The sequence below is a fragment of the Paenibacillus sp. FSL R5-0744 genome (assembly GCF_037972555.1).
In the GTDB taxonomy this organism is placed as follows: Bacteria; Bacillota; Bacilli; order Paenibacillales; family Paenibacillaceae; genus Paenibacillus_AQ.
This window is the reverse complement of sequence record NZ_CP150228.1, coordinates 1672471-1787813: the sequence shown is the minus strand read 5'-3', so window position 1 is coordinate 1787813 and position 115343 is coordinate 1672471. Positions and strand designations below refer to the sequence as shown.

Annotated in this window: 107 protein-coding genes and 1 riboswitch (2 of these 108 only partly in view); of the genes, 34 read left to right on the top strand and 73 right to left on the bottom strand. The window is 44.9% G+C overall.

Annotation, left to right across the window (positions count from 1 at the left end):
• From MKY19_RS07815 to MKY19_RS07800, 4 genes are all read right to left on the bottom strand, one after another.
• Positions 1 to 655 carry the 5' portion of an FAD-dependent oxidoreductase gene (locus MKY19_RS07815; RefSeq protein WP_339801823.1) on the bottom strand. Its footprint begins 608 nt before the window's first position, so only the first 655 of its 1263 coding nucleotides appear in the window; it begins with the start codon at positions 653 to 655; the stop codon falls past the left edge of the window.
• Between the two features lie 3 nt (positions 656 to 658).
• Positions 659 to 1696 (bottom strand): helix-turn-helix domain-containing protein, encoded by a 1038-nt coding sequence (locus MKY19_RS07810; protein ID WP_042186066.1) that lies wholly within the window; start codon positions 1694 to 1696, stop codon positions 659 to 661.
• A gap of 115 nt (positions 1697 to 1811) precedes the next feature.
• Positions 1812 to 2579, bottom strand: coding sequence for a metallophosphoesterase family protein (locus MKY19_RS07805; protein WP_339801819.1), 768 nt, complete (start codon positions 2577 to 2579; stop codon positions 1812 to 1814).
• 152 nt (positions 2580 to 2731) lie between these two features.
• On the bottom strand, positions 2732 to 3253 hold the full coding sequence (locus MKY19_RS07800; protein WP_052404196.1) for a MarR family transcriptional regulator: 522 nt from the start codon (positions 3251 to 3253) through the stop codon (positions 2732 to 2734).
• A gap of 217 nt (positions 3254 to 3470) precedes the next feature.
• Here MKY19_RS07800 and MKY19_RS07795 point away from each other — a divergent pair, with 217 nt between their 5' ends.
• A complete protein-coding gene (locus MKY19_RS07795) occupies positions 3471 to 5102 on the top strand; it encodes an MDR family MFS transporter (RefSeq protein ID WP_339804223.1) in 1632 nt (543 codons plus the stop codon).
• Positions 5103 to 5177: 75 nt separating this feature from the next.
• Here the strand turns inward: MKY19_RS07795 and MKY19_RS07790 are convergent, their stop codons facing one another.
• Positions 5178 to 5645, bottom strand: a complete 468-nt coding sequence (locus MKY19_RS07790; protein WP_042186061.1) for a MarR family transcriptional regulator — start codon at positions 5643 to 5645, stop codon at positions 5178 to 5180.
• A 216-nt stretch (positions 5646 to 5861) separates the two neighbouring features.
• Here MKY19_RS07790 and MKY19_RS07785 point away from each other — a divergent pair, with 216 nt between their 5' ends.
• Positions 5862 to 7358 carry an amidase gene (locus MKY19_RS07785; protein WP_339801814.1) on the top strand — a complete coding sequence of 499 codons (1497 nt, stop codon included), beginning with the start codon at positions 5862 to 5864 and terminating at the stop codon, positions 7356 to 7358.
• 1378 nt (positions 7359 to 8736) lie between these two features.
• Here the strand turns inward: MKY19_RS07785 and MKY19_RS07780 are convergent.
• Both MKY19_RS07780 and MKY19_RS07775 read right to left on the bottom strand, forming a co-directional pair.
• Complete coding sequence (locus MKY19_RS07780) at positions 8737 to 8949, bottom strand: hypothetical protein (protein WP_339801811.1); 213 nt, start codon at positions 8947 to 8949, stop codon at positions 8737 to 8739.
• Positions 8950 to 9037: 88 nt separating this feature from the next.
• The gene (locus tag MKY19_RS07775) at positions 9038 to 9190 is read right to left on the bottom strand and encodes a hypothetical protein (protein ID WP_339801808.1); all 153 of its coding nucleotides are present in this window, start codon (positions 9188 to 9190) and stop codon (positions 9038 to 9040) included.
• A gap of 146 nt (positions 9191 to 9336) precedes the next feature.
• Here MKY19_RS07775 and MKY19_RS07770 point away from each other — a divergent pair, with 146 nt between their 5' ends.
• Positions 9337 to 9534, top strand: coding sequence for a hypothetical protein (locus MKY19_RS07770; protein WP_339801805.1), 198 nt, complete (start codon positions 9337 to 9339; stop codon positions 9532 to 9534).
• A gap of 124 nt (positions 9535 to 9658) precedes the next feature.
• Here MKY19_RS07770 and MKY19_RS07765 read toward each other — a convergent pair whose 3' ends face one another.
• The 6 genes from MKY19_RS07765 to MKY19_RS07740 form a co-directional block, all read right to left on the bottom strand.
• Entirely contained in the window at positions 9659 to 10543 is an 885-nt protein-coding gene (locus MKY19_RS07765; RefSeq protein WP_231573476.1) for a DUF5643 domain-containing protein, read from the bottom strand.
• Positions 10544 to 10648: 105 nt separating this feature from the next.
• Positions 10649 to 11788, bottom strand: a complete 1140-nt coding sequence (locus MKY19_RS07760) for a DUF4179 domain-containing protein (protein WP_076284283.1) — start codon at positions 11786 to 11788, stop codon at positions 10649 to 10651.
• Positions 11754 to 12347, bottom strand: a complete 594-nt coding sequence (locus MKY19_RS07755; RefSeq protein WP_042186048.1) for an RNA polymerase sigma factor — start codon at positions 12345 to 12347, stop codon at positions 11754 to 11756. The genes MKY19_RS07760 and MKY19_RS07755 overlap by 35 nt, the downstream gene beginning before the upstream one ends.
• Positions 12348 to 12536: 189 nt before the next feature.
• Entirely contained in the window at positions 12537 to 12713 is a 177-nt protein-coding gene (locus tag MKY19_RS07750) for a hypothetical protein (protein WP_339801801.1), read from the bottom strand.
• Between the two features lie 165 nt (positions 12714 to 12878).
• Positions 12879 to 13391, bottom strand: coding sequence for a hypothetical protein (locus MKY19_RS07745; protein ID WP_339801798.1), 513 nt, complete (start codon positions 13389 to 13391; stop codon positions 12879 to 12881).
• Positions 13392 to 13430: 39 nt separating this feature from the next.
• Positions 13431 to 14030, bottom strand: a complete 600-nt coding sequence (locus MKY19_RS07740; RefSeq protein ID WP_339801795.1) for a TetR/AcrR family transcriptional regulator — start codon at positions 14028 to 14030, stop codon at positions 13431 to 13433.
• A 166-nt stretch (positions 14031 to 14196) separates the two neighbouring features.
• On the opposite strand from MKY19_RS07740, the gene MKY19_RS07735 reads away from it, so the two are divergent.
• Together MKY19_RS07735 and MKY19_RS07730 are read left to right on the top strand one after the other, a co-directional pair.
• Entirely contained in the window at positions 14197 to 15084 is an 888-nt protein-coding gene (locus MKY19_RS07735; protein ID WP_339804220.1) for an ABC transporter ATP-binding protein, read from the top strand.
• Positions 15081 to 15893 (top strand): ABC transporter permease subunit, encoded by an 813-nt coding sequence (locus MKY19_RS07730; RefSeq protein ID WP_339801792.1) that lies wholly within the window; start codon positions 15081 to 15083, stop codon positions 15891 to 15893. Before MKY19_RS07735 ends, MKY19_RS07730 begins: the two co-directional genes overlap by 4 nt.
• A 95-nt stretch (positions 15894 to 15988) precedes the next feature.
• Here MKY19_RS07730 and MKY19_RS07725 read toward each other — a convergent pair whose 3' ends face one another.
• The 4 genes from MKY19_RS07725 to MKY19_RS07710 form a co-directional block, all read right to left on the bottom strand.
• The gene (locus MKY19_RS07725; protein WP_339801789.1) at positions 15989 to 16951 is read right to left on the bottom strand and encodes a family 43 glycosylhydrolase; all 963 of its coding nucleotides are present in this window, start codon (positions 16949 to 16951) and stop codon (positions 15989 to 15991) included.
• Positions 16952 to 17054: 103 nt separating this feature from the next.
• On the bottom strand, positions 17055 to 17966 hold the full coding sequence (locus tag MKY19_RS07720) for a carbohydrate ABC transporter permease (protein ID WP_042186041.1): 912 nt from the start codon (positions 17964 to 17966) through the stop codon (positions 17055 to 17057).
• Positions 17967 to 18020: 54 nt separating this feature from the next.
• On the bottom strand, positions 18021 to 18899 hold the full coding sequence (locus MKY19_RS07715; RefSeq protein WP_042186039.1) for a sugar ABC transporter permease: 879 nt from the start codon (positions 18897 to 18899) through the stop codon (positions 18021 to 18023).
• A gap of 79 nt (positions 18900 to 18978) precedes the next feature.
• Entirely contained in the window at positions 18979 to 20223 is a 1245-nt protein-coding gene (locus tag MKY19_RS07710; RefSeq protein ID WP_339246106.1) for an extracellular solute-binding protein, read from the bottom strand.
• Between the two features lie 275 nt (positions 20224 to 20498).
• On the opposite strand from MKY19_RS07710, the gene MKY19_RS07705 reads away from it, so the two are divergent.
• The 3 genes from MKY19_RS07705 (at position 20499) to MKY19_RS07695 (ending at position 27700) form a co-directional block, all read left to right on the top strand.
• The gene (locus MKY19_RS07705; RefSeq protein WP_042186035.1) at positions 20499 to 21404 is read left to right on the top strand and encodes an ArsR family transcriptional regulator; all 906 of its coding nucleotides are present in this window, start codon (positions 20499 to 20501) and stop codon (positions 21402 to 21404) included.
• A gap of 460 nt (positions 21405 to 21864) precedes the next feature.
• The gene (locus tag MKY19_RS07700) at positions 21865 to 26613 is read left to right on the top strand and encodes a LamG-like jellyroll fold domain-containing protein (protein WP_339801786.1); all 4749 of its coding nucleotides are present in this window, start codon (positions 21865 to 21867) and stop codon (positions 26611 to 26613) included.
• A 172-nt stretch (positions 26614 to 26785) separates the two neighbouring features.
• Positions 26786 to 27700 carry an ArsR family transcriptional regulator gene (locus MKY19_RS07695; protein ID WP_339801783.1) on the top strand — a complete coding sequence of 305 codons (915 nt, stop codon included), beginning with the start codon at positions 26786 to 26788 and terminating at the stop codon, positions 27698 to 27700.
• A gap of 44 nt (positions 27701 to 27744) precedes the next feature.
• Here the strand turns inward: MKY19_RS07695 and MKY19_RS07690 are convergent, their stop codons facing one another.
• The 17 genes from MKY19_RS07690 to MKY19_RS07610 all read right to left on the bottom strand — a co-directional run bounded on the left by MKY19_RS07690 (position 27745) and on the right by MKY19_RS07610 (position 48702).
• Positions 27745 to 28032: a hypothetical protein gene (locus MKY19_RS07690; protein WP_042186032.1), complete on the bottom strand. Its 288-nt coding sequence runs from the start codon at positions 28030 to 28032 to the stop codon at positions 27745 to 27747.
• Positions 28033 to 28044: 12 nt separating this feature from the next.
• Complete coding sequence (locus MKY19_RS07685) at positions 28045 to 29541, bottom strand: alpha-N-arabinofuranosidase (protein WP_339801780.1); 1497 nt, start codon at positions 29539 to 29541, stop codon at positions 28045 to 28047.
• 107 nt (positions 29542 to 29648) lie between these two features.
• Positions 29649 to 30356, bottom strand: coding sequence for a DUF421 domain-containing protein (locus tag MKY19_RS07680; RefSeq protein ID WP_042186028.1), 708 nt, complete (start codon positions 30354 to 30356; stop codon positions 29649 to 29651).
• A 205-nt stretch (positions 30357 to 30561) separates the two neighbouring features.
• Positions 30562 to 30807, bottom strand: coding sequence for a hypothetical protein (locus MKY19_RS07675; RefSeq protein ID WP_339801776.1), 246 nt, complete (start codon positions 30805 to 30807; stop codon positions 30562 to 30564).
• Positions 30808 to 30882: 75 nt separating this feature from the next.
• Entirely contained in the window at positions 30883 to 32400 is a 1518-nt protein-coding gene (locus MKY19_RS07670) for a HAMP domain-containing sensor histidine kinase (RefSeq protein ID WP_339801772.1), read from the bottom strand.
• The gene (locus MKY19_RS07665) at positions 32331 to 33017 is read right to left on the bottom strand and encodes a response regulator transcription factor (RefSeq protein ID WP_076284294.1); all 687 of its coding nucleotides are present in this window, start codon (positions 33015 to 33017) and stop codon (positions 32331 to 32333) included. Before MKY19_RS07665 ends, MKY19_RS07670 begins: the two co-directional genes overlap by 70 nt.
• Before the next feature lie 138 nt (positions 33018 to 33155).
• Positions 33156 to 34511: an erythromycin esterase family protein gene (locus MKY19_RS07660; RefSeq protein WP_339801769.1), complete on the bottom strand. Its 1356-nt coding sequence runs from the start codon at positions 34509 to 34511 to the stop codon at positions 33156 to 33158.
• Positions 34512 to 34619: 108 nt separating this feature from the next.
• Positions 34620 to 35087, bottom strand: a complete 468-nt coding sequence (gene lspA / locus MKY19_RS07655; RefSeq protein WP_339801765.1) for a signal peptidase II — start codon at positions 35085 to 35087, stop codon at positions 34620 to 34622.
• Between the two features lie 229 nt (positions 35088 to 35316).
• Positions 35317 to 37149 (bottom strand): beta-galactosidase family protein, encoded by a 1833-nt coding sequence (locus MKY19_RS07650; protein WP_339269694.1) that lies wholly within the window; start codon positions 37147 to 37149, stop codon positions 35317 to 35319.
• Positions 37150 to 37173: 24 nt separating this feature from the next.
• On the bottom strand, positions 37174 to 38448 hold the full coding sequence (locus tag MKY19_RS07645) for an alpha-L-fucosidase (RefSeq protein WP_339801761.1): 1275 nt from the start codon (positions 38446 to 38448) through the stop codon (positions 37174 to 37176).
• Positions 38449 to 38565: 117 nt separating this feature from the next.
• The gene (locus tag MKY19_RS07640; RefSeq protein ID WP_076300067.1) at positions 38566 to 39963 is read right to left on the bottom strand and encodes an extracellular solute-binding protein; all 1398 of its coding nucleotides are present in this window, start codon (positions 39961 to 39963) and stop codon (positions 38566 to 38568) included.
• Positions 39964 to 40104: 141 nt separating this feature from the next.
• Complete coding sequence (locus MKY19_RS07635) at positions 40105 to 40941, bottom strand: carbohydrate ABC transporter permease (RefSeq protein ID WP_042186014.1); 837 nt, start codon at positions 40939 to 40941, stop codon at positions 40105 to 40107.
• Between the two features lie 15 nt (positions 40942 to 40956).
• Positions 40957 to 41886, bottom strand: coding sequence for a sugar ABC transporter permease (locus MKY19_RS07630; RefSeq protein WP_042125419.1), 930 nt, complete (start codon positions 41884 to 41886; stop codon positions 40957 to 40959).
• Positions 41887 to 42056: 170 nt separating this feature from the next.
• Complete coding sequence (locus MKY19_RS07625; RefSeq protein WP_042186011.1) at positions 42057 to 43640, bottom strand: response regulator; 1584 nt, start codon at positions 43638 to 43640, stop codon at positions 42057 to 42059.
• Positions 43640 to 45361, bottom strand: a complete 1722-nt coding sequence (locus MKY19_RS07620) for a histidine kinase (protein WP_339801755.1) — start codon at positions 45359 to 45361, stop codon at positions 43640 to 43642. The genes MKY19_RS07625 and MKY19_RS07620 overlap by 1 nt, the downstream gene beginning before the upstream one ends.
• 67 nt (positions 45362 to 45428) lie before the next feature.
• Positions 45429 to 47591, bottom strand: a complete 2163-nt coding sequence (locus MKY19_RS07615) for an alginate lyase family protein (RefSeq protein ID WP_339801752.1) — start codon at positions 47589 to 47591, stop codon at positions 45429 to 45431.
• The gene (locus MKY19_RS07610; protein ID WP_076300069.1) at positions 47581 to 48702 is read right to left on the bottom strand and encodes a glycoside hydrolase family 88 protein; all 1122 of its coding nucleotides are present in this window, start codon (positions 48700 to 48702) and stop codon (positions 47581 to 47583) included. The genes MKY19_RS07615 and MKY19_RS07610 overlap by 11 nt, the downstream gene beginning before the upstream one ends.
• A gap of 208 nt (positions 48703 to 48910) precedes the next feature.
• Between MKY19_RS07610 and MKY19_RS07605 the strand changes: the two genes are divergently transcribed.
• Positions 48911 to 50173, top strand: coding sequence for a TraB/GumN family protein (locus MKY19_RS07605; protein WP_339269682.1), 1263 nt, complete (start codon positions 48911 to 48913; stop codon positions 50171 to 50173).
• Between the two features lie 106 nt (positions 50174 to 50279).
• Here MKY19_RS07605 and MKY19_RS07600 read toward each other — a convergent pair whose 3' ends face one another.
• Positions 50280 to 51563, bottom strand: coding sequence for a Gfo/Idh/MocA family oxidoreductase (locus tag MKY19_RS07600; protein ID WP_339801747.1), 1284 nt, complete (start codon positions 51561 to 51563; stop codon positions 50280 to 50282).
• A 146-nt stretch (positions 51564 to 51709) separates the two neighbouring features.
• On the opposite strand from MKY19_RS07600, the gene MKY19_RS07595 reads away from it, so the two are divergent.
• On the top strand, positions 51710 to 52537 hold the full coding sequence (locus MKY19_RS07595) for an AraC family transcriptional regulator (RefSeq protein WP_339801744.1): 828 nt from the start codon (positions 51710 to 51712) through the stop codon (positions 52535 to 52537).
• A 3-nt stretch (positions 52538 to 52540) separates the two neighbouring features.
• Here the strand turns inward: MKY19_RS07595 and fucU are convergent, their stop codons facing one another.
• From fucU to MKY19_RS07575, 4 genes are read right to left on the bottom strand one after another with little or no spacing between them, the layout of a single operon-like run.
• Positions 52541 to 52969, bottom strand: a complete 429-nt coding sequence (gene fucU, locus MKY19_RS07590) for an L-fucose mutarotase (protein WP_076284304.1) — start codon at positions 52967 to 52969, stop codon at positions 52541 to 52543.
• A 12-nt stretch (positions 52970 to 52981) separates the two neighbouring features.
• Entirely contained in the window at positions 52982 to 53632 is a 651-nt protein-coding gene (locus MKY19_RS07585) for a class II aldolase/adducin family protein (RefSeq protein WP_076298138.1), read from the bottom strand.
• 18 nt (positions 53633 to 53650) lie between these two features.
• Positions 53651 to 55096 carry a rhamnulokinase family protein gene (locus tag MKY19_RS07580; RefSeq protein ID WP_339801741.1) on the bottom strand — a complete coding sequence of 482 codons (1446 nt, stop codon included), beginning with the start codon at positions 55094 to 55096 and terminating at the stop codon, positions 53651 to 53653.
• 30 nt (positions 55097 to 55126) lie between these two features.
• Complete coding sequence (locus MKY19_RS07575; protein ID WP_339801738.1) at positions 55127 to 56893, bottom strand: L-fucose isomerase; 1767 nt, start codon at positions 56891 to 56893, stop codon at positions 55127 to 55129.
• Between the two features lie 238 nt (positions 56894 to 57131).
• Between MKY19_RS07575 and MKY19_RS07570 the strand changes: the two genes are divergently transcribed.
• A complete protein-coding gene (locus MKY19_RS07570) occupies positions 57132 to 57902 on the top strand; it encodes a DeoR/GlpR family DNA-binding transcription regulator (RefSeq protein WP_234540184.1) in 771 nt (256 codons plus the stop codon).
• Positions 57903 to 57945: 43 nt separating this feature from the next.
• On the opposite strand, the gene MKY19_RS07565 is transcribed toward MKY19_RS07570, so the two are convergent.
• Positions 57946 to 58614 carry an SGNH/GDSL hydrolase family protein gene (locus tag MKY19_RS07565; RefSeq protein ID WP_076284308.1) on the bottom strand — a complete coding sequence of 223 codons (669 nt, stop codon included), beginning with the start codon at positions 58612 to 58614 and terminating at the stop codon, positions 57946 to 57948.
• Between the two features lie 109 nt (positions 58615 to 58723).
• On the opposite strand from MKY19_RS07565, the gene MKY19_RS07560 reads away from it, so the two are divergent.
• Complete coding sequence (locus MKY19_RS07560; protein ID WP_076284309.1) at positions 58724 to 59698, top strand: aldo/keto reductase family protein; 975 nt, start codon at positions 58724 to 58726, stop codon at positions 59696 to 59698.
• A gap of 59 nt (positions 59699 to 59757) precedes the next feature.
• Here the strand turns inward: MKY19_RS07560 and MKY19_RS07555 are convergent, their stop codons facing one another.
• A complete protein-coding gene (locus MKY19_RS07555) occupies positions 59758 to 62433 on the bottom strand; it encodes a YhgE/Pip domain-containing protein (protein ID WP_339801733.1) in 2676 nt (891 codons plus the stop codon).
• A gap of 235 nt (positions 62434 to 62668) precedes the next feature.
• Between MKY19_RS07555 and MKY19_RS07550 the strand changes: the two genes are divergently transcribed.
• On the top strand, positions 62669 to 63196 hold the full coding sequence (locus MKY19_RS07550) for a hypothetical protein (protein WP_339269667.1): 528 nt from the start codon (positions 62669 to 62671) through the stop codon (positions 63194 to 63196).
• A gap of 93 nt (positions 63197 to 63289) precedes the next feature.
• Here MKY19_RS07550 and MKY19_RS07545 read toward each other — a convergent pair whose 3' ends face one another.
• Both MKY19_RS07545 and MKY19_RS07540 read right to left on the bottom strand, forming a co-directional pair.
• Complete coding sequence (locus tag MKY19_RS07545) at positions 63290 to 64249, bottom strand: family 43 glycosylhydrolase (RefSeq protein WP_339246059.1); 960 nt, start codon at positions 64247 to 64249, stop codon at positions 63290 to 63292.
• A 12-nt stretch (positions 64250 to 64261) separates the two neighbouring features.
• The gene (locus tag MKY19_RS07540) at positions 64262 to 65539 is read right to left on the bottom strand and encodes a glycoside hydrolase family 27 protein (protein WP_339801729.1); all 1278 of its coding nucleotides are present in this window, start codon (positions 65537 to 65539) and stop codon (positions 64262 to 64264) included.
• 312 nt (positions 65540 to 65851) lie between these two features.
• On the opposite strand from MKY19_RS07540, the gene MKY19_RS07535 reads away from it, so the two are divergent.
• Both MKY19_RS07535 and MKY19_RS07530 read left to right on the top strand, forming a co-directional pair.
• The gene (locus MKY19_RS07535) at positions 65852 to 66808 is read left to right on the top strand and encodes a winged helix-turn-helix transcriptional regulator (RefSeq protein WP_339801726.1); all 957 of its coding nucleotides are present in this window, start codon (positions 65852 to 65854) and stop codon (positions 66806 to 66808) included.
• Between the two features lie 130 nt (positions 66809 to 66938).
• Positions 66939 to 67097, top strand: a complete 159-nt coding sequence (locus MKY19_RS07530; protein WP_036675694.1) for a hypothetical protein — start codon at positions 66939 to 66941, stop codon at positions 67095 to 67097.
• Between the two features lie 262 nt (positions 67098 to 67359).
• Here MKY19_RS07530 and MKY19_RS07525 read toward each other — a convergent pair whose 3' ends face one another.
• The 15 genes from MKY19_RS07525 to spoVAC form a co-directional block, all read right to left on the bottom strand.
• The gene (locus tag MKY19_RS07525) at positions 67360 to 68130 is read right to left on the bottom strand and encodes a class I SAM-dependent methyltransferase (RefSeq protein ID WP_339801722.1); all 771 of its coding nucleotides are present in this window, start codon (positions 68128 to 68130) and stop codon (positions 67360 to 67362) included.
• 100 nt (positions 68131 to 68230) lie between these two features.
• Positions 68231 to 69151: a S1-like domain-containing RNA-binding protein gene (locus tag MKY19_RS07520; protein WP_042185974.1), complete on the bottom strand. Its 921-nt coding sequence runs from the start codon at positions 69149 to 69151 to the stop codon at positions 68231 to 68233.
• Positions 69148 to 69495: a ribosome silencing factor gene (rsfS, locus tag MKY19_RS07515; RefSeq protein WP_042185972.1), complete on the bottom strand. Its 348-nt coding sequence runs from the start codon at positions 69493 to 69495 to the stop codon at positions 69148 to 69150. The genes MKY19_RS07520 and rsfS overlap by 4 nt, the downstream gene beginning before the upstream one ends.
• Entirely contained in the window at positions 69492 to 70070 is a 579-nt protein-coding gene (gene yqeK / locus MKY19_RS07510) for a bis(5'-nucleosyl)-tetraphosphatase (symmetrical) YqeK (protein WP_339801716.1), read from the bottom strand. The genes rsfS and yqeK overlap by 4 nt, the downstream gene beginning before the upstream one ends.
• Positions 70042 to 70644, bottom strand: a complete 603-nt coding sequence (locus MKY19_RS07505) for a nicotinate-nucleotide adenylyltransferase (RefSeq protein WP_042185968.1) — start codon at positions 70642 to 70644, stop codon at positions 70042 to 70044. The genes yqeK and MKY19_RS07505 overlap by 29 nt, the downstream gene beginning before the upstream one ends.
• A gap of 34 nt (positions 70645 to 70678) precedes the next feature.
• Positions 70679 to 70972, bottom strand: coding sequence for a ribosome assembly RNA-binding protein YhbY (gene yhbY / locus MKY19_RS07500; protein WP_042185967.1), 294 nt, complete (start codon positions 70970 to 70972; stop codon positions 70679 to 70681).
• 57 nt (positions 70973 to 71029) lie between these two features.
• Positions 71030 to 71905, bottom strand: coding sequence for a shikimate dehydrogenase (gene aroE / locus MKY19_RS07495; protein ID WP_339801711.1), 876 nt, complete (start codon positions 71903 to 71905; stop codon positions 71030 to 71032).
• Between the two features lie 16 nt (positions 71906 to 71921).
• Positions 71922 to 73049, bottom strand: coding sequence for a ribosome biogenesis GTPase YqeH (yqeH, locus tag MKY19_RS07490; RefSeq protein WP_339801708.1), 1128 nt, complete (start codon positions 73047 to 73049; stop codon positions 71922 to 71924).
• A gap of 2 nt (positions 73050 to 73051) precedes the next feature.
• Positions 73052 to 73573, bottom strand: coding sequence for a YqeG family HAD IIIA-type phosphatase (locus tag MKY19_RS07485; protein WP_042193454.1), 522 nt, complete (start codon positions 73571 to 73573; stop codon positions 73052 to 73054).
• 88 nt (positions 73574 to 73661) lie between these two features.
• Positions 73662 to 75899, bottom strand: coding sequence for a transglutaminase domain-containing protein (locus MKY19_RS07480; RefSeq protein ID WP_339269654.1), 2238 nt, complete (start codon positions 75897 to 75899; stop codon positions 73662 to 73664).
• Position 75900: 1 nt separating this feature from the next.
• Positions 75901 to 77145: a DUF58 domain-containing protein gene (locus MKY19_RS07475; RefSeq protein WP_339801705.1), complete on the bottom strand. Its 1245-nt coding sequence runs from the start codon at positions 77143 to 77145 to the stop codon at positions 75901 to 75903.
• Position 77146: 1 nt separating this feature from the next.
• Positions 77147 to 78103, bottom strand: coding sequence for a MoxR family ATPase (locus MKY19_RS07470; protein ID WP_076284318.1), 957 nt, complete (start codon positions 78101 to 78103; stop codon positions 77147 to 77149).
• 191 nt (positions 78104 to 78294) lie between these two features.
• Positions 78295 to 78645: a stage V sporulation protein AE gene (spoVAE, locus tag MKY19_RS07465; protein ID WP_036675923.1), complete on the bottom strand. Its 351-nt coding sequence runs from the start codon at positions 78643 to 78645 to the stop codon at positions 78295 to 78297.
• A gap of 2 nt (positions 78646 to 78647) precedes the next feature.
• On the bottom strand, positions 78648 to 79679 hold the full coding sequence (gene spoVAD / locus MKY19_RS07460) for a stage V sporulation protein AD (RefSeq protein WP_339801701.1): 1032 nt from the start codon (positions 79677 to 79679) through the stop codon (positions 78648 to 78650).
• Positions 79676 to 80179 (bottom strand): stage V sporulation protein AC, encoded by a 504-nt coding sequence (gene spoVAC, locus MKY19_RS07455; protein WP_076284320.1) that lies wholly within the window; start codon positions 80177 to 80179, stop codon positions 79676 to 79678. The genes spoVAD and spoVAC overlap by 4 nt, the downstream gene beginning before the upstream one ends.
• A gap of 548 nt (positions 80180 to 80727) precedes the next feature.
• Here spoVAC and MKY19_RS07450 point away from each other — a divergent pair.
• A complete protein-coding gene (locus tag MKY19_RS07450; protein ID WP_042185952.1) occupies positions 80728 to 81801 on the top strand; it encodes a M42 family metallopeptidase in 1074 nt (357 codons plus the stop codon).
• 79 nt (positions 81802 to 81880) lie between these two features.
• On the opposite strand, the gene MKY19_RS07445 is transcribed toward MKY19_RS07450, so the two are convergent.
• The 3 genes from MKY19_RS07445 to MKY19_RS07435 form a co-directional block, all read right to left on the bottom strand.
• Entirely contained in the window at positions 81881 to 82780 is a 900-nt protein-coding gene (locus tag MKY19_RS07445; RefSeq protein ID WP_339801699.1) for an aldo/keto reductase, read from the bottom strand.
• Positions 82781 to 82914: 134 nt separating this feature from the next.
• Positions 82915 to 83229: a multidrug efflux SMR transporter gene (locus MKY19_RS07440; protein WP_042125359.1), complete on the bottom strand. Its 315-nt coding sequence runs from the start codon at positions 83227 to 83229 to the stop codon at positions 82915 to 82917.
• The gene (locus MKY19_RS07435; protein WP_339801695.1) at positions 83230 to 83574 is read right to left on the bottom strand and encodes a multidrug efflux SMR transporter; all 345 of its coding nucleotides are present in this window, start codon (positions 83572 to 83574) and stop codon (positions 83230 to 83232) included.
• Between the two features lie 86 nt (positions 83575 to 83660).
• Positions 83661 to 83769, bottom strand: a riboswitch (guanidine-I (ykkC/yxkD leader).
• 195 nt (positions 83770 to 83964) lie between these two features.
• On the opposite strand from MKY19_RS07435, the gene MKY19_RS07430 reads away from it, so the two are divergent.
• Positions 83965 to 84291, top strand: coding sequence for a hypothetical protein (locus tag MKY19_RS07430; protein ID WP_339801692.1), 327 nt, complete (start codon positions 83965 to 83967; stop codon positions 84289 to 84291).
• Between the two features lie 69 nt (positions 84292 to 84360).
• Here the strand turns inward: MKY19_RS07430 and MKY19_RS07425 are convergent, their stop codons facing one another.
• Both MKY19_RS07425 and MKY19_RS07420 read right to left on the bottom strand, forming a co-directional pair.
• A complete protein-coding gene (locus MKY19_RS07425; RefSeq protein ID WP_339801688.1) occupies positions 84361 to 84774 on the bottom strand; it encodes an HIT family protein in 414 nt (137 codons plus the stop codon).
• Positions 84775 to 84811: 37 nt separating this feature from the next.
• Entirely contained in the window at positions 84812 to 87643 is a 2832-nt protein-coding gene (locus tag MKY19_RS07420; protein WP_339804215.1) for a glycoside hydrolase family 3 C-terminal domain-containing protein, read from the bottom strand.
• 225 nt (positions 87644 to 87868) lie between these two features.
• On the opposite strand from MKY19_RS07420, the gene MKY19_RS07415 reads away from it, so the two are divergent.
• Positions 87869 to 88426, top strand: a complete 558-nt coding sequence (locus MKY19_RS07415; RefSeq protein ID WP_339801685.1) for a hypothetical protein — start codon at positions 87869 to 87871, stop codon at positions 88424 to 88426.
• On the opposite strand, the gene MKY19_RS07410 is transcribed toward MKY19_RS07415, so the two are convergent.
• The 4 genes from MKY19_RS07410 to MKY19_RS07395 all read right to left on the bottom strand — a co-directional run bounded on the left by MKY19_RS07410 (position 88418) and on the right by MKY19_RS07395 (position 90462).
• Positions 88418 to 89095, bottom strand: a complete 678-nt coding sequence (locus MKY19_RS07410) for a hypothetical protein (RefSeq protein ID WP_339801682.1) — start codon at positions 89093 to 89095, stop codon at positions 88418 to 88420. The two genes, MKY19_RS07415 and MKY19_RS07410, sit on opposite strands and share 9 nt — an antisense overlap.
• 261 nt (positions 89096 to 89356) lie before the next feature.
• Positions 89357 to 89701, bottom strand: a complete 345-nt coding sequence (locus tag MKY19_RS07405) for a rhodanese-like domain-containing protein (RefSeq protein ID WP_339801677.1) — start codon at positions 89699 to 89701, stop codon at positions 89357 to 89359.
• 17 nt (positions 89702 to 89718) lie between these two features.
• Positions 89719 to 90132 carry a rhodanese-like domain-containing protein gene (locus tag MKY19_RS07400; protein ID WP_339269635.1) on the bottom strand — a complete coding sequence of 138 codons (414 nt, stop codon included), beginning with the start codon at positions 90130 to 90132 and terminating at the stop codon, positions 89719 to 89721.
• 9 nt (positions 90133 to 90141) lie between these two features.
• Positions 90142 to 90462, bottom strand: a complete 321-nt coding sequence (locus tag MKY19_RS07395) for a rhodanese-like domain-containing protein (RefSeq protein WP_339269633.1) — start codon at positions 90460 to 90462, stop codon at positions 90142 to 90144.
• Between the two features lie 101 nt (positions 90463 to 90563).
• Here MKY19_RS07395 and MKY19_RS07390 point away from each other — a divergent pair, with 101 nt between their 5' ends.
• From MKY19_RS07390 to MKY19_RS07365, 6 genes are all read left to right on the top strand, one after another.
• Positions 90564 to 90848, top strand: coding sequence for a metalloregulator ArsR/SmtB family transcription factor (locus tag MKY19_RS07390; protein ID WP_042185935.1), 285 nt, complete (start codon positions 90564 to 90566; stop codon positions 90846 to 90848).
• Positions 90849 to 90854: 6 nt separating this feature from the next.
• Complete coding sequence (locus MKY19_RS07385) at positions 90855 to 93422, top strand: FAD-dependent oxidoreductase (protein WP_339801672.1); 2568 nt, start codon at positions 90855 to 90857, stop codon at positions 93420 to 93422.
• 209 nt (positions 93423 to 93631) lie between these two features.
• Positions 93632 to 94324, top strand: coding sequence for a response regulator transcription factor (locus MKY19_RS07380; RefSeq protein WP_076284332.1), 693 nt, complete (start codon positions 93632 to 93634; stop codon positions 94322 to 94324).
• 82 nt (positions 94325 to 94406) lie between these two features.
• Positions 94407 to 95330 carry an ABC transporter ATP-binding protein gene (locus tag MKY19_RS07375; RefSeq protein WP_339801669.1) on the top strand — a complete coding sequence of 308 codons (924 nt, stop codon included), beginning with the start codon at positions 94407 to 94409 and terminating at the stop codon, positions 95328 to 95330.
• Positions 95323 to 96084, top strand: coding sequence for an ABC transporter permease (locus MKY19_RS07370; RefSeq protein ID WP_339801666.1), 762 nt, complete (start codon positions 95323 to 95325; stop codon positions 96082 to 96084). The genes MKY19_RS07375 and MKY19_RS07370 overlap by 8 nt, the downstream gene beginning before the upstream one ends.
• Before the next feature lie 20 nt (positions 96085 to 96104).
• Positions 96105 to 97031 carry a HAMP domain-containing sensor histidine kinase gene (locus MKY19_RS07365; protein WP_339801663.1) on the top strand — a complete coding sequence of 309 codons (927 nt, stop codon included), beginning with the start codon at positions 96105 to 96107 and terminating at the stop codon, positions 97029 to 97031.
• 132 nt (positions 97032 to 97163) lie between these two features.
• On the opposite strand, the gene MKY19_RS07360 is transcribed toward MKY19_RS07365, so the two are convergent.
• Positions 97164 to 97622, bottom strand: a complete 459-nt coding sequence (locus tag MKY19_RS07360; RefSeq protein ID WP_076298160.1) for an Lrp/AsnC family transcriptional regulator — start codon at positions 97620 to 97622, stop codon at positions 97164 to 97166.
• Positions 97623 to 97800: 178 nt separating this feature from the next.
• Between MKY19_RS07360 and MKY19_RS07355 the strand changes: the two genes are divergently transcribed.
• Both MKY19_RS07355 and MKY19_RS07350 read left to right on the top strand, forming a co-directional pair.
• Entirely contained in the window at positions 97801 to 98970 is a 1170-nt protein-coding gene (locus tag MKY19_RS07355) for a serine hydrolase domain-containing protein (protein WP_339804211.1), read from the top strand.
• A 118-nt stretch (positions 98971 to 99088) separates the two neighbouring features.
• Positions 99089 to 100297 carry an MFS transporter gene (locus MKY19_RS07350; protein WP_339801660.1) on the top strand — a complete coding sequence of 403 codons (1209 nt, stop codon included), beginning with the start codon at positions 99089 to 99091 and terminating at the stop codon, positions 100295 to 100297.
• A 167-nt stretch (positions 100298 to 100464) separates the two neighbouring features.
• Here MKY19_RS07350 and MKY19_RS07345 read toward each other — a convergent pair whose 3' ends face one another.
• A complete protein-coding gene (locus MKY19_RS07345; protein WP_339801658.1) occupies positions 100465 to 102729 on the bottom strand; it encodes a glycoside hydrolase family 3 C-terminal domain-containing protein in 2265 nt (754 codons plus the stop codon).
• A 111-nt stretch (positions 102730 to 102840) separates the two neighbouring features.
• On the opposite strand from MKY19_RS07345, the gene MKY19_RS07340 reads away from it, so the two are divergent.
• Positions 102841 to 104118 carry an AraC family transcriptional regulator gene (locus MKY19_RS07340; RefSeq protein WP_339801655.1) on the top strand — a complete coding sequence of 426 codons (1278 nt, stop codon included), beginning with the start codon at positions 102841 to 102843 and terminating at the stop codon, positions 104116 to 104118.
• A 34-nt stretch (positions 104119 to 104152) separates the two neighbouring features.
• On the opposite strand, the gene MKY19_RS07335 is transcribed toward MKY19_RS07340, so the two are convergent.
• Both MKY19_RS07335 and MKY19_RS07330 read right to left on the bottom strand, forming a co-directional pair.
• A complete protein-coding gene (locus MKY19_RS07335; RefSeq protein WP_339269619.1) occupies positions 104153 to 105313 on the bottom strand; it encodes a serine hydrolase domain-containing protein in 1161 nt (386 codons plus the stop codon).
• A gap of 189 nt (positions 105314 to 105502) precedes the next feature.
• Entirely contained in the window at positions 105503 to 106336 is an 834-nt protein-coding gene (locus tag MKY19_RS07330) for a metallophosphoesterase (RefSeq protein ID WP_339801652.1), read from the bottom strand.
• 227 nt (positions 106337 to 106563) lie between these two features.
• Between MKY19_RS07330 and MKY19_RS07325 the strand changes: the two genes are divergently transcribed.
• The 4 genes from MKY19_RS07325 (at position 106564) to MKY19_RS07310 (ending at position 111356) form a co-directional block, all read left to right on the top strand.
• On the top strand, positions 106564 to 108216 hold the full coding sequence (locus tag MKY19_RS07325; protein ID WP_339801649.1) for a helix-turn-helix domain-containing protein: 1653 nt from the start codon (positions 106564 to 106566) through the stop codon (positions 108214 to 108216).
• 175 nt (positions 108217 to 108391) lie between these two features.
• Positions 108392 to 109339 carry an iron-hydroxamate ABC transporter substrate-binding protein gene (locus MKY19_RS07320; protein WP_042185910.1) on the top strand — a complete coding sequence of 316 codons (948 nt, stop codon included), beginning with the start codon at positions 108392 to 108394 and terminating at the stop codon, positions 109337 to 109339.
• 5 nt (positions 109340 to 109344) lie between these two features.
• Positions 109345 to 110352 (top strand): iron ABC transporter permease, encoded by a 1008-nt coding sequence (locus tag MKY19_RS07315; RefSeq protein ID WP_076284343.1) that lies wholly within the window; start codon positions 109345 to 109347, stop codon positions 110350 to 110352.
• Positions 110349 to 111356, top strand: coding sequence for an iron ABC transporter permease (locus MKY19_RS07310; protein WP_042185906.1), 1008 nt, complete (start codon positions 110349 to 110351; stop codon positions 111354 to 111356). Before MKY19_RS07315 ends, MKY19_RS07310 begins: the two co-directional genes overlap by 4 nt.
• A 199-nt stretch (positions 111357 to 111555) precedes the next feature.
• On the opposite strand, the gene MKY19_RS07305 is transcribed toward MKY19_RS07310, so the two are convergent.
• Positions 111556 to 112254, bottom strand: coding sequence for an SDR family oxidoreductase (locus tag MKY19_RS07305; RefSeq protein ID WP_339801646.1), 699 nt, complete (start codon positions 112252 to 112254; stop codon positions 111556 to 111558).
• A gap of 2 nt (positions 112255 to 112256) precedes the next feature.
• On the bottom strand, positions 112257 to 112724 hold the full coding sequence (locus MKY19_RS07300) for a VOC family protein (protein WP_339269607.1): 468 nt from the start codon (positions 112722 to 112724) through the stop codon (positions 112257 to 112259).
• A 175-nt stretch (positions 112725 to 112899) separates the two neighbouring features.
• Here MKY19_RS07300 and MKY19_RS07295 point away from each other — a divergent pair, with 175 nt between their 5' ends.
• The 3 genes in view from MKY19_RS07295 to MKY19_RS07285 are tightly spaced (at most 38 nt apart) and all read left to right on the top strand, a layout consistent with a single transcriptional unit that may run on beyond the window.
• Positions 112900 to 113781: a sugar ABC transporter permease gene (locus MKY19_RS07295; protein WP_339269605.1), complete on the top strand. Its 882-nt coding sequence runs from the start codon at positions 112900 to 112902 to the stop codon at positions 113779 to 113781.
• Positions 113781 to 114620 carry a carbohydrate ABC transporter permease gene (locus tag MKY19_RS07290; protein ID WP_339269603.1) on the top strand — a complete coding sequence of 280 codons (840 nt, stop codon included), beginning with the start codon at positions 113781 to 113783 and terminating at the stop codon, positions 114618 to 114620. The genes MKY19_RS07295 and MKY19_RS07290 overlap by 1 nt, the downstream gene beginning before the upstream one ends.
• Before the next feature lie 38 nt (positions 114621 to 114658).
• Positions 114659 to 115343, top strand: partial view of an ABC transporter substrate-binding protein gene (locus MKY19_RS07285; RefSeq protein ID WP_339269600.1) — the 5' portion only. Its footprint extends 581 nt past the window's final position; only the first 685 of its 1266 coding nucleotides appear in the window; it begins with the start codon at positions 114659 to 114661; its stop codon lies off the right edge, out of view.

Below are 115343 nucleotides of genomic sequence, written 5' to 3'. Positions count from 1 at the left end.
GATCCTCTACTTGGTCGGCCATTCTTCTAATGAGTTCAGTAACTCCCTTAGGCCAGGTTATCATGTGAGTGATCTCAATAAAGGATAATAAATTATCATAAGTAAGAAATTTCAATACATAGGCGGCCGGCACATCCTGAATACTCCCAAAACCAAAAGTATTGAAGTAATGCATATATACCTGCCCAATTACAGATAGCTCATTCTCCGTACACCAATCTGAAAAGGGCTGACATAGATCTGCCGATAAGTGTAGAAAACCCGGTTCTTGTAGTGATTTATAACGTTTCAAAATTTCCGGCAACCGTTTGAATTCTTGGGTAAACGTCTGAATTTGGTCCATAGGAATCTGAGTAGTTTTTCGCCCATTTGTATCAAAAAATCCCCGTTCCAAGAGTGGCCCCTTATCCATAAGATCAAACTCCCTCATGAGTTCAATCGTATGTTTATAAGTTGGCAAGCCGATTAGGGTTCCCATTTCATAGGTTTTCCCTTTATATTCAATCGAATGACACTTGCCACCTACTCGGTCTGACTTCTCAAGGAGAGTGATATGGTTATATCCTTTTTTCGCGAGCTGGTAAGCAGCTGTAACCCCAGAAATCCCTGCACCGATGATCCCTATTCTGTCTTCATACTTCATATTAGTCATCATCCGTTATCTCCTTGTAAATAACCATAATGGCAAGGTCTCACGCTGACCTGCATACTCAAGTGCTACATCCGATGGTATTTTACCTTGATTAGGTCCGTCTGTGATCACCCTGCTGAAGTTATAGATCCTCAAATATTCGTGTAAGCGCTTTTCTAAAGTCTCAAAGGAATCAATCGTATCATCCAACCAAGCCTGCTGATAGAACTCTTTCGTCAACACCGCTGCAAATTGCTGTAAGGGTTGAAATACTTCTGTCTGATCTGCAGTAATAGCTACTTGATTTATGTTGTTCTTATGTAAAAAATCACTGTATTTATGTTTACCTCTATCCCAGTTCGTAGTAAATTCACGACTCTTGTTCGTAACCAGATTATTAATTTGGAATTCTAAGGTCTTCATCAATGGGATGACCTTCAAATCCATAAAATCGATAAAATGAATGGCGGACTTCCGATTATATAGCTTAACTAAGCCTAATCTGGAATAGGCATCGTAGACCACGTATTGATACACCTTTCCTACCCTCGGGAACACTCCCATATAGCTAATACTCTGTTGGCACATATACCCGGGATGAGCATTTTCCGGATTTTTCATCCTATAGTCCAGAGGTTTGGATTTCTCTTTACACCCTCTGCTGTTAGCCGCTTGCGCGCCGTCCCGCTTCTTTGCTTTAACTTCTTTGGCGTAAGCCTCCCGTTCTATTCTCTTACTAAGTCCATTTCGACGCAGCACATTATAAATACCTGACTCCCCTATGTTCACACCCTCATCCTGCAGTTCGTAAAAGATTCGCTTGGGTCCATCTTCAGGGAATTTGGCAACGTATTGTAAGATCAATCTTTCCGTTCGCTTATCCACTTTATTAGGCATTACCGGCTTTCGTTCCTTCTCTGCCAGTCCATCCATCCCCTGCTCTTGGTAAGCTTTACACCACTGATAATAGATCGTCCGGGATATGCCAAACTCCTTGCAGGTTTCGCTCACATTGTTGCTGATAGTTCCTTGCATGAGGATATGATATTTGTTGTTTGCATTCATCTATTACACCCCCTATTCTTTATTTTATACATAGTTGGCGTTAAATACAGTGCTATTCTACAAAGGATAGGTGAAAAACTTATACTTTCTATTATTTTAAAAAAAGAGAGACAGCTCAAGGCTTCTCCCCATTCCGAACAAAATGTGTGCTGTATGCCCCTCCAGAAATCTCCAAACAGTTCAGACGTTGACCATAGGCACATCCACCATCCACACCAATCTTATCGCCCAGCGGACTAAACCAGATGTCTTCCGAATCATGTAGATCCATCGTCGAGGTATGACCGAAAATAACCGTTTTGTCAGTGCTAACTACAGGATTCGTATAAAATGGCTCTCTGATCCAGATAAAATCATATGGATCCTGCTGCTTCCAATCCGCTATTAATGGATTAATGCCTGCGTGGACAAAGATATGGTCTTCCGTCTCATGATAAAGTGGCAATGAACTTAGAAAATCCAAATGATGTTTGTATTTCTGTCTAATTTCTTCTTTCAGCAGCATATAATCATGCCAGCCAAAATCCGCTTTAAAAAAGTCAGAATCCGCCTCACAATAGCTCATCAATGTATACAAACCACCGTTGTTTAGCCAATGCGTATCCAGTTTATCATCCTCGCTGGTGAGCGCGTCATAGGCCATTTTATCATGATTGCCCTTTAGAACTGTGACGTCCCATTCCCGCTTTAGGGCCATAACTTGATCCACAATTCCTTTACTATTGAGACCTCTATCCACATAATCCCCCATCAGGATGAGCTTGTCCTCGGATGGCCGATAGTTTATTTTTTTTAATAATGCGTTGAATTCGGAATAGCTTCCGTGAATGTCGCTAATCGCTAATATTCTGATTGTAATTCCTCCTTGCTCTGGTTGCTGCAAGCTAAAACGCCTTCGGCGTCCTTTAAAGGACGGTGAGCGTTTATGCGAGAATTATAAGGATACAGTATATCGTGAAACTTATACTTTCTTATAATTAAAAAAAAGACGTTCCGGGCAGAAGCACCGAAATATCTTTTTTTTTGGAATGGTCGCTATACGGAATCCATAACGAGCGGATCTTCATCGGATTGAGTAAAAAGCTGGCGGCTTCTGACTTCATGCACCGCTTCTTGAAAACGATCACACAGAAAAATCAACTGGTCGATCTCTTTCTTACCCACCTTTTCCGTAACTTCACTTAAAATACCTGAAAAAGTAGCCATCTGGGAATCATAAATCTGCTCCCCTTTATTCGTCAGACCAATATATACAACCCGCCGATCGGTATCGGACGTTGTTCGCACCACGTAACCCTTCTCCTCCAAACTGTTAACCATTTGTGTCGCAGTAGGTCTGCTAATTTGGAGCAAGTCGCTTAATCTAGAAATCATGACTCCCTGCTGCTCTTCGACTTCGTCTGAAAGCTTCTTTCGCTTCATTAAATTGTTTATGACATACATCATCATAAATTCTCTATACGAAATCACTTCCTTTGAGGACGGACGAGAGGTCAAACGTTTAATATTTTCAAAGGCTATAATTAGCTTTTGCTCTTGACTATTTTGAGTATCCATAGGGCACCTCCAATTTAACTCAATCTAATTAGATTACTTACCTATTTCCAAAAAATCAAGTCCAAATCACATTCTGTTTCCATAAAAATTAAATAATTAAACAGTTGTGCTAAATGATGAATTTGTGTATTATACATAAATGATAGTTTGGCTACCTAATTATCAAGACATGAATTCCCAAACTACAATATATAGAAGTTAAAGGAGAGGAACAGCTCTGGAGCATCTTACGCAAAAGAAAAAAGTTACAATTATGATTGCTTTAATGGCGGCTATGTTTTTCGCAGCAATCAACCAGACCATTGTGGGTACTGCAATGCCCCGAATTATTGCGATGTTAGGAGGCATTGAACATTATACTTGGGTAATTACCATCTATATGCTCACCTCTACAATCGCTACCGTACTTGTCGGCAAATTATCCGATATCTATGGAAGAAAACCATTCCTCTTAGCGGGGATCGTTATTTTTATTATAGGCGCTTTCCTGTCCGGATTGTCGACAAATATTTTCCAAATGATCACTTATCGCGGGATTCAAGGTCTTGGCGGCGGGATTCTAATGTCGGCTACCGTAACCGCTGTAGGTGATTTGTTCGCTCCTAGAGAGAGAGCCAAGTGGACTGGAATTATGATGGCCATATTTGGATTCTCTAGTGTAATTGGTCCTACCCTTGGGGGCTTCATGGTGGATCACATGGCTTGGAAATGGATCTTCTGGATCTTCTTGCCTTTCGGTATCGTGGCTTTCTTTATGATTTGGAAAATGTTCCCTAAAACTGCACACTCCCCTTCAGAATCCATTGACTACTTAGGCTCTATTTTCCTTTCCCTTACCATTGTTGCACTCTTGCTCGGCTTTTCATGGGCGGGTACAAAATATGAATGGGGTTCCCCAGAGATTCTCAGCTTGTTCGGGGCATCTATTCTCGGAGTTATTATTTTAATTCTGATTGAACGAAAAGCTAAAAGTCCAGTATTGCCATTATCCTTATTTAAGAATTCCATCGTAACCATCTCCATGGTTGTCGGCTTCCTGATGAATGCTGGTATGATGGGCGCAATGATCTATCTGCCATTCTTTGTCCAAGGTGTAGAAGGTGTCTCCCCGACCAACTCCGGATTCATTAATATGCCGATGTCATTAGCAATGATTGTACTTAGTACGCTTGTGGGAAGATGGATCTCCAAATCAGGTAAATACAAGCGTTATGCCCTGATGGGTATGCCATTTATGGTTGTAGCCATGATCATAATGGCCTTTATGAGCAACATTGCGATGGCCGTAGTCAGCATGATTGTCTTCGGGATTGGTTTAGGACTATCGATGCCTGTATTTACCTTAACCGTGCAAAATGCTGTAGCTCCCTCCATGCTAGGAGTTGCTACTGCTACAAATACTTTGTTCCGTAATTTAGGTGGAACCATCGGTATCGCTATTATGGGTACCATCATGAACACTTCATTAACGAATAAACTAGAGGCAGCAGTGTCCTCTGGCAAGGGTCCAGATTTAACCAAACTTGACCCTGAATCCGCTAAACAACTTTCCGCATTTATGAATCCGCAAATGCTGCTAGATCAGCCTAAGCTGAAGGAACTGCACACAACGCTGCCAGAGCAAATCCAGCCGCTCTTCAATCAATTGATTGAGATGCTGCGGAACGCACTAAGCGATTCTCTGACGGTTGTATTCTTAAGCGGCACGGCACTGTTAGTCATTGCAGCATTGCTTGTCCTGTTCCTTAAAGAGATTCCGTTACGAAGTGGTGAGAAAAAAACAGAGGTAACTGCAGAGGGAAAAAGCGAAGGCAAAAACCTTGAAAAGTCAGTACCTGCTGCACATTAATCACAAATAAATATACATTAGAGATGTCCGTAAACAGCTTTGGCTGTGCGGCATCTCTTTTTTATGTGAAGGAGATTAGGATTCGGTTGGTTGATCGTTCAATTCTTCGAAATAATCGTAGACTTCGTTTAACAGCTCCATTAACGAATCTGTCTTTTCTCTACCCATATAATCAATCATGCCTTTAAAGGTATTTCGGGATTTCGTCACAGCCATTTCGGCCAAATGCTCTCCTTTTTCCGTAAGCGTGATCTCACTGATTCGGCGATCCTGGGCATCGGCAGAACGCACTACATATCCCTGTGCAATCAGACTATTGACCATCTGTGTAACCGTAGGAGAAGTGACTTTAAGAAACTTGCTGATATCGGATACTGTCTGGCCCTTCTTCCCTTCCCGTTCCTTGCCGAGCTTTAAAGAAACCAACATCCGAACCTCACTTGGCTTCAATCCCCAGACTGTAGTTTTACGCCAATTCATCCTGGCAAATTGCTGGAAAGCTTCCATTAGTCCATCAACATTCTGATATTTATCTTCGTTCATCAGTACACCCCATAAGATCCATTTAACACTAAGTATAGCCTAATCGGGCTTAAAAAAGAATTGATAGATGTCAGATATCCATTTTCAAATCATTACTATCGAGATGTATAATGGGATCAGAAGAAAGGGCTTGGTCGTCCTTTACTGACGATAAATGATACATTGTTATATATAAAATACTGGCAATTCACGCCTATTCGAAAGAGGTTATCTATCATGTCCTTTTCTTATTCTACATATGACGCTCTAGGGCTTGCTTCGCTTGTCAAAGCACGTGAAGTCTCCCCTCGTGAGCTTGTCGAAGCCGCTTTCGCTCGGCTCGATGAAGTTAATCCAGTTCTTAATGCGGTCGTACGTACTCGTAGAGAAGCTGCTCTTAAGGAAGCTGACGATATGCCTGTTCATGATAGCACTCGCCCGTTTGCCGGCGTTCCTTTTCTGCTCAAGGATATCTCCCAAGCTATCGCTGGAGAACCTCTTACTTCGGGTGCCTTGCTTATGAAAGACAATATTGCCAGACGTGACTCGAACTACGTAGCACGAATCAGAAACGGCGGATTCATTCCGCTTGGACATACGAATACACCAGAATTCGGCCTCAAAAACATTACCGAGAACGTCCTTCATGGCCCGGCACGTAATCCGTGGAATCCCGAATATTCCCCCGGCGGTTCAAGTGGTGGTGCAGCTGCAGCTGTAGCTTCTGGTATTGTTCCGGCAGCGGGTGCTAGTGATGGTGGCGGCTCGATCCGTATCCCTGCCTCGTTCACCGGCTTGTTCGGACTGAAGCCCACCCGTGGACGTACTCCAGTAGGACCAGGTGTCGGTCGTCAATGGCAAGGCGCTTCTATTGACTTTGCATTGACAAGGTCCGTACGCGATAGTGCTGCCATGCTGGATCTACTACAGGTTGTGCAGCCAGAGGCTGCTTTTCAAACACCACTATATCCGGGCGTCTATTTAGACGATCTATTCAAGCCAGCACAGCGAAAACTGCGCATAGCGTTCACAACAGCTTCTCCAGTAGGCACTTCTGTAACGAATGAAGCAGTCATTGCTGTGCTCAAAACTGTAAAATGGCTCGAAGCTGAGGGGTATGAAGTTGAAGAAAAACTAAGTCCAGTAAATGGTGTTAGGCTGATGGAGAATTACTATACGATGAATACTGGCGAAGTGGCAGCGATGTTCGTATCGCTGGAAAAAATGATGGGACGTTCCATTACTTCCAGTGAAGTCGATATCGTTACTTGGGTCCTTGGGGAAGCCGGAAGAAAAGTCTCTGCAGCAGAATTTGTGCATAGTCTGGATGAATGGGATATTGCAGCCGCACAAATGGCAGGTCTGCTTAACCGCTACGATCTGTATATCACACCAACAAATGCGGATTCAGCTCCTAAGATTGGCCAGTTAACGCATAGCTCTGCTGAAATCGAAAAACTGCTGCATGTACATGAGTTGCCGAAAGAGGAACAAGAGCGAATGATTTACGCTATGTTTAAACCAAGCCTAACCTACACACCGTTCACCCAGCTCGCCAATTTGACGGGTCAGCCAGCTATGAGCGTTCCCGTCCATATGTCGCAAGAGGGTCTACCGTTGGGGGTACAGGTAATGGCTGCTAAAGGCCGGGAAGATTTACTGCTTCAGCTTGCAGCCCATCTTGAACAATCCGAGCTGTGGGTAGGGATGACAGGGAATCCGCTCTTTCCATGATGAAATTCATGAAGTGGTGGCTAAGTCAATTGAGGATCATAGTTCTATTACTTAACTATGTTCGATCCTATTGAGAATATAATGATCGTAGGAAGATCGATAAAGATTTGAATCAAATCAAAATGAGATGGCCAAACAATGACTATGATTGGATCAAAATAGATAATAGTATTAGCGCTAATGTATAGCAGATATATATTAATAAATTAATGATTCTGGTACCTATAACTTGATTATCTAATAATATTTTCGAAAGATAATAGTATAACAATGTATATTTTAATAGATGAATACTTATATTATTATATGAATAGAGATAAAATTGCTAGAAAGAAGCCCGTACTCTTTATTAGTGCAGGCTTCTTTCTGTACTATTTGAAAAACTGCGTGAAATAAAAACATTCAGTCTAATCAAGCAGCTCTTACATGAGGTGCTCACTCTGTTCCTTTCTTTTCATCCTACTTTAAGTTCAGCAGACGGTTTGTCGACTAGGCTAGTAAATAAATTTCATCCCTTCAAATAGAAAACGCGCTGGGCGCAGGTTCTATGGGACTATGTTTTTGTCCTCTTCACGGCATCTAGCAACCGCACTAACTGAAACCAAAGATTGTCTTCGTCCAATTTCCTCCAAAGGGCAGAAAAAATTCGCTTGGCATGATCGACTGATATTCGAGATGCGCGATCGGCTTGAACACGTTCGTCACTTCATCTACAAGGTTTTTGCTATATCATTTCAGGGGTTTCCTTTGCATATGATTTCGATACAAAGAGCTCACACCCCTTGTTGTTATACGTTGTACTGAAGCAGATCTGTACGAATGGCCACTATGAAGCAGCAGGCCGGAGTAGAATTTACTACTCCCCCAGGCGGAATAGTTAACGATGCTGTTAACCTTTATAATGTAAATAACTATATCTCGGCGAGTTTAACTGTTTTACTCAGCAGCTTCCAGTATCGTATTAATCACTTTCACACATAGCAATTAGTATAATCTGATATCAATCACATGCTCGCTGTTAGCTTATCAGCCTAAACAAGCATTCTCTTCGCCTTCCATGTGTTTAAACCATTAAACCCATAACGCGAAACTACCATCGCAATAATCATACTAGATTCTTTTAGGCAATTAAATATATTGATGCGAACGGCTACATATAGTCTAATCCGATGCTACGTACCTCTTGCTTCTCCTAAAGTCGAGCGAGAAATCTAACCAAGGCATCCCCCCATAAAAAAACAGCGGAAGTTAAGGACTTTAATTTCATGTCCAACTCCTACTGTTTATGATTAGAGTACAATAAATCCATTTCCATCAGTTCCTGACTCTCTAGAATCAAAAATCCCGAAAACAAACCGGATGCCATCTATACTCCAAACTATTTTCCACTTCTTAATTCCGAGATTTGCTCTCGAAGATCAGACACCTTATCACGCAGTTCAGTCTCTTTATCCATCATTTTCCGCTGCGTCTCAAATATGGCACGATCTTTATCAATCTCAGCATTTAACTGCTGCTTTTCAATCTCGCGTATAAAGTTCTGTTCCTTCTTTTCAGCCTCACCCTTAATCTGTTGTAACTCTCTCTTCATCTCTTGCATTTCCTCTTGCATTTCCTCTTGAAATTTATCCTTCTTTCTTACGACCCTCTTTCATATCCTGTAGTTTGACTTAAGGGTACTATTTTCCGTCCCACAAACAATCCTGGACTTCAACTTTCCCTGTGGCCTCCGCTGCTATTTGAACCAGCAGGCACTCCTGCAGACGGCAGGTATGGCCACCGGTGAGCGCTGCAACGAGCAGCCCTGCGTTTGCCGTTCGCGGTATCCACATCCGGAAGCCGCCGGCTGCTACCGATCGCTGAGCCGGCACCGTGCCGGGTAGTCCGGGAACTGCGGCAGGCACTCCTGCAGACGGCGGGTATGGCCACCGGTGGGCACTCCTGCAGACGGCGGGTATGGCCACCGGTGGGCACTGTAGTGAGCTGCCAGGCGTTCGCCGGTCCTGGTGCATCCGCCTCCGGAAGAGCGCCGGATGCTGCGGATCAAAAACCCGATAACCTGGTTGTGCTGCAACTTGCAGCAGCAGCATCTGCGGCGGATCCGCGAGCCAGCACTGAGCCAGGGAGCCCGAAAATAACTGCAGGCACTCCTGCAGGCAGGAATGGCCACGGGTGAGCACTGCAGCGAGCAGCCCAGCGTTCGCCGACCACCCAGAGATTGACCTATATTGGAATCCCTCAAGCATAAAAAAGGAACCCGCGCTGGTATCAGCGTGAATTCCCCCTCACCTGTAAGATTGTTATTTAGCAACTGCAATCTTCATTTCCAAGTCCTTGTAATAGGTCTTGATCCATTTTTTTCCTGAGTCTTTCAGAATGTCTCCTTTAGCGTCTATGGTGTACGTAAATGGCCTAATTGTGATGGTTTTCGGCACTGCTTTGAAGGAGGCTGCATAGAACAGGTCTTCTTTAATGTTTGCTGTGATCGGTCGCTTGATGTCGATGTCGCTGACGGTTGCCTGAATTAGATTTCCTTTCTCATCGGCAATGTCATACAACATCTTGCTTGAACGCCCTTTGGATTTGGCTGCTCCAGGAACTTTCCCGCTGCTGTGCAGCTTGAGTTCCATCATTAACGGCGTCATCTGGAAATAGTCCACGGTATAGCTAAAATCCCCGCTTTTTTGAGTTGTACCCGGCTGCAAGGTTGCAAGACTATTCAGCTTTTTCACCGGGACGGTAAAGGTAAATGGCTCCTTGACGCTCTTGGTGTACACCTCTATCGTCATTTTGAATTCATCCGCGAGCTGCGGTTTGCCATCTTTGGGGATGTTGAAAGAGAGCAAAGCTGCCCTTTCATCTTCCGGCATAGACGTCACATAGGGAAGATATAACATCCTTTTCCCATTAACAGACAAAACCGGGATCTGCGCGATATCAATAATGATCCCCTTACCCACAGTGCCTCCCTCCTGCCGGAATGCCATGTCAAGACGGTTCCCGTCAAACATTACTTTGGATATACTGAGCGTTACGCCCTCGTGGGTAATCGCTAGATTGGAACTGGCAGATTGCCCGGAGGTCTCGGCACTAACGGTTGAAGGGAACCCGCTGCCTGTGACTGCCATTACCAACGTTACTGCCAATGCTGCTCCAGCGAATTTTTTTCTCAATTCAGGTTTCATAGAATTCAATGGATTAGCTCCTGTCCTATTTTTTATGAAAAGAAAAAGGGAGCTATCCCCAGGTCATTATTGATGACCTGCGGGACTGTCCCCTTCTCTAATGGATTAAGGCTTAACAGGAATGGTCAATTCCAGATCTTTCAGATATGTTTTCTCACCCACACTGTTCTTTCCTTGGCCGACAACGCTCCAATCCTTGTTGTTCACAGTAAGAGTAAATGGCTTGATTGTAATCGTTTTAGGTGTGCCAGCAAAAGGAGAAAACAGTTGATCAATCTGATATTCAGTCTTGGGTTCGCTGTTGAAATACTCGAATCTGCTCGGATTCACGACATTTCCTTGGTCGTCTACAAGCTCGTAATAGACCATACTGGCGCTGTAATCACCGGTTTGCCCCGGAGATTGTGGTACTTGGCCCTTACTATCCAGAACGAAACGGGTGGACACCGGCGAAATATCCAGTTGCTTAACGGTATAACTGAACTGTCCGTCAGATTTGGAGGCCTCTGGTTTCACAACAATCGATTTATTCTCCACGTTCACAGGAATCTTGAATTCAAAAGCTTCTTTCACCTGTGTGACATTCGCCTGAATGGTCAGCTCGAATTGGTCAGGCAAATTTAGACCCTTAGTCACTTCAACTACATAAGCATTCTTCTGCCTAGGCGAGTCGCCAAAGCTGCCTCCGCCATATTCAATGGCTTGTCCGTTAGCGAGGATCGTTGGCATTTTAATATAACCTTTAAGCTGATCCTTTTCCTCAACATCTTTTTCAAAAAGGTATGGAGAGCCTGTATTCGGCAAATCTACGCCTTCACGTTCCAAAACGAAGGACAACCGGGTACCATCATAAAGTAAATTAGCTACCTTCAGCGTGATTCCTTCATGGGTTACACTCAGGTTAGGTTCTGTTACGATTCCTTGTTTAATGGCAGTATCCAAAGCTTCGTTGCTGGTTCCCTCAAAGAGAATTCCAACAATAGGAATTTGCTTTAACGTTGAAGCCATTGCCGGTGATACAAATCCCGTACCCACCACACCTGCACCTAGGATGGCTGCTGCTGCGGCCACTACTGCTGTTCTTTTCATTAAATTAGGTTTGGATGATGTTCTTTTCAATTCACTCGCTCCAATCGTATTCATAATTTGATAACTCATACTTTTCTTTGGTAAAGACGATTCACGAATCATTTGTTCGATGGCATTCATTTCAGCGAATTCCGTTTGTTCCGGCGAATGTCCCATGTGCTATCTCTCCTTTTCGGCTTTTACATTCCATCAGTTTGCGGCGCAATCGTTCATATTTTTTCCGTATGGTTGCGGACTTGAGGCCCATGATTTCGCCTATTTCCTCAAAGGTGTACTGCTCTACTGCCTTAAGGAGTAAAATATGACGCTCTTCAGTTGTGAGAAAAGTCAAAAGCTCATAAACCTCTGACTCATGACGGGAGATTTGCAGCACAGGCTGCTGCTCTTTATAATGATCGATCAGCTTAAGCCAGCGGCTCTGTCTCTTCTTCAAATTGATTAGATGATGGTATGCCATCTTATACAGCCAGGCTGAGAAGGATACTTGCCTGCTGTACTGGTGAAGATTTTGATAGGCGCGAATAAAGATCTCCTGTACGGCATCTTCCGTCTCCGCATGATTTTTCAGGATATAATAGCAGTAGGTATACATTTGCCGTTCAAACTGGATGATGATCGCACTGTATGCCTCTTTGTCTCCTGCTCTGACCTGTTCTACAACCGCTTCAATAGCATTCCATTTTCCTTCCTCTTCCCCGGGGATGGTTGGCTGCAAGAGCTCACCTCCTTTCTTGTTTACCTATATAACAATCTCGTAATGCTATTTTGTGACACTATTTTTTAATATGCAGTTAGATTAGGGACTACAAACGCAGTGAGATTAATTACATATACGAACAAAATCACCCTAACGGGTGAATAACTTTTTAGCCAGCGGTTATTTGTCCGCTGGCTAGAAAGTTATTCACCAAGGTTCCGTTACAGAGACAAACTCTGGGGATTCTCCAGACTCCAGGTCGTAGGCACACTCTCCCACTATAAATTCAGGGACAGGATCTACCGTCCCACATTCTACGCAAACATAATCGATCCATACCTCTGGTTCTTCCTCCCACGGCTCAACATCCGGTGATTGCAGCATGGACAGAGCATCGGGTCTCGCCCATAGCTCTCCAGCATCCGCTGACGGTAGTTCTTCTTCTTTCGTTCTTTCACAGGAAAGGTCATCTCGATTTGTTTATGGATCATGTACCACCACAGATTAAACACCTTCTGTGACTCTTTGTTTTTCCCCCGGCTGTATAGACTATAGCGACCCACCATCCGAAAATGCTTCGGTGGAATGTGCTGCACGAGATCGTAGATAAACTTCATCACCGGCGACACCACATCCACCCGTTTCCCCGTTCGGTGATCTTCGTACCAGTAATGCACCTTGTGGTGGTCGTAGCTGACCACCCGGTACTCTGCAATCGCCGGTCGCGCTAAATAACCCCCTATGTATTTCGCTGCTCCTCGGGCATCCTTCATCCGCTGCTCTGCATTCACATAGAAACCCTGCCGAGAAGTCACTAGAAGTAAATGCTTTCAAATCGTCAGTTGTTCCTTCTTCAATAGTGCCCGAAGCTTTTCCATTAAAAATGGCAAACTCCTTAGTATCTTGGTTAGTATACAATGGATCTACTATTTTATTTATTCGCATTTGAACAAAATCTTTTAATAAATCACTGTTAGCGTAATCTACGATCATTTTTCGGAATTTTAAAATATGATAATTATTTAATTTCGTTGTAAACATAGCTTTCTGATCTAAATGCATTGGGTAAGTGCTCCAACTATTAATGCAACAAAGCTCACGCTACTCCTGTTCCCGCCCGCAAATCCCATAAAAGAAGAGATGGATGGCTTCCTCCAGGAAGGCATCTATGTCTTCTTGTTTGCTGGCTTCATCTAGCATTTCTCCCGAACTTCGCATGTACATTCCCATAAATGAAAGAATCCCTTTGGTGGATACTTTATTTGAAATTTCTCCTCGTGCTTTGCCATCCTCCACCATCTTAACCATCAATGGTAAAACGTCGTTTGTATACCGTTCTTCAAGATAATGAAACATGTCCTGATCCTCAATCATAAGCTCCTTCACAGTCGTGGGAGACAATGAACTGTAGGTTTCTCTCTCCATCGTCATAATGTATTCAATAATCTCTTTTAGAGAATGCTCTCCATGAATGTAATCTTCAAATTCGCGAATCGCCTTCTCTATAAAATCCTTAAAGGACTCACCAAGCAGCGCTTCCTTGCTGCCAAAATAATTATAAATCGTCACCTGTGAGACACCTGCTTCTTTCGCAATGTCTGAGATCCGGAGACGTTTGGGCTCACAGCTCTTGAGCATTTCCATCGTAGTCTTCATAATTTTGAGTTTTATTTGAGCGGCTCTTTTCTCAAATCCATTCATGCTATTCACCCTTAACTTCATTATATAGTGCGCTTATTTAAATTTAATGAAATATTTATTATCAATTATTTCATAATTCCATTGACTTCACTATTCACTAGGAATAATATAACATATGAAATATCCAATTAATAATAGTTCATTATTTTGCAGCGGGGGTGGCGGCATGCTTGTAGTTGAAGGCTTAACCAAACGATTTTCGAATGGCAAGGGAATCGAAGATGTTACGTTTACCGTAAATAAAGGTGAGGTGTTTGGGTTTCTGGGGCCTAATGGCGCGGGTAAATCTACGACCATAAGACATATCATGGGATTTATGAAGCCGGACAAAGGTAATGCGAGCATCCATGGACTTGATGTATGGAAAGCACAGGGTACAGTCCAGAAGCATATCGGCTATCTACCCGGTGAAATCAACTTTTTTGACGGGATGACAGGCATTTCTTTCCTTAAATTTATGTCTGGCATGCAAGGGATGAAGAACACTACTAAACGTGACCGCCTCATTGAACGACTGCAATTTGATACCTCAACTCCGATCCGCAAAATGTCAAAGGGAATGAAGCAAAAAGTCGGTATTGTCGCAGCTTTCATGCACAATCCTGAAGTTATTATTCTGGATGAACCCACCTCGGGACTCGACCCGCTTATGCAAAAGGTATTTATAGATCTCGTATTGGAGGAAAAAGCAGCCGGAACCACCTTTCTAATGTCCTCTCACAGCTTTCAAGAAATTGAGCGCACCTGTGACCGAGCTGCAATCATTAAAGACGGACACATTGTCACTATAAAAAATATCCACGAATTACAATCGATGCAGCGGAAGCTGTTTGAGGTTGTTTTCGCGAGTCGCGAAGATGCAGAACAATTCGCCGCCTCCGGCCTGCAGGTGGAAGCTCGTGAAGGGAATATGGTCCGCATTGCCGTTCAGGGGAATTATGATCGATTCATTCAGGAGACCGGGAAATATAATATCCGCAGTATGGATGTGTTCACGCAGAATCTAGAGGACATTTTCATGGACTACTATGACCGTGAGGGGGCCGTGCAATGAATCTTCCACTCTATAAAGAAATGATGAGGGTGAACCTCAAAGGCATTATGAATTACGCCTTCGGTTCTGCCTTCTATATTCTGTTTATGATCTGGCTATATCCGGGGATCGCCGGAAGCACAAAAGCCATTGATGACCTCATTAAAGCTATGCCGGAAGGTGTAGGTAAAGCCTTTGGATTAAACAGCGGATTTACCAGTGCTGAGGCTTTTATCTCAGGAGAATATTATGGACTTATTCTGGTACTGATTCTATCCATCGTATGTGTACAAATGTCGACGCAGCTCATGGCTCGACTTGTGGATCGTGGCTCTATGGCTTATCTTCTGATAGCACCAACTACGCGGAGAAAAGTAGCTACCACGCAGGCGCTTGTACTCACAACAGCATTACTCCTGATTATTGGCGTAACCACACTCGCCGGATTATTAGGTAAAGCATGGTTCCTCGGCAGTGAATATGAATTTAATAGCGGCCGATTCACTCAGCTGAATAGCGTAGCGTTTTTATTGTTTTTTGCCGTGGGGGGACTCACTTTCCTCGTATCCTCGGTTTGTAATGATGAGAAAAAAGCGCTTGGAATTTCCGGCGCTATCACCTTCGGATTCTTCACTCTGGATCTGCTAGGCAAAATAAGCGATAAACTGGAGGGATTACGTTACATGACCTTGTTCTCCTTCTATCAGCCTGGTAAAATCGTTCAAGGAAACGTGGAGATTATTCAGGTTTCTAGTTGGTTACTGTTGATCGGTATTCTCGCTTTTGCCATAGGGATCGAACTGTTCAGACGACGGGATCTTCCATTATAAGATTAAGGGACGCTCCAATAGCATGTGGCTACTGGAGCGTCCCTCTTTCATATAGAAGAATATAATAAGCTTCTTCACACTAGAGAAGCATTATTTTAAGATTTCGTATCCGGTCTAGGGACACCAAAGTTTGGCGTTCCATCCTCATTCCACTGGATCACTTGCACACGCGCGTGCCGATTAGGATCATATAATGGGTCTCCCACAATTTCCTTATAGCTTCTAGCATGGAACACTAGGATATCCTGTTTGCCATCTTCTGAGACTGTAAAGCTATTATGTCCCGGTCCAAATTGACCGTTTTCTTCAGAAGTTGTAAACACAGGTTCTGGTGTTTTGACCCATGATTTCGGATCCATTAAATCACTATCCTCATCAGCGGTTAATAACCCCATACAGTAGTTATGATCTGTTGCACTTGCCGAGAAAGTCATGAAAATACGTCCATTTCGCTTAAGAACTGCCGCACCCTCATTCACCAGGAAGCCGATTTTTTCCCAATCATATTCAGGCGTGGTGATGCACACCTGCTCTCCTTTTAACGTCCAAGGGTTTTCCATTTCAGAGATATACATATTAGAATTACCAGGGATATCGGGATCCTTTTGTGCCCATACGTAGTATCTAACCCCTCTGTGTTCAAAAGTGGTTGCATCCAGGGCAAAGGATTCCCATTTCGTTTTGATTTGACCCTTTTCCACCCACTCACCTTCTAATGGATTTACGGATGAGTTTTGTATGGCAAACATACGATGATCAAATAAGCCATCTTTCGTATCGGAGGTATGTGCAGCTGCAAAATACACGTACCATTTTCCATCAATATAATGAATCTCAGGCGCCCAAATATTGGCACTCATTAAGCCTGTTTCATGCTTAACCCAAATGGTCTTACCCTCAGCCTCAGCTAATCCCTGAATGGATTCAGAACGACGAAGCTCGATTCTATCAAACTCCGGAACCGAAGCTATGAAATAATAATAACCATCAGTATGTCTATAGATCCATGGATCTGCCCTTTGCTCAATAAGCGGATTTTTCGCATTGAATTCTCTCATGATGACAACTCCTATATCTCTCTTTATTTTTAATTTTATGGGTCACCAAAACACACCCTTCCTTATAAGAAGGCAAGGTGTATTTAAGCTATGTTCATTTGATCTACCCTTTAATACCTGAATTCAAGTTAATAGATTGAACGAAGTATTTTTGAGCAAATATAAATAACAGCAGGGTTGGAACGATCGCCAAGATTGCCGACCCCATTAATTGCCCGATCATACGATAGTTTCCGTAGATATCTTGTAACAAGAGCAACCCAGCTGTGACTGGCATTTTGTCTACATCTGTGTACACGATAACCGGCCAGAGGAAGTCATTCCAAGATCCCGTAAAGGAGAACAATCCGCAAACAATCAGAATCGGCTTAACTAACGGCAATATAATTTGCGCGAAAATTCTAAAGTCACTTGCACCATCAACTTTTGCAGACTCATCTAGTTCTTTTGGGATACCGTTCATAAACTGTCTGACCAAGAAGATATTCCCCATACCCGCAAGACCGGGAATGATCATTGCCCAAGAAGTGTTTACCCAGCCCAAGGAATCGATAATTTTATAAGAAGGAATTAAGTTAACTACACCCGGGAAAAAGGAGATCCCTAGCAAAGTAAAGAACAGTGTGTCTCTTCCTTTAAAGTTAATACGGGTATACCCAAAGCCTGTAATCGAAATCACAATAACCACCAGGATTGTGTGGGTTGTAGCAATAAACAATGAATTGCCTAGCCAACGTAGAATTGGGGCTGTAGAAGTATTGTTCAGAATCGTAACATAGTTCTCAAAGACCCATGTTTCAGGAAATAGTCTAAAGCCTGAAGAAACCACTTCCGTTTGTGATCTAAAAGACGTGGAAATCCCGAATATTACTGGAATAATCCAAATCACACAAAGGATAAGCAAAAAAGCATATGATACATATTTTGAAATGCTAACATTGGATGATCCTTTTACTTTGCCTGTTCTATTTACAACTGGACGATTATCTAGGCCATTTACCGCCTGATTTGACATTATAGTACACCTACCTTTTCCATTTCCTTGTTAATCAATTAGTTCTCAAGAACCTTATGTGGCATTTCGGTTCATTACATAATATTGCAGCGCTGAGATCACCAAGATTACTAATCCCAATAACACTGCCATCGCCGATGCCATCCCTGCAATGGATTCACCGTTTCCGAAAGCTAATTGACGAATATACATCATGAGTACGTGTGTACTTTGTCGAGGCCCGCCATCAGTCATCATTAACGGTTGGCCGAATACATTGAAGGCTCCGGCAGTTGTCATAACAAAGGTATAGATTAATGGAAAACGAATAGATGGCAAGGTGATACTTGTGAATCTTTTAATTGAACCCGCACCATCGAGCTCGGCTGATTCATATAATTCTTGCGCAACGCCACTTAAAGAAGCACGATAAATAATCATGTTGCCCCCAATACCGCCCCATAGAGTGATTACAATGATGATAATCCACGCATACGGCTGATTTGCAGGCCAAGCAATTTGTGATCCGAATAGATTACCAGTAATCCCTAATTGCTTATTAAAGATCAAAAGCCAGATTAGTGCAGCCGCAGAAATCGAAATCAAGCCCGGAATATAGAGAATAGATTGAATTAAGCTCTTCATTTTAACTTTTTTATGTTCTAGTGCAACAGCAACCATTAATGGGATAACTATTAATAATGGAACAGAGAGACCCACAAAGATCAAAGTATTTTTTAGACCTCTGAAAAATTGAGTATGAAACGTTGATTTGCCATCAAATAGAATGGCCTTATAGTTATCAAAGCCCACCCATACCGGGTCACTCATTAAATTCCACTTTGTAAATGAAGCATAAATCCCATAAATCGTTGGCAATAAAATGAAGACAGCAAACAAAATGACGTGCGGACCTACAAAGAAGGCAGGTGCCCAGTTTATTTTCTTTTTCATAGGATTTCATTTCTCCTTTTGCACAAAGTAATGCACCACAGTACGGCACATTACTTCGTACAATCTATTCTATTTCGCTTTATTTCGCTGCACTGCTGCTTTCTGCGATCTTATCTTCTACAAACTTCTGCATGGTTGCCAAGGTCTCATCTAGATCAACGTTACCGCGAACGATATCTGCGCAATAAGTATCTACTGCTTCTGCAATGTATGGGTAGTACTCATATGTGTAAATGTAAAGGGATTCAATTTCTTTTTCATTAGAAGTAAAGAAGGATTGCATGTAGTTTTGGTATTCCGGACTTTGGTTAACTACGTTACTTGCGACGTTTTGACCAGCTTTTGCCCATTCCATTGAGTTTGTACGCACATATTCTAAGAAGTTAGCAATCCCTACTTCTTTTTCATCTGTTCTCTTATCGTTCTTAAGCATAGCGAACAAGTGAGAAGAAGATCTATTCGTGAATTTATCAGCGGTTGGAGAATAAATGTTAGTCACACCAAAGTTCAAACCTTCAACTCCAGCATGTGCGGTAGAACTCCAAGTTCCGTCTGTGGAGAAGAGTACGTTTTGGGATTGGAACATCAAGTAACCGTCTTCACCAAATGGAGTCATCAAACCAGCATCAGCAATTTTCTTAACGTCTTCAAAGGCTTGTTTAAATACTGGGGAGTTAACAGCCGGTTTGCCGTCCACCTGAATATCTCCGCCCAAGTTTTGAATTTGAGCCAGGATAACCCATCCGAGCAAAGCATCATTAACTACATAGTCACCTTCATCCAATTTACCTTGTAAGGAAAGCATTTCATCAATCGTAACAACGTTATCATCCAAGAAAGATTCAGCATTATATTTCTTGAGCAAATCTTTATTGTAATACATTACGTTACTGTGGATATCAAGAGGTACTGTGTATTGTGTTCCGTCGATGTTACCAGTGTTCCAAGCTTGTGGTAAGTAATTTTCAGCTTTTAGTTCAGGTTGTGCCGGCAATACAGTATCTTGCATGGGTTCTAAGACACCTTGCTTAACAAACCCAGGAACACGGTCAGCATGGATAATTGCTAAATCAGGAACACCTTTGCTGGAAGCCAAAACGGTAGAAATTTTCGTGTACATATCAGCTGTAATAACGTGCTTCACTTTAATCTCTGGATTCGTTGCATTGTAGTCTTTAACGATTTGATCCATATAAGCACCATCATCACCAGTCAGCGGTGTCCAGAACGTAATCGTCTTACTATCATCTTTACCACCACATCCTGCTAACACTGTCGTTAACATTAGAACCGTTGCTAATACTACTCCAAATTTCTTTTTCATTACTCTCTCCCCCTGCAGCTGTAATGTTAAGATAATCATTCACATTAACTTTGTTGGAAACGATTAACTTAAACTTAGTATACAGTCGCTTTGAAAGCGTAGTCAATAACTTTTAAATAAACTTAATAGATTTTTTTAAAACTTAGTTAACCTTTTAGTTCATTAAGACGAGATGAAAGCGATATATTATTTACTTCAGTTACCTTTCGTGTTACTTTATATAGAGATTAATAAACTTTACAGTATATGAAATTACTTTGAAAGAAGTGGATAAAATGCAATTGGAAATAGACAAGTCCTCTCTCGTTGTTTATGAAGCCTTGGCAAGTGAAGTACGAATAAAAATCATTCAGTTACTCTCCAAAAACAAGATGAACATCAAAGATTTGGCAGAAGAACTTAAAATAAGCAGTCCCATCGTAACAAAACACATTAAAAAGTTAGAAGATGCAGGAATCATAAAAACAGAAAAAGTTCCTGGTAAATCCGGAATGCAAAAAATCTCAATTCTTAGAGTCGACCATATTGAGATTAACTTTCCTAAAAAAATCTTTCATTCCTTTGCCTCCTATGAGACATCGGTGCCGATTGGTCATTATACGGATTATGATCTGAAGCCTACATGCGGACTTGCCACAGAGAAAGAGTTTATCGGCAGAGTAGACGAACCTAAGTATTTCATGGATTCTAAAAGAGTCGATGCAGAGATTCTATGGTTTACCCAAGGTTATGTTCAATACAACATTGCCAATTTTCTAAAAAAAGATGAAACCTTACAGCAATTTGAAATTAGCTTAGAGCTTTCTTCCGAATTTCCATTTGCCAATGACGTATGGCCTTCAGACATCACCTTTTCATTGAACGGCTTGGAATTAGGTACTTGGACAAGCCCTGGGGATTTTGCTGATGCAAGAGGTAAATTCACACCTGAGTGGTGGCCGCACAATATTAACCAGTATGGATTACTAAAAACGATTAGAATTACTAATCACAATGGAACATACATTGACGGTGACCCCATGTCTTCCGTTTCGATTGAGGATTTAGATACGACCTGTGACCGATGGACTTTCCGGATCGAAGTGAAGGAAGATGCAAAACACGTCGGAGGCGCTACAATTTTCGGAAAAAAATTCGGAAATCATGATCAAGATATCATGTTCAAAATGTATTACCTTTAAAATCTTCTAGTACGCACATGTATCAAGGTTGGTTCTTTCATGGGGGCGAACAACTAATTAGTATTTATTCTTCCATAGCCCCCCTATCTGTACTGTGATATGAACCAGTTATCACTTTCCCCTATCCATCTCTTTATCGCCCACATTTCTCACCTTCTTTCACTTTCCACAACTCCAGTAGTAATCTGCAGTACTTTTCATACGCTATCCAAACCCAACTACCTTTTGTTAATAAAAATATAAATAGATTCATCGTTTCATAAATTTCTATTTGACTATATGCTAATATCATGCTTAAAATGAGAACAACATAAACCGTTTTCCACGATATGGTTTGTATAAACATAAAACAAATCCATTTTGATTTGTGAAAAACGTTTTTTTAGTAGTTCTATTGTAAGCGTTTTACATTTTTCGTACCGCCGCAATCTCTAATCAATAGAATCGGAGGATCATGAATTTGAGGAAAACAACTCGTAAGCTAACCGCTTCACTTCTTGCACTCACGCTGCTAGTACCTGCACCATTCATTTCAGCAGCTTCTGCAAGCGATTCCAAAACAATCCCACCATCCACGCAACAACAGGCTGTCGATTATTCGGGCCACTGGGCACAGAAAGATTTTCAATCCTGGGTGGATAAGGGCTTGATTTCAGGCTATGGAAATGGAATTTACAAACCGAATCAAGAGATCACCCGCGTGGAATGGGTTACATTGATCAATCGGGTCTTTAATTTGCAGGAAAAATCAGAAATTTCCTTCACGGATGTACTGGAGTCAGGTGCTTATTACAGCGATATCCAGAAAGCTTCGGCTGCAGGATATGTATCAGGATATAGCGATGGCACCTTCCGACCAACACAGGTAGTAAGTCGTCAAGAAGCCGCGGTTATGCTGCACAGACTATTCCAGCTCAATTCTTCTGCAAATACCTCTGCACCAAAAGATGTTGAAGATTTACCCTCATGGAGCCAAGAAGCTGTATTATCTTTATTTGGAGAAGGTTATTTGAATGGTTATAGTGACGGCAGCTTTAAAGGTGCAAAAGCCGTAACAAGAGCGGAAGCACTACGCATGATTGAGAAGTTAGCCGGGGAAATCACTTCTAAGAGCGGGAGTTATACGGGGATTACCACTCAGAATATGGTAATTAGTAACCCGGGTGTTGAGTTGAACAACTCCACCATCTCCGGAAACCTGTACCTTACCGAAGGTATTGCAGAAGGTGATATCACGCTGAATAACGTCACTGTTAAAGGAACAATATTCGTATCCGGCGGCGGCGAAAATAGTATCGTACTTAGTAACTCTAATGCAGGTGACATGGTTGTAGATAAGCGTAATGGGAAACTCCGTGTCGTTACTAAAGGAACGAGTGCCGTACCAAGCGTACGTGTACATTCCGGTGTAATGCTTGAGGAAGATACTACTTTGACAGGAGCAGGCTTCGGCCGGGTCGTTATAGAGAATACGCTCCCGAACGATTCAATCATCAGGCTGAGAGGAAACTTTGATTCTGCTGAGGTACGAGCTGTAGGAGTGCCTACACTACATCTAGCCGCAGGCAATATTACTGAAGTTACATTGAACCAATTAGCCAAGCTGCGTGTAGATGCTGGTGCAGCAATCAAGAATCTTATCCTTGGTATAAACGATATGATTACTATCCAAGGCACCGGGAAGGTTAGCTTTGACAGTAAATACAGTAACTTAATCAAATTTGAAACACCTACTCCGACAGCTACGGCAACGTCTGGTTCTGGTAGTTCAGGTTCTGGTGGATCGGACGGCGGCGCTGTTGCTACACCTACTACTACTCCGGTTCCTACAGCTACAGTGACTCCTACTGCTACGCCGGGTCCGTCAGAAATGGCACCAGCACTCACCAATGTTTCTGTACATGATCCTTCGGTGGCTGTAGACAAAGGAACGTATTATGTGTTCGGGTCTCATATCGATGCGGCCAAATCGGATGATCTGCTGAACTGGACTCGTTTCACAAATGGTTATACAACACCGGGCAACGTACTCTTTGGTGATCTTTCCGCGAATCTGACAGAATCCTTTAAATGGGCTGGAGAGAACGATTCTGACAGTAAAGGCGGATTCTCCATATGGGCTCCAGACGTTTTCTGGAATGAGGATTATAAGAATGCGGACGGGACCACTGGCGCTTACATGATGTATTACAGTGCTTCTTCCACTTACATCCGCTCAGCGATTGGCTTTGCCACTTCGCAAAATATTGAAGGTCCTTATACCTACGGAAATACCGTAATTTATTCCGGCTTCACCAAGGAAGAAGATTACGATACTAACAGCAAAATTAATAAAAAATGGACAAATACAAATATTCAAAAGCTTATTGATAACGGAATATTAGAAGATGCCAACCCAGATTGGTTTGACGCAGGCGGTTCATATAAGAACAAAACGTATACAAACGCAATTGATCCGACGTTATTCTACGATAAAGATGGCAAGCTGTGGATGACTTATGGATCATGGTCAGGCGGCATATTTATTCTAGAAATCGATCCAGCTACCGGCGAGCCAAAATATCCGGGTAAAGATGGAACGACCGCTGATGGACGTCTAATCGACCGGTATTTCGGTACCCATATTTCTGGTGGTATGACCAAATCGGGCGAAGGTCCGTATATCGTTTACGACAAGAATACAGGTTACTACTTCTTATACGTAACTTATGGAGGACTTGCGTCCGACGGTGGTTACAATATGCGTCAATTCCGTTCAATGAATCCGGATGGTCCTTATGTGGATGCTGCCGGACAAAGTGCAGTGCTGGCAACGACCAATGATCATTCGGCCATTGGCAACAAAGTTCTTGGTAATTTCATGTTCACGAACGTGAATAGTGATCCAGACTTCCAAGCTTACGGCTATGTTGCATCAGGCCATAATTCAGTCAATTATGATGAAGAGACGGGTAAAATATTCAACTTCTTCCACACTCGCTTCCCGCAGCGTGGTGAAACACATGAGCTTCGTGTGCATCAAATGTTCACCAACGAAGATGGATGGCCGCTCACTTCTCCTCATCGTTACACTGGTGAAACTATCGCAGCTGTTATGCAGGAAGATGTTATTGGAGCTTACCAGTTCGTGAATCACGGGAAAGATACTTCTGCTAAAATTAAATCCACAACAGCTATCGAACTGCGAAGTGATGGAACCATTACAGGGTCCGTAACCGGTTCTTGGGAGCTAAAAGGAGAGTATTACGCCGACCTGCTCATCAATGAAATAGAAAACGGAGCTACTGTACAAAATCTCTACAAAGGTGTATTCGTAAAACAATGGGATTCCACTCGTCAGAGCAATGTTATGACTTTCACAGCCATGTCCAATAAGGGTGTTACCGTCTGGGGCAGCCAAATTGAACTGCTGAGCACAGATCAAATTGTATCCAATGTTAAAGATAGTTTAAGCTTGGGCAACACAAGTAAAGTATACAAAGATCTTACGCTCCCAACTGAGGCCGTAAGAGGAACAGTCATTACGTGGTCGTCTTCCAATGAAGCCGTAGTAGGAAACGATGGTTCAGTTGTTCGTCCTGAAAAAGGACTCGGAAACGCAACGATTGAACTTACTGCTACGATTGCGCTGGGTGAGTCTACTGCAACTAAGACCTTTACTATCATTGTAATGGAACTGACTGGAAATATACTGGAAGACGGTTTGGTGGCAGCGTATGATTTTGAAGGAGATCTTTCAGAGAACGGAGATCGTACTGATAAGGGTACAATTACCGGCAATCGGATTAACAATACTGGTGGGAGCATCACCTATGAGACAGGTGAAGTTGGTCTTGCAGCTAAATTCGACGGTAGCTCCGGTATTCGCCTACCAAATGGTTTGATTAAAGGCAACACCTACACAATAGGCATGTGGCTTAACCCACAAGAACTGACTCAATTCACTACAGCCTTCTTTGGTGCTACAACAGATACGAATTGGATTAGTCTCTTGCCTTATGGAAACGGTGGGGCTACTACCCGGATGTGGTTTGGTAGCCAAACCTTCCACGATGCAGAAGCAGGCATGCAGATTCCAGTTAACCAATGGTCGCATATAGCTTTCACTTACGATGCCGGGACTGTGAAGCTGTATGTGAACGGAGTATTGAAGTACACTGGAAAAGGATTTACGGATGTATTTAACAGTGCAGATGCAGTATTCGCCCTGGGTGTAAACTACTGGGATATCCCATACAAAGGTTTGATTGATAACCTGCGTATCTACGAAAGTGCACTTTCTGCTGAAGCTGTAGACTTGCTGGTAAACGGTGAGCCTGACAGTAATGTTAAAGTAAGTACGATAACCATCGGTGATGCTGAAATGGATGTGGCTGTGGGGAATACCTTTACCCCTCAAGTAAAAGTACTACCTACCAATGCAGGAAATAAGAAACTTACTTGGAGTTCTAGTGATCCTAGCGCCATTTCAGTTGATGCTACAACCGGAACCGTAACAGCGCTAAAGGTAGGTGGCGAAGCAGTGATTACAGCCACTGCGGCTGATGGTAGTGGTGTCTCAGTAGACTATAAGGTAAACGTTACGGATGGAAAAGTAGCCTATTATGCTTTTGATGGAAGCCTTGATGATTCCCTCCAATTGGTCGGTACTGGCCAGGTTACGGGAATAAAAATCGAAGCTCCAACTGTAGGTAACATCACTTACGGTAACGGTATCACTAATCAAGCAGTAGTATTTGACGGTGTTTCCGGAATACGGTTACCTAATGGATTAATTGACAGCAATACCTATACCGTATCTATGTGGTTAAACCCTGAGCAGCTTACTGATGCAACAACAACCTTCTTCGGTGCTGCTTCGATAAACAGCTGGATTAGCTTCGTTCCACAGAACGGCGCAGGTAAAACACTGCTATGGTCTGGCGAGGCATGGTATGATGCTGTTTCCGCTATGAAGATTCCAGAGAATAAATGGACGCATGTAGCATTTACGGTCAACAACGGTACCGTGAAGGTATACCTTGACGGAGTTGAGCAATTCTCCGGTGAGGGCTTCCCGAATGTGTTTAAGAACAAGAATGGTGTGTTCGCTCTTGGCGTAAACTATTGGGACGTACCTTATAAGGGAATGATTGATGAACTGAAGATTTATAGCAGAGCACTCAAATCAGACGAAATACTGACCGAATATAACTCAAATGTAAATTAAGAGAATCATCATTTGGAAAGAGAGCGGAGCCTCAGGCTCCGTTCTTTTTATCTTAATTCACGCGATCAAAGTGAATGAGCGTCCAGAAAATTTCTCACCTTCGTATTGTAAAACAAGCATTTAAATAATATAATCATTAACTATACGTCTTGAACTAAATTGGAGGCCATCTATGAAACTTGACCTGTCGGAAGAATCTCTTCCCGTCTACGAAGCTTTAGCCAGTTCAGTTCGTCTGCACCTGCTGCGCTTGCTTGCCGAGAACCCAATGAATGTCAAGGAATTGGCCGCAGCGGTAAATTTGAGCAGCGCCATTATGACAATGCATGTGCGTAAGCTAGAAGCTGCAGGACTTATCCAGACACATATGGCACCTGGACGAAGTGGTCTGCAAAAGATCTGTACGCTGGCTGCTGAAAGTGCCGAGATCACCTTTCCAGGCAGACAAATTAATGAGCGCAAAAGCTACCGCAAGGAGCTTCCTGTTGGGCATTATTCCGACTTCATGATCGAGCCTACCTGCGGTCTTGCCACTACAGAGCAAGTGATTGGCAGCTTTGATGATCCCCGTTATTTCTGGGATCTCGAGCGTATGAATGCTGGTATTCTCTGGTTCGGCAAAGGGTATATCGAATATAAAATTCCTAACTTCCTTCTCTCCAGTCAACAGCCCGAGGAGCTAATCATTACGATGGAGATTGCCTCCGAAGCGCCTTCCATTAATAATAATTGGCCCTCCGACATCACTTTCACACTGAACGGAGTACAGCTTGGATTCTGGACCAGTCCGGGTGACTACGGAGATAGACGTGGTAAATACACGCCAGCTTGGTGGCCAGCACTCACGAATCAATACGGCCTTCTTAAGCAGCTGCGCATTACATCTAAAGGCACGTTTATGGACGGCCTGAAACTGTCCGACGTTACGCTGGATCAAGTGAACATTCGCAACAAGCAATGGACTTTCAAGCTTTCCGTCGATGAAGAGGCCGAGCATATTGGCGGCATTACCCTTTTTGGCAAAGGCTTTGGCAACTATAATGATGATCTAATCGTTGAGCTGTTCTACACAGATACCCATGAATAAAGCCGCATTCATCTCCCATTGGAGAGTCGAATGCGGCTCTTATTTTACCTTATTTCATGTTCAATGAAGGGTCCCCATAATCCGCCACCAGGCAGTGGACAGCCACGTTCCTTAAGCTTAGCTACAACAGGAATAATGCATCCACAAGCTACGCAAGTCACACTCTCATGCAGCTTAGGACAAGTCCCGCAAAGAGAAATCCGTTCAGCATAAACCTCATCTGGAACACAAAGCTCTGTCTTAAACATGGATGATGACAAGATTCGCTCTATCTGTGCATCGGTAACCTTGTAATCGTCGCGACACCCCTTGCATGCAGATGTTGTTGACATGATAACACCACCTTATGCCTTCGGCGTAATCTCCAGCACAGTTACTGACATTGGAGCCAGCTCTACATTAAGAAGATTACCTTCAAGTGTAAAGGCTGTAAAAGCTTGCGGTACGACAGCATCTGGCTGAATAAATGTATTATGAGCATCTATCTTGTTACCTGTGAGCGTAGTGCCTGTCACTTCAACCTTCTGCCCGGAAAGGCCACGTAGCTCGAGGGGTACAGTAGCTGATGCAGCGTGATTCAAGTTGCAAAGACTGACATGAATGATCCCAGCGTCTGTTACGGAAGCTGAAGCAGATACTTCAGGAATCTCGCTGCCCTCAAAGCTGTAAGTCCCACTATCGATTGTTAACTCCAACAACTCAGCATCCTGATGGACTTTAAACATATTGAATACATGATAGGTAGGCGTTAGCAGCATTTTTTCTCCTTCGGTTAAAATCACTGCTTGAAGCACGTTAATGGTCTGCGCAATATTTGCCATCCGTACCCGGTCACTGTGTTTATGGAAAATATTCAGGGTTACGCCAGCTACAAGGGCATCCCGAATTGTATTTTGTTGATATAGGAATCCTGGATTCGTACCCGGCTCAACATCATACCAAGTTCCCCATTCGTCAACGATAAGGCCTACTCTTTTATCTGGGTCATATTTGTCCATAATAACGCCATGTTTAGTAATCAGCTCATCCATGCGAAGGGCCTTCTCCAAAGTGCTAAACCATTCACTAGTTTCAAAGCCTGTTGCTGCCCCTTTATTCTCCCATGCTGGACCAGGAATCGTATAATAATGAAGGGTAATCGAGTCCATAAAGCGTGTAGCTTCACGCATTAGAACTTCCATCCAGTGATAATCATCCACGTTAGGACCACAAGCGATCCGATGAATACGATTCTCCCCGTAATTACGTACATACGTCTGATATTGGCGATAAAGATCTGCATAATATTCTGGACGCATATTCCCGCCGCAGCCCCAATTCTCATTACCAACGCCAAAATAAGTGACAGCCCAAGGCTCTTGATGACCGTTCTGCTGGCGAAGCTCAGACATCGGTGAGACACCGCCAAAGGTTAAATACTCTACCCATTCGGACATCTCTTGAACCGTACCACTTCCCACATTACCATTGATATAAGGTTCACATTCCAGCATCTTACATAATTCCATAAATTCATGTGTACCAAAATGGTTGTTCTCAACCGTGCCGCCCCAATGCGTATTGATCATACGTTTACGAGCTTCGCGATCACCAATACCATCTTTCCAATGATATTCATCTGCAAAACATCCACCCGGCCAGCGAAGTACTGGAATTTGTATTTCTTTAAGCGCTTTCACAACATCATTACGAATACCGTTAGTGTTAGGAATCGGTGAATCTTCTCCGACCCAAATGCCTTCATAAATACAACGTCCTAGATGCTCAGAGAAGTGTCCATAAATATTTTTGTTTATCGTACCTTTGCGAATGTCTGTGTTAAGGATTGCGCGATATGCCATGAATAAACTCCGCCCTTCAACATTTATATTTTTATTAACTAATTAATAATTATACAAACATTATAGAGCGGTCCTCAGCGATCCGTCAATCTCCAATATGAATGAATCTATTCTTTATCAATCGGTTTGTTTATCCCGTCTTCATAATAATCAAAAACGAGCTGCCGCTGCGTTCCTCTTACCCCGTAAAATACGTCGGAGATCCGTTTCCCCTTCCGTCTTAATTCATTCTCCAGCCACTCTTTGGTCAGTCCATTATTCTCAAGATTCTCTTCAATGAGGACGCCATCCATAATTAACTCAACGGGAAAGCTCTGAGGGACAGAAAGAAGCTTCAAATCTTTTCGGGTAACATATTGATATTCTTGTTTCTTTAAGACGGATACCATTCCGTTATCTTCTAATACGGCATACTCTACTACCTCTAGATTAAAAATTTCTTTTTCTCTCAGTGCCTGATCCAAGGAGTCTAGCGAATACCTTACCTTTTTCATATTCCCTTCAAGAATTTTCCCGTTTTCGATAAGTACCGTAGGTGATCCTGAGATCCAGCTTCTCATTCTACGACTCTTTATAGCGATGATAGATAGTAAAAAAGACGTAGCTGTGATAACAATAAGCGCCACGATCATATATGACGACTTCAGGTCTTTATTAAAAGCCAGGTTTGCCGCAAGCGATCCTAATATAATGCCTGTCACGAAATCATGAAACGTCAAATTAGAAATCGTTTGTTTACCCAATATCTTAGCTATCACTAGCAGCATGATCATAGCGACCACAGTACGAAGAACAATATCCATATGCGCCTGCATCTCTAATGCTCCTTTCTATTCAATCCCCTATTATTCACAAACCAAGGTGAAATGAAACGTCATTACAATTGGTTTAATTTTAAGAGGTCATCCGGAGACTTCTATAAACGTCAAAAGGGCTCTGGAATGGTTCTACTGAACCGTCCCAAAGCCCTAGCTACGAATGCTTATTTTTCAGTCTTGATTGCAAGCAGATTGTGCAGAATCATTGCGCTTTCAGCTCGAGTTGCTGAGCCTCCCGGATCGAATTGCCTGTCACTTCGACCCGGGATAAGTCCAAGGGCTTGAGATTGACCGAACTATAATTGACTGCAGCTTTCGATTCTCCATTGACATACGCATCTTCCAGAAACATACAGCTTCGTCTGGTTCCGAATCGGAAGGCTCGGTGCAGTACCATCCCGATCATTACCGCCATGTGACCGTACAGTTCATCTATCGACGGGATCATTTCAAGACAATCGCGTTCCATAAATTTATCGAATTATTGCAGCAAAAACCCTGAAGACTCGTATGATGAGTTTCTTCAGGCTTTTTTACATGGCACCGTTATGATCACCTGTGCGCCGCCTTCGACACGGTTTCCTGCTTCGATATGCCCTCCGTGCTTTGTAATGAGCAACTGTGCTGTATACAATCCAAGCCCGGAATGACCTTTGTCTAGAGATCTAGACGGATCCCCCGTGTAGAATTTATCGAACATCCGCCGCAAATCAAGAGCGCTGAACCCCTTCCCCGTATCCTTCATGTCAAAGGTAATCTGCGTCTCCTCTACGATGACCGTCCACTCGATCCTTCCCTCCACTGGCGTAAATCGCAAGCTATTGGTAATCACGTTATCGAATACTTGCTCCAACCGTGATGTATCCACAAGAAACTGCTGTTCTTGGTCGCATCGCCTATTCACATAAGAGAAGTCAAAAGCAATCCACTTCTCACGGCATAACAATGCGTATTCATCTTTTTTCCGCTCACAGAAGGCGAGTAAATCCGCTCTCGTATACTGGAGGACAAAATCAGGCGTGTCGATTTTATTCATGAACAGCAATTCCGTCAGCATTTTGTCCGCACGCTGCGTACTGTTCTGAATGGTTAACAAGTACTTCTCCAGCCGTTCGGGACGGCGTGCACCGCTCTCGATTAAATTGTCTACATGACCTTGAATGATCGTCAGCGGCGTCCGCAAATCATGGGCAATCGCAGAGATCATGTCGCGTCTCTCCTGCTCCAGCTTCCACTCCCACTTCAAGGATTGCTCCAGCGCGATCCGCATCTCTTCGAAGGCATCGGAGAGCTCGATCAGCTCCTTCGACCCACCTGCTCCTGCGACGGAGAAATTCAGGTCATTCTGCTGGATTCGTCTAGCTCCCCCGATGATCCGTGCGATCGACGGTTCGAGCCGTTTACCCAATTTTCTCGCGAAAATAAAAGAGAACAAGACGATGAAGAAGAACGGTGCGATCAAACTGCACAAAATAAGCATAACGAGCAGCCCGTTTCCAGGGTTGTTGGAGGATACACTTAAACTGTATCGTAGCACCAGCATCCCCTTTAATTTTTTCTGCGAATCAAGGATCGGGTGGTAATTGATATATTTCCCGCCCTGTTTCTCGCTACGGTTCAGCTTGCTTAGCACATCCTCCGGGCTGTTGACGAAAGTCTGCCCCTTCCAGCCGTAGACGATTTGCCCCTTCAGATTCACGATTTGATACTGCATGCCTTTCGTCAGAATAACATGTTCCAACGAATTCTGCTTTGAAGGAGATAATAAGGCGTCTTTTTGCTGATCTACATAACCTAGAATCTGGGGAATTTGCTGCTCATAATAGTTGGCTGGTAGAATGCTCTTGTCCGTTTGATTAATCAAAACATAAAGCGTACTGCCCCAAACCAGCATCGAGCCGATGAAGCTATAGAAAAGAACGAGTGTAAATGCGCCCATAAACTGTCTGCGCAGCGGTTTTCGACTTGCCTTTACTTCCTTTCGAATCTGTACCCTACCCCCCATACCGTTGTAACAAAGGTCTTCTCTGGTGCTGCGCACGCCAGCTTCGCCCGGATATTTTTGATATGTTCGGTAATTGTGGCTGCTTCTCCCTCCGCATCGAATCCCCAGATCTTCTCATAGATTTGTTCCCGCGAGAATACTTGATTCGGATGCATGAAGAGAAGCCGGAACAATTCGAACTCCCGGCTGGTCAGCGGAATCGGAAGGTTCTGGTAGAATACCTGATGGCTGTCCAGATCCATCGTGAGATCGCCATGGTGCAGCAGCTTCGGTTGATGATCAAGATGGCTCCGCTGCTCCCGACGAAGATGCGCTCTTATTCTCGCCTTCAATTCTTGCATGCTAAAAGGCTTCACGATATAGTCATCGCCACCGACGGCGAGTCCTTGGATCCGATCCGCTTCATTGGAGCGCGCGCTTAAGAACAGAATCGGACACGAGACCCGGTCACGTATCGCTTGGCATACTTCGAGCCCATCGAGATGCGGCATCATAATATCCAGGATGATTAAGTCGGGCGTCTCTCCCAGTCGATCGAACACTTCCTTGCCGTCATAAGCCACTGATACCTCATACCCATCATCCTGAAGCGCATCGCGCATAAATCCGACGATTTCTCGCTCATCATCGGCGATTAATATCTTTTCTCTCATCTCTTGAATTTCCTTTCGCGTCTATCAATCTAGCAGCTTTATCCCCTCATTGTACCTTCTTGTGCGCCAAAAATCCCCTGCAGCGGCACACACGGTGTTCACGACAGGGGAACAATTAAATTTTCAGGTATAACCGAGTTAGAGCTTCGTTGTCGGTTCTTTGACTTTATCGAAGACGATGATCCCGTCATATTGCTCTTTTGGAATGAATCGCATCGACATCGGCATAATGATCTCGGACGTCATGCCATCCTCGGCTGCATAGATCGGTTTGAACATCCAAGCATTATTTTTGTTCGGAGACTTGTGCTTGGATAGATCCGCAAACGCAATCTTATAACCGCTCTGCATCATCAGTTGTTCCAGACTCCCCTTCGGCATCGGCTGAATATCGAAGATCTTCTGTGTCGTAATCGTGCTTGCCTTACCGCTGTTCATGTACAGACCCAACACGTAGACCTTATCCTTTAGCTTCTTATGTAGCAATTCTCCCATACTTGTAAAGCTGTTAATCCATTTCCCTTGTTCTTTCGTTTCGATTTTGGACGTATTCTTCGCCAGATGATCGTTATGCGCCCATAAAATCACTTTCTTGCCGGGATACATCACCTTCATTAACCACTCCACATTGTCAGCCATGATTCGATCACGGAATTCATAGCTTTCCTTCGTATCGTACATCCCCATCTCGATGAATTTGACCCGATCCTCCAACGTCTTGACAGCGATATCCACCATCCGCGGGTTCGCAGGGTAGGCGGCTGCAAGTTGTTCTTTGTTCTCTTGGATGAATTGGATCAACGCCTTGTATTTCGGTTCGTACGCATTCTTCACCTTCTTGATTTCTGCTTTCGCCTCCGGATGACTATCGTCCATGCCATATTGGTTGAGCACCTTATAGAAATCCGTCATCGCTTGCATTTCGAAGTTGAAATAATTCTCGCCCTGATCCTTGTCTACCTTGGCAATCCAACCGGCAATAAATTGCGTTAAGTACCCTGATGTGAACTGCATGTCATAACCTGCTAGATATAAGGGATCGTTCGTCCCTTGCTTCTTCTTGATGTAATCGAATAAATTCAGAGTCTCCTTGGAATGCCAGATGGGAAAAATTGAACGTTCCATCATTTGTTGCGATGTCCATGTTCCTGCATTATCGTACGTCATGAATGAATCCCCAAGGCCCGACTCAAATGCAATCACGTCAAAATCCAGCTCTTCGTGTAAATATTTGATCAACCTTGTCTTCATGCTGCTGTATTCTGCGACACGGTGAAAGTTCTCGCCAAGGCTAATGACCGTCTTATCTTTCAAGATCGGCTTCAGAAACGCTAAATCTTTATAGTCCGATGACGTCAAAGATTTAATCTCTTGAATATTCTCCTTCGACCCCGTAATTTTCTGCGCGGTCGCCGTGGCGCTCACTGGCGATAGTAATAGTGAAAATGCTAGGCCCAGGGAAATGATACCTGTTAATCGTTTCGTTGCTTGCATGTTGAATGTTCTCCTCCTTCGAAATCTGTTATTACGTCGTTCTCTTACCATGCAGAGACATCGTAACAGGAACTTCTAAGGAATCTATAAAGATAAGAGAATAATTCCTCAATGCGCGTGACAGACCCGCTTCTTCACGAATCTCACTGCCATATTTAAGACTAGCATGATCATCCCGATGTTGATCGCATAATCCGCTAGATTAAGAATGCTTCTTCCCGATCGAGACATGATAAAATCCGTGACCTGCCCGAACACCAGTCGATCAATCCCGTTGCCAACCGCACCGCCGACTAAGAAACCAGCTATCATATCCGCCAATCGGCCTTTCCAGGCACCCATGCTGCGATAATAGAATACACCGATGACGAACAAGATGGCGATCACCCCGAATAACCACGCATAACCTTGGAATAAACTGAATGCCATCCCGCTATTCTCATAATGTGTAATCTCCCATCGTCCAAAGAACAAGCTATCTCCGATATCCAGTTTCAACCGAATCCAAATTTTCGAGACCTGATCGATCAAGATCACGACCATCGCGATCATACAAAACCACATAGCGATACCCACTTTCTTCTCAGCCTATGAACAACCATGTAACTCCCTTGTGCTCATCATACTACAAAACCATGTGGCATCGAAAAATAAAGGCACGCCCGAAGGAGTGCCTTTCAGGTATCCTTATATTGACTGCTCGTCTTCATTTTTTTGTAAAATAATGAAAGAAAACGCAGGTTTCTTGTGTCTAATAGCTGAGAGGATAGGGGAATGATTTCTATGACGGCAACGCTAAAAAAGTCTACAAGTTATCTTCCTGCACAAAATTCAGCACGGCATCGTCGACGGCCGAAGTTCTTCCCAGATCAGGGCAATTTACAAGCTCAATTTCGCAAGTCTCCGCACAGCCGTGTAGTTCAAAAAGAACCAGTTCATTACGACCTTTGCGCAGCAATGGACCGGGGATGTATAGGGCCCTTTGCGGTCCTGCGTTCCAGTAGCGGCCTAGATTAAATCCGTTGATCCAGGCAACCCCTTTATTCCATCCATCGAACCGTAGAAAAGTATCCCCAATTTCCTCCGCCTCAAAGCAGCCCCGATAGAATCCGGGCAAACCTGAAGGTGCCGCAGCTTCTTGCTTCTCCACCGTCTGCTCCTTGTACTCAAGTGAAGCCAGCGTTCCCGGTTCTAACGGAAGTGTACGGATCGTCCAGTTATATTGCAGCTGGTTATCGATTCGAACCCCGTCCAGAATTCCTTTCGGATCACGAATGAGCGGCCCATAATTAATCCGACCCATATTCTCGACGAGAATATCCAGCTGCGCTCCACCGGCAGGAATGGAAAGTTCAAGTGGCTGCGGATTCCAGCGTTCAATGACCCCAAGTAACTGTCCATCCAGGAAGACCTGCGCCCGATCACGCACACCTTCGATGTAAAGCTTCTGCCTGGACCGTGGTCCCTGCACATAAGTGCTGTACAATATAAAACCATAGGATTGTCCCAGCTTTTCCATCGGCTGCACACACACACTGTTCACCGGCTCGGATAACTTCTCCAGATTGGAAGTTGTGAATAGTTCCGCTCTTTCCATCAAGGCAACTTTCCCGTAGGAGATCTTCGGAATCGGCTCAGGGAGCGGACAAGTCGGTGCAAATCCATGTTTGCCCAGTACCGACCGAACAGCTTCAAATTTCGCTGTCGTATCTCCCCATTCCGTGAGCGGGGCATCATAATCATAGCTTGTAGTCGTCGGCTCGTAGGCGACGATATGATTCGCCCCATTATAGAAGCCAAAATTGGTCCCGCCGTGGAACATGTACATATTGAGTGAGGAGCCGTGCGTCAGGATATCATCCAGAACGCCAGCTACATCTTCGGCATCGCGCACATGATGATCCTCCATCCAATGATCGAACCAGCCGTTCCAATATTCCATCACCATCAGCGGCTCTTCAGATCGGTACTCCCGGTATTTGCGGAAGGATTCCTCTGCACAGGAGCCAAAATTAACTGTAGCATGCACATCTTCCAGAGTTCCACCGAGCAACATTTCATCGGTTGGTCCGTCGGAGGTAAAGAGCAACACATCGACCCCTCTGCTGAGGAGTCCATTACGCATATATCTCAGGTAACTACTGTCATTGCCATAGCTGCCATATTCATTCTCTACCTGGACGGCCAGAATCGGCCCGCCATGTGTGGACAGTAGCGGAACCAGCCGAGGAATCAGCTCATCGTAATACCGGTCCACCTTGCTTAAATAAAGAGGATCACAGCAGCGAAGCTGAAGTTCACTGTAAGCCAGCAGCCAGGCCGGCAGACCACCGAATTCCCATTCGGCACAAATGAATGGACTCGGTCTGACAATAACATGAAGCCCAAGCTCTCCGGCCAGTTCAATAAAAGAGACCACATCGGCCATGCCATCAAATACGAACTCCCCTTCCTTGGGTTCATGCATATTCCAGGCGACATAGGTCTCCACGGTATTGAATCCGCAGGCTTTCAATTTCAGTAGCCGGTCTTTCCAGTATTCAGGCACAACCCGAAAATAATGAATGGCTCCCGATACGATCCGGTAAGGCTTTCCGTCCAGCAAATATTGTCCGTCGTTCCAAGTGAGTAGGCTCATTATCGACGACCTCCTTTTTAGCATTTATTCTAGCGATTCCCCACAGTGGTAGACGGCAAGCCGTCTAATCTTAGGGCTTGCGGCAGCTACTGGCACCCGTAGTCGTATCTTCTCTGCGCATACCGGAGGGAAGGCGTCGATTTTCTTATGGCCAATCGCGCTGCCACGTTTCAACTCCATCCACGCTCCGTCACTGAATGCTTCCAGCACATATTCGCTCACTCTTTCGCCATAAGCGATGTCCTCCATAATCTCGGCGTGGTCAATCACAGTAGCTACAGGCAATTCCAGCTCAATAAGATCTCCAGTGCCCGCCGTTACGGCTAGTGCCTTTCCGAATCTACGTTGAATCTCCTTGCCAAATTCCAGCAGTCGCTGCACATCGGCCTCTGGAAGCAGCCCGCGGTTGTCAGGGGCCACATTGAGCAGCAAAGTCGCCCCATGTCCGACCGAACGATAATAAATATCCATTAGCTGCTCCAGAGACAGCAGCAGATGCTCTTCCTGAGGATGCCAGAACCAGCGGTCTTTACGGATGGGCACATCGCATTCCGCAGGCACCCAGCTCGGTGTTCCGGGAAGCCAGTTCAATGAAGCTTCACTGAACATGCTACCTCGCGCGGAATCCGCAGTGTTCCAGCAGGGATAAGGAGCAAGGCCATCCTCATTGCCAACCCAGCGAATCGTTGGTGCCCCCATATTAAACACCATAGCACTTGGCTGATATTGTTTGATCAGATCCATAATCCGCCGCCAATCGTAATTACGGCCTTCAGATCCTGCGCCGTCGAACCAAATCTCCGTAAGTGGGCCGTAGCCCGTAAGGAGCTCCTGCAATTGCAAACAATAGAAATCATCATATGCTTGCGGATCCGCATAACATGGCTCATGTCTGTCCCATGGAGACAAATAAATGCCGAAGCCTAGTCCAAATTCACGGCAAGCCTCCTCGCACTCCTTGACAACATCGCCTCGCCCTTCTTTCCATGGGCTGGAGGCAACAGAATAAGTACTCGTTGCAGTCGGCCACAGGCAGAAACCATCATGATGCTTAGCGGTCAGTATAAAATAACGGAATCCAGCTTCTTTAGCTGCACTAACCCATTGGCGGGCATCCAGATGAAACGGGTTAAAGACCGTAGGTGAATCGCTACCTTCTCCCCACTCCTGATCGCAAAATGTGTTCATTCCAAAATGGCAGAACATCCCCAGCTCCAGATCCTGCCACTCCATCTGTTCCTTAGAAGGCAAAGCTACTTGCTCTTCGGACTTGTTCTTTGAAGAAATGCTTTCCATCATTTTTATACTCTCCCGTATATTTGTGTAAGCCCAATGTATAAATAAGGGCTTTGGAAAGCCGGTTGATGACCTTCCAAAGCCCCGTCCCCAACTTGGGATACCTCGCTTATTGCCTATTTACTTGATGACACCTTTTTCGTTGATAATTTTCGTTGCTTCATCAACCATCCATTGCTGCACCTTATCAATCGATTCATTTCCAAGCATGAATCTGCTGAAGCCGTCATCGATAATTTTGGTCAATTCGGAAGTTGCCGTCGTCATCACCTGCGCACCGTCAAGGAACTGAATTTCTTTATCGAAAAGTGTGTATTTGAGTGAATCCATATCATACATATCTTCTTTGCCAGCGACCAATTTAGTCAGCAAGGTCTCATTATCAGCTTTTTTATATCCGGAGAATTCCAGTCTGTTATCACTAACAGCCGTCGACATAAATCTCATCAATTTGAAGGAAGCCTCTTTGTTCTTTGAAGTTGCGCCCATCGCCAGCATGTTGCCGCTGGTGAAGTATTTGCCTTCATAGTCTTTCGGTTCCGATCCTGCAGGAGGCACCGGTACCGGAGCAAAGGCTGTCTTGAATTCATGCGGATACTGCTCGGTGTTACCTGGATCAGCAATTGTCCAGTTGCCAGCCAAGATCATAGCAGCTTCTTCATTGAAGAATTCGGTACGATAGTTAAGCTTAGCGGCAAGAGCATCTGCATAAGATTTCGCAGATTTATCAGCAGACTCCATATCTTTACGCAGCTGGAAGAAATACTTATAAGTCGGATCCGCGAAGATTGTCGTCCCGTCATCATATACGAACGGGTCTTTCATCATCGTTTGAGCTGGAGCGTTCATGTACAATTCCCAGGTGTGGAAATATGTGCCGTAACGTTTGTCCACGCCTTCGCCTTTGGTCAGTTTTTTGGCATAGTCGCGGTAGTCATCCCATGTCCAGCCAAAAGTAGGTACAGGCAGACCCGCCTCGTCCAGTGCATCTTTGTTCAGCATCACGTAGTTGCTGCTCTTCGTATATTGCAACCCATAATAGTTGTTGTCGACCTTAGCATTCACATAGTATTCATCCTCAGGAACGAGGTTATCTTTCTCATAGAATTCATTCAGCGGGGCAAGTGCTCCCCGAGTCGCCCGTTCAAGCACGCCTCCCAAGCTTGGCACCTGAACAACATCAATCGCTTCGCCGGAAGAAATCAGGAAGTCGAGTTTCTTCAGCATCTCCACAGAATCACCGGGAACGAGTGTCACATGCTCTACCTTGATGCCTGGGTTCTGATCCATAAATTCCTGCAGCATAGCATCGGTACCAGCCGACTGGGCTTCATTATCCCAGTTGTAATACTTGATGGCCACTTGCTTGTCCACCTTGGTGTTCCCGGCATTCGTACTAGCTTCAGCATTCCCATTCTTTTCCGAGTTTCCGGAATTTCCACAGGCGCTTAGCGTTAAGGAAACCGCCAGCATGGAGCCCAGTACAACGGATAATCTTTTTTTGCTCTTTGTTTTCATTTTACTTCCCCCCGCACTGAATTTTAAGTATAGTGCCTTGTTCATTTCTTATTATAGGCATCCGCTTTACTGGCCAAGTGCACAATTTTGCTGTTGTAGGATCACATTTTTGACTTTTACTATCTATCGCACACCCGCAGGTCAGCCCTTTACGCCGCCAAGGGAGATTCCGTTAATGACTTGCTTTTGCAGAGCGATGAACACGATGACGAGCGGGATGATCGCCGAAACAGCTGCCGTCATCATAATCGCATAGTTGTTCGAATAATCGTCCCGGAACAGTGTCATACCGAGTGGGATAGTGTACAAATTCTTATTTAGTAAGAAGATCAGCGGATTCTGGTAATCATTCCAGGTCCAGATAAATTTGATGATCGCCACCGTAGCGAGCACCGGCTTGCAGAGCGGAATAATGATAGACCAGAATATCCGTAAATGGCCTGCACCGTCAATTCGCGCCGCTTCAATGTATTCGTCGCTGACACCAATCATAAATTGCCGCAGCAGGAACGTGAAGTAGATGGAGAACATACTCATTAAAATAATTGCAGCATGAGTATCATAAAGACCGAACCAGCGAATCAGCAGAAAGCGCGGAATCAGTGTGGCCTGGTCAGGTATAATCATGAACGACAGCAGCGCCAGAAATACCATATTTCGTCCTTTGAACTTGATTTTGGTCAAGGCGTACGCCGACATAGATGAAATGATAAGTGTAATTAAGGTTGTAATAATCGCAACTTTAAAGGAATTTAAATAGAAATGAGAAAAAGGTACTCGTCCCATCCAAACCATCTTGAAATTATACGCTACATTGATCTTCTCGGGAATCCATTGGATCGGGAAGCGCATAACATCTTTCTCATATTTAAAGGCTGCGGAAATCATCCAGATCAGAGGAATAAGAAATACAATGGACAAAGCCCCCATGATGCAGGTAGTGATCACTCTGGACATATTTTTTCTAATCAGTTGCATGTTAATCTCCCCCCTTTATTCTTCATTTCTCATTTTCCAAGTAGCTGCGGTGATCAAGCCTATGACGGCGAATAGCAGCCAGGAAATTGCAGAAGCATAGCCCATGTTGTAGTATTTGAACCCTTCCTCATAGATCCTGAACACAAGCACGGTAGAAGAATTGTTCGGGCCACCTTCGGTCAAAAACGCGATGATGTCGAACACCTTAAACGAGCCAATCAGCATGGTTATAAGTAAGAAGAACGTAGTTGGACGCAGCATCGGAACCGTGATGGCAAAGAATTTCTTCAGTGCGCTGGCTCCATCTATTTCGGCGGCTTCGTAGATTTCATCGGAAATATTCGTCAAGCCGGCCATATAGATAATAATGGTGTAACCCAGACTCGCCCAAGAACTGATAATGGCAATCGATAACAGCGAGGTCTTTGGATCCACCAGCCATTTTGGAGGACTGGAAATTCCAAGCTCCATCAAGAACTGATTGATCGGTCCAAGGGATGGATGGAACAATGCGCTCCATACTGCGGCAATTGCAATAATCGAAGAAATATAAGGGATAAAGAAGGCAACTTTGAAATAATTTTTAAGAAATACACTATTTTGAATCAATGCCGCCAGCACCAAAGCAATCGCAATCGGTATCGGCACGGTCATAATCATATAAATAGCATTGTTCTTCAAAGCTTGAATGATGCTCGGATCATGGAACATTTTGATATAGTTATCCAATCCGATAAACTCGATCCCTTGAACCCCCGACAATAGATCCCATTTCGAGAAGCTTAAATAAAGTGAGAATCCAAGTGCAAATACATTAAGAAAAAGCATTCCGACAATTTCCGGAGCTAGAAACAGCCACCCGGTCAAAGCCTCTTTCCGCTGCGGAGTCCAGAACTTCCGCTTCTCCTGCAGAATTTTTGGCACAGGTTGTTTTGCAGCCTCCACGTTGTATCACCTCGACAATTTGATTTGTCATTATAGTAATATATCCGCCTCCCGCATGAAGGAGTGATTATGACCCGAGATGTGCAAGATTTTGACCTTTGTCTTTCGACATCAAAAAAACCGCCCTAGATGGGCGGCTGGTCTATTCGGTAGGTTGAGAATTGCGCTTCTCAGCGTACCGAGTGTTTGGATTTATATTCACTCGGTGTTGTTCCCACATATTTTTTAAACACTTTTGAAAAATAGGTTCTGTCCGAATATCCCAAACCAACGGCTAGCGATTCCAGGTTCTGGCTGGAGATTTTCAGCATTTTGGTCGCAACCTTCATCTTGTGCTGATGTACATAGTCCGTAAAAGTCAGACCTGTCATGCGTTTGAAATAACGCGAGAAATAGCTCGGGTCCAGAAAGAGATAACGGGCCATATCAATTGAAGTGATGTTATCGCCAAGATGCTGATCGATAAATTGCTGGATAAGCTGCAGCTTGGGCTCCTGCGGGGGAGTTCCCGCCACCTGCTGTTTGTTGCCTGTAATCTGCACAAGCTTTCTTTCCACCAGTTCCATCGTATCCTCCAGTGTGCGGGTTTGCACGAGATAGACGAACAGATCCTCATCGAATGTTAGGCTAGTGAACATCAGCTCGATACCTCGGAGCATAAAGGATAAATCCCGGACGAAATCGCCCGGATGGATAGCCATAACTTTTGCAGTCCTAGCGATTTCCTGAAGAGTGCCACGGATGGCTTCAAGATCATTTTTAATCACGGCCCGTTCCATCTGCGGGATATAACTATCCAGAAATCCTTGAGGAGCAGGCTGGAAGCGAGGGGTAGCGATTTGCAGAGTATCCAGAACTGTGTATTCCGCACTCGCATAAAACTCGCACTTGTCCTGGACAATTTGCCGATGAATCTGTCCAATCGCCTGCAGCTCTATTTTCTCAGTGACTGCGATGATGCCCGGTTGAATCTTAAGGAGATGGGAGCACTCGGAACACAATCGCTGTAAATAATCATGAAAATAAAGACTGGCATTCTGCGCCAGATTTACACGGTAATTATACAGAATCACAATATTCTTCTGCTCCAAAAAAGGCGTAATCCCCTCACACGCTTCGGACAGCTCTAGGGCTATATTGTAGATGGCATATAAAATAAGTGGATACTCGCTCTGCTTGTACCTCTTCTCGAAACTGGAAAAGTGAATGCTGACCGTGCCCAGCATGAACCACGGATACGTCCAGGATATGCCGATTTGCGTCGCATAGGCTAGCGTGGTTTCGGGCGGAGCGCCGCCAATCACCCTTTGCAGCAGATTCTGCCGGAATAACTGGCTATTGTATCCCGTTTCCCCATGCTTGATTAGCCCGATCTTCGATTTAAGCAAGCGTACTGACTTGGCAAGGCTTTTCTCCAGTTGCTCGTCCGTAAGCTGGTCCTTAATTAAATAGTCATCCACCTTCAGCTTTACCGCTTGCTGAGCATAATGGAAATCCTCATGACAGGTCAGGAAAATAATTCTGACCTCCGGCTTCATCCGGGTAAAGTAATCGGCCAGCTCAATCCCGTTCTTTTGCGGTAAGCCAATATCTGTGATCACGATATCGGGTTGTACTTCCTCAAACATTAATAACGCCTTGGCACTGGAATAGGTGCTGCCGACAATCTGCAAGCTATGTGCTTCCCAGTCAATCATCTGCTGAAGCACCTTGAGCATAGGAACATCATCATCTATGAGCATCACTTTATACATCAATATCCCTCTCTCTCCGACAGATTAACCTGATGATTGCCTTGCGGCAAATACAGAGAAACGGACACCCCACCTTGCGGCAAATTATGCAGCGACAAGCGGGTATCCTGACCATAGGTCAGCCTCAGCCTTTGAACCACGTTAATTAAACCGACCCTTTGATAAGTTCCATCCTGTTCATCGTCCTTGTAGAGCAATCTGCGGTTCAGTCCTGCCAGAATTTCTGCCCCTGCACCACAGCCATTGTCTTCGACTTCAATCATAATCCCATCAGGGATCGTTCGGGCACGGACGACAATACGCGGTGCCGGGTGGTCAACTAGACCGTGAACGATGGCATTCTCTACGAGAGGCTGCAGAATAAGTTTAGGAACGATGAGCTTCTCTGTATCCGCTTCCAGATCGACCTCCAGTTCAAGAGGGATTTCGTTGCGGATCTTCATGATGTCGATATAATGGCTAAGCAGTCTGCATTCTTCCCGTAAGGTAGCCGGTTCATTGACCTTCAGATAGGCACGGAGAAGACTCATTAGCGAATCAATGATCCCGCTGTGCAGCTTATCTTTAGCCAAAATAAGGCTACATTTGATCGAATTCAACGTGTTGATCAAAAAGTGGGGACGAATCTGCATAAACAGCGCCTCAAGTTCCATCACTCGCTTCTGTTCTTGCTCCAGCTCGATGTCGTGAATCAATCCTTGCAGTTGATCCAGCATAGTATTCAATGTCTGCCCCAGCTCAGCGATTTCATCCTTGCCCTTGACCTCCAGCCTGACATCAAGATTCCCCATCCCGAACTGGCGCACAACGCGCTGCAGCTTCATGATCGGACTATGCAATCTTTTGGCAATCACCATGGAAGTGGCCGAAAAGACAATAAACAAGAGAAGCACTAAACCAATACCACTATAAAAAGTTCGCGAAATCTGGCCCGACCATTCTTTCTCTGAAGCTTCATAGACCAGCTCCCAATTGGATTTGTCGATGGCTCTGGCCGTACGCACGCTCCCTCTAGCTTCCTTGCCTTCTGGGGCTAGCTCTGAGTTCCCGGCGATCAGACCTCCTCTGGAATCAAACAACGCCAGCTTGCCAAACTCGACCGGCCCGAGCAATTTGTTGAAATAGGCATCGGGAATCGAGATGAGAAGCACGGACACCTGCTGTTTCTCCCGGCTATCATAGATTACTCTGGCAATATAGTAGCTACTGCTTTTACCGGAACCGCTGTCAGCCATCCCAAGCCATTGCAAGGTCTCCGGTTCGTGAATATTGACACGTCCCATCAGCTTGTCCATGTTGGCATTAATCACGGATAAATTCTCAGTCCCAGACGAGATCACAAAGTGTTTCCGGTTAACCAAATACATGCGAATGTTATTATTTAGCGGCTTAGAGTTGATGAGCGAAAACACATCCTGAATTTGCGTAAAATGTACGTAATCCTGATAGGTATTCAATCGCTCGGTATCTGCAAAGACCTTCAGATTGGCGCGAAAATTGGTATCGTTTACAATAAAATGCGATGCAAATGTCACATCATCAATGGTCTTGTTTAGTTCGTCAATCATAACGTTCAGAAAGTTATCGTTGCTGAGCTGCAGCTTTTCTACCATCGTATCCCGTATAAGCACAAAGGAGATGATCGATACTGCAATCAGCGGAATAAAAATCAGCAAAAGAAATGAAACCTGGATACGTCTATAGTAAGTGAATTTGAACATGTTTTCTCCGCGCCTCTCTCATGCTCTTTTCTTTTATTCTATCAGCCCGTTATCCAGTATACATGCATTATTTGATTACCGTGACTTTCTTTTGACCGTTTGCGAAAACAATAAGCACTACTTCACCAAATATTTGTATACCTTCCACTACATAGGAATTCAAGTGACTGGATGGAACCTCGTGGCTGATCACGATAATATGCTCCTCATTCCTTTCAGGGAAGCTGATCCGGCATGCCTCCGCCTGCACGGCATCCACAGGTTCACCCGTATGTCGGTAAATCGGCACCTGTTCAACCAGTGGACAGAACGGCTCACCGGAAGGCTGCGGGTACAGCATCTGCATCATCGATACCGTTCCTTTTCCCGTTCGGGAGTAAACGGCATGTTGATTGGGTTCCAGCAGATTGTATTCGCGGGAGATTACCCCGTCATCAATCTTGCCCTGAAGTCCTTTAACATTAACGGGAATGATGCAAAGATTGGCTTCCTGCTCATTGTTTGTACGGCAAATGAATGTCTCGTCTTCCATCTGAACCGCTCCGGGTGCAAAATGAAAATGCTGGGAAAACGTATGCTCCTGACGGCAGCTAAAGCTGTCGACCAGAAGCCAGTAATAAGGCTTGATGAATATGATCCTCCTTAGCAGGTGTACCGGATCATCCAAATGACAGTAGCCATCATGGCTGCCCTCAACATAATCAAAGTCCGGATTGCTGATCCATTTGCTGCCTGCCGGCTTCGCAATTTGGGAGAAGGACCATGTATCCGTGATTTCAGTGAATCCAATTCCGTCAACAGTAGTCGTATTATGGGCAGCGCTTTCTTTTAACGCTTTTCTAAGTGGTGTGTGATCACTATAGTTGTATCTGCCCAGATCGGTAAGCATATCCCGCCCAAAGGCATACAGATCGAAATGTAGCAAATCCGCGTGACCATGTCCACCACCAAGCGGTCCGCAGTGGAAATATAGGTACAAGTCCTGCTCGTCCCAACCCGTTCGCATCACATAATGACCGGAATGTGTGAAAGAGCGCGACAAGTAAGGCGGTTCCTCCGCAATCAGCTGCTCGTAGCCTTCAACTCCACTCGTTCCGAACAACCAGGCATTGTCATAATCCATATGATCGTATCCGCCAAAGCGGAGCACAGAATCCTGGAACAACCAACCTGCATAAGTCAAAATCGAACGGACATCGCTGTCATCGCTATCCCCGAGCATTGGCTGCCGATGATTCGGTTTGGACCAATACAAGGAAGCGACGGCCATTTGATGAACTTTTTGCTGAAGTTCATCCTGTAGCTCCAGTCCATTCATCCGAGCCAAGCGGATGCAGTCGAGAAAACATACCAGAACCTCATGGTGATAGGTGGGCGATTGCTCCCAATGGATACCGTCCGCCATGACCTGGATTCTAGCCGTCTCCCCTAATCTCTCCTCACCGAGCCGTCGCCAAATCTTAGCCCTAGTGAACTCAGGGAAGTAGAGCGCGGTTTGGAATAAACCACAAGTCTCCAGAACGCCCCAATTGCTGATATTCTTCCAACCCGTAAACGATAAAGCTAAATATTCGCTGTGTTCATGAAGGGATATCATCACTTTCGCCAGAAGCGTCGGTGTGAGCAGCGGACTATCCTGTATATAGGACAACGCTTTGATCCAGTTCGCACAGCGAAGACCCGCTTCAATGGTGCGCCAAGTCAACGTATCATTCGTAGGCATGTCTGGAACAGGATTACGGTCCATCCAATCTTCAAGCTGACAGCAAAATGTTCTCGCATACTCCTCATTACCTGTTATCGCATACGCTTGTCCTAATGCCACCCAGTAGCGGTGGCGATTCAGCATATAAGCCCATTCTACATCCTTATCCGGAATATAACGCCAGTCAATTTCTTCCTCAAAGGAAACCGGAATGCGGCTGCGCTCCATATCCCAGGGAAACCGAAAAAGAAACGTCTGCTCCATAACTTCATCCGCCGTCTTCATTACGACTTCCAGCTCATCTGCGCAATATTGCTGTATATAATCGATATGCTGCTGTTTCCGACTGTCCTCTGCCCGCCAGCCCGGCGTGCTCCGACTAGTCAAATACCGATGCAATTCAGTCAGCGCATCGTCCTGCCGTGCTTGGCTGAGCGCATCCTTCACGGGCGCTAGAGCAGGTAACTCAAGGTCGAGTAGCGTAAAGACAGCATAGGGAGAGGTTGATCGGACATCAGCATTCATACCAGTACCCCCTGGTGCCTTTTTGCAGCCGCAGCAACGCTTCGAGGTAGAAATAATCTCCCCAGATCATGAAATCATCCGGAGACAGACCGCCGCGTACATGGTAAGAGCCGTGCTTCAGCAGCCCCTCCGCATCTTCACCAATCGTGGAATAGTTCTGCACAAGTGAAGTCATCGACTGTATTAATCCCTGCTGAAAATAAGCCCGTTCGGGATCTCCCTCTTCCATTAGCTCCAACAGTTCCTGTAGTCCAGCCGCAACAATTGCAGAGGCCGAGCTATCCCGGTACGTATCCGCAGACACTGGAGCATTAAAGTCCCAGTAAGCGACATGATCCTGTGGCAAATGGTCCAGAAAATAGCGGGCCATCCGCTTGGACGTTTCCAAATACAACGGATCCTTAGTATAGCGGTAAGATAATGCAAAACCGTAGACGCCCCAGGCCTGCCCGCGCGTCCAAGTCGATCCGTTAGTATAACCCTGGTGTGTAGCGCCGCCAATCGGCTCTCCTGTCTTCTGGTCGAAGAAAAACGTATGGTAGGAGCTGTCATCTCCCCGCACCAGATAACGTTTCGTTTTATCCGCCTGCATGACCGCCACCTGCCGATATAGGGAATCACCGGTCTGTTGTTCCGCCCAATACAGAAGAGGGAGATTCAACAGACAATCAATAATGATGCGCCCACCTTCCTGGGCATCTCCCACAGGTCCCCAAGCCTGAATATAACCACCGCCTGTGCGCCAGCGCTTCAGTAATAAGTCTGCCGCCTGCAGTGTCAACTGACGCGCGGATTCGTCTTTATCTATAATCCACTGGGCCTTGGAGGATAACGAATACAAAAATCCGATGTCGTGATGATCAAGCACCGTCTTTGCCGCGAAACGGCGGCGGAAATCCTCTACGGTATGAGATGCCGCGATACGAAAGCTGTCATCCTGCGTATATTCATAGCACAACCACAACATGCCGCTCCAGAATCCATTGGTCCAGTCGTCATTGTTATTGAGCTGGTAAGTTCCATTCATGCTGACATGAGGGAATCTACCCCCGAATCGGTCTATATTCTTACGTACCTTCTCTATCGCATCTTCAATCGCATTGCTCCACATAAGTTCCTTGCTCCCTTCGGGCTCTTCGTTTCTTATGTTTCATGATAAGGAGAGTGAACAGGATCTAATAGGGGCGATTTTTGCTTTGATGTGCATTATTTTGACTTTTGTACGAAGTAACAAAATGTATAACTATTTATGGAAAAATACGTTAAAATCAGAAAGTGACTTACAACTTTCATTTTTTTAGAAACGGAGTGTCCTATTAATGAAAAAGCTAGGTGCATTATTTTTATCCATTTTCATGGTTATGTCTGTCTTTACCACTGCCCATGCGGCTGAAAAGCCTGTCGGTGTGTGGATTGATGGAACAGAAGTAAAGTTAGGCAATTCTAACCCTGTTGTAGAAAAAGGAACTACCTTGGTTCCTATGCGTCCACTCCTAGAGAAGCTTAATGTAAATATGAATTGGAATAAAAAGACCCAAACCGTAACGGGGACCAAAAATGGACTAGCCCTCTCACTGACTATCGGCAGCACCACAGCAACGGTAAACGGGGAGAAGAAAAAACTAGAGGTGGCTCCTAAAACCATCAACAATGTCACCTATGTTCCTGTCCGCTTTATCGGTGAAACGATCGGCTATAAAGTAGAATGGAACGCGGCGCAGCGCACCATCACCTTTGTAGCTAATAACGAGGCTGCAGGGAGCACCGGATTCTTATGGAAAGTGGAGAACAACGGTAATACCGTCTATCTACTTGGCTCTATCCATGTGGCTAACGACAAAATGTACCCGCTACGCACGGAAATTGAAGCTGCTTTTGAAGCGTCTCAATATCTCGGGGTCGAAGTTGACTTAACAAAGGTTGATCAAACGGAGATGCAAAAGTTCCTTACGGAGAAAGGTTCTTATACAGATGGGACCAAGCTCAAGGATCACGTATCCGCTGATACCTATAACAAAGTTGTTGCGCTTCTGAAAGCGAATGGTCTTGCAGGAAATGCATTCGATTCCTATAAGCCATGGGTCGTTACTCAAGGTATCTCAAGCCTACAAATGCAAACAACAGATTATACACCGGATACGGGTATCGACCTATATTTCACACAGAAGGCAGGCAAACTGAATAAACCTATCATTGAATTGGAAAATATGCAATTGCAGCTGAACATGTTCAATCAATTCTCAGATGGATTGCAAGAAAAGCTTCTCCTTGATACACTCGATAGCCTCAAGCAAACGGACAAAGCTGCAGCAACGGCTTCGCTGGATGCATTATCCCAAATGTGGATGCAGGGGGATGAACAATCACTCGTAGCTATGACACAAGCGGTCGCTAAGGAGCCAGAATACTATAAGGGTCTCGTTTCGGATCGGAATGCCAACATGGTGAAGCATGTAAAAGAGTATTTGAATAGTGATAAAAAAGCGACTTATCTTGTCGTTGTTGGTGCACTACACATGCTGGGTGATGATGGCATTGTGACTCAATTGCAAAAAGACGGCTTTAACGTCGTCAAACAATAAATACTAGTGTCAAAATAAATAGGCTGTCTCTTAGTCATCTACAATGACTTTGGAGGCAGCCTTTTATTTTTACTTTTTTAGCTCAATCTAAAAATAGTAGTTAATTTCACTTGATTAACTGATCCACCTTCACCGGAAGTCCAGTAGCGATCGAACGATTAGCTGCAATCCCGGTCATAATAGACAACGCCCCATCCACATGGGAAGCCGCCCGATTAAATCGATCCTCCACAGGTCGTTCAAAAATATCACGAAGCATGACCGGATCTCCGCCCCCATGTCCCCCAACGCCTTCTTCAATTTCAACTTCATAAGGCGGCGCAAAATGAGGGAATACAGTGATTTGCTTGTCCTTTAGTGCCCCTTCATCTTCTTTCTTTCCCCCAGCGTTTACATAGGACTGTTCAACAACCTTAACTTCCATCCGCCCCTTCGTCCCATTAAATACTACAATGAAGCCTTCCCAAGGCAAATAAGCATTAAGTGAATAGTTCATAATCGTCTTGTTTTTGTATTTGACCATGACTGCCATCGTATCCTCAATGCTGATATTATCACCGAATACACTTTGATCTCGCAGGTACCCATCTTCATGCTCGGCATCCAGATACATTTGCTTAAGCTGCTCGTTGTCTTTTAGATGAAGCGCAAAGGGATCATTTTCCGCTGCACTACTACCATGGGCACGCTGATAAAACTCTGTCACCCCGCGCTTCTCCGCATTCTCTCTGCCATAGAACCTTAAATCTCCCATGGCATAGACCGTATCCGGACGAGAGCCCAACCAGAAATTCATCAAATCGAAATGATGTGTTGATTTATGAACCAATAGACCTCCACTATTACGCTTATCCCGATGCCATCTGCGGAAGTAATCCGCTCCATGCTGTGTATTTAGCAGCCATTCAAAGTTAACAGAAAGTACTTCGCCAATGGCTCCATCCATGATCAATTCACGGATTTTGGTATTGTGCGGGGCATAGCGATAATTGAACGTAACGCGCAGCTTTTTCCCCGTTCGATCAATAGCCTCAAGAATCTCCTGGCATTTCTCTTCATCCACCGTCATTGGTTTCTCTGAGATAACATCACAGCCAAGCTCCATCGCCCGGATAATGTAACGATGATGTGTGCGGTCAATACTCGTAACGATAACTACATCCGGCTTAGTCTCTTCAATCATACGATCGAATTCATGAGCTTTATAAGTAGGAACCGCATGATACTGATATTTCCCTTCCAATAATCGGTTCGCATAATCCATTCTTACCCCATTCACATCGCAAAAGCCTACGATTTCCGAAGTTTCACGATAATTTGTAGTAATCTCTCCATAAAAGAACTCCGCTCTGCCGCCGGTACCTACGAATACATATTTCTTCTTCGACACAAGAATCACTCCATCGCTATTGATTTAGATGCCGTTTCTTTCTATAGTTTATAGTATAAAATACATCGAAATCTAAGCGGTTATTAGCAAATATGACGGAAACTTTGCATATATTAGCTTCATTATCTGAAAGGAGCAAATCTGGAATGGAACAGGAGCTAAAACCTCCATTTATCATTGAACAAATCAAAAGAGCCGGACCCTTCAGCATGGATTCCGACCATTATCACGATACATATGAAATTTATTATTTACTCGCAGGTGAGCGCAGCTATTATATCAACAATCTGATTTATACCTTACGCAAAGGTGATTTGATATTTATTAACAAAAATGAACTCCATCGCACCACTTCTAAGGGCTCAGTACGCCATGAGCGAATATTGATTAACTTTGAGGAGGACTTTCTGCAAAAAACGTTGGCGAACTACGACCTAAGTATTCCTTTTTTAACTACACAAAGCTTACTTCTGCGTCCCGGAGTACATGAACAAGGAGCCATCGAATCTATCCTCTTCTCCATGCTAAAAGAACAAGAAGAGCATCGATCACAGCAAATCCCCTATCTTCAGACACTGCTCATCCAGTTATTTATTGAAATGAACAGAGTACAAGAAATAAGCCGCGAGCCCATCGCTCCTGAGAGCAGTGAGAAGCAGCTTAAAGTCTACGAAATGATCGATTATTTACAGGCACATTATGTTGAAAAGCTTACATTAGAGCAGCTATCCGAAACTTTTTTCATCAGCAGTACCTATCTTTGCCGTTTATTCAAACAGACCACTGGCTTCACCATTGTTGAATATCTAAACTACATTCGGATCAAGGAAGCCCAACGACTCTTGCAGAGCACTAACACTAAAGTCACTGCCATTGCAGAGAATACAGGCTTTGACAGCATCGCCCACTTTGGGCGGGTGTTTAAGCAAATCGCGAAATGCTCACCTCTGCAATACCGCAAGCAGAATCGCTGATCATCAGGCCTTGATTACACCTTTTTTGATAATAATATTTCCATAAAGTGCTTCTTCACCTGTGACTACAACAGCATAACTTTGCTTAGAACGATTGTAGAAATCAAACCGCTCCTCATATTTAATCGTCGCTTCAGCGTCATGTTTGGCGATTATCGACTCGTACGTGGACCAGATCACCGGCACCGTAGGATCTCCCTCAACCACAGCCATAAACGCCACCTGATGTTCCACATAATGATCAAGGGGCAGCAATTCCAATATTGCATCCAAAAGATCAGGAATCCCAATACCATCATATCTTAGTACTTTTGAGTTTAAGGAGTGTCCTGGATAATTAGCATCTGCCAGTACAAGCTCATCACCATGACCCATTTCCATCATCACACGTACCAGTTCCGGAGATAGTAGCTTAGGAATTTTTTTCAACATCCAAGCACCTCATTACTTCCCATAAAAAGATCTCAAAGCTACCAGCTCATCAATCCGATGCTGTGGCAGCTCTCTCTCTCCGTCAATCATACGTGTAATAAAGGTAATCTTGGCTGTATATTCGAGTCTCTCCATATTCAGATAAGCCTCCATAACATCCGTTCCCCAAGTAAGTGCTCCGTGATTTTCGAGCAGGACTGCTGTTTTTTTGCCAAGGAAAGGCATCAGTGAGTCCGGGATTTCTTCTGTTGAAGGTGTTCCGTATTCCGCCAAAGGAATATCCCCGATCATGATAACCGACTCTGGCATCATCATTTTATCGAGCGCCTCACCTTTAATGGCAAAAGCGGTAGCATACGGGGGATGTGCATGAACCACACCATTCATCTCAGGTAGCTCATTATAAATTCTCAAATGCATTTTGGTTTCCGTTGAAGGTCTGTATCCTTCCGCCGCTTCAAGAACTTCACCTTGCAAGTTTACTTTTACAATCATATGTGGCTCTAAATATCCCTTGCTTACCGCTCTGGGGGTAGTGAGAATTTCATTCTCTGATAACCGTGCTGAAATATTCCCATCATTGGCGGCAATGAAATCTTTATTAAACAAATTTCTGCCAATATCACAAATCTGCGAACGTAGTTTTTGTTCCAAGTTATCCATAAGTTCTCTCCTCGTATCCTATTTTTTAGAGTTTTTCACCAAAGAAGGCTGGTATGTCTTAAAGGTAAAAGATCGTGCCACGAACTCTTTCGCCTTAGAAACTTCCAATTTTCCCAGGGCAGCCAGCTGGACAATAATATTGCCAATTCCACTGGCCTCCACTGGCCCTGCAACGACTTCTCTACCCGTAGCATCAGCGGTGAGCTGGCATAATAGCTCATTTTGAATCCCACCGCCAACCATATGAATGATAGTGATGGTCTTGCCGGTGATCTCTTCCATTTCTTCAATCGTTCTACAGTATGATTGCGCAAGGCTCTCAAGGATAACGCGTATAAACTCAGCTTTCGTATTAGGCGACTGTTGCCCCGTTCGCTCACAATATTCCTGAATCCGCTGCATCATCACACCAGGTGTGCTGAAAAGCTGGTCATTCGGGTCAATGATCGCTGGCGCCCCATTAATCGTTTGGGCTAATTCAACCATTTCACTTTGACTAAAATTCTCTCCTGCTTTCGCCCAATTCCTCTGGAGCTCCTGTAGAATCCATAGTCCCGTTGTGTTTTTTAGCAAACGATTAGAATTACCGTAGCAACGTTCATTTGTGAAACCATATTCATAGCTTTTCTCTGAAATGACCGGCTCAGGCGTCTCCATACCAACCAACGACCAAGTACCACAGCTTAAAAATGCTGCTTCATCCTTACGAGTATAAGGGATTGAAGCTACTGCTGAAGCCGTGTCATGTGAAGCGCCGGCTATCACTTTCATCGGGCCTATACTAAGCTCCTCTTGAATAATCGGTAGGATAGATCCAATAACCGTTCCCGCATGAACCTGTTGTGGAACTAGACTACTCGGAATCCCAAGTCTGTTAAATAATTCAGAGGAGAGCTCTCCCGTTACAGCATCCACTAAGCCGCTTGTACTCCAGATCGTGCTTTCTGCTGCTTTTATACCTGAAAACAGGTAATGAAATAGATCTGGCATCATTAAAATCGTATCCGCGGTCTCCATAAGAGAATCATTATCCTGAAAATCAGAGAACAGCTGATAAAGTGTATTAATGACACTTGGCTGAAGACCGGTCATACGGAATTGCTCTGCCGGTGACAGTAACGCTTCCAATTTAAGAAGGTGAGCCTCCATCCTCCGATCCCTGTAATGATGGGGGGAATAGAGCATCATTCCTCTTTTATCAATAAACCCATAGTCTACTCCCCATGTATCCACACTTAAGGACGTCAGTTCTCCATGTTGCCTAAAGGCTTTTTGAACCCCTTGCTTCATTTCATGGAAGAGCCTTAGAGTATCCCAATATAAATGCCCGTTGACCTGTACAGGAGTATTCTCAAACCGATGAATTTCTTCCATTTGCAGCTTATCGCCATCATATATCCCCAGCATGACTCTTCCGGAACTGGCGCCGAGATCTATGGCTAGAAGCTTAATCGTATCACCCATTGTTCACCACACCTGCTTCACAGGAAGATTTTAATAGAGGGGTCCAAAGTTCTGACATGCTCTGTAATCTGCTCCCTCCAGATCTTCGGTACCAAATAACGACCATACCCGAGGTCTAAAAATACGTGATTCCTCAACATTATGCATGCTGACCGGAATGCGCAGAATAGACGCCAGCGTAATCAAATCTGCCCCAATATGCCCATAACTGATCGCTCCATGATTTGCGCCCCAATTATTCATGACATCATACACTGATTGGAAAGAACCACTATTGGTTAACTTAGGCGCAAACCAGGTAGTTGGCCAAGTCGGATCTGTTCTTTGATCCAGTGTATGATGAACATCTTCAGGCAGCTCAACCGTGTGACCCTCTACAAGCTGAAGAACAGGTCCAAGCCCTTTAACCAAGTTCATCCGTGCCATAGTAACTGGCATCCCGCCTTTAGTTAAATAATCCGTAGAGAAGCCGCCCCCGCGGAAATATTCTTGAGAAGCCGGGCGGAATTGGGTATGGCTCAAACATGCTTCTACCTCATCCTCCGAAATTTCCCAAAAAGGTTTAATCGCAGGTTTACCGTCTATCGTCTGCTCACCCGTGCCATCAAGAGCAGCCGAACCCGAGTTGATCAAGTGAAGTATTCCGTGTGCTGCCTCACCTTCCAATTGATGACCCGTTACTCGCTTAACTGCATCTGGACTCCAAAAGGTTCGAACATCCGCAAAAATTTGTGCAGTATTCGTAAGCAAATAATTGAACAGCATCGTTACTCCGTTCAGGCTATCATTCTCTGTCGCTACGATATAAGGTGTACGTTTGCCATTCCAGTCAAAAGAGGAGTTCAGTATCGTTTCCATGAAATCCCCATTAGGAAAATGATCTGTCCATTGGCGCTGACCTTGGAACCCACCCACAATCGCATTATGACCGTTGGCCTCTTCCTCAAAGCCCAGCTCAGCGAGAACAGGATTTCCGATCATCAGATCACGGGCGATCAATGTCATTTTCACACAAGTCTCCCACTGCTTCTCTTTCTCATCATCACTTATTTGCAGATGCTTCGGATTATTATCGGCACCAACTTGGCAGTTTTCTTTGGTCCACGCGAGTGCTCGCTTATATTCCTCTTTATCATAAATTTCCTCTTCAAAGCGGCGTACATATTCTGACATATCTATATATTCATTACGCATTCCCAAATACTCTTGGAAGAACTGTTCATTCACAATCGATCCAGCAATCCCCATCGAAACAGAACCCATTGATAAATAGGATTTCCCTCTCATTTGAGCGACAGCCAACCCAGCTTTGGCGAACTGCAGCAATTTAGTCTGCACATCCGCTGGAATCTCCTCACTGCTAGACTCCTGAACATCCTCACCATAGATACCAAACGCCGGAATTCCTTTTTGTGCATAAGCAGAGAGAACAGCAGCTAGATATACCGCACCTGGGCGTTCCGTTCCGTTAAATCCCCAAACCGCATGTGGGATTGAGGCATCCATATCCATCGTTTCAGAACCATAACACCAGCAAGGGGTCACAGTAATCGATACGCCAACATTAGCCCCAGCAAATTTCTGAGCCGCAGCAGCAGCTTCTTTAACACCACCAATCGTAGAATCGGCAATGATGCACTCTACGGGGCGGCCATCCGGATAAAATAAGTTCTCTTCAATAAACTTAGCTACCCGCTGAGCCATACCCATGGTTTGAGCTTCTAACGATTCGCGAACCCCTCTTCTTCTGCCATCAATGGTCGGGCGGATGCCAATTTTCGGATAGTTTTCTATCACTGCTGTTCCTCCTCAAGATCATCTTAGTATCATCGGTAATGGACCTATTTCTCCTTCATCATAAAATATGGAAACGCTTTAGTCAACATAAAACAACATATTTATAGATAAATTATGTGGTTTTATGTGGTATTAACATTATTATACTGTGGTATTATGTGAATATGAGGTTATTTCTTTGATTTATTGGGCAATGTAGTAAACTAGGAAGTAGATGATGATAGAGGTGAGTGAACGGATGAAAGCATTTGAACGGCGGGATCTAATCATTAATGAGCTGTATAGACAAAAGAAAGTCCATGTCGCTCAGCTGGCGCAAAAATTCAATGTCTCGGAAGAGACCATTCGGCGGGATCTGGATAAACTGGACAAGGAAGGACTTGCCAAGAAAAATTATGGCGGTGCAATCCTTAATGCCCACACGAATGAGGACCCTCCCTATGTGAGTAGACATCAGGTAAATATAGAGGCCAAACGTACGATAGCTGATCATGTTCTCCAATTAATTAATGATGGGGACAGTTTGGTGACGGATACGAGTTCAACAGTTTTTGAGGCTTTACGGAGAATTATAGAGGAGAAAAACAATCTTACGATTATTACGAATTCTTTGGTTGTATTATCCGAATTTCAACATTCTGGGCAAAAGCTAATTTCCACTGGTGGAATACTAGGCCCCGAGACTAGCTCCTTCGTTGGACATACCGCCTCGCAGACTATTCAAAAATATAATGTGGACGTAGCCATATTCAGCTGTAAAGCGTTGTCTATGACTGGTGGGCTCAGCGATTCGAATGAAGAAGAAAGCGAACTAAAGATTCTGATGCAACAGCAGGCGAATAAAGTAGTTTTGCTCGCAGATCACTCTAAGTTCGATAGGACTGCGTTCATTAAATTATTTAGTTTCGATCGAGTGGATTATATCGTTACAGACGAGAAGCCTTCTGAGGAATGGATCGAGTTTCTGAATAACTATCATGTATCTCTTATCTATGCACCCGCTGAGTAATCAGTAGGTGCATAAATAAAGATAAGGGGGAATCTTTATTTCACTAGTCGTTTAAAAGACCACTTTTCTCTACGATCTTCAGCCACTCCCCAGCAATCAGATCATGCCCAGCCGCTGTCGGGTGAACGCCGTCCCATAGCCAGTAGGCTGCATCTATTCTACGAGTACCTGCATCAAATGCTTCCTGTAAAGGAACAAACACAGCATTAAATTCCTCTGCAAGCTGCTTAACAACACCCTGATAATGAGTAATCCGCTCTTTCCATTCGTCCCATTGTTCTGCCGGAGCTCCGGTATTTAGAATAAAAGGCTCACACAAGACCAGCTTCGTTTGCGGAAGTACTTCCCCAGTTTCTTCAAGCACATGACGGTACGCACGTTCAAAGCGGTCCGTTATACCACTTGGTTCCCCTTTCATTGTTCTCCAAAGATCATTTACACCAATTAAAATACTGATGATATTCGGCTGAAGGTAAATCGCATCCTCATTCCAGCGTGCATATAAATCGGAGATCCGATCCCCACTAATTCCACGGTTATAGAACACGAGATTCTGCTCAGCCCGTTCGTTGCCTAGCTTGCCGCCAATGATATATGCATAGCTATGTCCTAGAATATGATTGGGATCTTCATCACGACCACGGTTTCCATCCGTAATAGAATCACCCTGAAACAAAATCACTTTTTTAGCTTTAGAAGTTGGAATAGTCATTACTACGATTCATCTCCTTGATCTCGTCTTTTACATGAAACATTCAAGTTGAATGTTCCATAGGATACAAGTAAAGTTAACATATACAACTCAAGGAGGGAAGAAAATAATGAAATACAGAAGACTAGGCAATTCAGGACTAAAAATCAGTGAAATCGGCTTAGGTAGCTGGCTTACATATGGAACAGCAGCAGAGCAAAAGGCAGCAGACGCCTGCATCAGCAAAGCTTTTGAATGCGGTATCAATTTCTTTGATACTGCTAATGCTTATAACCGTGGTGAAGGCGAAAAAGCAATGGGCGCTGCTCTTCGTGCTTATGAAAGATCATCTTATGTGCTGAGTACAAAGGTATTCTTCCCCATGGGGGATGATGTGAATAATCGTGGTTTATCGCGTAAGCACATCATGGAGCAATGCGAAGCTAGCCTTCGCCGTTTAGGAACCGATTATATTGATGTTTATTTTTGTCATCGCTTTGACAGAGAGACGCCTGTGGAGGAAACTTTACGCGCGCTGGATGACCTAACTGCACAAGGTAAGATTCTGTATTCGGCAGTGAGCGAATGGAGCGCAGCTCAAATTTCTGACGCCACCGGCATTTCGCGCAGACTAAATCTGCGTCCGCTTATTTCCAATCAGCCTATCTATAACATGTTCGAACGTTACATTGAAGATGAGGTACTTGAGGTATGTCAGCGTGAGGGCCTCGGACAAGTGGTCTTTTCCCCACTCGCTCAAGGTATTCTGACAGGTAAATACAAACCTGGACAACAGCCTCCGGCAGGAACCCGCGCAGCTGATGATTCGGTAAATGGCGTCATTCGCAGCTACTTCCGCGATGATGTACTGACTGTTGTCGGACAGCTGGATGAACTAGCTAACAGTCTTGATTTGAAGCTGTCGCAACTAGCGTTAGCTTGGACCCTACGGCAACCTGGTGTAAGTTCTGCAATTATTGGGGCCAGTAAGCCAGCACAGGTGGAAGAGAACGCCCAAGCTGTTGATGCCGTTCTATCTCTAGATACTTTGGAGAGAATTGAAGAGATTCTAAAGCCAGTAGCCGATTTCGCTCCAGCGAGATAATCTAAAAGAGGTTGTACCAAAAGCCACAGCAATTGGCTTAGGTACAACCTCTTTTTTTCTTAAGAAATCAATTTGGATTCTTCGGCTTGTTCAGCCGCCTTTTCGATATAACGCTCCAGCGGCTTTTTGAGCGTTAGCGCCAGTAAGAGTGCTATTACACCGAATAGGATCAAATAAAGACAATCGCGAATCGCCACTTCCGGCAGAATCCCCCCTACCGCCTCCCGCATCAAACTAATCGCATAAGTAAATGGCATAAACGGATTCAATATTTGAAAGAAATGACCTGTTGTACTGATTGGAAACGTACCGCCAGAGCTTGAGAATTGAAGCACCATGAATACGATCGCTATCCCCTTCCCAACGTTGCCGAATACGGAGACCAGCGTAAATACAATCGTCACGAATACGATACTAATCAATACTGCAAAAAGGACAAACCACACCTTGTCCACCACATAACATTTCAGAATAAAGATATTACCAAGTACAGCCACCAGCGCTTGAAGAATCCCAACCGTAAGAAACGTCAGTAGGCGTCCAAAATACAATTGATACCGCTTGTACACAATTCCCTCAGTATCCACTCCCGTACGGAGAAGTGAGATTAGGAGTGTGCCACCTACCCATAAGGAAAGTACAACATAAAAAGGAGTCATAGCCGAACCATAATTCGGAATAGGATATAACTTATTCTCTTTTAATACTACCGGATTGGCCAAAAATTCACTTTTGCTCTTAATATCCCCTCCGAGCAGCTCAGCAATCTCTCCCAGATCCACCTCATCTTTGATCTGACGGATGGTGGCTGCCGCTTTACGAATCGAATCTTCCAGTATCGGAAGATCATTTCGCACCATATCCGCTGCGACCGCCACTCCCTTATCCGCACGGGGGAGACCTGTACGTATCAGATCAGAAATCTGGTGCACCCGTTCCTCTACAGCCGGCAGATCCTGACGGACGAAATTTGCAGCTTGTTGTATTTTTTCTCCTGCAACAGGCAAGCTGCTCTGAATTAGTGGAAGTGTATCGCGAACAAAAGTACCAAAGCTCTGTGTCTTATCTGCGACACCGCTAGCTGCTGTATGTACCGCTTCACGAATAGCTGGTAAGTCCTGCTGTAGACTAGCCAAGCTTGATCGTCCGAACTCGATTGCTGCCATAGTCTCCTCAAGAAGGGTACCCAGCGCCGATAGACGATCCGGAACTTGTTCCAGGGCAGTGGCTGTAGTCTCAGCAGCAGTGGATATTTGCTCTAATGTATTTTTTATAGCAGGGATAGTTGCCGCTTCATATTCGGAAATAAGCTTCGAAATGGCTACGTTCCCTTCGCCAGATTTAAGACCCAATTGCTTAACATTACTCGGATCAGGCTGACCCTCATTTTGTAGATCCGTCGCCAGTGAGTTTACCAAAGAAGTCTGTCTGCTCAAGGCATTGTTTACAGCCTTCAAGGTGCCAATCTCAGCATTAGTTACTGTTCCTGGTGAGAATGTATTCAGTGCCGATAACAAAGAAAGCGTATGATCCATCACGTTACTTCCCGACACCAGCTGAGCGGAAACTGACTCAAGTTGCTCGCGTACCGCTTGCGGGTCAAGATCTTCTCCCTGCAGCAGTTCAGCAAGCTGAACTACTGCGTTCTCCGTATTTTGCAGCAGGTATATATTTTGTTTGAGGGCGGCAGGTACCGCTTCAAATGCAGCATTACTCTTCTCTAAGAACTGTTGAAGCTCTAGAACAAAATCATTTCCAGCAGTTACAATTTTGTCGGCCTTAGGTAGCGCAGTTAGGGCAGTGTTAACAACTTTATTTGCTTCCGCAAGACCTTCCGACGCCTTGTCCATGATTTGTTCCACTTCACCAAAATGATTATCAAGTTGAACGATTAGCTGTGCTGCTTGTTCAATTTTGGGTAGCTTATCCTGCAGCTCCCCTAAATGATCTGCAACATTGGCAATTTGAGGCCAATGTTCAGCTATTTTTTCTAAAGCCAACCCCGCCTTTTCCACATCAGGCAGCTTATTCTCCAGCTTAGAGATGCGCGTTGCCGATGCATGAATTTGCGGCCATTGCTCCTCAATTTTCAATACATGTTGGCCTGCCGTTTCAATCTCGGGGAGACTTGCCTCTAACTTAAACAACCCTTTTTCAACCTTGCGTATAATAGGCAATTCAGATTGGAATTTTGAATCAATTTGCTTTAAAGCCGTAAATACGGTTTCGCTAATGGTTTCCGTAAAATTCTCACTGATCTGTGTTGTAATTGAAGAGGCACCTTTATCTGTGATTTTAGGGGCAATCGCATTTATCTTCTCATTGACGGTATATTCAATCTCTGGTTTCACGATCCTGCCTTCGAGGATTCCTGTCATTCTTTTGGAGAAATCAACAGGGATAACAATACTCGCATAATAATCTCCACGCTTCACACCGTTGTGCGCAGCTTCTGCATCTACGAAGGTCCAGCCTAAGCTTTTATTATTCCGAAGACTTTCCATGACATCATTGCCGATATTGAAGCTCTTATCCTTCACAGTGGTCCCTTCATCCAAACTGGTTACAGCAATCTTAATGCCAGAGGTATTACTGTAGGGATCCCACACCGCCGCAACGTTAAACCAATCATACACAGAAGGTAACACCACCAAAGCAGCGATCAGGAACACGGCCACAGGAACCTTAAATACGTTGCGCCAGTCGTTCCTATAAATCCGTAGTATTCCACCCATTCGTTGCTCCCCCTAATCTGTATGTTTTGACATTTTAATATGCCCGAGGAGACAAACTTTTACTATCATTTTTAGTGGATTCATGACCGGCATCGTTTTTCAGAAATATTTTTAAATAATTGCAACAAAACCTGCTCGTTTAACGTAATAGAAGTATATAGCCCGTTTAGGAAAAAACGTAGCGGGTAATAAGATATATACAACCTTTTTACATATCTCAAGGGGGAGATTTCTAATGTTTAAGAAAAAGTCAGCGTATGTGTTACCGGTTGTTGTTCTATTGTTTCTTTCCCTAATTACTACTGCAAGTACCGTTGGAACACGAGTAGATGCGCAAGATAGTGGCAAGACTCAGCAACAGACGGTATATATCCATACTATTCAATCCGAGAATGGCAAGCTTTCCATTACAGCCGATGAAATAAACTGGTATCAGGGTGCTGATGCTGACCGAGTCTTTGCTGAAAGAGACCCAGAAGGTGCAGCAGAAATTGGCGGGGCTCCAGACGGATATTATGTTGTTAATGATGTTGATACACTGACAACCTATCCGATCGCGGATAACGCAAAAGTCACCATGCAGATCTTTGATCACACTGGTAACATTGAGGACTTAGACATTCAGTGGAACGAAGCCATTACCTTACAGCAATTTATCGATCAATTTAATAAAACGGATATTTTCGATCTAAGCCAGTTTCCTTATCACCTTACGATTCAGGACGGCGTAATCACCTCCATCGTGCAACAATATATACCTTAAGCAGCAACACGTAACATATGAAAAAGAGGGTTACCCAGCGGCCATTTACGTGGCTAATGAGTAACCCTCTTTTTTTTGCAAAACGGATTGTTTTTATTGCGCATCCCTAACAGGAACTCCAAAATTCGGCGTGCCATCTTCATTCCAATGGAAGACCTGAGCGCGAGTATGACGGTTTGGATCATAAAGAGGATCGCCAGTAATTTCTTTATAATTGCGGCAGTGGTAGATGAGCACATCTTCCCCATTTTCATTGACTGTAAAGCTATTATGGCCTGGACCGAATTGTCCATTTTCTTCATTCGTTTGGAATACTGGATTTGGTAGTTTAGTCCATGAAGCGGCCTCCAGAAGTTCGCTGTCTTCATCCGCTACTAAAAGTCCCATGCAATAATTGAAGTCTGTAGCACTCGCCGAGAAGCTGATAAAGATACGACCATTTCGTTTCAGTACTGCTGCGCCTTCGTTTACTTTGTACCCAATAATTTCCCAGTCATGCTCTGGAGTAGCAATCATAGTCTGAGGACCTGTGAGTGTCCACGGATTGCTCATTTCAGAAATATACAGATTAGAATTACCCTCAATATTCAGGTCCTTCTGAGCCCATACGTAGTACAGTTTTCCTTTATGCTGAAACGTTGTCGCATCCAAAGCGAACGATTCCCAAGCAGTCTTCACTTGACCTTTTTCTACCCATGTTCCTTCTAAGGGATCAGCAGATGCATTCTCGAGCGCAAACATACGGTGATCGAACAAACCATCCGTCGTCTCCGTAGTCCGTGCTGCAGCAAAGTAAATGTACCATTTTCCGTCTATGTAATGAATTTCCGGCGCCCAAATGTTAGCACTAAGTGGCCCCGTCTCATACTTGCGCCATGCTACAACTGGTTCTGCAGTAGTTAATCCTTCGATGGTTGTCGATCTTCTTACTTCGATCCGGTCGTATTCTGGAACAGAAGCTGTGAAATAATAATATCCATCCGTATGTTTATATACCCATGGATCAGCACGTTGCTCCACCAATGGGTTGTTGTACTCTCTACTCGTATCCATAATCTCTCTCCTCTATAAAAGCTTTAACAATGCAGAACCATGCGGTGGAAGAACCTGCGCAACCCCTTCATTAGTAACTTCCAGGTCATGGCTTTGCCACAGATTACGTATCGTTTTTGGAACTGAAACATTTAGCTTTTGGAACGATACCTGGAGTGTCGACTCTTTGTCACTGAGATTAAACAACGCTACATAGTGGTTACCTTGTTCATCCTCAGAAGTCCAGATCGCATACTCTTCGTTCCGCTCTACTTGTCTACCACCCTTACCAAAATGATGCAGATGAAGCACTTCCCTATTGGTTAACAAAGATAATGTCCACTCATCATTGTCTCTAAGCTCTCCCCCGAACATTAAAGGCGAACGGAAAATAGTCCAGAGCGTCATCATGGTAACCTGTTCGTCAGGAGTAAACCTTGTAAATCGGTCTCCCCCGCCATCAACGGAACGAATCCCAAGATGACCTAGCGGCAGCATATCACAGTCTGGCCAATGGCCTGGCTGAACGTAAGGAGCCCATTTTTCGCAGCGCTCGAACATTCCACGCAGCAAATGCCAATGATCCCAATAATCGTCGGTCATTCTCCACAGGTTAGCATGTTCAGCTAAGTGTTCAGCCTCTTCTACCGGAGCAGGTCCAGGTGAAAGACTAAGCACCATTTCACGACCACAGCGGTCGATAGCCTTACGGATCATGGCAACTTCGTCTTTGTGGTATCCATAAATACGTGAAGCGGCAATATCATCCACCTTCACATAATCTACACCCCAACTGGCATACAGCTGGAAGAGAGAATCATAGTAAGCCTGACTGCCTTCTTTAGAAGCATCTACTCCATACATATCTGTATTCCACGGACATATAGAATTGGGATGTGCGATATCACGTGCGGTTTGCTCAGATTCTAGAATGGAACTTGCCGCATGAACGGCCTGTCGAGGGATTCCACGCATAATATGGATGCCGAATTTCAACCCTAATCCATGCACATATTCAGCGAGTGGGGCAAATCCTTTGCCTCCCTTTGCGGAAGGAAAACGATTTTCTGCCGGTTGAAGTCTGGAATACTCGTCCATGACCAACGGTACAAAGTTACGATATTGCGAAGAGTTCGCTCCAGGCTCATACCACTGAATATCCACAACAACATATTCCCAGCCAAATTCCTTCAAATGAGCAGCCATATATTCGGCGTTGCCTCTTACCTCTTCTTCATTAACACTAGCTCCGTAACAGTCCCAGCTATTCCAGCCCATCGGGGGCGTTGCAGCTAACATAATGATTTCCACGTCCTTTTCTAAGACTTTCAGTTTAAAAATAGCATAGACAAAAAGACTTGTAAACTTATATTTAAACCTTTTAATACTTTTATAAAATAAATAGTGAAAATAACATGATTTTGTTGTAAAACCATCTTATCTTGTGAATTAGTTTCATTAATTTTTAAATTAAATTAGATTAAATACAAAAACAGGAAAAAAACTCCCTTATTTTTATCATTCTACAAAATAAGGGAGGATGCTTTATTTATATGCTATATTAGTTTATAATTTCATAAAACAGTATTCATTTATGACCATGTGGAAGAAGGTATTGATAAAATGATCTATATTAAAGATTTAATGAGTGGTCTTGAAATATTCAAGGCGCTTAGTTCTGAAATCAGAATCCTCATACTCGAACTTTTAGCTACCAATCAAGCACTGAATCTGAATGAAATTGCCAAGAAGCTGAACCTCAGCAATGGCGCAATCACGATGCATATTAAAAAGTTAGAAGAAAGCGGTCTCATCGAGATAAACACATCCGTGGGTAAACACGGTATTCAGAAGGTCTGCTATTTAAATAAGGATAAGCTTATTGTTGATCTTCGCAGCAAGGATGTTGATAATCTCTACGAAGTAGAAATCCAAGTAGGACATTATAGCAACTATCAGGCTGTTCCGACCTGCGGACTTGCTACCAAAGACAGCATTATCGGCGACTTCGACGAACCCCGTTATTTCGCTGATCCTCAGCGGATTGAATCCGAGATCATTTGGATGGCTGAAGGCTTTCTCGAGTATAGAATTCCGAACTATCTTAAAGCTAATCAAACGTTCCGCGAAATCCAATTCTCGATGGAGATTGGCTCTGAGGCCCCTGGATCTAACGATAACTATCCCTCCGATCTTTATTTCTACTTAAATGGAATTGAAATCGGCTACTGGACTAGTCCTGGAGATTTCGGAGACACGCGTGGAACGTTTAATCCAGACTGGTGGCCTCCACATTTAAACCAATATGGTATGCTCAAACTGATCCGTATCAATAATGAAGGTAGCTTTATTGACGGTTGCCGAATTTCTGACGTGACCCTGGAGGATATTAATCTTGATTACAAGAGCGAGCTTACTTTCCGGATAGCCGTAACGGACAAGCCTGTAAACAAACGCGGGCTCACCATTTACGGCAAACATTTCGGCAACTATAGCCAGGACTTACTGGCGCGTGTACTATATGATGTTCATGAAGTTGAAATTGGCGCTTCTCGTACTGCCGTTACCTTATCAGAGTAAAACATTCCCTAAACAAAAAGACCTTAGAACCAGCAATAACTGGTCTAAGGTCTTCTTTTTCTTTGTATATTTTTTTGAGTTTGACTCATAATAACCTTGTCTCCCAAACCACCGAGAAGGAGTGTTTCGAATGCGTGAAGGTCTAATTCCCGCTGTTCTTGGAACCGTCGTAACCGCTTCTAGCGCCGCTTTTCTTGGAAGCAAGTATAAGATGGCAGCAACAGGCGTACTTGGATTTGGTCTGGCTCATGTCGTATTGGGTGCCATTGATCTGTTTGAGCATCGGTAAGGATTGGAAGATGCCGGGTGGCATAAACACTACCCGGTTTTTTAGATATACATATTTTGCGCAATTAGAGCTACTTCTTCATACACGAATCATGAATCATGAATCCAACATTCCATGAAGCATACGGACTCAGATGACGTTATCTGCTTATTTTTAGCCCATCGTTTTCAATAGCAGGAACCACACCGAACTCAAAAAAGAAGGGCTGTCCCATCAGCTATTTTCATAGCTTTTGGGACAGCCCTCTTAGTATGTTGAATATTTATTTTATAGCAATATAAAATAAACGTTCCGCATCATCATCCGCCTCTATCCACTCGAAATCGGCGTAAGTCTTCACATCACTAAATCCAGCCTTAAGCAGTTCATCCTTCATCCACTGGGGATCGTAGGCACGCTGAATATGCGTCTCTTCGAAACGGCGATATACGTCACTCCGTCCCTCTTCGCGAGCGAAAATGGACAGATGATGTTCTATTTCGCGGCGAGGAACATCCATCTCACAAGTCCAAATATAAGACACCGATGGTTCGTCCAGAATAAAGGGCTGCTCTTCTTCATAACGGATCAGTGTGTTTGGATGATGTACATCGAACAGAAAGGTGCCGCCTTGCTTTATTCCTGCAAAGGTACTAGCAAAGACAGCTCTGATATCGTCTTCTTCCAGCACATAATTCAGACAATCACAGAAAGAAATCACAGAATCCACAAGCTCTGGAAGCTCCCATTCCTTCATGTTTTGTCTAATCCAACGAACACTACCTTCGCGCAAGAAACGCCGTCCCTGGGGATGCTCTTCCATTTTGCGCTGTGCCACTGAGAGCATATCTGAAGATAGATCGATTCCTGTCATATGATACCCTGAACCCGCCAAAGGAATAGTGATACTCCCGGTGCCGCAGCCAAGCTCAGCCACGGTTACAGGCTTACCGTATTTGCTCCATGCGGTTTCAGCAAAGGAGATCCAATCAGGATACGGCATATCTGCCATGAGCTCATCGTATACATAAGCAAATTTCCCATAGGAAGACACTAGTACACCGCTTTCTATTACAACATTTAATATGATTCTATTATTGACCCATCAAGCATAAACGCTCTAGGCGTCCCCACAAGATCTCTTATGTTTTAAATTATTCGGTTGTTTCTTCATTTCCCTCGGTTGAACCTTCCTCTTCCTTAGGAGCAAGATACGTCCAATTCTCTTTTTGGGTAATATGGCCTTCCTTCATCAGCTTTCCAAGCGCACGCTTAAAGGCTGATTTACTAATTCCGAAACGCTGCTTGATAATATCCGGTGGTGTAGCATCCGAATAAGGCATCGCTCCACCCGGACGGGCATGCAAGAATTCCAAAATGGTGGCAGAGTCTACATCCATGCCTACTTCTTTACGGAGACCCATAGAAAGGTTAACACGACCATCCTCGCGAATATGGGAGACACGTGCTTCGAACTGCTCTCCGAGACGTAGTAGACGACTCCGTTCAGAGGAATGGACCATACCGATAATACCAAAGCCTAAAACCCCAGCATCTACAAGAACAAAAGTCCCCATCTGCAGCGGTTTGTACACCCGGGCTGTCACAGTCTGTCCCATCCAGGATTCAGGCGCAGGAAGAGCTAGCGGAGCTAGTTCCTGTTCTCCAGCTAATTTAGCACGAAGACGCCCCTGTTTATCATGCTCCATAATCGCATACACATAGTCGCCGATCTGAGGGCGCAGCTCTGGAAGTTCTGGAAGCTCACGAATAGGCAGCAGCAGCTGCCGTCCGAGACCCATTTCCAAGAAGCAACCTAGACGCGGATGGATATCAGCCACTTCCAATAAGGCCATTTCGCCCAATGTCAGAAACGGTTTCTTCATCGTTGCTGCTAGACGATCCTCGGTATCGAAGAAGATAAAGACTTCAACTTTATCGCCTGTCTTAACCTTCTCGGTAAGCTCAGTATAATGCAGCATAACATCCTGATCTCCTGCATTCAGGAAAAATCCGTATGGGGATACCTCTCTTACTACATTAAGTGTAACTGTAGTTCCTGCAATCAGGCTCATACAGTCTCCACTACCTTCGCATCCGACCACAGACGCTCAATATTGTAGTATTCACGTTCATCGCGGTGGAAAATATGAACAATAACATCTCCAAGATCCATCAGCACCCAGCGTGCTGAATCCATTCCTTCGATCCCCTTAATTACTCCGCCTGCTTCATGGACCACTTTGCGGACTTCGGTGGCGATGGACTGAACTTGGGTATCCGAATTACCGTGACATACAACAAAGTAATCACTAATCGGTGAAACAGTACGCAGATCTAATGCCACTACGTTCATTGCTTTTTTATCTTCCACAGCCTTAAGGGCCAGTTCTAACAGCTTGCTTGGTTGTACACTCATATTTTATCCTCCAATATTCTAACTAAATCATTACGCGCCAATACCGTTAACGGAAAGATCACTCGGCGTTTTTCCAGTAGCAAACTAATCGTAGAACCAAATCCAGCGACTAGTCCTTCTTCCAAACTTACTTTAGCCAGCTTACGTATCTTATCAACCCCTGGAAAATCTCGGCCAGGCTCGATATAGTCGGCGAGACAAACAATTTTCTCAAGTAAACTCATGTCTTCGCGACCTGAGGTGTGAAAACGGATCGCATTCAGAATATCTGGATCTGTGATCCCATAATCTTGCTCTGCTACAAAGGCACCTACTTCTGAATGCCACAGCTGCTTGTCATGCTTCAGAAGATTCAAGTTCAGATGATTCTGCTCGATAATCTCCTTCATTCTCTCCACAGGCCAATACTTGGCCACATCATGAAGAATTGCCGCTGTCTCCGCACGCTCAGGATCAGCGCCATATTGCTCCGCTAGTTGAATGGATGACTCCATGACGCCCAGTGTATGCTTCCAGCGTTTAGCAGGCATTTGTGTCGAGACCGCCTCAATCAGAGCTTCGCGGCTGTATGCCATACAATCCACTCCTTTGAACATAATCGAACACTGCCTCAGGTACCATATAACGAATGGATTTTCCAGTTGCAGCCCGTTCTCTTAACATCGTTGACGAAATATCAACCAGAGGCATATCTGCTAGCAGTACCTTTTCTGCTATATAAGTTGGCAATGCGTCTAGATCAAGAGGTGTTCCCGGACGACCTACTCCGATAAATGTAAGCCGCTGCACAAGCTCTTCAATCTCGTTCCATTTCGGTAAATACTGGACCATATCCGCTCCGATGATGAAATAAAGATCGAAATGCGGATACGCCTCTTGCAGCCGTCTTATGGTCTCATACGTATAGGAAACGCCACCTCTGACAACTTCCCAATCTAATGTGCGAAAAGCTTCATGATTGTGTATCGCTTCCTGCACCATTGCCAGCCGATCTGCTCCAGATACCCCTGCCTCATGTTTATGAGGCGGAATATGTGAAGGCATAAACCATACTTCTTGAAGTCCATAAGTTTCTCTAGCTGCTTCCGCTGCCATCATATGACCAATATGAAGAGGATCAAAGGTACCTCCCATAATTCCAACTTTCAAGAGGACGACCTCCTCAGTAGTATGCTTTCAGGTATCAGCGTGGCAGCTCAATAGTTTTGTTATCACGCGATTCCTTGTAAAGGACAATGGTCTTTCCGATCACTTGTACAAGCTCAGAACCCGATTGTTCGGCCAATGCAGCACCGATTTCCTTGGGATTCTCAATATTGTTGCTCAGTATACTAATCTTCATAAGCTCACGCTTCTCAATAGCTTCTTCAATGTGGCGTACGAGGTGATCGTTTACTCCACCTTTGCCCACTTGAAAAATAGGATCGAGGTGATGCGCCAATGAACGAAGATACCGTGTTTGTTTACCAGTTAACATAAATGAATAACTCCTTAATTAACATATATTATTACCCTAAATTGATGAATCCATTTCTTACTCTTTTCCACCCAGACAATGGAGTATGGTCTGTCGCATGATTTCCGTAGGAGCAGGCTGCCCTGTCCAATATTCCAGTGCATAGGCTCCCTGATAGACAAACATCCCGAGGCCTCCATGAATCGTACAGCCTCGTTCAAGTCCTTCTAACAATAGACGCGTGCGCAGTGGATTATAAATCAGATCACTTACGACCATCCCTGCACGAAGCAGTTCAGGATCTATCGGTGTCTCATCCATATGAGGATACATTCCTACGGAGGTTGTATTGATCAGTACATCAACACCATCTAACGTTTCCGCTACTTCGTTCATGCTAATCCCGATCACATTCCCTTTACTCTGGCATTCTGCAGCCAAGTCCTGTGCCTTATCAACACTGCGATTAGCGATAAGGATAGAAGAAGGCTTCTCCTGAAGCAGTGCGGCAACAATTCCTCTTGCTGCTCCACCGGCTCCAATCACCATTATCTTCGTACCTGACAAATCAGAAATGGCTTCCGCTTTAAGCGAACGTACATAACCGATTCCATCCGTATTATATCCGGTGAGTATCCCGTTATTATTAACAATCGTATTGACTGCACCAACGGCTACCGCACTTTCATCTAATAGATCCACATAAGCCATCACCGCAACCTTATGCGGAATCGTCACATTTACCCCACGGAATCCAAGCGCGCGAATCGCTTGCACCGCATCCTCCAGATTCTCTGGAAGGATATGAAGCGGCACATAAGCACCCGGAATTCCCAGTGCTTGCAGTGCTGCTTCATGCATAATAGGAGATTTTGATTGTATAATAGGATCTCCCATTACGCCCAGTAAAATATTCCCGGTATTGTAGCCCTCGGTTGCAGTTATCAAAGACACTGTAATAGCCTCCCCGTTAGATCATCGAAGGGCGGGTAAGCACCTTCACACCACGCGGAACGTGGATAGCCACGACTGCGCCTTCTGTCCCGTTGACCTTAATCCAGCCCAAACCTGAAATATATAGATCGCTCCGACTGCCTTTATTAATTCGGAACTCATGCCGTTGCCATGGTGGCAACTTGTCCATCCGGTCACTTCCTGGAGGAGACAACATTTCACCACGATGGTCCGCATAAAGGGAATCTGCACGTTCCAGTTTGGTGCGATGGATTTTTAAAGTACCACTAATAAAGCAAGTGAACGATTGATGAGGACCTTGTACGAAATCAAAACGTCCCAGTCCACCGAAAAATAGCGTCTGTCCTTCATTCAACTGATAGACAGCAGGCTTCAACGGATTGGCTGGCATAACTGCATCCAGATCCTGACGCTCAACTAGTTCACTATAACGCCATGGATACACTATTCCTGGCGTATCTATAATATAGTGGCCATCATCTAGTGGGATTTTGACCGTATCGAGTGTTGTACCAGGGTAACGCGAGGTGGTTAACTCCTGCTCCAAATCACTATAGTCCGAAATCAAACGGTTGATAAGCGTGGATTTCCCTACATTCGTAGCACCGACTACATAAACATCACGTTGACCACGCAGTTCTGTTACGGCTTCCAGTAAACGGTCAAAGCCTTGATTACGTTTCGCACTACAAAGTACGATTTCAGCTGTCCGCAATCCTTCTTCTTTACAGCGTTGTTGCATCCAGTTACGCAGTTTATTCCAGTTCGTAACCTTAGGCAGCAGATCACATTTATTCACTGCAAGAATAACTGGGTTATTACCGACAAACCGCTGAAGGCCGGAAATCAAACTGCCTTCAAAATCGAAAATGTCAACAATATGAATAACAAGTGCATTCTTCTCCCCTACTCCACTCAGCAAGCGAAGAAATTCATCCTGGTTCACAGAAACAGATGAAGCCTCATTATAATTCTTAATCCGGAAACAGCGTTGGCAAATCACAGGGTCCCGATCTAGTGCGACTTCCGGAAGGTATCCTGGTTGATCCTTATGCTCCGTCTGAAGCTTGATACCACAACCGCTACACTTCTCAGGACGCTGTGTTTCACTTTGTTCGTTCATTACTATTTTTCCTCCTCGTGCCACAATCCTTTTTTACGAAGCCGTGTCAGAGCAACTCGCTCTACCCGACGATTAAATCTTGTGCCGAACCCTTCATCCTTAACGGAGATTGGCAGCACCAATACGGTATACAGGCCAAGCCGATTGCCGCCGTATACATCTGTAAGCATTTGGTCTCCCACCACAATCGTCTGCTCCGGTGGCAACTCCATCTGCTTCATCGCTTTGAGAAAAGGAGCATTACTCGGTTTACGAGCCTGATGCACAAATTCAATATTAAGCGGTGTAGCAAAGCGTGACACCCGTTCCATGTTGTTATTGGATACGATGATGAGCTTAAAGCCCACTTCCTTCACCTTCTCAAACCATAACAACAGCTCCGGAGTAGCCACAGGCGCTTTGGCACCGACCAGTGTGTTATCCAGATCCGTAATGATTCCACGGTATCCCTGCCGATACAGCTCTTCTAGAGAAATATCGAATACCGTATTCACCCGGAGTTTGGGAACTAACATTTCAAACAATACGTTCACCTCGATTTCATACAAAAAACTATAACATACTCCATGCGCTACGCAAATAAATCTATAGCAATGATTTACTGCATAAACGCTATTTCTTGGATCTTATCGTTCTCCGCAGCCGCAAAGCTTCAGTATACACGCTCTGCCAGTCTTTGTCTTCAATAACATCAGGGCTATACTTCGCTTGTTCAAACATCGTTAGCAGTGAAGAAAGATGATTGGCCACAGCAGGTCGTTCCTGACTCCAGCGGACTACGGCTTCACGCAATGTTTCATGCTCTTCCTTCATCATTCCCTTACGATGCAAATACCTTACCCAACGCTCAGTTTCAGCCACAACTTTCTGATCAGGCGTTAAAGGCCGGCCCATTCGCATCTGTTGAACGAAGAAGCGAAGCTTAAAGCGAATATGCCAAACTTTAAAAATAGTCCAGGATAATAATACAACCACTGCCACCAAAATTACCCATAAACCCACATGGAAGCCTTGATCTGCTTGTGCATTAGTCACAGGTGCAGGTGTTGGTTCTGCCATTTCATCTTGATCTTCTGGGTCTGTCTCAGGTATTTGCTCATTCTTAGTCAGGAGAGGAGCATTAAACCCCGGTGTAGCTTCAACAGGAATCCAACCATACTCACCAAAATAGACCTCTGCCCAGGAATGGGCATCTGCATTGGTAATCGTGTAATTATTATTTGCCGCACCCACCTGCTGCGCCAGATTCATAGGCATTTCTGGCTGTTCTCCAGGTGCATAACCCTTAACCCATCTTGCAGGGATGTTTAGGGAACGTGCCATAGTGACTAGTGCCGTAGAATAATAATCACAGTAACCTTCTTTCAGCTCGAACAAAAATCCATCTACAAAATCCTCACTTGAAACACGTGCTATATCCGGCTTGTTGGTATATGGAAAGGTTTGTTGTAAGTATTGTTGCAAAAGTGCTGTTTTTTCATACGGTGTTTTTCCTTGTGCTGTAATTTCCTCGGCCAGATCTTGAACCCGTTGAGGGAAGTCATCAGGCAGCTGAAGGAAGCTTTCCTCCAGATCATTACCTTTGTATAGCTCCTCATAGGTCTTTGCTGTCAATTCCTGAACAGGAATGACGGGAACTTCAGAAGTCAGCTCGAAGGTCGAGGGATAGTCTAGTTTCTTCTTATCCATATCCCATAGAAGCTCACTATCACGATCTCTCCAGAAAAGACCCTTCCCGGCTGCCTCACCATTCAATGAATCCACCGAAGTTACAGAATAAGCACCGAATAACACCGGAAATTCATTATTGTTAAGCACTTTAACCGTCTGTTTCAGTGTGCGGGTAGTGACCTTAGAAGCCACACTTTGCTCCAAGGATTTCCCCGTCTCCACCTCTTCTATAGGTCCTCGCTTCAATCGATCCTTATCCGACCATCCACTTCCAGAATAGATTCTGCGTGTTTCTCCTCGCATATAAACACGCAAATCTGAAACCACTGTCATCACCGGGGTATAATCGAAGTTAAAGCCCCCGCCCAGGTTGTCATCATTCAGACTATAGCCAGACGAAGTATTGTTAACAGAGGAACCTGAGCCCGTATTGGAATTCGTTGTTCCAGTTGTGCTCTTACCAGAAGATTTCCCAATTCCATTCCACTCTTGCCACGCTGTATAAGGATCCGTCAAAGTAGGCCTTACATCCGGCATATTCACACCGATTAAAATAACCAGAGAGAAGACGATTGCGATATTCATGACTATTTTCGAGGGATATTCCAGCAAATGTACCCATCCACGCGGATAATGTAGCTGAAAACTTCTCAGGTGCTGGCTGACAAGCCATCCCATACCCGCAAATACCGTCCAAGCCACTTCCTGCCACAGTACAATAGATGTAAAGGAATCAAGAGCTGCCAGTGCTACAATGTTCATTCCTATAAACCATAAGATACGCTTCTTAGAGGATACCCACCAAGACGATAGCAACAGCAAGGCAGAGGCACCAAGAGCAAACCAGATATACGGCACCATATACACACTAATATCCTGGAGCTTATCAAGAAGGGTTGTGGCCCATGGATCAGGAACATAAATTCCGTAATTAGAAATGATGCGATAAACGATATAGATAATAGCTACTGCTTCCATAATCAGTCTGAATTGAACTTTAACAGGGATAAAAATCTCAATGACGGTGATCGTTAATAGGGCAGCCCATACAGAAGCAGTGGTTTGATTTAACCAGATGGGTTCCGTATAAGAAATCCACTGCTGTGCAATAATCAATAGCCAAAATAGGCCGACGGAACGGTGCCAGGAGAATTTTATCTGATTCCACCAGGTTCTCATATCATCCTTCCCCTCCTAACACTGAGGGAAGCTCTTGAAGCGAGCTAATACCATAACCGGTTATTCCGCGAGACCTAAGGACGTCTATCCAATCGTTACCACTATTTATCTCTGCGGAATTTCGCACATGAATATGAGAAGCAGTCATTCCTCTGCTGTCAGCCCAGCGTAGTGCATCAAGTACAGGCTGTCCACGCTGTGGACTAATTAACACGAAGTAAGAGCCTTTAGGAAACATACGGTATCCTTTTTCCAATCGGGAGATAAGCGGACCTCGTCCCTCAGCGTTTAGATCGATTAAATATTGAATCATCTTCTGACGCTCAGCAGCACCTTCAACTGGTGCGAACACCTTCGTCGTCTTATCCAAACAACACAGTCCAATTCCAATTCTCTCCCGAATGCCAAAGCCGAGTAGTGATGCCGTCACCGAAACTGCTAGTTCGAACTGATTCGTATTCATATAAGCTGATGTGCTTCCATCAAGGACTAGAATGGTTTTGGGAATCGACTCATGCTCAAACTCTTTGGATTTCCAAGAGCCTGTCTTAGCGGTAGCGTTCCAGTGAATTCGCGTCAAGCGATCACCATATACATAGTCACGGACGCCATTAATCTGTGTGGTTTCACGCCGAGATTGAACAACGGATGTCTGCGGTCCAGATAGCCGAGATTTTCTCTCATATAACTGCCAGCGCGGAACGTAGATCGCACGAGGCAAAACCTGAAATTGTCCTTCCGATAAAAATGTTCCCTTATGCTCGACAAGCCCAAATATATCTTGGCTGATAATATCCGTATTAGCGAATGTGTATGTTCCACGCTCTAAGGCTGGTGTCTGAAACTTTAGTTCCCCAATGCCTCTGAGGCTTGGGATCACACTTTCTTCAAATACCCACGATTCTCCATTATGCCGCTTAAGAACTTCCCTTACAACAACGTAAGGCAAGGGCAAAATCCCAGGGATTGTAACCTTTAGTTTTACACGAAGATGCCCTCCGGCAGAGAGCAAATCTCCCTTGTCTTGTTCAGAATAAAGACTGCGGGTGCCCTTAGCTCGCCGAACGCCTCCTAAACCTCCAGCAATCAAATATGCAATAAGTACAGAGACCATGATAAACAACATAAATGCTGTTTTTCCGCCCTGAAAAAGTACATATAAGAGTGTAATACTCCAAATTACAAGGATGCTTGCAAGCTTAGAGGGCTGAATGATGGCTGCAACCGACGACAAATAACGTCTCATATCATTGCCTCATCGTAACAGGCACATGAATGCTCTGCAGAAGCTTTTGAAGCAAAGATTCTACGCTAATATTATCTAGGCGCGACTCTGGACGCAGCAATATTCGATGACCCAAGGCAAATGGAGTAAGGATCTTCACGTCATCAGGCAGAACGTAATCTCGTCCTTGCAAAAAGGCATAAGCTTTACAAGCCATCATAAAGGATAGTGAGGCACGTGGACTCGCACCCAGCATTACAAGTGGATGTTCTCTTGTCTGCCGCACAATATCTAACAAGTAATTCAGCACAGGATCGCTCATGAAGATATCTCGAATCTCTTCCTGAATCCCTGCAATTTGTTCCATGCTTGTTACTGGCGAAAGCCTGTCCACCGGTTGGCCTTCCTGATGGCTCAGCAATAAATTTTTCTCCGTCGCTGCATCAGGATATCCAAGGCTAATTCTCAGCATGAAACGATCTAATTGGGCTTCAGGCAGTGTATAGGTTCCCTCAAAGTCTATCGGATTCTGGGTAGCGCATAACATGAAAGGGTGCGGAAGTGGATACGTCTCACCATCTACGGTAACGTTTCGTTCCTCCATCACTTCCAGAAGTGCAGATTGTGTCTTCGTAGTAGCACGGTTAATTTCATCGGCTAGTAAAATATTCGTCATCACCGGACCAGGCCGGAAATGAAACATCTCATCCCTAGGATGATAGACAGAAACACCTGTAATATCACTCGGAAGTATATCTGGATTACACTGAATACGGCGATATTCACCGGACATTGATCTTGATAGTGCGCGAATTAGCTGGGTTTTTCCTGTTCCCGGTACATCCTCGATCAATACATGACCACCAGCAAGCAGAGCGGTTAACAATAATTGTATTTCAAATGATTTTCCAAGTATGCAAGATTCCAAATTAGTGCGTACAGCATTCATGGTGTGCATCGATTCTTGACGTACGGGCATATATAATCCTCCTAGCCAGAATAAGCAGTATTATTTATATTTTACATGATTAGAGGACCCAAAGTACATTGTTGAAGATCACGAAGTGAGGATACAAAAAAAACCATAAGATGAAACATCCTACAATTTAAAAATAACAAAAAAAGATTGCCGTCTTTTTCTGACGACAACCTTTTCATATAGCATCAACTTTACCCCTTCGGCCGTACAACTAAAGCTGCCAAAAAGGAGAACACAATAGCTGACGAGATGCCGGCACTTGTAATATCAAAAATACCCGTAACTACACCGATCCAGCCATCCCGCTCCAGCTCCGTTAATGCCCCGTGAACCAAGGAGTTCCCAAAACTTGTGATCGGAATGGTTGCACCAGCACCCGCAAATTTCACAAGCGGGTCGTAGATACCAAAAGCATCAGCAATCGCTCCGGCTACAACTAAGGTACTCATCGTATGTGCAGGTGTCAGCTTCAATACATCGAACATCAGCTGCCCTATAACGCAAATGGCTCCTCCAATCAGAAAAGCCCATAAGTAAATCATCATTATGCTTCACCTCCACTCTCTATGGCTACGGCATGAGCAACACATGGAATACTCTCTCCCTGTTGATAAGACAAAGGTGATAAAAGTGCACCCGTTGCCACTATAAGCACCCGTTTAAGTTCACCTTTTTTTAACCGCTTAAGGATATGACCATAGGTTACAACCGCTGAGCACCCGCAGCCGCTTCCTCCAGCGATCACATATTTCTGTTTCTCCAAGTCGTAGATAAGCAAACCACAATCGTCAAAGGTTGTTTGCTCCATAGGAATTCCTTCTTTAGCCAATAGGGTCTTGGCTATAGGTAACCCTACGGATGCCAGGTCGCCAGTAACAATTAAATCATAGTGCCCGGGCGATAGACCTGTATCCCGAAAATGGGCAGTAATGGTATCCGCCGCCGCAGGTGCCATAGCCGTCCCCATATTAAAAGGATCTGTCAAACCAAGATCCATAATACGTCCAAGTGTGGCCGATACCACGACTGGATAGTTACCCGAACCGTCATTCTGAGCCACTACAGCACAACCCGAACCTGTAACTGTATATTGCGCCGTTGGGGGTTTCTGCGAACCATATTCCGTTGGATAACGAAACTGCTTCTCCACCGTACAGTTATGACTTGATGTTCCCGCTAGTGCATACTTACCGCCTCCAGAATCAACGATCATTGAGGCAATCGCAAGGCTCTCCATAGAGGTTGAGCAAGCACCAAAGACTCCGAGATAAGGCACACCTAATTTTCTTGCCGCGAAAGAGCTGCTGATAATCTGGTTCATCAAATCTCCGCCGACAAAAAACTCAAGCTTTTGTTTATCGATATTCGCATTAATCAGAGCCAGATGGGAAGCCTTCTCGAACAGAGCGCGCTCAGCTTTCTCCCATGTCTTCTCATCCATTTCCAGCGTATCAAATATAAAATCAAAATCTGAAGCTAAAGGACCTTCTCCCTCTTCTGGCCCTACTACAGCGGAAGAACCCAAAATAACGGGACGGTTCGTGAACTCCCAGGTCTGACTACCAAGCTGTTTCATGTATGTGCACCCCCGTCTACGCCCAAAAAGAGATAGACGATACCAATAATGAAAGCAGCTACGGCACCAAATACGATAACCGAACCTGCAAGCTTAAACATATTGCCGCCTACACCAAGTACAAGGCCCTCAGCGCGGTGCTCTAGAGCTGCAGAGCACATACTGTTTGCGAACCCGGTCACTGGGACTGCAGTTCCTGCACCAGCCCATTGAGCCATTTTGTCGTACACGCCAAAGCTGGTCAGAATTACAGAGAGTAGGATCATCACCGCGACTGTCGGACTGGCGGCTTCCTTGGAGCTCATATCGAAAATTGCCATAAAAGCCTCCTGAACACCTTGTCCAATAACACAGATTATGCCGCCAGCAATAAACGCTCGTATGCAGTTTTTGAATACGGGCCTGGCAGGAACAAAGGGCTTGGACAATTTCTCGTAATCTTGTGGAGTCAGGGTGTCAAGCTTCAGCTTGACACCCGATTTCTTAGTTTTCGCCGGCATTGAGGCACCTCCTGAAAGTTAGGCGAAGGGGGCTGACAAGCATCATAGTACTCACTTTTAAGCCCCTTAAGTTTTTCTTCGCTTAGAAGTTTTCCTTATTGTTTGCCATCCTCCGCTTCGTTATGTCCCTCCAGTTCAGGAAAAATACAGTAACACAACAATCAACAGTAAGAAGAGAACAAAAATAAGTACTGCTTCTCTTTCCCTTGGATTGTGGCGCCAGTATCGTCTGCGCGTTCCGTTTACTTGTAGGCTCCGACTTGACAATCCTCCCTGCACCCTTCTTTTGGGTACGCTGCCCGCAACCCTCATTCGTCTTCGCATCCTTTCTAAGGCTCCTGCCACCAAAGCCTCTAATGCATAGTATTCGTGGAGCTCGTGCCCGGTGTTCATTGTCTCTTGTCATGGACAAGTGAGCCCAGAATGTTCATACTAGGTTGCAGGAAGAAATAACGATGTGGTCCATTATGGATAACATCCGTTTCTCGTAGAAATATAAGAATGATGTATAAATGAGTTCTTATATTTTAATAAAGGAGTGAATTCATATGAATCAAGAAACATTGGACATGTTCAAAACACTTACCGAATTTCCCTCAGCCCCAGGATTTGAGCGCGAACTCCGCGCTTACGTCAAGGATGCTATGACTCCTTATACTGAAGAGTTCGTACAGGATCGTCTCGGTAGTTTGTTCGGCGTACTGCGCGGCGAAGAGAACGGGCCAAAGATTATGGTCGCTGGGCATTTTGACGAAGTAGGTTTCATGGTAACTGGAATTACTAACACCGGTATGATCCGTTTTCAACCACTTGGCGGCTGGCTTGCCTCTGCTGTTGCATCCCAGCGCCTACATATCATTACACCTAAAGGAACACTGACCGGAGTTGTTGGCAGTACGCCTATCCATTTGCTAAGCAATGAAGAACGTGGTAAGACTGGCGAAATCAGCAAAATGTATATTGATATCGGTGCAGACAGCCGTGAAGAAGCAGAAAGCTTTGGCGTTAGACCAGGCCAACAAGTTCTGCCGATTTGTCCTTTTACTCCCCTTGCTAATCCCAAAAAAATCTTGGCGAAAGCTTGGGACAACCGTTACGGCGTAGGTCTCGCCATTGAACTAGTTAAAGCATTGCACGGTAAAAAGCTGCCGAATACCGTTTTCGCTGGTGCCACTGTACAAGAGGAAGTAGGTCTTCGGGGTGCGCGTACTGCGGCTAATCTCCTGTCACCTGACATCTTCTTCGGTCTGGACGCGAGCGCTGCTGCCGATATGACTGGTGACAGTCAGGCATTTGGCCATCTGGGCAAAGGAGCTCTCTTGCGTATTTTTGATCCTACGATGGTTACACATCGCGGTCTGATTGAATATGTACAAGATACAGCGGATACCCACCGGATCAAATATCAGTATTTTGTATCCCAAGGCGGAACAGATGCAGGTCAGGTTCATGTTAGTGGAATTGGCGTTCCTTCCGCAGTAATCGGAATATGCTCCCGCTACATACACACCGCTTCATCAGTGATTCACAGTGATGACTACGATGCTGCTAAAGAGCTTCTGATCAAACTGGTAGAAGGCCTTGACCGGACTACACTACAGACAATTATTGAGAACAGCTAATCGCACAAGAAATGACAGAAGAAGCCCTCAAACACTTTTACAGTGATTGAGGGCTTCTCTTTATGTGAATAAAACGGATTTAAATCATATCTAGCGGTACTTTCCAAGAAGGTATTGGGAAAGCTTCGTCCAGCTTCCAAATTTCATCGTCACTTAGCGTAATCAAGCCTGCAGCAGCATTCTCAATGACGTGCTTACGAGAAGAAGCTTTTGGGATAGAAATAACATCCTCTTCACGCATCGTCCAAGCTAGCATAATCTGAAGCGGAGTTGCCTGATGTGCACTGGCGATTTCCTGAACGACTTCACTCTCGATGACTCCTTTTCGAAGTGAACCAGCTTGAGCAAGCGGTGAGTAAGCCATTACCGGGATCTTGTGACTTCTCTGCCATGGCAGCAGTTCAGTTTCAATTCCTCTGGACCCTAAATGATATAGAATCTGATTGGTTGAACAATGAGTTCCCCCAGCAATACCAAGCAGTTCTTTCATATCGTCGACATCGAAATTGGATACACCCCATCTTGCTATTTTTCCTTGAGAGACTAGTTTCTCCATACCTACAACAGTCTCTTCTAGTGGAATATCTCCCCGCCAATGCAGCAAATAAAGATCCAGATGATCCGTATTCAAGCGTTTCAAGCTTTCTTCACAGCTGCGGATAAGGTGCTCATTCCCGGCATTATGTGGATAGACTTTTGACACCAAGAAAACTTGATCCCGAATACCTTGAATAGCCTCACCTACTAAAAGCTCCGAGCGTCCGTCCCCATACATCTCAGCCGTATCTATTAAATCCATGCCTAGCTCCACGCCTAATCGCAGGGCAGCAATCTCTTCCTCCCTACGGGAATTGTCGTCACCCATATTCCAAGTTCCCTGCCCAATTCTGGGAAGTGACGTTCCATCTGGAAGCAGCATGCGGTTAGATTGGTTCATTCTTGCGATTTCAGCCAAATGTTCGATTGAATCCTTAGTCATATTAAAAATCCCCTTATTGAAGTATTGTATACTTACTTTATACGACCTATAAGAACCTTTCTAAACATCTGAATCGTGTCCAATTTATAACTAATCTCTCTTTTGAAGAGAAAAAGTAAAGAATGAATACCAAACTAAGCTATCAGCTTTAGTCCCACAGCGGCCCCCAGAATCATAATAATACAGACGATCCGGCGCCAGTCTTTGGCCTCTCCATACAATATCATCCCCAGAATCGCTCCGCCGGATGCGCCGATCCCCGTCCATACCGCATAAGCTGTTCCCATCGGCAGACTCTTCATAGCTAAAGACAGAAACAGAAAGCTTGCTCCGAAACCAAGAAAGAGCAGCGCGAACGACAGGAAATTCCGGTGTTTATTCAACCTATTAATCATAGCTACTCCAAACATTTCAAATAAACCAGCAACGACCAGAAATACCCATGCCATTTAAGACTCCCCCTTTACTTCGGCTTCTTTGGTCACCATTTTCAACCCTATAACGCCTGCCAGCAAAATAACCACTAGAACCAGCTTCATCAACTTGAACGGTTCTCCGAATAAAACCATGTCTGCAACTACTGTACCTGCAGTTCCTAGACCAACAAACACGGAATATACCGTGCCGACCGGCAATTTGGTACTCGCTGAAATCATCACATAGAAGCTTATTATTATAGCTACCACAGTTATCAGCCACTCCCACATCGAGGAGGCATGTTTTAAGCCGATGACCCACATGACCTCGAAAACAGCTGCACCAACTACCTTTAACCACTCTGAATTGTTCTTCATTCCAAGCCCTCCTTCAATTCACTAACTTTATAATTGCCCACGAAACAAACAAATAAGCCCGGAAGGTCATCGTCATTTATAACGATACCTCCCGGGCTTTTATCCCTCCGTGTAGACACGAACGATGCTGTTCGTGCGTTTCCCCTCGGACCAGACCAGCTGTGCACCAGCTGCGGAACCCTAGAAAACAATAACTATTAAGTTACATCGTATGGTAGCAAATCGGGGTGATAAAATCAACCTTTTCTAAATAAAAAGAACAAACTCATAGCAATTATGAAGAGAGGTTAAAGATAAGCGTTGATTTTATTTCCTTAAATCCATTTATTCAATATTATGGTACAATTTAAGAGAATACAGCTTATAATGAACAACTAGGAGGGCGATCTAATGGTCTTTGGGATACTGTTTATTGGAGTCGTTGTATTTATAATCATACAGTCCGTAGTTCGTAATGGTTCAAGCTCGAACAGTAACAGATTTGAGAGAAATAGACGAGATGACGCCGCCAGCATGTCTTTTATGGCAGCTAGTCATCCAGATCTGATGGATCCAAATAACCCGAATCATTCTAATCACCACCAACACCATCACGGGAGCGACTCCCATCACCATTCTGGAAATGACAGCGGTCATAGCTGGGGCGGGGATAGCGGGCACAGCAGCGGGGGAGATTTCGGTGGCGGAGATGCTGGTGGCGGTGGCGGATGTGATTAGAGCGTTACCCTATTACAAATAAAAAAGGGCATCCCTGATATTGCTTCAGGAATGCCCTTTTTATGATTATTACTTTTTTAAAACACCAATAATCTTTGCTTGCGTGTGACTTAAAAAATTCTCAGCACCGTGCTGGTGTAGTGGTTCACTCCAAACAAATCCGTCTCCTTCGTATCTAGGGATGAGGTGCATATGGTAATGGGTCAGGTCGTTAAACTTCCCGCCATTTTGGCATATGCTTATGCCATCCGGTTTGAATAGATCCTTCAAGACGATTGACAGCTTCTTTGATGCGTCCATTATCACATAGGAAGTCTCTGAATCGATTTCTTCGAGATCCCAATAATGCTTTTTAGGAAGGATCAGGAGATGTCCTTCGTTAAACGGAGCGATATCTAGCACACAAGTAATAAATTCATTCTCATATACTACTTTTACGTTAGGCTCAATTCCGTTAGCAATCCGACATCCCAAACACTCCATATAGCACACTCCATCCCATAATCAAAGGCCATCTCTATTATTGATTAAATTGAAACCGGCTGAGAAGCACCTCACCGTTAAAAACTACATAAACATCGCTAGTACCCGTCTCCACGGATACTTCGCCTTTCAATGTGCTCCACTGTTGCAGAACTCCACCAGAAGGGACGGTTACGGTTCCAACCAGTTTCCCAGTTGCGCTTCCTGTTCTGATCTCAATGCTGCCACCTTTTGCAGATGAGACCAGAGCTTCAATTGCTACTGCTCCATGATCGAACAATACGTCATTAAAAGCGATCCAAGCGCCCTCTTTTACCGGATGTACCGAAGCCCCGCCTGCTTTGCATTCGTCCAGATATACGCCTTCGTAGTCATCATAGTTCTCTGCTTTGGTGTTGTTATATAAATTACGGGAAGGAATGATGTCCCCTTTCACCGTTACTACTGAAGATAATTTAATATCAGCAGAAGAACGGCCGATCAGAATTGCGTATTCTCCATTTTCGACGCAATATTGTTCGCGTGTAACATCCCAGAATGCTAACTCTGTAACTGGTAATGCAAACTCTATAGTATTCGATTGACCTGCGGCGATGCTCACTTTTTCAAAACCCTTCAGCTGCTTAATCGGACGTTTGACCCGGGAATTCAAAGCTTGCACATATAACTGAACAACCTCGTCCCCATCGACTGCTCCAGTATTATCCACTTGAACGGAAATGTTAAGCGTATCGTCTTGCTGCAGTTCCTTTGTGCTCAAATTTAGATTCTTGTAATTCACTTCAGCATAACTTAGGCCGTGACCAAAAGGATACAATGGCTTACCGTCAAAGTACATATAGGTTCTTTTACCTTTGATAATATCATAATCCATCAGCTCAGGCAGCTGCTCCACAGAACGGAACCAAGTCATATTCAGCTTACCAGAAGGACTGTAATCTCCGAACAACACTTCTGCAACCGCATTACCAAGCTCTTGTCCACTGTGGGATGTATACAATACTGCCGGGATATTCTCGTCAATCCAAGTGGAAGAAATCGGATAACTGCCGACAATAACTACCACTGTATTTGGATTCGCTTCATAGACTGCTTTGACCAGGCGCTCCTGCTCCTCCGGAAGTACAATATCAGGTCTGTCGATTTCTTCTTTTCCGTTAAGGAGTGGATGATTACCGACAAAAACCACTGCTACTTCAGCTGCTTTGGCAGCCTCTACCGCAGCGTCCAGTCCGTTTGTAACGATGTTCTTTTTGAAAAGACGAGCGTCCGCACTTGCGGCCTGATCAGCAACCTGCAGCGTGCCATCCTCAGCATTCACAGAGATCAATTTGTCATTCCAAGTCCGCAAAGAGACTTTACCCTCAGCTTCCGGGACGATGTTCAAGGATTCTTTTACAAACCACCCGTAGATTTCATCAGCAGATGCTGTAAGTGTCTCCGCTTCGCTTAAAGTTACATACTGTCCACGACTTGTCGCCTTCAGAGTATTGCTAGTCCAGCCCCAAGCGGTATGTTGGAACAATTCTCCGTGCTCTGCTATGTCATGTTGTACAGCCAGCCTTCCGTCCTCACCCGTGATTCCGATGGCTTGGCCGTTTGCAGCTGAGGTAAGAATGATTTGATCTGCGCCGCTCTCAAAAGTAACGTGTTTACCAGGCAGTTTCTTACTAACACCCTGCAGCGGGGTCACTCCATAAGGTAATGTGCCGGAATACCAGTCTCTGAAAGCTTCATCCCCAAGTGGACCAATAATCGCCACTTTGTTTAATTCAGTCTTGCTCAGTGGCAATGTTGCCTGATCATTCTTCAGCAGCACAATGGATTGTTTGGCAGCTTCCAAGGAAAGTGCGGCATGTTTTTTGCTAAGAATTACGGAATCGTCGATTGCTGTGTATGGATTACCTTCAGCGGGATCAAACTCTCCCAGACGGAAACGAACTCTAAATGTGTTAGTTAGTGCACGATCCAGATCTTCCTCTGCCAGCAGGCCTTGGTCTAGTGCTTCATGAAGAACCTTGATCGTCTCTTCAGTTTCTTCTGTTACGCTGTCAATTCCGTTTTTGATAGATTCCGCCATCGACTGTGCAAAAGATTCATAATACTTATGATCCTTCACAATCCCAAAAAGATCGCCGGCATCGCTTACGATAAACCCATCCATTTTCCATTCGCCTTTGACAACATCCATTACTGCCGGATGAAGAATAACAGGCACACCATTCACCGAGTTATAGGCGGTCATCATAGACTGTGCGCCACCTTCTTGAAAAGCAGGCTTGAATGCTTCCAGATAATACTCACGCATATTTCTTGGATCGATGCTGGCGGAACAATTTCCGCGTTCGATTTCGTTGTTGTTCCCTAGGAAGTGTTTAAGCGTTGCGACCGCTTTCAAATAGACCGGGTGATCGCCTTGGATTCCTTGCACAAGTGATGTGCTGAGTTGTCCAGTTAACTCTGGATCTTCACCGTAGGCTTCTTCCGTTCTACCCCAACGTGGGTCACGTTCCATATCCACCGTTGGTGCCCATAACGTCAGGCCATTCACCGTTGGATTCTTTTTGTAAAATGCTCTTGCTTCATCTCCAATGGCCGAGCCGATTTCCTTCATTAGCTCTGGGTTCCATGTACAAGCCAGTCCGCTTGGCTGAGGAAAAGAGGTCGCTTTTCCAAGCCAGGAGATTCCGTGCGCCGCTTCTGTACCATGCTTATAGGCTCCAACGCCCAAACGCTCTATAGCCGCTTGATACTGAGGGATCAGACTTACTTTTTCATCAAGCGTTAATCTGGAGATCAAATCCTGCACTCGGTCATTTAAGGGTAAATCAATCTGTTGAAATGGATATTTAGATGTCACTGTTTCCATCATAATCGCTCCTTCGATTCAAGTTGATAGCGGTTTCATATGTTCTCGAGGTAGTTGTCTGTGTCTAACACAAATCTGGTCTATCAACATAATCATAGAAGATTAGCTCGATAAGTAACACCTTAACAATCTAAGTGAAAATCAGGTCAAAATTAGAGATTTATGGGGTGCTTCGCTCGCCCGTCTCCCTTGGTGAAGTGAGATGCGGATGATAAACGGGGCGAGGTGGATTGGAGAGGGCTGATCTGGGGTATTTTTACCCCTCTTTTGCTCATTTCCAGCCTTTTGGGTCGGATCTGGGGTATTTTTACCCCTCTTTTGCTCAATTCCAGCCTTTTGGGGCGCATCTGGGGTATTTTTACCCCTCTTTCGCTCAAATCCAACCTTTTGGGTCGCATCTGGGGTATTTTTACCCCTCTTTTGCTCAATTCCAGCCTTTTAGGTCGCATCTGGGGTATTTTTACCCCTCTTTTGCTCAATTCCAGCCTTTTAGGTCGCATCTGGGGTATTTTTACCCCTCTTTTGCTCAATTCCAGCCTTTTGGGTCGCATCTGGGGTATTTCTACCCCTCTTTTGCTCAATTCCAGCCTTTTAGGTCGCATCTGGGGTATTTTTACCCCTCTTTTGCTCAATTTCAACCTTTTGGATCGGATCTGGGGTATTTTTACCCCTCTTTCGCTCAAATCCAACCTTTTGTGTCGGATCTGGGGTATTTCTACCCCTCTTTTGCTCAATTCCAGCCTTTTAGGTCGCATCTGGGGTATTTTAATTGCCTTACCATAACTGAATATCCTTTAAGGAATGGATATATTCATATTTGCAGACTCTACCGCTCTCCTGAGAAACTATTGGGGAAAACTTTCCTTTTTGGCTGAGAGCACTCAGTCCTTTTCGAGCCGTACGCTTATCAATCCTAAGCTCCCTCACCAAATCAACCGGTCGAATGCACTCATTCGTGCGAACCGCAATCCGCAAAATATCACGCTCCAGTCGGCTAAACTCCCCCTGCTCCTCCATCTTCACAGCCAGGTAAGGCATCAGCAATGGTCTTAACAAAGTAATCGTAAGTTCAGGACTCGCATCCAGATCATCATAAGGAATCGCCACTACCCGATAACCCGCGATTTGCAGATAGGTCTCTCGATTCAGCTCCTGCCTGTAGCGTGTTCGGTCTGTATTTTGCACATGTGGACCGTAGCCTTTAACTTCAAACGCAAACTTAACCTGGCCAGGCTTCCACACAAAATCAACAAAGTAGGGCTTGCTACGCCAATCCAATACTTCATATTCAGGATGAAGGTCATTGAAATGCCCCATCATAGGCCACCATACCTTCTCCAAAAACATCCGCTCACCATGGCCATGTCCACGCTCCAATCTCCCCCGCCGTTCTCCCGTTCTTCTACTAATATGATCCTCTACCCACTTACGATGCTCCTCCGTAAATCCCATACGTCACCCTCCTTCTTGGCATAAAAAAATCCCGCACCCAATATGGGTACGGGACGTGCTTCGTCCTATTACTCAAAAGTATAGTATTCGCTTTCTGATGCTGTCAATAAACACTCTACATTCAATGCTAGATCCAGCAAAATTTAACTAATCCATCAAAAAAGCTAGTTGGTTTAAGTACGTTGCGTTAAAGCAAGGCCAGCTTAAGTAAGCTCATTTGGAGTTAGCTCTAATAGAGTTTGTTCAGAGGAATTAGTTCAGTTACCGTCGACTCAACTTCCCATTCCAGCTACTTACCCCGCCCTGCAAATGTGCAAGCCGAGTATACCCCTGCTTACTCAGAATCCGCGCTGCACTTTTGCTTCGCATACCGCTGCGGCAGTAGAGCAACACATCCCGATCCTTAGGGATCTCACCGAGCCGCTTTTCCAACTGAGACAACGGGATGTTTTTCGCCCCCGGAATAAATCCACTCTTGTATTCATCCGGTTCGCGGACATCGATCAGCAGCCTATTTTTGGATTGCTCCATTTCGCTCCGAAACTCTGCCACCTTCAACGTTCTTACACTTACACTTGCGCTTTTACCAAATCCGAGACGGGACATTAATGAGCTTAAATCCATTATCCTTCACAACAACCTTTCACCGAAATGTCGGAGAGTGTTCTTTTACTTCCTAAAAAATCACCATTTACCGCATATAACTTTCGAAAGCCCTGCTTATACAGAATTCTCGCAGCTTTGTTTCTTTTATAGTAACTATCAGCAAGGATTAGAACAGAATCGCCCGGAGATAGACAGTGCTGCCAGACATAGGCTAACCGCCCGATCGATATATTTATCGAGCCACGGATACTATCCTTCTCATAATCTACGGCATCTCTAACATCGAGCATTTTCATGTCCAGTGATTGATCTGCTAATTCGCGAACGTCACGGGCTTCTACATAGGAGAGTGAACGGACTGGCCAAGCGGAACGTAAGAACCTTACTATACTAAAAGCAATTACTATACTCAGTAGGATCCTAAACATCATGTTCATCTATTACCCCCGTACCAAAAAATCATCCGTCCAAGCGCTTAATCCACCCGTCATGTTCACAACGTTATAACCCTTTTCGCTCAGCAGCTCACAAGCCAATCCGCTTCGACCACCACTTAAGCACATTACAATCATCTCTCCATTAGGATCTAGTTCATCTATACGCATCAACAGCTGCCCAAGCGGAATATGCTTCGCACCGATCACATGTCCCTCCACCCATTCGGCGGGTTCGCGTACATCTAGCAGCATAGGAGCCTCTCCATTCTTCAGACGTTCCGCCACTTGCTGAGGGGTAATTTCCTTTGGAATTTTAAAAGACATCGAGCATCTCTCCTTCTCTTTTTTAAAAATAACTTGATTTTCATATCACTATATCATAATATTACGATATAAGGATATTGTAAAGCGAGGAGTTCATAACCATGGACAAAAATTTCAAAGCCTATAATCAAACCGCCGAAACCTTAAAGGCTATCGCTCATCCCGTTCGCTTGTGCATCATTAAAGGTCTGCTTGAAAAAGGCAGCTGCAACGTTAGCTTCATGCAGGACTGTCTCGACCTTCCACAATCTACGGTATCCCAGCATTTGCAGAAGCTTAGAGCTCTAGGCATTGTCGAAACCGAACGTAATGGACTGGAAATTAACTATTCTGTTAAAGACGAGAAAATCAAACATCTAATTCAGCTATTTTTAGGGGAGGAATAAATCATCATGAGTAAAAAAGTACTGATTGTCGGAGGAGTTGCAGGAGGCGCATCAGCGGCCGCCAGACTTCGGAGATTAGATGAAGAGGCTCATATCATCATGTTTGAACGTGATCCGTACATTTCTTTTGCCAATTGCGGACTGCCTTATTATATCGGAGGTTCCATTCAAGATCGCTCCAAGCTGCTGGTTCAGACACCAGAGGCGATGCATAAACGTTTTAACATCGATGTTCGGATTCAAAGTGAAGTGGTGTCTATCGACCCTGTGAACAAGAAAGTAAGAGTAGAAAGTATAGAAAAAGGCTCCTATGAAGAGAGCTATGATGCGCTTATTTTATCACCCGGCGCTAAACCGATTCGTCCGAATCTACCTGGTATCGAGAGTTCCAAAATTCACATGCTGCGCAACATTCCCGACACCGACAAAATCAAAACCAAAGTCGCAGCCGAAGGCACTCGTTCCGCCGTTGTGATCGGTGGTGGGTTTATCGGTGTTGAGATGGCTGAGAACCTTAGAGAAGTTGGACTGGAAGTATCCTTGATCGAGGCGGGTCCGCAAATCTTAGCTCCGTTCGATCCTGAAATGTCTTCTATTTTGGCAAAAGAGCTTGATGAGCATGGAGTTAATCTTATTTTTTCGGATATGGTTCAAGGGTTTGCAGATGTTGGTGAACAAATAGAAGTTCAATTGGCAAGTGGCACGGTGCTGCAAAGTGATATGGTTCTGCTGGCTATCGGCGTTTCACCGGATACCTCTTTCCTGAAGGATAGTGGCTTAGAGTTCGGTCCACGCGGGCATATCTTGGTCAACGAGCGTATGGAGACAAATTTGGATCAGGTTTACGCTGTCGGTGACGCGATCGAAGTGGTGGATTTCGTAAACGGAACTAAAACCGCCATTCCATTAGCAGGCCCTGCCAATAAACAAGGTCGGATTGCAGCGGACAACGTTAGCGCTCTAAACACTACTTATAAAGGTTCCCAAGGAACTTCCATAATCAAAGTATTTGGAATCACAGGTGCTTCTACCGGCAATAACGAAAAAACACTACAGCGTTTGGGCTTACCTTATCACGTGATTTACGTACATCCAAGCTCTCATGCAACTTATTATCCGGGGGCAACTCCGATATCTATGAAGCTGATTTTTGATCCAAAAGGTACGGTGCTAGGAGCACAAGCTGTCGGTTACAGTGGAGTAGATAAACGTATCGACGATATCGCCACAGTTATTCGGTTCAGAGGTACGGTCACTGATTTATCGGAATTGGAGCTTACTTATGCCCCTCCTTACTCTTCTGCTAAAGATCCAGTGAATATGGCTGGCTTTGCTGCTGAAAATATTTTGAAAGGCATGACTACAGTATTCGTTCCTAAGGATTTAGAAGGTCGTGACAACAACAATACCATTTTAGTTGACGTACGTTCGGAAATCGAGCATGCCAACGGTCATATTGAAGGGTCCATTAATATCCCTGTGGATGATCTGCGTGGTCGGCTAAGCGAGCTTGACCCTAGTAAAGAAATTTGGGTGTATTGCCAAGTTGGACTTAGAGGCTACACAGCTTCCCGGATTTTGCAGCAAAAAGGTTTCCGTGTGAAGAATCTGACCGGAGGCTATAAGACATTTCAACTGAGTAAATACTCGCCTAAAAAAAAAGATAGTCTGACGCCAAACGCAGGTATTTCAGCAGCCCGTAAAGAAATCGCAGCAACGGGAGCACCGGCGGGAACTGGCACTGCTTCAGCTGCAGGCAATGCCAACGCTACAGCTTTCGCAGCCAACTCCAGCGCATCTGTATCCACCCCTGCCAAACAAGAATCGGATCTAACACCTGATTCCGTGCTTGATGCTTGCGGACTATGCTGCCCTGGGCCGCTGATCCAAGTCAAGATGAGCATGGACCCGCTCTTGGACGGCCAAGTCTTGAAGGTAACGGCTTCCGATCCGGGATTCTATGAAGATATTAAGGCATGGGCTCGTATGTCGAAGCATACGCTTTTGCAATTAACGAAGCTGCCTACTGGCATGATTGAAGCTTATCTGCGCAAAGGCATTACCGCGGATTCCGTACCTGCAGGAGCACAGCCCGTCCAAACTAGTAATGCAAGTACGATGGTGGTATTCAGCGGTGATCTGGATAAAGCGATCGCTTCCTTCATCATTGCCAACGGAGCAGCCTCCAGCGGCAAAAAAGTGACGATGTTCTTTACCTTCTGGGGTCTCAATATTATCCGCAAGGATGAGAAAGTGCCTGTGAACAAGAATATTATCGGCAAAATGTTCGGAGCGATGATGCCCCGCGGCAGTCGGAAGCTAACGCTTTCGAATATGAACATGATGGGCGTGGGCTCCAAAATGATCCGCTCTGTAATGAAGAACAATAATGTCTCTTCTTTGGAAGAATTGATTCAAATGGCTGTCGACCAAGGCGTCGAGATCGTTGCCTGCCAAATGTCCATGGATCTTATGGGCATTACCCGTGAAGAACTGATCGACGGTGTTGGAATCGGCGGCGTAGGATATTACCTCGGTCAAGCCGATCAATCTAGTCATAATCTATTTATCTAAATACCTTAACACCGCAAAGAGACTCCTCTATTTATATAGAAGAGTCTCTTTGTTATATAAAAATGAACTCACCAGAATCGGTGATATAGATTTGAATAACCAAAATGCAGAAATTGGCTGGATCTGGATACAGAATCTAAAACCTGCTATCCTATTTAATAGGCATTCATCCTAATAATGACCTATTTTGGGTGGAATAAGGAGACTAAATGAATAACCCGATACATATTCTCGTTGCTGAGGACGACAGCGACATCAACCGATTGCTGTGCAACATTATTAAGAAAAGCGGCTACATCCCCCAACCTGCTTACTCGGGAACGGAGGCACTTCTCTATCTGGAGCAACGTCAATGGAGCATGCTGCTACTGGATCTGATGCTGCCTGGCATGTCGGGAGAGGAACTACTTGAGAAGATTGCCGGGCGGGACGATATGTCGGTAATTATCATTTCAGCCAAGGGTGAGCCCCAGACCAAGGTATCTGCCCTGCGGGCGGGGGCGGATGATTTCATTACGAAGCCTTTCGACGTTGAGGAAGTCTCTGCACGGATCGATTCTCATCTACGTTTGTATTCGCGGATTGCGCAATCGGCTTTGCCTAACGTGCTCCAGCATCAGGGCCTTGTACTTCATCGAGATGCGATGTCGGTTACGGCAAATGGAGCGGAACTGACGCTCACAGCTCTAGAGTTTGAGATTCTCTCGTTGCTTTTGTCGGCCCCTAAGAAGGTGTTCACGAAAGCGAATTTGTACGAAAGGGTCTGGCACGAGCCATATTACGGGGATGACAATACGGTCAATGTCCATATGAGCAATTTGCGCAGCAAGCTAACCAAGGCCGCACCAGGAAGCGAATTTATCGAGACAGTATGGGGCATAGGTTATCGGCTCAAGCCTTAAGACATTCTTAAGATTTGGCTTTAGCTCTTCTTATGTTTTCAATTCTATACTTGGTCTATCACGAAAAGGAGGCCAAGACGAGATGTACGAGTATGTATTAAAAACAAATCAACTATCCAAAAAGTTCAAGGGCCATACAGCGCTGGACAAAGTCAATTTGTCAATCCGTAAAGGCTCTATTTATGGTTTTATTGGGCAGAACGGAGCTGGAAAATCAACATTAATCCGTATGGTAACCGGACTTGCTTTTCCGACACAGGGGACGATCGAGCTGTTCGGAGCCAGTGAAGAGCAGGCCTTGATCCAGGCTCGTAAGCGAATCGGCTCGATTATCGAGAGTCCCGCTTTGTTCCCCCATATGACTGCGTGCGAAAATTTAGAAGCAAACCGGATTCTACGTGGTATTCCCGGTAAAGATTGCGTTCCTAGAATGCTAGAGCAAGTTGGACTGCAGGGCGCCGGCAAGAAGAAAGCCAAAAATTTCTCACTTGGAATGAAGCAACGGTTAGGTCTTGCCATCGCCTTGCTGGGAGATCCGGAATTTCTGATTCTGGACGAGCCGACCAATGGGTTAGATCCGATGGGTGTCGTCGAAATGCGCGAACTGCTCAAGCGACTAAACCGTGAGCTTGGCATTACGATAATGATCTCAAGTCATATTCTAAGTGAGCTGCATTTAATGGCAAGTCATTATGGCATTATTCATCGCGGTCAGTTGCTTGAACAACTCACTGCGGAGGAATTAAACGAGAAATGTCAGCAGTATTTATTTATCAAAGTGGATGATCCGGGCAAGGCAACAGCCGTCATTCAGAACGAGCTGGGTACGGCCGATTTCGAAGTGATGCAGGATGGAACCATCAAGTTGTATAGCCGCATTGAGCAGCCAGGCAAAGTATCAACAGCGTTATTCTCTGCAGGCCTAGAGATCGAGAAGTTTATGCCTATGGGTGAAGACTTGGAAAGTTATTTTACGAAGCGAATTGGGGGGAATCCAAATGTATAATCTGATCAGAGTTGAATTTTTCAAGCTCCGTAAGAATAGATCATTTAGGACTTTTCTATTGGCACTTTCCGTCCTCTCGCTTGCTTACCCATTGCTATATTATTTTGATCATCGGTCCAATGGGGAACCTCAGATCACCGGCGCTGAATTTCTGACTACCTTTATTTCAAGCAATGCCTACATTATTAAATTCGGCGTAGCCATTCTGGCTGGATTCTTTATCTCTAACGAATATTCCACAGGGGTCATGAAGACAATCGCATCTTCGGGCAACACCAGAGGCCGGCTGTTCGCGGCAAAACTAATCGTATTCGCAGTTGGGGCCATGGCGATTTCGCTCGTCTTTCCTATTGTCAGTACAGTCGAAGTCACGCTGCTTTCGGGCTTCGGTCATCTGCCGGAAGGAAGCACTACACTTTTTATACCGCGAGCCCTCGGGCTAACGTTGTTGTACACAGCTGGTTACGCAGCCATCGGGGCGCTGTTCACCGTAATCCTAACCGACAGCGGCAAAACTATCGGCTTCTCAATGATTTTCTTCCTTATGATCGATACGGTTTTGGCTGGTATAGGTTCGAAGATCTCTTTATTTAGTAATTTGTACGATTATTCCATCTTCAAACTGGTGAGCGATATCGGTAAGCCCAGTATCGACAGTGGAGATTGGCCAACGCTTTTACTTGTACCGTTGTTGACAATAGCCGTTTCCGGGGTTCTCGGTATTCTCGTATTCCACAGAAAAGAAATCAAATAATAAATAGGAGGTGCAGGAGAGTGTTGCTTATTCTGACAATCATATTGTTTGCGGCAGGAGCTCTCCTGCTTTTCCGTTTGTTGATGTTAAGGCGAGAGCTAGGGCGGATAACAGAGCAATTGCATACCTACAACGAGCGAGCAACCGGTAAAAAAATCGATGTGGCTCTATTCGACCAGAAGCTTGAGGCGCTTGCGGGACAAATCAATCGTCAATCTGATTTAATCGTCGAAGCGGAAGCCCAGCGAATACGTGTCGAACAAGAATTCCGTCAGGCTGTAGCGAATATTTCACATGATATCCGTACACCCCTCACCTCCATCTTCGGTTATATTCAACTGTTGGAGGATGAGTCAATTACCCCTGATGAAAAACTTGAATATGTTGCCATCGTTAAAAATCGGACGAAACGGCTGCAGGCACTGCTGAATGATTTTTTTGAGCTTTCCTTGATCGAATCGCTAGATTATCCTCTACATACCGAAAAGCTTGGGATGACGGCCCTACTCTCGGAAATTCTGGTCGGATTTTACGATTCCTTCAACGATCGCAATATTACACCGGATATACGGCTACCTGAGGAAAATGTATCCCTATACGCCGATGAATCCGCTGTGCGGAGAGTTGTCGAGAATTTACTTGTCAATACGGTCAAACATGCGACCGGGTATGTGGAAATCCGTTTCGAACGACAGCAGGAAACAGCTGATTTAACGATAGTAAACGATGCGAAGGAACTAGACGGAAGCGATGTTAACCTCTTATTTGACCGATTCTATACCGCAGACCGTACCCGATCTTCTCAAGCCTCCGGGCTTGGTCTCTCCATTGCCAAAAGTCTGATGAATAAAATGGGTGGCACGCTGACAGCCGAACTGGAGGGTGAGAAACTGATAATGACCTGCCGTTGGAAACTAGGCGATGCTGGCATTGGCTTAGCTAATTAATTTGAATGTAAAGGGGACCGACAACGATTTGTGGAACCATTTATCCTGAAAAATATTCCAATCAAAAAGACTCCTCTATTTATATAGAAGAGTCTTTTTGCGTTGAAGGGCTGGCAGAAGTAATGTTCAATTCTAACTCAGCAAGTTGATGCTTGCTTCTTCAAGCGAAGGTATAAGAAATTTATGATCGATTGGCGATGACATCACGATTAAAATCGTATAGGTACCGTATTTGTCACATTGATTTCCGAAATCCTCGAGGGCTCGTGTAGAGTCGGTTACTACTTTCAATAAGTAGTTGTGTTCCCCACTTATACGGTAACATTCGACGACATCAGGACTTGAGCGGCAGAAATCAAGGAATGCATTACAATCCCTAGAATGAAATAACATGTAGGCAGCAGCATGTTTTCCAATCTTTTCAGGGGAAATTATGGTGCGATACTCGCTGATGATGCCTTTCTCCTCCATACGCCTAACTCTTTCCGTAACTGCAGGTTGCGATAAACCGACACATTTTCCCAGCTCTGTCATAGAAATTCTTGCTTGATTTTGAAGATGAAAAAGAATTTGCTTATCAATATGGTCCATCAAAATCACTTCCTTTAAATTTAAGGTTACCCCTACAAACTAGATTGTAATTAACCGTTATAAGGCTAATTTAACTTAGTTACCTTATGTAATCAAGATAACTTGTTATATATAATAACCCTACAATAGTAAAGTGTTCATGGCTTTAACTATTCCGAAGGGATGAAGACTGTTGAGTATATTGGATTCAAACAAAATAAATACAGAATGGTTATCAGGTCGCATCGATGAAGTAATTGATCGAACCCTTGCTGACAAGCGCCTGGTCGGTGCTGTCATTAAAGTGGCGATAGATGGGGAACTGGTTTATAGCCGCGCTGCCGGCCTTGCCGACCGCGAGATGAACCGACTTATGCGGGAAGACGCCTTATTCAGGCTCGCCTCGGTTAGCAAACCTATCGTTTCAACGGCAGCCCTAGTATTAGTTGCTCAAGGTCGCCTACAGCTCGACGACCGCGTTGATCGTTGGATTCCAGAGTTTCGGCCACGTTTGCAAAATGGCGAGTTCGCGACATTGACGATTCGTCATTTGATGACGCACACCGCAGGCCTGTCTTACCGATTTTTTCAAGAAGAGAATGGTTCCTATCAGTCAGCAGGGGTATCAGATGGTATGGATCAGTCCGGCATCACATTGGAAGAGAACTTGCGTCGTCTTGCCTCTGTACCCCTCCTCTATACGCCAGGTACCGAGTGGAAATACTCCATCGCGACAGACGTGCTAGGAGCAGTAATTGCAAAGGTCACAGAAACACCGCTCAATGAGGCCGTACATTCACTCGTGACAAAGCCGCTTGGCATGAGCGACACGGGTTTTATTGCAGTCAATCGAGAACGACTGGCTACTTCCTATGCCAATGATACTCCAGAGCCACGGCCTTTACATGATCCCGACAGTATTGCCTTTATGGAGGGAACGGCTGGATTCCTGCTTGCCCCTGGTCGAGCACTTGACGATACTGCCTATCATTCTGGAGGAGCTGGCATGGTCGGCAGTGCTGGGGATTTTTTGCAGCTGCTGGAAACATTACGTAAGGGCGGAGCACCGCTGCTACCAGAGTCTCTGGTTCACGATATGACGACCAACCAGATCGGTGATCTGCCAATGGCCTTCTGGCCAGGACGAGGCTTTGGCCTAGGCATTACGGTACTGAAGGATCCTGTCGCCGCAGACACTTCGGAATCCCCGGGTACATGGCGTATGGGTGGCACCTATGGTCATTCGTGGTTCGTCGACCCCGAGCAACGGCTCAGTGTCGTGGCATTTACTAATACTGCACTAGAAGGTATGTCGGGTCAGTTTACCGTTGACCTTTGTGATGCCATTTATGATAGACGTAATAAATAAAGAACGAACACAAAGAGCCTTGGTCCGGAATGAACCGGTCTAGGCTCTCTGTCTAGTAAATCCTATTCGAGTGTGTATCATTGAGTTTTTTACAATTTAAAAGAGAGGTGCTTCTCCAATGACCCAAAACACAACTTCTACCACACAAAGTGCCTCCAGTACTCCCTCTTCTGAACATTTACCATGGGCAGGATTACTCGCCCTTGCTATGACGGGGTTTATCTGTATTCTTACCGAAACGATTCCGGCCGGCTTGTTGCTCCAAATAGGTGATGGGCTTGGTGTCTCCGAGGCCCTTGCGGGTCAACTTGTCACTTTGTACGCCCTTGGTTCACTGTTGGCCGCGATTCCCTTAACCACCATGACGCGTGGATGGCGGCGGCGACCACTGCTACTAATGTGCATCCTTGGTTTTCTCGTATTCAACACCGTCACCACTTTTTCTTCCAATTATATACTTACGCTGGCAGCTCGGTTCTTCGCAGGCGTATCCGCTGGAGTCTTATGGGGCATGATAGCAGGTTATGCCCGGCGCATGGTGCCGGAGTCACTCAAGGGACGAGCAATGGCGGTAGCGATGGTTGGCACGCCTCTAGCTCTGGCACTCGGAGTCCCTGCTGGAACACTTCTTGGCACTCTTGTGGGCTGGCGCTCCATCTTCGGGATCATGTCGCTGCTGGCTCTGATGCTGGTCGGCTGGGTACTTTGGAAGCTACCGGACTATCCAGGGGAGGCTCCTGATAAGCGGCTCCCTCTCTACAAGGTTTTTGTTATTCCAGGGGTACGGCCGGTACTGTTTGTCGTTCTGACATGGGTGCTAGCACATAACATCCTGTATACCTACATTGCACCCTATCTTACTCAGGCTGGGCTTACCCAGCGCGTTGACTTGGTACTGCTTATTTTCGGCATTACTGCGCTTATTGGCATCTGGGTCATCGGTATTTTGATCGACCGTAAACTACGTCCATTGGTTCTTAACAGCCTCTTTGCTTTCGCCTTGTCATCCATTGCACTGGGCATTAGCAGCAGCCAACCCATAGTGATCTATCTAGTGGTTGCTGTATGGGGGTTGACGTTCGGAGGAGCGGCTACTTTGCTACAAACAGCAGTTGCTGAAGCAGCTGGCGAAAGTGCAGATGTGGCCCAGTCGATGTTAGTGACGGCATGGAACCTAGCTATCGGCGGTGGCGGCGTGATGGGTGGGATTCTTATTGAAACAGTTGGTGTCCGCTCCTTCCCGTGGGTACTGTTTATTCTATTGATTCTTGCGCTACTAGTAGCGTGGCGCGCTAAAGAATACGGATTTCCTTCAAGAAAGCGTTGAAGCACACCTATGAAATCATGCCACAATCATCAAGTTTACGGATCACGGTAGCCGAACACGAAATATAAAAAAAAGCCAGTGGTGCATATTATAAATGACTAATATGAACTACTGGCTTACTTATATTAGATTTTTATTAAAGCTCAGACTTGGCCTTTTCTGATCTCCTACTCTACAGCCAAAGCATTAAATTCTTGCAGATCCTTGGCTAAATCTTCTTCTGTGTATTTCCCTTGACCGAAACCAACCAGCGCCCGTAGCGGCATATATTTCATCATCGCCATGAACATTTCCGGATTATCATCCATCGCACCTTCCATGCCAAAAATACTGCTGAACTTCTTCACTTTATCTGCCGTGCGTGGATTGTCCAGCAAATCACCAACGGTACTGTTGCGATGATAACTTAATGCAAGCGGAGCAGTCGATTCCACTTCAATAGAAGCAGTCAGACGAATATCCCGCGAAGATGAACCGATAGCAATCTCAAAGACTCCACTTTCCACATGCCAATCACCAATGTTAACGTTGTAATAAGCAAAGGAGCGTTTATCCAGTTCAAAAGAAACCTCTTGCTCTTCCCTAGGCTGAAGCTCTATCTTCTGGAAGCCCTTAAGCTCCTTAAGTGGACGGATCACGCTGCTCTTCACATCGCTAACATAGAGCTGAACAATTTCTTTTCCTGCGCGAGTACCCGTGTTTTTGACGGTGGCCGTAACTTGTACGTTCTCGGTATCTTTTATGCTGCTCTTGGAGATTCTCAAATTGCTGTATTGAAACACTGTGTAGCTTAGTCCGAAGCCGAAAGGAAACAGCGGTTCAAGCTCTTTTTTATCATAATAACGATAGCCTACAAACAAGCCTTCTTTGTACTCTACCGTATCCCCTTCACCTGGGAAATTAAGAAAGGATGGATTATCGCTCAGCTTCATCGGAAAGGTCTCTGCTAGTTTACCACTTGGACTAACCTCTCCAAACAGTAAATCTGCCACTGCACCGCCAAAAGCCTGACCGCCTAGATAACCTTCAAGAATCCCCTTAGTTTTATGAATCCAAGGCATTTCTATGGGTGAACCATTGCTGAGTACAACAACGATATTACTTTGCACCTCAGACACTGCTTCGATCAACGCTTTATGGCTCTCTGGAAGCGACAAATGACTACGATCATAACCCTCTGATTCATAGTTATCCGGAAGTCCAAGGAACAATACGGCTACATCACCTTTTGCCGCTGTATCCCGTGCCTCTTGTAGCAAAGCTTCATTAATCCCGTCATGATTCAGTTCATATCCTTGCGCATATAGCAGTTCGGCAGAACCTGCAAGGGTCTTCATCTCTTCAAAAGCATCGTCCAATTTCGTCGGATTCACATGTGAGCTGCCCCCGCCCTGATAACGCGGATTTCTAGCAAACTCGCCAATGACCGCAATCGTTCCTTGCTTTGACAGCGGCAGAATGCCTTCCTCATTTCTAAGGAGAACCATACTCTCCCGCGCCACTTCACGAGCCAGACGGTGATGCTCATCAGCATTAAATGAAGCATTATCTTTACGGTTCTCCACCGCCTTAAAAACAAAGGTAAGTAACCGTTCCACTGCAAGATCTAACGTTTCTTCAGACAGCTCGCCACTTTGTACTGCTGCGACAATCTTGGCATCACCAATGCCTCCGGTTGACGGCATTTCCAGCTCCAGTCCTGCTTGTAGAGCCTTCACCCGTTCATTAACCGCTCCCCAGTCGGAAACGACGAATCCCTCGTAGCCCCATTCCTCTCTAAGAATCTTTGTCAGGAGAAATTCACTCTCGGAGGCATATTCACCATTTACCCGATTGTAAGAGCACATCACGCTCCATGGCTGACTCTGCTTAACTGCGCCTTCAAAGCTAGCCAGATAAATCTCCCGCAGCGTCCGCTCATCAATAACAGCATCAACAGACATTCTCCGGTGCTCCTGATTATTAGCGGCAAAATGCTTAAGCGAGGTGCCTACCCCTTCACTTTGCACACCTTTGATATGATTCCCACCCATCTCCGAGGAAAGATAAGGGTCTTCCGAAAAATATTCGAAGTTACGACCGTTCAGCGGGGAGCGCTTAATATTCGTTCCCGGTCCGAGCAGAACAGCAACGTTCTCTGCTTGACACTCTTTCCCGAGTGCTTTACCTACACGACCGATTAACTCCCGATCCCAGGAAGAAGCCATCCCTGCTGCCGAAGGAAAACAAGTCGCGGGTACACTGTTATGGAGTCCGAGGTGATCGGCGCTCTCTTTTTGCTTGCGTAAACCATGGGGTCCGTCCGTTACCATTAAAGAGGGGATTCCGAGTCGTTCAATGCCCTTTGTATTCCAGAAATCAAGCCCTGAACAGAGTCCTGCTTTCTCCTCAAGGGTCATTTGTGATATGAGTTCATGAATGTTGGTTTTCATAAAAATACCTCCTCTGAATGTATACTATCCCCATTTTAATCTACTTCATGTTAGATTTATGGCATTATCATTGTATTTTTGGTATTCTGGTTGGGCGAGGGGGTTGAAAGAATGTTGAATCATTTGGACGGTTATGAAGGAGCTCAATATATTTGTAAAGTGTTGTATGAATCGCTGCAAATTCCTGTGTTTCTGCTAGATGCCAATCGGAGAATCCAGCTAGCGCTGCCTACCTCTTCAGAGAGCGCCCCGTGGGTTCATAACCTCAATGAGCTTCTTTCAGAAATTGCAGACTCTACTAAAAGCGAGAACAACTCTGACCACGATAGCTCAAATGCCTCTATACCGATCATCCGCACCACTAACTTCCTAGAGAATTACATCCTTCTCCATCTGCCCTCAGGCAGCAGTAACGGGGGAAGCATTGTGATCGGTCCTACACTTTATACTCACCTTTCAGAGGACAATATGACAAGTCTGATGCGTGACCATGAAGTTCCATTAAAGCTTCAAGAGCAATGGATGAAATACTACCGCAGCTTGACCGTGCTAAATAAAATGAGACTTTACCATACCGCTATGCTGATGTACTCGCTCGTCACCGGAAAGACGTTATCTCTTATCGAACTGCTACTCGACACCCGAACTCTTGAGTATAATCAGCCTCCCGCAGGCAGTTTGGACTTGGATGTTTCCTATCGACGTGAGAATACATGGCTGCACCACGAACCCATGCTTGAAAAAGCTCTATTTCACCATATCAAAAATGGAAATAAAGCAGAGCTACTTCGTGTCCAGGCAACCTTCTCTGAAGACAATTATGGAGTTCTCTCCAAGAAGAGCCATTTACGCAACAAAAAGAATCTGGCGATCTCCTGTATTACGCTCGCTACTCGTGCAGCAATAGATGGAGGACTGTATTGGGAGATTTCTTATACCCTCAGCGACTTTCATATCCAGCATATCGAAGAACTAAAGGATGTTCCGGCTGTAGATCATGCTATTCTTAATGCGCTTTGCGATTTCGCCGACCATGTCAAAGAGAGCCGGTTGGCGAAACTTTCGCGCACCGTGGCCCTCTGTCAGAACTATATTTTTAATCACTTATATGAGGAACTCTCCTTAGATAAGCTGGCTGAAGTCGCTGGATTGAACAGAAGCTATCTCTCCCTATTATTTAAGAAGGAAACAGGATTCACCATCAGTGATTTTATTCAATTCGAGCGGATTGTAGAAGCCAAACGATTAATCGAATTACCGGGCATTAGCTTATCTGATATCGCTACGAGGCTACATTTCAATGACCAGAGCTATTTTACCAAAGTGTTTAAGAAATATACTGGCACCACCCCTAAACAATTCAGAAGAAACTGGGAAAGCACGCTTTAAGTATAGATAACACGACAAAAAACTAAAAAGAGGATTAAAGATCAGTGATGGCTGCCAGAACAGTATTATTGAAGTAATCCACATACATATTTTTAAATGGCTTCTGGTGATCTAGCTCTACGGATAAATGCACCGTAACTGTCTGATAAATCGGATCAACGCAGAGGAAAGGACCTGCCGCGCCCCAGTGTGAATAGGCTTCTGGAGAGAACAAATCTCCACCATCACGCTTCGAGCCGTTAATCGCCCATCCGTACCCCCAATACGCTTCTGGAAAAACCTCATCTCTATATTGTGAGGATACGCCTGGAATTTGGTTGCGGGTCATTTCTTTTACGGTTACCGGACTAAGAAATCGTACTCCGTTATATATCCCACCGTTAAGAAACATCTGGCCAAAGACAGCCAAATCCATAGCCGTCGAGTAAGCGCCGCCCCCCGCAGATACGGAATTCAAATTATACTCGCTGTCCACCCATTCCGCGCACGCTGCTTCTGGTGCACGTCTTACTACTTTGTCCCGCACGTCCATGGGTACACGATAATATGTATTTTCCATACCAAGCGGTTTAAAAATGGTTTCCTTTACGAATACATCATAAGCCTGTCCGCTAACGCGCCGGATGATTTCACCCAACAGCTCATAGCCATACCCGCAATAAGACATGACCGTACCAGGTTCGTTACTAAGCGGTGCATCATAACCTCCATATAAGTACTTGTGCTGATCTGGATCTTGATTAGGTTCGTGTGGAGGGTACTCTCCTTGTTCCTTTTTCAACTGTCCGTTCTGCCAAATCACCTCACCCTCCAGGCCAGAGGTATGTGTCAATAAGTGATGTACGCATACCTTAGTTTTGCCTTCACCTGTAAATTCGGGGATGTAATCGGAAACAGGTCTGTTTAGACCAATCTTCCCTTGTTCCATTAACATCATTATAGCGGTTGCCGTAAACAGTTTTGTTATGGAACACAGTGGATAAATAGCATCTACAGTTAATTCCGCTGCGCCTGGCTCTGGACCGAATTTCCCGTTCGCTTGATGGACGAGTAGCATCCCCTTTCTCGCAGCAACAATAACTTGTGCCGGTGTGATGTTGTCTTCAACCATTTGTGCAGCTGCTATACGTATGCGCTCTATACCGTAAGCCGACACACCCGCCTGTTCTAAAGAATGAAATAATAGTTCTTTCATGGGTAGCCCTCCTAAATAAATTTATTCAATACATATATAAATTATTATATAAATATGTTAAATAATCCTGCTTACTTACTATTTACCTGTGACTCCATGGTTAATGAGCTATTCTTAATAAAAGAAAAACGCTAATCTCGGTTATCTCCCGAAAATTAGCGTTTTATTTTAACCTCATCCACTTCTTCACTAAGTGACCGCTACCTTAAAAGCATCGACATTTAATGCCGTCCCATTGATGGTTAATGTGGCGTTGTAATAACCGCGATCACCACTCGGCTTACATTTATAATCACCCGAACATCCGCACACAAAGAATTTTGTATTTGTATAACCTGGATATATATTAGTAAGCTTTCGATAAAACAAATGTCCATGATGTGTGAAAATAGCTAGCACCTTATCCCTCACTTTCGTAGGAATAGCTGCAAAAAACTTAGCAGTCTCCGCCGCGCTTAATACATGGCTAGGATCGACCGTGATCCCGCTCACTTTTAAAGGCCAATGAAAATCAATAATATAAAAATGCTGATCATCTAAATTTTTCAATATATTTATACTTCCCGGAGTGAACTGCCCCATAGCACAATTAAGCCACACGTACTTCACCATACCTTGTGTCCCCGGAAAATTCATTTGCCCTTCCACTGCACCTAAATATTGCGTGAACAAGGACTGTGTACTAGCCTCCCAATTCCCTATAGATGCTTTATAAGGGATGCTCCCCAGCGTGCTTGTTACCGTATCTTTAAAATCCTTGTAGTAAGCATTTGCATTATTTCCATGATTCGCTCCCGCTTGCGTGTTATCTCCTCCAAAAATAACAAATCTCTTATTCCCGCTCCCTACAGCCTTTGGCAAAAGATTTCTAAAAATGCTTGCGCTATTCCCATATCCCACATGACTATCCCCAATTACCGCGAAGTTGATAGTCTGGGCTGTTGCTTTAGGATTCAGATTACGTTTGGGCTTAGGACTGGCGAGAAGCCTTCGCTTCTTAGTGGAGGCTGTCTGCTTTTTCATCTTAATCACCTCTTTAAAATGGATGAAGAATACCTGGTAGTATATATATTCGATCCAATATGCTTTCTCTTGGACAGACGTATCCTTTAAAAAGAATAATAGGGCAGATAATTAACAGGCTTATCTAAAAAGGTAAGATGTTATAATTAGTTCCACAGACGTCAATAATACAGTTCGATCCATAGCATTATAGTTTGAAAATATATTCAAGTAACGGAGGCCTTATTTTGAATAACGTTATCCCGGAATGGGCCGAATCTCATTTTCCTTTATATAGCGCTGGCAGCATTCAATCGATGTATGGGACCTCAAATCTACCAAGAGTTCAGATTCATGAGAATCTAACCGTATTACTGGCCGTTGCCGCTGGTAAAGGGAGCCTTGAGGTTAATAATCTGACTTATGAGCTTACAGAAGGAAGCGTAATCCTTCTCCCCGCTAATACTCATGCCTCTTTAATTACAAATCTCCAGCAGCCGCTTCATGCCTATAAGCTCACCATCTGGATTCAAGAGCAGACTCAGGCTATACCTGGCGGTGCGATGATACGAAAAAGCGAAATGGCTTCGAGTTCAAATATGCTGTTGTTTCCTTATGAGCCTACTATTGTATCCAGTGTCAAGGAATTGTATCTTCACCGACTGCCAGATCGAGAAACACGCCATGTACAGAATCAAATGCTTTTTCATCAGATTATTCTACAATTGCTCGAACAGCAGGAAGCCAGATATACAGTTAACGAGCAACCATCGATGGAACGGAGCATTTCTTACCTGGAGAATCACTTTAGCGAAAAAATAACACGTGAGCACTTGGCCGCCATTGCGGGTGTAAGCAGCTCGCATTATTCAACGCTGTTTAAGCAGGTGACAGGCTTCAGCCAGAGCGAATATCTGTCGCGGCTACGGGTTCATAGTGCCAAGGAGCTTTTGCTTAACGGTTCAGGCACACTTAGGGAAATTGCGCTAAAGGTAGGCTACAAGGATGAATTTTATCTCAGTCGTCGTTTTAAGCTGCAGACAGGCGCATCTCCGTCTGGTTACAGCCGAAGCTCTTTCCAGCGAGTTGCCGTAATGCTTACCCCTTATGCAAGCCATTTGCTGTTACTTGGCTTAGAACCTGCGGTAACCATCTCTGAAAGTAGTGAATATTTGAATCTTTCGGATCAGGAGCCACCGCAGTCGATGAAGTTTATCAATACAAACAGCTCGGCTGAACAGATCAGATCGCTATTAATTGATGCCAACGTTGAACTGATTATTGCGGCCAAAGAACATCTGGAGGAATACGGATTGAAGGCCGGGCAGCTGCGAGCTGTAGCACCTATTATGGAGATCTCTTGGAACGAAATCGGCTGGAAAGATCAGCTACGCCTAATCGGCCGAGCCATTCAGCGGAGTGAACGGGCGGAGCAGTGGCTGAAGGATTTTGAACAAGAAGAGCTAGAAGCCCGAGAAATAGTACAGCACAGCACAGTAGCTAACGATATCATCACCATTCTGGTAATCAAGCCTGAGGAGCTACTCGTTTACGGAGCAAGGAATGTAGGTTATGTGATATACCAATCCCTTGGACTTAGAGCACCGACCTTGATTGACAACGAGATAAAAAGATTGGGAGATCAGTTCCATTCGATTTCGATCGGGGTTTCAGATCTTGCAGATTATGCAGGAGACAGAATTTTAGTCATTGTATTTCCCGATGCCAAAGGCTCTACTGCGCATACTGAAGCGATCTTTCAATCCCCTTATTGGAGCCAGCTTCCCGCAGTGCAGCAGAAGAAAGTCCATATTCTTGATCTGGATGATTGGGTGCCTTATAACCCGGCTTCGATTCGCTTACAACTAGGACGAGCGGTAGCTTTATTCGGAGGCAAATAATAGTCCAAGTCTTTTTTCCAACAAAAAGGCATGGTTAGGCACATAAGTGATCCCTATAATGATTACAAATGCGAATGATTCTCATAATCACTCTAAGGCATAGGCTGAAGATTGATTTACACTGTTTGAATTGTTCAAAGTAACACTGTCATACAAAAAAGGGGAGAATTATTTAATGAGAAAGATATTTATTCCGTTTGTACTTATTATGGGGATTGCACTTAGTGCTTGTGGGGGAAATCAGGCGAAGAATGATGCTAGTCCTACAAACAGCCCATCTTCTACTCCTGCTGCGGAGTCAGAAAGTGCGACTTTTACGTATCAATCCGAAGATGGACCTGTTGAGGTTCCAACACATCCTCAGCGTGTTGTTGTACTCACCCGTTTTTTAACAGGTAATGTCATGGCACTGGGTGTACCTGTTGTGGGCGTAGATGAAATGTCCAAAACTAACCCACGCTTTGAAGAGCAACTAAAAGACGTAGAAGCGGTTAGCGATGAAAGTCTGGAGAAAATCATTGAACTGCAGCCGGATCTGATCATCGGACTCTCCGATATTAAGAATATCGATAAATTCAAGCAAATCGCACCAACCGTTACTTATACTTATAATAAAGTGGATTACTTAACCCAACAGCTGGAAGTCGGCAAATTGGTGAACAAAGAAAAAGAAGCTCAAGCTTGGGTCGATGATTTTAGTGCCCGCACCAAAAAAGCGGGTGAAGAAATCAGAGCGAAGATCGGTGATAATGCAACTGTCTCTGTTATTGAGACCTTTAATAAGCAATTGTATGTATACGGGTATAACTTTGGCCGCGGAACTGAACTCCTCTATGGGGACTTCAAGCTTGGCATGCCAGAAACAGTAAAAGAAAGCACCAAAACGGATGGATTCTTTGCTGTCTCGACAGAAGTGCTGAAGGATTATCTGGGCGATTACGTTATTTTCAGTAAAAATGCGGATGAAGATAATTCCTTCCAGAATACAGAAATCTACAAGAGCATTCCTGCCGTCAAAAACAATCGTGTTTTCGAGGCTGATGCAAAAGCATTCTATTTTAACGATCCGCTTAGCCTTGAGTACCAGTTGGAATTCTTTGAACAACAATTTCTTGGAAAATAAAGATAATGACTACGAAGCAAACTTCCATTCCATTTTTATATAAGCTGCTTGGTAGCGTGCTGGTAATGGTTATATGCCTCGTGATTGCTATGCTATTCGGGGCTAAAGAAACCACTTTCAATGATCTGTGGCTTGCCATCACCTCTAATTCAAAGGCAGACAATGTCCTTATTCTGCGTGAGATCCGGCTACCTCGCGAACTCGCCGCCATGCTGATCGGTGCTGCCTTTGCCGTATCCGGTGCTATCATGCAGGGGGTTACACGCAATCCATTAGCCGACCCAGGCCTGCTCGGTCTGACCTCGGGCGCGAATATGGCGCTGGCTCTTACGTTTGTATTTCTGCCGGGACTGAATTATTTTGGTACCATGATCGCTTGTTTTTTTGGCGCTGCCCTAGGAGCCGTGCTAGTGCTTGTTCTCGGTTCTGTGCGCCAAGGTGGCTTCTCTCCGATTCGAATCGTACTCGCCGGTGCAGCGGTATCTGCCTTTCTGTATGCTATTGCAAGTGGTGTAAGCATTGCCTTCAAAATATCCAAGGATGTATCCATGTGGACAGCGGGTGGATTGATCGGCACAACCTGGGGCCAGCTTCAGGCTATTGCACCTGTGATCATCATCGGCATCGTGGTGGCATTAATATTTTCAAACCAGTTAACCATTCTTAGCTTAAGTGACGAGGTAGCCATCGGATTAGGACAAAATCTTGCTGTGGTTAAAGGGATTCTATTCACTCTTATTATTCTGCTGACTGGAGCATCGGTCGCTCTAATTGGGGATATGGCTTTTGTAGGGCTGATGATTCCGCATATTGTCCGTAAGATTGTCGGTACCGATTACCGGTATATTTTGCCGATTTCGATCTTTACGGGTGCATCGTTCATGCTTCTCGCGGATACAATTGGACGGACAATCCATGCACCTTATGAGACGCCAGTGGTCGCCGTCGTAGCTATGCTTGGGCTACCTTTCTTCTTGTTTGTTGTTCGGAAAGGAGGTAAAACACTCTCATGATTTCCTCTGCACCCGTGCGAAAGCAACGAATTATCCTATGTGTATGCACCGGTTTGATTCTGCTAACAGCTATCGTCAGCATGGGAATCGGATACTCATCCCTATCTTTTGACAGACTGCTTCCGGTTCTGTTCGGGCATGGAACCTTTAAAGAGGACTTTGTATTATTCTCTGTAAGATTGCCGAGGATTCTGATTACACTGCTGGCAGGCATGGCCTTGGCGTTATCCGGTTCCATTCTGCAAAGCGTTACACGAAACGATCTAGCCGACCCCGGTATTATTGGTATCAACTCTGGTGCGGGTGTGGCTGTCGCTGTTTTCTTTCTTTTTTTCCCGGTTAGCGCTGGATCATTCATTTATGCGCTGCCGCTGGTTGCTTTTATAGGGGCATTACTTACGGCAGCATTAATCTATCTATTTTCATATAGTCGGACTAAGGGGCTTGATCCTGTTCGATTGGTGCTCGTTGGGGTAGGGTTCTCCCTAGCGTTGTCTGGCGTTATGATCGTGATCATTTCGTCCGCGGATCGTGCCAAGGTAGATTTTATTGCAAAATGGATCGCAGGGAATATATGGGGTACAGATTGGCCATTCATTTGGGCTTTACTGCCTTGGTTGATCTTACTAGTTCCCTTTACCCTGTACAAATCACAGCGACTCAACCTGCTCAGCCTAAGTGAAGTCTCTGCCATTGGTGTCGGGCTGAATCTCGAACGTGAACGTATCGTTCTGATTCTCACGGCAGTTGCAGCTTCCGCCTCCGCGGTTTCTGTCACAGGCGGGATCGCCTTCATCGGACTGATGGCTCCACATATTGCCAAATCGCTAGTCGGCCCGCGTAATCAGATGTTTATTCCCGTCGCTGTATTGCTGGGCGGCTGGTTGCTTCTGATCGCGGACACCGTTGGCCGCAATCTTGTCGATCCTGACGGCATCCCGGCAGGGATTATGGTGTCGCTAATCGGCGTACCTTATTTCGCTTATTTATTGCTTAAGAAATAAGCAGTTCTATAAACAAAAAAGAGAACCTCGGCATAATTACCGAGGTTCTCTTTGCTGACCGCCTTTGTCCCGAGATTTCCACCTCGAAGAGCAGTATATAATCAAGAAATCTGGGGACAACAACGGCCGCAAGTCCAATGATTCACCGCAGTGAATACTGAGCTTTTTGTTCGCAAATTTAGTTCAGCCTATATATCACCTAAATCTTCATATCCTTACCCGTATAATCTACAAACATGAAATGACCTTCTGGTGTAGAACGCTTCTCGATCAGGTCAAGGATCCCCTCGGCACTTTGATTTGGATTTGTCGGTGCCTCTGCCCCGCCCATATCGGTTTGCATCCACCCCGGATGCACGCTGAGCACTTGAATCCCACGTTCTTTTACATAGACATGCAGCTGCTGTGTGAACATATTGAGCGCCGCTTTGGAAATGCCATAAGGATAGTCGTTCGGATAAGCATTGGTGATACTTCCTGCTTCCGACGATATATTGATGATCGAGCATTCGGGTTCCGTAAGTAGCGGCAGGAAATGCTTAACCACTCGTATCGGTCCATACAGATTAATATCCATCGTTGTAAGCATATCTTGGAAATCCAACGCTTCAATCGATGTATCCCGAGCGTTGAGTAGCGCCGCATTATTAATAATGGCACCGAGGGTCCGTCCTTGTTCTTGTAGACTCGAAGCAAGTGCCGCGATTCCCGCCTCATCCGTCACGTCCAGCGCAGCGATGGTAAGCTTATCTCCATAGGTTTCAGCAAGCTTCGATAGCGCTGTTTGTTCCTGATCGGGCCGGCGAACCCCAGCAATAACTCCATAGCCCCGCTTCAGCGCTTCGGCCGCCAGTTCATAACCCAGTCCACGTCCAGCACCTGTAATGATAATATTCATAGTTATTCCTCCCCGCTATCCTTATCGTTCTCTAGCAGCTCCACAATTACTTTTAACTCCTTGAAAGTGTCCATATAAGCATAACGCCCCCCGGTATACTCACCCTTTTGCTGGAGTGGGAAGCCTTTGCCTTCTAGCAGCATTATCTTTTCTTTCATTCCTTCAACTAAAAAAGCAATATGATGAGGTCCCTCACCATGTTCATTCAAGTAATCCCGCCACGTACTCGGCTCATGATCCGGTTCTATCAATTCCAGCTGCAAAGAGCCCATATCAAAAAAAGCTAGCTTAGCCCGCGCCTGCGTAGCCACGCCATTATGCCGTGTCTGTGCAACATCTTCTGTATCTGTAACGATAATTTCCGGCTTTTTGAGTCCAAAAAACTCCGCATATGCCGTACTTACCTTCTCCACATCATTCACCAATATTCCAATCTGCGTAACAAAATGATTGCCTAGCAATCCTGACATGCGCATCAACCTCCTATTAGTCTGACAAGTCCACCATACCGATTCTTTGAAAGGGCTGTCAAGCCTGTGTTGAAATCATTCTGAGCAACGATAATTTCAAGTATGTTTGTTTCGCTTAATCACCAATCCGGTTATAGAATGAAAAGTTTACATTAACAAAAAGGGGTGAGGAACGATGGACCATAGAAAAAGATCACGCCTGATGCAGCAGTTTGTTTTTGTCGGGCCTACTTCCTTGTTTTTCTTTATGATTGTGCTGATTCCTTTCTTTTTAGGACTCTATTATTCTTTTACCAGTTGGAACGGAATCTCACGTGATGTGGAGTGGACCGGACTCCGGAATTATCTACATATCTTCACAAAGGACCCTTCCTTTCTTCATTCATTCTGGTTCACGGCGAAGTTCACTTTCTTCGGTCTGGTACTGACCAATCTGCTCGGCTTCGCACTCGCTTATGTGCTGACCCGCAAGCTATTCACGCGCAATGTCCTGAGAACGGTATTTTTTGTACCTCATGTTATCGGTGGACTTTTGCTCGGGTTCATTTGGCAGTTTATTTTTGTCAGAGGATTCTCCTCGATTGGACAGGCTACGAGCTGGTACTTCTTTAATCTTCCGTGGCTGGGCACCGGAGGGACAGCCTTCTGGGCGATTGTAATCGTATTTGTCTGGCAAAATGCAGGGTACCTAATGGTCATCTACATTTCTGCAATCAACAACGTTCCCAAAAGCCTGATTGAAGCCTCAAAAGTGGATGGTGCCGGACGCTTTCAGGCTTTACGCCATGTCACCATTCCGCTGGTTATGCCAGCTGTAACCGTTTGTCTGTTCCTTTCTATCTCTTGGTCGTTTAAGCTGTTCGACCTTAACCTGTCGCTGACCAAGGGTGGTCCCTTCAAAGCTACTGAATCTGTAGCGTTGAATATTTACAATGAGGCCTACACTATTAGCCGATTCGGGATGGGCTCCGCAAAAGCGATGATTTTCTTCGTCATTGTGGCCGTAATCTCCCTGCTACAGGTTAGAGCAACCAAGAAAAGAGAGGTGGAGCTGTAATGGAGACTACCGCCAAGAAATTCAATGTGCCATTGCTTCTCGTCGAAGTAATTGTGATCCTGCTAGGCCTTCTATTCCTAATACCGTTTTACTTTCTGCTAGCTAACTCGGTTAAAAGCTATAGTGAGATTCTTTCGGATTCCGCTGCGCTGCCCTCTGTATTCCAGTGGAGCAACTACGCCGAAGCTTGGAAAGCTATCAATTTTCCTCGTGCCTTTATGAACTCTTTTATTATCACGGTGATTAGTAATATTCTGCTAGCGTTCCTCTGCTCTATGTGCGCTTACAAAATGGTCCGCAATAACAGCTTATATAACCGCATACTTTATATTGCTTTAGTGGCCGCTATGGTTATTCCGTTTCAGGCGATCATGATCCCGCTGGTGCAAGTTGTTAGCGGTCTGGGCGTCATGGATTCAACCGCAGGTTTGATTTTAGCGTATCTTGGATTTGGCGCCCCGATGACTGTGTTTCTATTCCATGGCTTCGTCAAATCGGTACCTCTTGATATTGAGGAGGCTTCGAGAGTAGACGGCAACAGTCCTTATGGTACCTTTTTCCGGATTGTGCTTCCGCTCATGCAGCCGATTATTGTCACTGTCATTATTCTGAATACCCTGTGGATCTGGAACGATTACCTGATGCCTTCGCTTATTCTGCAGGACCCGGTGCTTCGCACCATTCCCATCGCCACTTATAGCTTCTTCGGACAATATACGAAGCAATGGGATTTGGCACTTCCGGGACTTGTGCTCGGGATTACGCCCGTGGTCATCTTTTTCCTAGCGATGCAAAAATATATTATTGAAGGCATTGCCCAAGGCTCCGTAAAGGGCTAACGATACATGTTATTTTCAGCCAGAGAGGATGAATGAATATGAGAACCAAACGTGGAATCCTCCTCGCATGCTCCCTGCTGCTGGCTGCCCTGACAGCCGGCTGCGGACGTGGCAGTGACAATGCGAATGGAGTTAAAACCGTGCATATCTACCAGTTCAAGGTTGAAATATCTGAAGCGCTAGCTTCGCTTAAGACTGAATTTGAAAAGGAACACCCCGATATTAAGCTGGAGGTGCAAAGCGTGGGTGGCGGGACCGATTATGGTGCCTCCCTACGCGCCAAGTTCTCATCAGGAGATGAACCGGATATCTTCACCATTGGCGGCAACAATGAACGTGATATGTGGATGGAATATCTGGAGGATTTAAGCGGTGAAGCTTGGGCCAAGGATGTTAAGCCCCTAGCAGCAGAACAAATGACCGCAGATGGCAAGCTCTATGGCATGCCGATGAATCTCGAAGGATACGGCTTCATCTATAATAAGGACCTGTTTAAGAAAGCAGGCATCACCGAGAAACCCTTAACTCTAACCGCTCTGCGCGAAGCCTCCGAGAAGTTAAAGGCAGCAGGCATCACACCTTTTGCAAATGGATATCAGGAATGGTTCGTGCTCGGCAATCATAATGTGAACGTAGCTTTCGCCCAGCAGCCAGATCCCGAAGCATTTATCGCCGGGCTTACGGACGGCACCAAAACTTTCGCCGGAGACCCGGTTTTCTCCA

Coding starts and splice junctions, on each gene's coding strand:
- MKY19_RS07810 (WP_042186066.1), bottom strand. CDS start 1,696: ATGAATGCAAACAACAAATATCATATCCTCATGCAAGGAACTATCAGC.
- MKY19_RS07800 (WP_052404196.1), bottom strand. CDS start 3,253: ATGGATACTCAAAATAGTCAAGAGCAAAAGCTAATTATAGCCTTTGAA.
- MKY19_RS07790 (WP_042186061.1), bottom strand. CDS start 5,645: ATGAACGAAGATAAATATCAGAATGTTGATGGACTAATGGAAGCTTTC.
- MKY19_RS07785 (WP_339801814.1), top strand. CDS start 5,862: ATGTCCTTTTCTTATTCTACATATGACGCTCTAGGGCTTGCTTCGCTT.
- MKY19_RS07780 (WP_339801811.1), bottom strand. CDS start 8,949: ATGAAGAGAGAGTTACAACAGATTAAGGGTGAGGCTGAAAAGAAGGAA.
- MKY19_RS07775 (WP_339801808.1), bottom strand. CDS start 9,190: ATGTGGATACCGCGAACGGCAAACGCAGGGCTGCTCGTTGCAGCGCTC.
- MKY19_RS07765 (WP_231573476.1), bottom strand. CDS start 10,543: ATGAAACCTGAATTGAGAAAAAAATTCGCTGGAGCAGCATTGGCAGTA.
- MKY19_RS07760 (WP_076284283.1), bottom strand. CDS start 11,788: ATGGGACATTCGCCGGAACAAACGGAATTCGCTGAAATGAATGCCATC.
- MKY19_RS07750 (WP_339801801.1), bottom strand. CDS start 12,713: ATGCTGCAATCACCGGATGTTGAGCCGTGGGAGGAAGAACCAGAGGTA.
- MKY19_RS07745 (WP_339801798.1), bottom strand. CDS start 13,391: ATGCATTTAGATCAGAAAGCTATGTTTACAACGAAATTAAATAATTAT.
- MKY19_RS07740 (WP_339801795.1), bottom strand. CDS start 14,030: ATGAATGGATTTGAGAAAAGAGCCGCTCAAATAAAACTCAAAATTATG.
- MKY19_RS07735 (WP_339804220.1), top strand. CDS start 14,197: ATGCTTGTAGTTGAAGGCTTAACCAAACGATTTTCGAATGGCAAGGGA.
- MKY19_RS07730 (WP_339801792.1), top strand. CDS start 15,081: ATGAATCTTCCACTCTATAAAGAAATGATGAGGGTGAACCTCAAAGGC.
- MKY19_RS07725 (WP_339801789.1), bottom strand. CDS start 16,951: ATGAGAGAATTCAATGCGAAAAATCCGCTTATTGAGCAAAGGGCAGAT.
- MKY19_RS07720 (WP_042186041.1), bottom strand. CDS start 17,966: ATGTCAAATCAGGCGGTAAATGGCCTAGATAATCGTCCAGTTGTAAAT.
- MKY19_RS07715 (WP_042186039.1), bottom strand. CDS start 18,899: ATGAAAAAGAAAATAAACTGGGCACCTGCCTTCTTTGTAGGTCCGCAC.
- MKY19_RS07710 (WP_339246106.1), bottom strand. CDS start 20,223: ATGAAAAAGAAATTTGGAGTAGTATTAGCAACGGTTCTAATGTTAACG.
- MKY19_RS07705 (WP_042186035.1), top strand. CDS start 20,499: ATGCAATTGGAAATAGACAAGTCCTCTCTCGTTGTTTATGAAGCCTTG.
- MKY19_RS07695 (WP_339801783.1), top strand. CDS start 26,786: ATGAAACTTGACCTGTCGGAAGAATCTCTTCCCGTCTACGAAGCTTTA.
- MKY19_RS07690 (WP_042186032.1), bottom strand. CDS start 28,032: ATGTCAACAACATCTGCATGCAAGGGGTGTCGCGACGATTACAAGGTT.
- MKY19_RS07685 (WP_339801780.1), bottom strand. CDS start 29,541: ATGGCATATCGCGCAATCCTTAACACAGACATTCGCAAAGGTACGATA.
- MKY19_RS07680 (WP_042186028.1), bottom strand. CDS start 30,356: ATGCAGGCGCATATGGATATTGTTCTTCGTACTGTGGTCGCTATGATC.
- MKY19_RS07675 (WP_339801776.1), bottom strand. CDS start 30,807: ATGATCCCGTCGATAGATGAACTGTACGGTCACATGGCGGTAATGATC.
- MKY19_RS07665 (WP_076284294.1), bottom strand. CDS start 33,017: ATGAGAGAAAAGATATTAATCGCCGATGATGAGCGAGAAATCGTCGGA.
- MKY19_RS07660 (WP_339801769.1), bottom strand. CDS start 34,511: ATGCAAGCAACGAAACGATTAACAGGTATCATTTCCCTGGGCCTAGCA.
- MKY19_RS07650 (WP_339269694.1), bottom strand. CDS start 37,149: ATGAGCCTACTCACTTGGAACGACGGACAATATTTGCTGGACGGAAAG.
- MKY19_RS07645 (WP_339801761.1), bottom strand. CDS start 38,448: ATGATGGAAAGCATTTCTTCAAAGAACAAGTCCGAAGAGCAAGTAGCT.
- MKY19_RS07640 (WP_076300067.1), bottom strand. CDS start 39,963: ATGAAAACAAAGAGCAAAAAAAGATTATCCGTTGTACTGGGCTCCATG.
- MKY19_RS07635 (WP_042186014.1), bottom strand. CDS start 40,941: ATGCAACTGATTAGAAAAAATATGTCCAGAGTGATCACTACCTGCATC.
- MKY19_RS07625 (WP_042186011.1), bottom strand. CDS start 43,640: ATGTATAAAGTGATGCTCATAGATGATGATGTTCCTATGCTCAAGGTG.
- MKY19_RS07620 (WP_339801755.1), bottom strand. CDS start 45,361: ATGTTCAAATTCACTTACTATAGACGTATCCAGGTTTCATTTCTTTTG.
- MKY19_RS07615 (WP_339801752.1), bottom strand. CDS start 47,591: ATGAATGCTGATGTCCGATCAACCTCTCCCTATGCTGTCTTTACGCTA.
- MKY19_RS07610 (WP_076300069.1), bottom strand. CDS start 48,702: ATGTGGAGCAATGCGATTGAAGATGCGATAGAGAAGGTACGTAAGAAT.
- MKY19_RS07605 (WP_339269682.1), top strand. CDS start 48,911: ATGAAAAAGCTAGGTGCATTATTTTTATCCATTTTCATGGTTATGTCT.
- MKY19_RS07595 (WP_339801744.1), top strand. CDS start 51,710: ATGGAACAGGAGCTAAAACCTCCATTTATCATTGAACAAATCAAAAGA.
- fucU (WP_076284304.1), bottom strand. CDS start 52,969: ATGTTGAAAAAAATTCCTAAGCTACTATCTCCGGAACTGGTACGTGTG.
- MKY19_RS07585 (WP_076298138.1), bottom strand. CDS start 53,632: ATGGATAACTTGGAACAAAAACTACGTTCGCAGATTTGTGATATTGGC.
- MKY19_RS07580 (WP_339801741.1), bottom strand. CDS start 55,096: ATGGGTGATACGATTAAGCTTCTAGCCATAGATCTCGGCGCCAGTTCC.
- MKY19_RS07570 (WP_234540184.1), top strand. CDS start 57,132: ATGAAAGCATTTGAACGGCGGGATCTAATCATTAATGAGCTGTATAGA.
- MKY19_RS07565 (WP_076284308.1), bottom strand. CDS start 58,614: ATGACTATTCCAACTTCTAAAGCTAAAAAAGTGATTTTGTTTCAGGGT.
- MKY19_RS07560 (WP_076284309.1), top strand. CDS start 58,724: ATGAAATACAGAAGACTAGGCAATTCAGGACTAAAAATCAGTGAAATC.
- MKY19_RS07555 (WP_339801733.1), bottom strand. CDS start 62,433: ATGGGTGGAATACTACGGATTTATAGGAACGACTGGCGCAACGTATTT.
- MKY19_RS07550 (WP_339269667.1), top strand. CDS start 62,669: ATGTTTAAGAAAAAGTCAGCGTATGTGTTACCGGTTGTTGTTCTATTG.
- MKY19_RS07545 (WP_339246059.1), bottom strand. CDS start 64,249: ATGGATACGAGTAGAGAGTACAACAACCCATTGGTGGAGCAACGTGCT.
- MKY19_RS07535 (WP_339801726.1), top strand. CDS start 65,852: ATGATCTATATTAAAGATTTAATGAGTGGTCTTGAAATATTCAAGGCG.
- MKY19_RS07530 (WP_036675694.1), top strand. CDS start 66,939: ATGCGTGAAGGTCTAATTCCCGCTGTTCTTGGAACCGTCGTAACCGCT.
- MKY19_RS07520 (WP_042185974.1), bottom strand. CDS start 69,151: ATGAGCCTGATTGCAGGAACTACAGTTACACTTAATGTAGTAAGAGAG.
- rsfS (WP_042185972.1), bottom strand. CDS start 69,495: ATGAGTGTACAACCAAGCAAGCTGTTAGAACTGGCCCTTAAGGCTGTG.
- yqeK (WP_339801716.1), bottom strand. CDS start 70,070: ATGGCATACAGCCGCGAAGCTCTGATTGAGGCGGTCTCGACACAAATG.
- yhbY (WP_042185967.1), bottom strand. CDS start 70,972: ATGTTAACTGGTAAACAAACACGGTATCTTCGTTCATTGGCGCATCAC.
- yqeH (WP_339801708.1), bottom strand. CDS start 73,049: ATGAACGAACAAAGTGAAACACAGCGTCCTGAGAAGTGTAGCGGTTGT.
- MKY19_RS07480 (WP_339269654.1), bottom strand. CDS start 75,899: ATGAGAACCTGGTGGAATCAGATAAAATTCTCCTGGCACCGTTCCGTC.
- MKY19_RS07475 (WP_339801705.1), bottom strand. CDS start 77,145: ATGAGACGTTATTTGTCGTCGGTTGCAGCCATCATTCAGCCCTCTAAG.
- MKY19_RS07470 (WP_076284318.1), bottom strand. CDS start 78,103: ATGCCCGTACGTCAAGAATCGATGCACACCATGAATGCTGTACGCACT.
- spoVAE (WP_036675923.1), bottom strand. CDS start 78,645: ATGATTTACTTATGGGCTTTTCTGATTGGAGGAGCCATTTGCGTTATA.
- spoVAD (WP_339801701.1), bottom strand. CDS start 79,679: ATGAAACAGCTTGGTAGTCAGACCTGGGAGTTCACGAACCGTCCCGTT.
- spoVAC (WP_076284320.1), bottom strand. CDS start 80,179: ATGCCGGCGAAAACTAAGAAATCGGGTGTCAAGCTGAAGCTTGACACC.
- MKY19_RS07450 (WP_042185952.1), top strand. CDS start 80,728: ATGAATCAAGAAACATTGGACATGTTCAAAACACTTACCGAATTTCCC.
- MKY19_RS07445 (WP_339801699.1), bottom strand. CDS start 82,780: ATGACTAAGGATTCAATCGAACATTTGGCTGAAATCGCAAGAATGAAC.
- MKY19_RS07440 (WP_042125359.1), bottom strand. CDS start 83,229: ATGGCATGGGTATTTCTGGTCGTTGCTGGTTTATTTGAAATGTTTGGA.
- MKY19_RS07435 (WP_339801695.1), bottom strand. CDS start 83,574: ATGAAGAACAATTCAGAGTGGTTAAAGGTAGTTGGTGCAGCTGTTTTC.
- MKY19_RS07430 (WP_339801692.1), top strand. CDS start 83,965: ATGGTCTTTGGGATACTGTTTATTGGAGTCGTTGTATTTATAATCATA.
- MKY19_RS07425 (WP_339801688.1), bottom strand. CDS start 84,774: ATGGAGTGTTTGGGATGTCGGATTGCTAACGGAATTGAGCCTAACGTA.
- MKY19_RS07420 (WP_339804215.1), bottom strand. CDS start 87,643: ATGGAAACAGTGACATCTAAATATCCATTTCAACAGATTGATTTACCC.
- MKY19_RS07410 (WP_339801682.1), bottom strand. CDS start 89,095: ATGGGATTTACGGAGGAGCATCGTAAGTGGGTAGAGGATCATATTAGT.
- MKY19_RS07405 (WP_339801677.1), bottom strand. CDS start 89,701: ATGTCCCGTCTCGGATTTGGTAAAAGCGCAAGTGTAAGTGTAAGAACG.
- MKY19_RS07400 (WP_339269635.1), bottom strand. CDS start 90,132: ATGATGTTTAGGATCCTACTGAGTATAGTAATTGCTTTTAGTATAGTA.
- MKY19_RS07395 (WP_339269633.1), bottom strand. CDS start 90,462: ATGTCTTTTAAAATTCCAAAGGAAATTACCCCTCAGCAAGTGGCGGAA.
- MKY19_RS07390 (WP_042185935.1), top strand. CDS start 90,564: ATGGACAAAAATTTCAAAGCCTATAATCAAACCGCCGAAACCTTAAAG.
- MKY19_RS07385 (WP_339801672.1), top strand. CDS start 90,855: ATGAGTAAAAAAGTACTGATTGTCGGAGGAGTTGCAGGAGGCGCATCA.
- MKY19_RS07380 (WP_076284332.1), top strand. CDS start 93,632: ATGAATAACCCGATACATATTCTCGTTGCTGAGGACGACAGCGACATC.
- MKY19_RS07375 (WP_339801669.1), top strand. CDS start 94,407: ATGTACGAGTATGTATTAAAAACAAATCAACTATCCAAAAAGTTCAAG.
- MKY19_RS07370 (WP_339801666.1), top strand. CDS start 95,323: ATGTATAATCTGATCAGAGTTGAATTTTTCAAGCTCCGTAAGAATAGA.
- MKY19_RS07360 (WP_076298160.1), bottom strand. CDS start 97,622: ATGGACCATATTGATAAGCAAATTCTTTTTCATCTTCAAAATCAAGCA.
- MKY19_RS07350 (WP_339801660.1), top strand. CDS start 99,089: ATGACCCAAAACACAACTTCTACCACACAAAGTGCCTCCAGTACTCCC.
- MKY19_RS07345 (WP_339801658.1), bottom strand. CDS start 102,729: ATGAAAACCAACATTCATGAACTCATATCACAAATGACCCTTGAGGAG.
- MKY19_RS07340 (WP_339801655.1), top strand. CDS start 102,841: ATGTTGAATCATTTGGACGGTTATGAAGGAGCTCAATATATTTGTAAA.
- MKY19_RS07335 (WP_339269619.1), bottom strand. CDS start 105,313: ATGAAAGAACTATTATTTCATTCTTTAGAACAGGCGGGTGTGTCGGCT.
- MKY19_RS07330 (WP_339801652.1), bottom strand. CDS start 106,336: ATGAAAAAGCAGACAGCCTCCACTAAGAAGCGAAGGCTTCTCGCCAGT.
- MKY19_RS07320 (WP_042185910.1), top strand. CDS start 108,392: ATGAGAAAGATATTTATTCCGTTTGTACTTATTATGGGGATTGCACTT.
- MKY19_RS07315 (WP_076284343.1), top strand. CDS start 109,345: ATGACTACGAAGCAAACTTCCATTCCATTTTTATATAAGCTGCTTGGT.
- MKY19_RS07310 (WP_042185906.1), top strand. CDS start 110,349: ATGATTTCCTCTGCACCCGTGCGAAAGCAACGAATTATCCTATGTGTA.
- MKY19_RS07305 (WP_339801646.1), bottom strand. CDS start 112,254: ATGAATATTATCATTACAGGTGCTGGACGTGGACTGGGTTATGAACTG.
- MKY19_RS07300 (WP_339269607.1), bottom strand. CDS start 112,724: ATGTCAGGATTGCTAGGCAATCATTTTGTTACGCAGATTGGAATATTG.
- MKY19_RS07295 (WP_339269605.1), top strand. CDS start 112,900: ATGGACCATAGAAAAAGATCACGCCTGATGCAGCAGTTTGTTTTTGTC.
- MKY19_RS07290 (WP_339269603.1), top strand. CDS start 113,781: ATGGAGACTACCGCCAAGAAATTCAATGTGCCATTGCTTCTCGTCGAA.